Raw genomic sequence first — 104,478 nt, forward strand, 5'->3', positions numbered from 1 at the left:
CGGCCCCGGCCGGGTGCACGTCGGCACCCCACCGGTCCCCGCAGACCGGCACCCGCGCTCCGGGTCCCCAACACCGGCACCCGCTCCGGCACCCGCTCCGGCACCCGCACAGGGGCCGGCGCGGGACGCTCGCGGGCTGCGCGGGACGCTCCCGGGCGCGCGGGCCGGATACGGGCCACAGAGCGGGTACGCGCGGCGGACGCCCACTGAGCGGGTACGCGCGGCGGACGGCCACCGAGCGGCCGCACGGGGCGGACCGGCACGTTCCCGCCCCCACGGCGCACCCCGAGCGCACCCCGAGCGGATCCCGGGCGGTCCGGGCCGACCTCCGGAGCCATGGCCTCCGGGCCCATGGGACACCGCAGGCCGGGCACCGGCCCGCAGAAGGCCGTCTAGGCCATGATCAGGCTCATCGCCTCGGAGCGGGTGGCCGGGTCGCGGAGCTGGCCGCGGACCGCTGAGGTGGTGGTCTTCGCGCCGGGCTTGCGGATGCCGCGCATCGACATGCACATGTGCTCGCACTCGATCACCACGATCACGCCCCGCGGCTCCAGGATCTGCATCAGGGAGTCGGCGACCTGCGTGGTCAGCCGCTCCTGCACCTGCGGCCGGCGGGCGTAGACGTCCACCAGCCGGGCCAGCTTGGACAGCCCGGTGATCTTCCCGTCGGTGGACGGGATGTAGCCGACGTGCGCGACCCCGTGGAACGGCACCAGATGGTGCTCGCAGGTGCTGTACACCTCGATGTCCTTCACCAGGACCAGCTCGTCGTGGCCTATGTCGAACGTGGTCGTCAGCACGTCCTCCGGCACCTGCCAGAGGCCGCCGAAGATCTCCCGGTAGGCGCGCGCCACCCGGGCCGGGGTCTCCAGCAGGCCCTCGCGGTCCGGGTCCTCGCCGACCGCGATGAGCAGCTCCCGGACGGCGTTCTCGGCGCGCTTCTCGTCGAACTCGCCGATGGGGCGCTGGCCGTCCAGTGTCACCGGGTCGGTCATGTGTGCCTCGATCCTTCACGTATCCGCAGCGCGCAGCAGAAAGCCGCGCTCCCTCAGGTTAGAACCCGAGGGAGCGCGGCATTCATTCCGGGCCCGGAGGCCGCCCGTCAGCTCTCGGAGCCGGGCTCCTCCGGGAGGTCCACCTTGTCCGTGGAGACCTTGGACGGGGTGGCACCGGGCTTGGCGCCGTTGGCCATGGTCAGCTCCTTGGGGGAGAGGACCGGCGGCCGGGTGGACGGGGTGCGACGGGAGGAACCGGTCCACGCCGGACGGGCCGGGCGCTTCACGATCGTGGAGAAGACCTCCGCGATCTCCTCCTTGCCGAGGGTCTCCTTCTCCAGCAGCTGCAGGACGAGGTTGTCCAGGACGTCGCGGTTCTCGACCAGGATCTCCCAGGCCTCGTTGTGCGCCGTCTCGATGAGCTTCTTGACCTCCTCGTCCACCAGCGCGGCGACCTCCTCGGAGTAGTCGCGCTGATGCGACATCTCGCGGCCCAGGAAGGGCTCGGAGTTGTCGGAGCCGAACTTGATCGCACCGAGCCGCTCGGTCATGCCGTACTGCGTGACCATCGCGCGGGCCGTGGTGGTGGCCTTCTCGATGTCGTTCGCGGCGCCCGTGGTCGGGTCGTGGAAGACGAGTTCCTCCGCCGCGCGGCCGCCCAGCATGTACGCGAGCTGGTCGAGCATCTCGTTGCGCGTGGTGGAGTACTTGTCCTCGTCCGGCAGGACCATCGTGTAGCCGAGCGCACGGCCGCGGGACAAGATCGTGATCTTGTGCACCGGGTCGCTGTTCGGAGAAGCCGCCGCGACCAGGGCGTGACCGCCCTCGTGATACGCGGTGATCTTCTTCTCCTTGTCGCTCATGATCCGGGTCCGCTTCTGCGGTCCGGCCACGACACGGTCGATCGCCTCGTCGAGGAAGTGGTTGTCGATCAGCTTCCTGTCGCTGCGCGCGGTGAGCAGCGCGGCCTCGTTGAGGACGTTCGACAGGTCCGCACCGGTGAAGCCGGGGGTGCGGCGGGCGACGGCCCCGAGGTCGACGTCCGGCGCGACCGGCTTGCCCTTCTGGTGAACCTTGAGGATCTCCAGCCGGCCCTGCATGTCCGGGCGGTCGACGGCGATCTGCCGGTCGAAGCGGCCCGGGCGCAGCAGCGCCGGGTCGAGGATGTCGGGCCGGTTCGTGGCGGCGATCAGGATGACGCCGCCCTTCACGTCGAAGCCGTCCATCTCGACGAGGAGCTGGTTCAGGGTCTGCTCACGCTCGTCGTGCCCGCCGCCGAGGCCCGCGCCGCGGTGCCGGCCGACGGCGTCGATCTCGTCGACGAAGACGATCGCCGGGGCGTTGGCCTTGGCCTGCTCGAACAGGTCGCGGACCCGGGAGGCACCGACACCGACGAACATCTCGACGAAGTCGGAACCGGAGATCGAGTAGAACGGCACGCCCGCCTCGCCCGCGACGGCGCGCGCGAGAAGCGTCTTGCCGGTACCGGGCGGGCCGTACAGCAGAACACCCTTGGGGATCTTCGCCCCGACGGCCTGGAACTTGGCCGGCTCCTGCAGGAACTCCTTGATCTCGTGGAGCTCCTCGACGGCCTCGTCGGCGCCCGCCACATCGGTGAACGTCGTCTTCGGGGTGTCCTTGGTGATCAGCTTGGCCTTGGACTTCCCGAAGTTCATGACCCGGGAGCCGCCGCCCTGCATCTGGTTCATCAGGAACAGGAAGACAACGACGATGAGGACGAACGGCAGCAGCGAGAGCAGAACGCCGACGAACGGGTTCTGCTTCGACGGGGACACGGTGTAGCCGTCGGGCAGCGTGTTCTTGTCGCTGTCGTTGGTCTGAGCCTGCAGCGTCTGAGCGAGCTGGGAACCCTGGTCACCGATGTAGCTGGCCTGCAGCTTGGTGCTGCCCTCGACCTTGGTGCCGTCCTTGAGCTCGACCTTGATCTTGTTCTCGTCGCCGGTCGTCAGCTCGGCGGACTGGACCTTGTTGTCGGCGATCGCCTTGACGACCTGGCCGGTGTCCACCGTCTTGTAGCCGCCGGACGAGCCGACGACCTGCATCAACACGACCACGGCGAGGACGGCCAGCACGATCCACATGACCGGCCCACGGAAGTAGCGCTTCACGTCCATCCATACGGGGCGCAGGCGCCCCGTCCCTCCTGCCACAGTGAGGCACGTCAGCCTCAGGCGGGCTGCGCGTGCGTACGGTGTATTACTCGACCTTTAAAGACTGACCTTCGGACCGTACCCCAGCATTGTCCCCCGACGCTGCCCAGGACGGTTAACAAAACGGCCTTCCCCTGCTCCAACGGCGGGAAACCACGACGGGTTCCCCACGGCGCCCCGCCGCCGGAGCCGCCGGTCAGCCGCCGTAGACGTGCGGTGCGAGGGTCCCCACGAAGGGAAGGTTGCGGTACTTCTCCGCGTAGTCGAGGCCGTAGCCCACGACGAATTCGTTGGGGATGTCGAAGCCGACGTACTTGACGTCGATGGCGACCTTGGCCGCGTCCGGCTTGCGGAGCAGCGTGCAGACGTTGAGCGACGCCGGGCCGCGGGAGCTGAGGTTCGACAGCAGCCAGGACAGCGTCAGCCCGGAGTCGATGATGTCCTCGACGATCAGGACGTCCCGGCCGGCGAGGTCGGTGTCCAGGTCCTTGAGGATCCGGACCACGCCGGAGGACTTGGTGCCGGCCCCGTAGGAGGACACCGCCATCCAGTCCATCGTGACCGGGGTCGACAGAGCCCGGGCCAGGTCCGCCATCACCATCACCGCGCCCTTGAGGACACCGACGATGAGCAGGTCCTTGCCCGCGTACTCCGCGTCGATCTTCGCGGCCAGCTCGGCGAGCTTCGCGTCGATCTCTTCCTTGGTGATGAGCACCGACTGGAGGTCGGTGCCCATGTCCTTGTCGTCCACCCTGGTCACTCTCGGTTCGTCTCGGTCCGTCAGGGTGCGGGGGCCTGCGGCCCGTACGCCCCGGTGTGCGACCGAAGGTCGGCTCAGTGGTCGGCGGCGGCCTCGTCGCGCCGCCGAATCACCAGACTGCCACACCGCCGTCGGACCTCGACCCGGCCGGGGAGGTTGATCGCCCCCTGGCCGCGCCAGCCGGTGATCAGCCGGTCCACTTCCTCGATGTGCCGGGCGAAGAGAGAGCCGGGCGGCGCGCCCGCGGAGATGGCCGCACGCCGCAGCACCCGGCGCCGGACGGCGGGCGGCAGCGCGTAGAGCTTGGCGGTGTCCAGGGCGGCGAAGCCGTCCCCGCCCTCCGCGCGCACCGTCTGCTCCACCTCGGCGGCCCAGCCGTCGAGGGCGTCGGCGTCGTCCCGGGAGAGCTGCGCCGTCCGGGCCAGCGCCTCGATCACCCCTTTGCCCAGGGACTTCTCCAGCGCGGGCAGCCCCTCGTGGCGGAGCCGCGAGCGGGTGTACGCGGGGTCGGTGTTGTGCGGGTCGTCCCAGACCGGCAGCGACTGCACGAGGCAGGCCTTGCGGGCGGTCTGCCGGTCGAGCTGGAGGAAGGGGCGGCGGTAGCGTCCCCCGGCGCCGGAGACGGCCGCCATGCCGGACAGCGACCGGGTTCCGGAACCCCGGGCCAGGCCCAGGAGGACGGTTTCGGCCTGGTCGTCACGGGTGTGGCCGAGCAGGATCGCGACGGCCCCGTGCCGTTCGGCGGCGGCGTCGAGGGCGGCGTAGCGGGCGTCCCGGGCCGCGGCCTCGGGGCCGCCGCCCCGCCCGACGTGCACCGCGATCGATTCGACGGGGTCGAGACGGAGCGCCCGCATCCGGGTGGCGACTTCGGCCGCTCGCAGCTCCGACCCGGGCTGCAGACCGTGGTCGACGGTGACGCCACCGGCCCGGATGCCCAGTTTGGGGGCCTCGAAGGCGAGGGCGGAGGCGAGCGCCATGGAGTCCGCGCCACCGCTGCAGGCGGCGAGGACGAGCGGACCGGGCCGCTGCTCGCCCGGCGGGTGGTCGGTGAGGACGTCGTGGAGTACGCGGCGGACCGCCAGGCGTATCGCTGCGACCGCTGGATGGGGACCCATGTCCGGTTCACTTCCTCGGGGCCGGGGCCGTACGGGGGGTCGTACGGGGTTCAGTCACGGCTTTTCATCACGCTGAGTATGTAGATGGTGACAGAGACGAGCCGATACCCGAGCATCGCACGCCCACCCATCGCTCACGGTCCCTCGGACGGGTGATTACCGGGCGGGGCTCACCCCGCGGGCCGCCCCGCTCTCACGACTCGGCCTTCCGGTGCACCCTCGCGACCCAGTCCGCCGGTTTGGCGATCTCCGACTTGGTCGGGAGGGTGTTCGGCGAGGTCCAGACCCGGTTGAAGCCGTCCATCCCGACCTGGCTCACCACGGCCCGGACGAACCGCTCCCCGTCACGGTACTGCCGGAGCTTGGCGTCGAGACCGAGCAGCTTGCGCAGCGCCAGGTCGAGCCGGCCCGCCCCGCTCGCCCGCCGCTTCTGGAACTTCTCCCGGATCTCCGCCACCGACGGCACGACCTGCGGCCCCACCCCGTCCATCACGAAGTCCGCGTGCCCCTCCAGCAGGGACATCACGGCGGTGAGGCGGGAGAGGATCTCGCGCTGGGCGGGCGTCTGCACCAGTTCGACCAGGCTGTGGGCACCGTCGTCGTCCGCGCCCTCCGGCCGGTTGCCGGTGAGCGACTGCACCGCCTCCCGGAGCCGCTCCAGCAGCGTGTTCGGGTCGATCTCGGTCTCGCCGAGGAACGACTGGATCTCACCCTCTATGTGGTCGCGCAGCCAGGGGACGGCGGTGAACTGGGTGCGGTGGGTCTCCTCGTGCAGGCAGACCCAGAGCCGGAAGTCGTGCGGCGCCACGTCGAGCTCCCGCTCCACATGGACGATGTTGGGCGCGACCAGCAGCAGCCGGCCGGCGCCGTTCTCCGCGCCCGGCAGATCCCGGCCGACGGGGGCGAACGTCTCGTACTGGCCGAGGACGCGGGAGGCGAGGAACGACAGCAGCATCCCCAGCTCGACACCGGTCACCTTGCCGCCGACCGCGCCGAGGACCGAACCGCCGGCCGAACCGCCGCGCCGGTCCTGCATCTTCTCCAGCAGCGGCTTGAGGACCTCGCGGAACCCGGCGACGTTGGCCTTCACCCAGCCGGCCCGGTCCACCACGAGGACCGGGGTGTCGTGCGGCGCCGAGTCCGGCTGCGCCAGCCCGGTGAACGCCCGCACGTGCTCCTCGGAGGACTTGGCGTGCCGCCGCAGTTCGGCGACGACGGCCCGCGCCTCGTCCCGGGTCACCTCGGGTCCCGGCCGTACGAGCCGGGTCGCCGTCGCCACCGCGAGGTTCCAGTCGACCATCTCCGCACCACCGATGCTCGTCATGACTTCACGGTACGTGCTGCACAGCGGTTGCGGTGAGGGTTGTGGACGCCCCGGGCCGCCCACGGGGTACCCCGGGGCGGGGCCCGGTCAGCGGCAGCCGCAGTTGGCGACCGCCGAGGCCAGCCGGTCCAGGGCCGCCTGGGCGCCGTGGGGGTCGGCCGCGTCCGTCGTCATGAACGCGAACGCCAGCAGTCGGCCGTCGGCGTCCACCACCGTCCCCGCGAGGGTGTTCACGCCCGTCAGGGTCCCCGTCTTGGCCCGGACGACCCCCGTGCCCGCGGGCGCGTCGGCGTAGCGGCCGCGCAGCGTCCCGGTGAACCCGGCCACGGGGAGCCCGGTGAGGACCGGCCGCAGCTCGGGGCGGGCCGGGTCCGCGGCCCGGACCAGCAGCTGGGCGAGGAGATCCGCGGTGACCTCGTTCTTGCGGCTCAGCCCGCTGCCGTCGGTGAACTTCGCGTCCTTCACGGGCAGGCCGAGCTTCTCCAGCCGCCGCGTGACGGCGCGGCCGCCGCCCTCGAAGCTCACCGGCTCCTCGCCCGCGATCGCGGTCTGCCGGGCCAGGGCCTCGGCGATGTCGTTGTCGCTGGTGGTGAGCATCCGCTCGACCAGCGTCGAGAGGGGGAAGGACCGCACGACGGCCAGCCGCTCGGCCTTGTGGCCCGCGGTGACGGAGTGCGGATCGTCCTTGGTGCCGATGCCCCGGTCCCGGAGCAGCCGGGCGAAGGTCCGGGCCGCGTCGTGGGCCGGGTCGGCGCTGCGCGGGGCCGGGCCGCTGGCGCTGTCGTCGAGCCGGCCCTCGTCGGCCATCAGCGGGGTGACGGCCGCGATGTTCTCGTTGCCGGGGCCGATCGGGTGCACGTCCGGGCCGGTGTAGCGGGAGGTGTCGTAGCCGACGGTGACCTCGGTGCGGCCGCGGTCCTTCAGCGCGCGGGCGGTGTCCCGGGCGAGGGTGCGCAGGGCCGCGGGCTTGTCCACACCCAGGGGCTTGCGGGCCGTGAGGGTCGGGTCGCCGCCGCCGACCAGCACGATCTCGTCGTCCGCGGCCCCGGTGACGACGGTGGTCTCGATGCGGTGGTCGGGTCCGAGCGCGTCCAGCGCCGCCACCGCGGTCGCGATCTTGATGGTGGAGGCCGGGAGGGCCGCGGTGCCGGCGTCGGAGCCGTAGAGCTGCTTGCCGGTCGTGGCGTCCACCACGGACGCGCTGCGCAGCGGACCGAGCGCGGGGTCCTTGAGGAGCGGGCCGAGGGAGTCCGTGAGGCCGTCACGGGTGGGCGGGGGCACCGGATCAGGGGACTGGGTGGCGACGGCACCCAGCGGGGCGAGGACGCCCGCGGCCCGCGGGACCGTACCCGCGGCGCGGCCGGACCGTCCGCCGGACCGCTCGCCGTGATGCTCGCCACGCGTCGGGCTCCGGGCCTCCGCACGCTGCCGCTCGGCCGTACGCTGACCGGAGTCCCACGGACCGGCCGCGGTCACGGCAGCGGCCGCCACGGCCACTCCCACCAGCGCGGATACCGCCGGAAGATGCCAGGCCGGATGCGCCCGCCATCGTTCGACCACCCATCTGAACTGCCACGATCCGGCCTCGGGCACCTCGGACCAGCCCCTTTCGCCATCACACACCTGCGTGAGGGACACTTAATCACCCGAAGTATGTGCTGATCATGGAGGAGCCACCCGTGGAGTTCGACGTCACCATCGAGATCCCGAAGGGTTCGCGGAACAAGTACGAGGTGGACCACGAGACCGGTCGCATCCGCCTGGACCGTCGACTCTTCACATCGACCAGCTACCCGGCCGACTACGGCTTCGTGGAGAACACCCTCGGCGAGGACGGCGACCCGCTGGACGCGCTGGTCATTCTCGACGAGCCGACCTTCCCGGGCTGCCTCATCAAGTGCCGTGCCATCGGCATGTTCCGGATGACCGACGAGGCCGGCGGCGACGACAAGCTGCTCTGCGTTCCGGCGTCCGACCCCCGGGTGGAGCACCTCCGCGACATCCACCACGTGTCGGAGTTCGACCGCCTGGAGATCCAGCACTTCTTCGAGGTGTACAAGGACCTGGAGCCCGGCAAGTCCGTCGAGGGCGCCAACTGGGTCGGCCGCGGCGAGGCGGAGGCCGAGGTCGAGGCCTCCATCAAGCGGCTCGAGGCCCAGGGCGGCCAGCACTGAGTCACTGAGCCGGAAGGCTCATTCAGGGGTCCTTGCGGGCACAGGGCAAGGACCCCTTACCGTACGGCGGCGGGCGGTGCACCCCGAGGGGCGCACCGCCCGCCGCTGCACGGGGACATGGCGGGCAGCACGGCCGGGCATGCGGCATCGTGGCCGGTGAGGCACCGGAAAGAGAGGCGAGGAGGAGCGGAACGACGTGGTCGGGGACCCGAAGCGGAGCGGTGGCACACCTGAGGCGGATGCCCAGGAGGACCGCAAGCCGCAGTCGGACGAGGCGCACAGCGCCTTCACACCGCCGGAGGGCGTGCCGCTGCCGCCACCTCCGGAGGAGGAGCATCCGACATCCGAGTTCGCGGTGCCCAGCGGGCTGGCGCAGGAGCACCACGCGGAGCCCGAGGGCTCGGCGTTCGCCCCGCCCAGGTCGCAGACGGGCACGCACGCCCGCCCGCAGTCCGCGTACCCGGCGTTCACCCCGCCGCACGGCATCCCGATGGTCCGGCTGACCAAGGAGACGCCCTGGCAGGACCGGATGCGCACGATGCTGCGCATGCCGATCGCCGACCGGCCGGTGCCGGAGCGGGCGGAGAAGGTCGAGGACGAGACCGGCCCGGCCGTACCGCGCGTCCTCGACCTGACGCTCCGTATCGGCGAACTGCTGCTCGCGGGCGGCGAGGGCGCGGAGGACGTCGAGGCCGCGATGTTCGGCGTCGCGCACGCCTACGGCCTGGACCGCTGCGAGCCGACCGTCACCTTCACCCTGTTGTCCGTCACCTACCAGCCGTCGCTGGTCGACGACCCGGTGACGGCCAGCCGCACCGTACGGCGGCGGGGCACCGACTACACCCGACTGGCCGCGGTCTTCCGGCTGGTCGACGACATCTGCGCGGACGACGTCGAGATAAGCCTGGAGGAGGCGTACCGGCGGCTGGCCGAGATACGGCGTAACCGGCACCCCTACCCGGGATGGGCGCTGACCCTGGCCGGCGGAGCCCTGGCCGGCGCGGCGAGCACCCTGGTCGGCGGCACCTGGCTGGTGTTCCTGGCGGCGGCCGCCGGGGCCATGCTCGGCGACCGGCTGGCGTGGCTGGCCTCGGGGCGCGGGCTGCCGGAGTTCTACCAGTTCGTCGCGGCGGCGATGCCGCCCGCCGCGATGGGGATCGCGCTGAGCCTCGCCCACGCCGAGGTACAGGCCTCGGCCGTCATCACCGGTGGACTCTTCGCACTGATCCCGGGACGAGCGCTCGTCGCGGGCGTCCAGGACGGACTGACGGGCTATTACATCACCGCCTCCGCCCGTCTGCTGGAGGTCGCCTACCTGGTGGTCGGCATCGTCTGCGGGGTGCTGACCGTGCTCTACGGCGGTGTCCGGCTGGGGGCGAGGCTGAATCCGGAAGAGGCCCTGGACGTGCCCAACCGGCCCGTGACCCAGATCCTCGCGGCGATGCTCCTGGCCCTCGCCTTCGCGATCCTGCTCCAGCAGGAACGTCACACCGTCCTGATGGCCACGCTCAACGGCGGCGTCGCCTGGCTCATCTACGGGGCCCTGGCCGTCGAGGTCGGGGTGAACCAGGTCGCCTCGACGACGGTGGCGGCGGGGCTGGTCGGCCTCTTCGGCCAGTTGCTGTCGCGGTACCGGTACGCCTCGGCGCTGCCCTACGTCACGGCGGCGATCGGACCGCTGCTCCCCGGTAGCGCCATCTACTTCGGGCTGCTGAACCTCGCCCAGGGCGGCCTCGACTCGGGTCTGGCCTCGCTGACCAAGGCGGCGGCGCTGGCCCTGGCCATCGCGATCGGGGTGAACCTGGGTGGTGAGATCGCCCGGCTCGCCATCAAGATCCCGGGTGCGGCGGACGCCTCGGCACGCCGGGCCGCGAAGCGGACGCGCGGGTTCTGACGTACGGGTTCTTGAACGCGGGGGCCGAACGCGGGTGTTCCGGCGCGGGTGTTCCGACAGCCGGCGGTGGGCCCGTCGGGGGCTGCGGAGGCGGGGACGAGTGCCGGAGCCTCGCGGGCTCTGCCCGGTTCTGCCCGGCTCTGCCGGACCTCGCGGGTTCTCGCCGGCTCTCGCCGGTGCGTCACGGGTGGCGCCCGGTGGGGGCTGCGCGGGTGCGCCGGACCGGTGGCGCCGCTCGGGCGGCGCCACCGGGTGGGTCAGCGCTTGGCGTGACGGCCGCGCGGGGCCGGGGACTGGCCGGCGTCCGGCTCCTGCGGGGCGGCCGCCGCGGCCTTCTTGGACTGGCCGCGGGCCCGGAGGTACTCGATCACGATCGGGACCACCGAGAGCAGCACGATCCCGACCAGGATCATCTCGATGTGCTGGTGCACGAAGTCGATCTGGCCGAGCGCCGCGCCCAGCAGGGTGACGCCGGCGCCCCAGAGGGCGCCGCCGATGATGTTGAAGATGATGAACGAGCGGTAGTTCATCCGGCTCACACCGGCGATGATCGGCGTGAAGGTACGGATGATCGGAACGAAGCGGGCCAGAATCAGCGACTTCGGACCGTGCTTCTCGAAGAACTCATGAGCCTTCTCGACGTTCTCCTGCTTGAAGAGCTTCGAGTCGGGCCGCCGGAACAGCGCGGGGCCGACCTTCCGTCCGAAGAGATAGCCGACCTGGTCGCCGAGGACCGCGGCGGCGACGATGAGCACGCACACCAGCCAGAGCGGCTTGTCCAGTTTGTCGGTGACCACCAGCAGACCGGTGGTGAACAGCAGCGAGTCCCCCGGCAGGAAGAAGCCGATGAGCAGGCCGGACTCGGCGAAGACGATCGTCAGCACACCGAGCAGGCCGAACGTCTGGATCAGGAAGTCCGGGTCCAGCCAGCTGGGGCCGAGCGCGAGGGTGGTCACGGTTGACAGGCTCCTGGGTCGAGGGCGCAGGCTCAAGCGGGGCCCGGGCACAGGGATGAGGCGGTGGCTGCCGATGAGGCGGTGTGGCACCCCCAAGCTATCAACGCGAGCGGCGGCGCTCCGGTTCCAGGACCGGCCACCGCACCCGGCAGCCCCTTGGCCCGGGCCCCGGCCGACACCCCGCGGCACCCCGGCCGGTACCGCCGGACAGCGCAACGGGCCGCCCTCCGGGTGCGCCATCCGCCCCCGCGTCCGATCCTTTCCGCAGGAGGTGTGTGATGGGCATCGAGGAGTTCGGGGGCGGTCAGGGCGCCCAGTCCGACGTTCTGGTGGTGACGACCAACGACGTGCCGGGCTACCACGTGCAGCAGGTCATCGGCGAGGTCTTCGGCCTGACGGTGCGCTCGCGCCACCTGGGCAGCCAGATCGGAGCCGGTCTGAAGTCGATGATCGGCGGCGAGCTGCGGGGGCTCACCAAGACCCTGGTCGAGACCCGGAATCAGGCCATGGAACGGCTCGTCGAACAGGCCCGGGCCCGCGGCGGGAACGCGGTCCTGATGATGCGGTTCGATGTGACGGAAGCCGCAGACGTGGGCACCGAGGTCTGCGCCTACGGCACCGCGGTGGTACTGGCCCCGCAGTCCTGAGGCCGCTGCGCCGGCAGCAGCGGCGCCCGGCGGGCACCGATGGCTGCACCGATGCCCGGCGGCGCCCCGTCGGCCGCACCGATGGCCCGGCGGCCGGGGCCCGGGCCCCGGCCGAGTGATGTCCGCCACCCCGGCAGCCACCCCGGCGACCGTCCCGGCGACGCCCCGGCGACCGGAGGAACGCCCGGCAGGTTCCTGCCGGGCGCGGACCCCGGTGCGCGCTGCCGGGGTCCGCGCTGTCAGGTGTGCCGCGCCGCGTTGGCGAGGATCGCGTCCCGCAGATAGCCCGCGAGACCCGGCTTGGTGCCGTCGAGGGAATCGGTGAACCGCTGGTCGGCGACGTACATCTCGCCGAGGCAGGTGTGGAACGCGTGGTCGCACGCGTAGAAGTTGCGGCAGATCTGCTGCCGGTGCTCCTCCGCGAGGTCCATCGCCGCCTCGGAGTCCGGCGCCACGCCCGCCTCGATGAGGGCGACGAACGCGGCGGTGTTCTCTTCTCCTTCCGCCTTGATCCGCAGCCAGTCCTCCTTGGTGTAGGAGGCGGCCCGGCGCTGCGACTCCCGGTACGCGTCGGTGTCGCCCCAGCGCTGCTGGACCTCCTCCGCGTACTGCTCCGGGTCCTGCTCCCCGAAGACCTCGAACCTCTCCTCGGGGGTGAGTGTGATGCCCATCTTTCCTGCCTCCATGGCGTGTTCGACGGCCACGGCCATCGCCTGCAGCCGAACGATCCGGGCGGACAGCAGTCCGTGCTGACGCCGCAGATGTTCCTGCGGGTCCACCCCCGGGTCGTCGAGCAGGGCCGCGACCTCGTCGAGCGGGAAGCCGAGCTCCCGGTAGAACAGGATCTGCTGCAGCCGGCCGAGGTCGGCGTCGTCGTACCGCCGGTGCCCGGCGCGGCTGCGGGCGCTCGGGGAGAGCAGCCCGATCTCGTCGTAGTGGTGCAGGGTGCGCACCGTGACCCCGGCGAAGCCGGCGACCTGTCCCACGGAATAGCTCATGCCGTCCGCTCCCTTCTCTGTGCGCTCCACAGCCTGCTGCCTCACGTCGCGTGAGGTGCAAGCCCCGAGTTTCATTCCGATTCGTACCGATATACGCGGCTATGGTGTGCCCGTGGTACCGGAAGCCGCCGCCCAGCGCAGTCCCGTCGGCCCACGAGCCCTGCTGCCGCTGACCCTTCCGGCACTCGTGGTCGGGGTGGCCGCCGCCCTGTTGCTGCTGGGCATCAGCGAACTCGCCGAGGCCCTGGAGCATGTGCTCTGGACGACCCTGCCCGAGGCGCTGGGCGTCGGGCGCTGGTCGACGGGATGGATGGTCGCGGTCCTCACCGCCACCGGGCTGGCCGTGGGCATGGTGGTCTGGAAGGTGCCGGGGCACGCGGGGCGCGACCCGGCCACCACCGGACTCGTCGACCCCCCGATCCCGGCGCGGGTGGTCCCCGGGCTGCTGCTCGCCGCCGTGCTGGCGCTGGCGGGCGGCGTCAGCCTCGGGCCGGAGAACCCGATCACCGCGGCCAATATCGCGCTGGCGTTCTGGCTCGGGACCAAGGCCTTTCCGCACTCGCCCGCCGACCTGTGGGTGGCGCTGGCCGCCGCCGGCACGGTCGGCGCGCTCTTCGGCACGCCGGTCGCGGCGGCGCTGATCGTCACCGAGAGCCTCGTCGGCCGCCCGGCCCCCGGGCCGCCTGGACAGGGACCGGGAGACGGCCCCGGAGTCTCGCTCTGGGACCAGCTGTTCGCGCCGCTGGTCGCCGGCGGGGCGGGCGCCATCACGACCGGGCTGGTGGCCGACCCGGCCTTCCAGATGAACCTCCCGGACTACTCGGCGACCAAGTACAGCGATCTGCTGCCTGCCATGGTGATCGCCTCCGCGGGTGCGGTCCTCGCCATGGCGGCCGTGTATGCGTTCCCCTGGGTGCACCGGGCCTTCCGTCGGCTGCGGCACCCGGTGGCGATCACGGCGTCCGGCGGGGTGGTGCTGGGGCTGCTCGGTGCCCTGGGCGGGCATCTCACGCTGTTCAAGGGGCTGGAGCAGGTCAAGGAGCTGACGGCCGATCCGGACGGCTGGTCGGCGGGGGGATTCGCCCTGATGGCGGTGGTCAAGGTCGTCGCGCTCACCGTCGCCGCCGCCTGCGGCTTCCGCGGCGGACGGATCTTCCCCTCGGTGTTCGCCGGGGTCTCGCTGGGGCTGTGCGCCCATGCCGTCGCCCCGCAGGTGCACCTCGCTCTCGCGGTGGTCTGCGGCGTGCTGGGGATTCTCATGGCGATCACCCGGCAGGGCTGGCTGAGCCTCTTCACGGCTGCCGTCCTCGCGTCGGACATCGCCGTCCTGCCGGTGCTCTGCCTGGCCTCGCTGCCCGTGTGGCTGATCGTCTCCGGCCGCCCGCTGATGCAGCTGCACGACGACGGGACCCCGGTGCGCTGACGGGGCCCCGGTGCGCTGACGGGAGCCCGGTGCGCCGATGGCCTCCTGGTGCGCCGACGGGGCCGGCCGTGCGGCATCCGGACGGACTGGGCGGGTGGCGCGGCCCGGTCGGCCATGAGGTCGCGCCAGTTGGAGGCAACTCCATGCGCACCTCTGCCGACGCGGCGGTCATCCGCTCCCCCCGCCGGAGCCCGGCAGCCGGGGCAGCGGGAGCGGGATTGTTCTTCACCGGGCGTCCTCCCCACGGGGCTCCTCACCCACCGGGCGTCCTCCCCACCGGCCGTCCTCACCACCGGCCGTCCTCACCCACCGGCCGTCCTCCCCACCGGCCGTCCTCACCCACCGGGCTCCCTTTCACATGAGGTACACCGCAGCGCGCCGCAAGGTTCCCGACCGGTGGGGCCCGGAGGCCGGAGGCCCGGGAGGCCCCGAGGCCACGGAGCCCCGGAGGCCCGGACCCCCGGAAGCCCCCACAAGCCTCAGAACGGGAACCCGCTCCGGCCGTGCTGGATGGAGATCCACTTCTGGGTGGTGAACGCCTCCACCATCGACTCGCCGTTCAGCCGCCCGAGGCCGGACCGCTTCTCGCCGCCGAACGCCACGATCGGCTCGTCGTGGACCGTGCTGTCATTGATGTGGATCATGCCGGTCTCGATCCGCTGGGCGAGCCGCACCCCCCGCTCCACATCGCCGGTGTGCACGGCCCCGCTGAGCCCGTACGGGGTGTCGTTGGCGATCCGTACCGCCTCGTCCTCCCCGTCGAACGGCACCACGAGGGCCACCGGGCCGAAGATCTCCTGGCTGAGCACGGGCGCGTCGGCCGCCAGCCCGGTGAGCACGGACGGCGCCACCAGGTTGCCCTCCGTGGTACCGCGCACCAGGGCGGTGGCCCCGGCCTCCACCGTCTGCTCGACCAGCGTCGCTATAGCCTCGGCCTGCGAGGAGTTGATCAGCGGGCCGATGTGGGTCGCCGGGTCGGAGGGGTCGCCGACCTTCAGGGTCCGCACCTTGGCGACGAACTTCTCGGTGAACTCCCGCTCCACGCGGCGGTCCACCAGCACCCGGTTGGCCGCCATGCACACCTGGCCCTGGTGCACGAACCGGCTGAACACCGCGGCGTCCACCGCATAGTCCAGGTCGGCGTCGTCCAGCACGATCAGCGCGCTGTTCCCGCCCAGCTCCAGCACGGCGTGCTTGAAGTTGGCGGCGCAGACCGACGCGACGTGCCGGCCCACCTTGTCCGAGCCGGTGAAGGAGATGACCTTCGGCACGGGGTGTTCGATCAGCGCGTCGCCGATCTCCGCTATGTCGGTGATGACGACGTTCAGCACGCCGGCCGGCAGGCCCGCCTCCTCGAACACCTTGGCCACCAGCCCGCCGCCGACGACCGGGGTGTTCTGATGCGGCTTGAGGACCACCGCGTTGCCGAGCGCCAGCGCGGGCGCCACCGACTTGATGGACAGCAGGAAGGGGAAGTTGAACGGGCTGATGACCCCGACCACGCCGACCGGGAGCCGGTAGACCCGGTTCTCCTTGCCGTCGACCGGGGACGGGAGGATCCGGCCTTCGGGGCGCAGGGCCAGCTGGATCGCCTCCCGGAGGAACTCCTGGGCGAGGTGCAGCTCGAAGGCCGCCTTCAGCCGGGTGCCGCCCAGCTCCGCGATGATCGCCTCGGTGATCTCCTGCTCGCGGTCCTGGATGATCCGCAGCGCGCGCTCGAAGACGAGCCGGCGCGTGTAGGGGTTGGTGGCGGCCCAGTCGCGCTGTGCGCGCTCCGCCGCCCGGTAGGCCTGGTCGACCTCGTCCACCGTGGCCACGGTGACGGAGGCCAGTTTCTCCCCGTCGTACGGATTGAAGTCGATGATGTCCCAGGAGCCGCTGCCGGACTTCCACTCGCCGTCTATGTACTGGTGGGCCAACTCTGTGAAGTAGGACATGCCATCCCTGTCTGGAGGCGGGGCGCTGGTCGGACGCCCCGGGCGTACGCACTCTCCTGATGGCTTGTCATCGTACTGACGAGTCACACCCGATGGACCATGGCCGCCAGCACGTCACGGCTCTCCGCCGGACTCAGGGCGTCCTCGTGCAGCCGCTCCATCGCCCGTTCGTACTGGGCGACTTCGTCCCGCTTGTCGAGGTAGAGCGCGCTGGTGAGCTGCTCCAGGTAGACGACGTCGGGGAGGTCGGACTCGGGGAAGCGGAGCAGGGTGAACGCCCCGCTCTCGGCCGCGTGCCCGCCGAAGGCGAACGGCATGACCTGGAGCGTCACGTTCGGCCGCTCGGAGATCTCGGCGAGGTGCCGCAGCTGGCCGCGCATGACCGTGCTGCCGCCGTAGGGGCGGTGCAGGGCGGCCTCGTCGAGCACCACGTGGAACTCCGGGCCGCGCTCGGAGACCAGCAGCTTCTGCCGCTCCAGGCGCAGTGCGACGCGCCGTTCGACCTCGCTGCGGGTGGCCTCCGGCTGGCCGCGGGTCACGACCGCGTGAACGTACTCCTCGGTCTGCAGCAGCCCGTGCACGAACTGCACCTCGTAGCTGCGGATGCTCGACGCCGCGCCCTCCAGGCCGACGTAGGTCTGGAACCAGCCCGGCAGGACGTCGCCGTAACTGTGCCACCAGCCCGCCACGTTGGCCTCGCGGGCCAGCCCGAGGAGCGCCTCGCGCTCCGCGCCGTCGACGACCCCGTAGAGGGTGAGCAGGTCCTCGACGTCCCGTGCCTTGAAGCTCACCCGGCCCAACTCCATGCGGCTGATCTTCGATTCGGAAGCGCGGATCGAGTACCCGGCGGCCTCCCGCGTGACGCCGCGGGATTCCCGGAGCCTCCTGAGCTGGGACCCGAGCAGGATGCGGCGCACCATGGAGCCGCTCGATCCCCCTGCTCCGCCCGCTCCTCCGCCGGCCACTGCTGGGGGGTGCCCCCCATCCGGCTGCACTGTGCCCATGTCCCGACTGCCTGTCTCCGTTGGTGATGCACTGCGACCGTCAACGGGCGCAGTCTGCCACCTCCGGGCTCCGTTGCGTATGCATCCGGTTACACAGACGGGAAGTTGCCCGCAGAGGCTCTGGATCCAGCCGTGGGGAGGAATACGGAAAAACCGGCCCTGTCCCCCCAACTTCCCTACGTGCACGTGCATTTGCCCTTGCATCTGCCGTGTGCTTTGGGAACCATGGTGCAGGAGCACCAGCACGCCGCCTTGACCGATTCCTATAGGGCCAGGAGTGCCTCGCATGGGGACCCAAGGATCGACCATGTTCGCGCCGTTACGGCAGGGCCTCCCTCCCATCGACCCCGTGTCCGTGTCGAGTTCGGTGTCCTGCGCGCTGACCGGCGCCTACGAATCGGTCAGAGGGGCCCGGCAGTTCACCGAGGCCGCGCTCGGCCGGTGGGAGCTGGGCGAATGCTTCGACGATGTGGCGCTCGTGGTGTCGGAACTGGTCACCAACGCCCTCCGGCACGCCCTCCCCGGCAGCGGTCCGGCCGCGCCCGAACCCGCGGTCCGGCTGCATCTGATGCACTGGACGTCCCGCCTGGTCTGCGCCGTGCGGGACCCGAGCGAGACGAGCCCGGTCGCCGGCGAGACCTCCGCGGACGATCCGGACTGTTCCGCGGAGTCGGGGCGCGGGCTGTATCTCGTCGAGGCGTTCAGTGACAGCTGGGGGTGGCATCCGCTCGCGGGCACCCTGCGCGGCAAGGTGGTCTGGGCGATGTTCCATCTCCCGGCGACGGCCCGGCGGAACGCCCTAGCCGTCTGAACGCCGTATCACGTGCGAGGTCTACGCGGGTCACTCCGCGGCGAGGTGATCGAACTCCCCGTCCTTGACCCCGCGCAGCAGCGCGTCCACCTCGGCGGGGGTGTAGATGAGCGCGGGCCCGTCGGGGAATCGCGAATTGCGCACCGCCACCCCGCCGTCCGGCAGTTTGGCCATCTCCACGCAGGCACCCTGGGAGTTGCTGTGCCGGCTCTTCAGCCAGACGACTCCGTGCAGGTCCTTTGCCGCCATACCGTTGTACGGGTGGTGCACAGGACGCTCCCGGGACGCAGAGGCAATTTCCCCGGATCATAACCCGGTTCATGTGCCCCTGCATGAGCATATGCACGTGCACTAGGGGTGTCGGAGACGCTGCACAGGGTTCGTCCGGCGGCTATTTCCCGGTGGAGTACGGCAGCAGTGCCATTTCGCGGGCGTTCTTGACGGCACGGGCCAACTGCCGTTGCTGCTGCGCCGTGACACGGGTCACCCGGCGGCTGCGGATCTTTCCCCGGTCGGAGATGAACTTCCGCAGCAGATCGGTGTCCTTGTAGTCGATGTACGTGATGCCGGCCGCGTCCAGGGGGTTCGGACGGGGTTTCGCATGCCGGCGGGACTCGGGACGGCGGGATTCGGGGCGGCGGGACATTCGGATACGGGCCTTTCCTCAGGTGGGGGCGCTTCCGGGGTGCGGACTTCCGCGCGGGACGGCGGTGTTCCGCGGCGGAGGGCGTTCCCCCGGAAAGGGCGCGGCGGGTCAGGAAACGGGGTCGAGCAACGCGTCGAAAGCCGGCGGGAGCTGCTTCCACGCCTCCTGCCCCGCCGCGTATTCGGCGTCGGTGAGAAGGCAGGACTCCAGGAGTTCGAGCAGTCCGTCGCGGTCGAGTCCGGGTGAGGTGAAGACGAGGTGCTGGGCGCGGTCCCCGTGGTCGGGGTCCCAGTCCAGCGCGGCGGCCGCCCGCCGCACCGGCGGGACCATCTCCCAGGCGGCGTCGGGGAGCGAGGCCAGCCAGGGGCCGGTGTCCTCGACACAGAGCGCGCCGCCCGCGGCGTCCCAGGCGAGCAGGGTGTCGGGCCGGTCGGCGAGCCAGAACCGGCCCCGGCTGCGGGCCGCCGCGCAGGTCAGGTCCTCCAGCGCGGCGTAGAGCCGCTCCGGGTGGAAGGGCCGGGTGCGGTGCCACACCGCGGTGGTGACGCCGTGCTCGTCGGCCTCCTGGGGCAGCAGCGCACAGGCCGGGTGCTGGCGGGCGGCCGCCGCCTCCACGTCGAAGCCCGCGAACGCGACGTCCGCCAGTTCCGCGGAGTCCACCGGTACCTGACGGGCGGTGGGGTGGAGCTGGGCCAGCAGCGCGAGGTCCGCCGGATCCGTCCCCTCCGCGGCTCCGTCCGGACCGGCGCCGGCGGGTGCGACGGCGAGCACCGGCGGGTATTCGAGCTGCCGGGCCCAGGTGTCGGCCACGGTGCGCCGGTCGCTCGCCGCCGCCGCGAGTCCCACTTCGGCGAGGTCGTCGCCGCAGCTCAGATACGGCACGAGCAGCGCCGGATCGACCACGGTGATCACCTGGGTGAGCCGCAGCGCCTCACCGCTGTGCGCGGCGACCACTTCGGCCATGGCCTTGGGCTCGACGGAGTCCCACAGCTCGACGACGGCCAGCCGGCACAGTCCGCTGCCGGAGAGCCGCTCCAGCTCGGGGACCAGGTCCTCCCGCAGGGCGCAGCAGGCGCAGTCGTTGACCAGCGGCGCCTCGCCGGTGCCGAGCACCCCGCCGCTGTCCCGGACCGTGCGCCGGACGGTGCCGGCTCCGGCGGTAGCGAGGTCGTGGTGGAGCGCCACGCTGCCGGGCACCGCGTGCAGCAGCCGGTCGACGGCGGCGCGGCGGGCCTCCGCGTGGAGCCCGCCGACCAGCACCACCGGCAGCCGCCCGTCGGGGGCCGCCATCAGCGGTCCCCGCGGTTGCCGTAGCGGCGCTCGAACCGCTCGACGCGGCCGGCGGTGTCCAGGACGCGCACCTTGCCCGTGTAGAAGGGGTGGCTCGCCGAGGAGATCTCGACGTCGATCACCGGGTAGGTGTGGCCGTCCTCCCACTCGACGGTCTTGTCACTGGTCGCCGTCGACCGGGTGAGGAAGGCGAAGTCCGCCGCGCTGTCACGGAAGACGACGGGGTGGTACGGGGGGTGTATGCCGGGCTTCATCTCGCTCCTCCTCAGCGCTCTTCGCGGTAGGTGACGTGCCGGCCGGCGGCCGGGTCGTACTTGCGCAGCTCCAGCCGGTCGGGGTTGTTGCGGCGGTTCTTGCGGGTCACATAGGTGTGCCCGGTGCCGGCGGTGGACCGGAGTTTGATCACCGGGCGTAGTTCGTTGCGGGCCATGGGGTCTACTATACAGAAATGGTTTCCATTTTCATTAGGAGGTTCTGAGCTGTGTCCGCCCACTGCCAGCTGACCGGCCGCAGGCCGGGCTTCGGCAACCACGTCTCCCACTCCCACCGCCGCACCCGGCGGCGGTTCGACCCGAACATCCAGCGCAAGCGCTACTGGCTGCCCAGCGAGGGCCGGCACGTCCGGCTCACCCTGAGCGCCAAGGGCATCAAGGCGGTGGACACCCTCGGCATCGAGAAGGCCGTGGCCCGCATCCGGGCCCGTGGGGAGCGGATCTGAATGGCGAAGCAGAGCAAGATCGCGAAGAACGAGAAGCGCCGGGCGGTCGTCGCCCGGTACGCCGCCCGGCGGGCGCTGCTGAAGGCGGTCGTCCGCAACCCGGAGACCCCGGAGCAGGAACGCTTCGCCGCCCAGCGCGAGCTGCGCCGCCAGCCGCGCGACGCCAGCGCCACCCGGGTCCGCAACCGCGACTCCGTCGACGGACGGCCCCGCGGCCACCTGCGGGCCTTCGGACTCTCCCGGGTGCGGATGCGTGAACAGGCGCACGCCGGTTTCCTGCCGGGAGTACGCAAGGCCAGCTGGTAGCCGGACGGCTCGGGTAGCTGGATCGGGCCGGCCGGAGAGCCGGTCGGAGAGCCGGTCGGAGAGCCGGTCGGAGAGCCGGTCGGAGAGCCGCGGCGCACCGGGGCCGGTGCGCCGCGGCCCGTCCGTTTCGGGCGGGCCGGCGCCGTCCCGGCAGTTCGCCGATCATGGCTGGAGTGTGCGGACGCCCCCGGCGGCCGGAGGGGGCCGGGCCGTACGATCGGTCCCTGTGACGCGCTCCGGAGTTCCCGTTCGGGCCTACGCCGCCCGCCCCTGCACCGTCGTCGTCTGCCGTGGGTGCTGCTGCGGCAACGAGCGCAAGCACCCCACCGCCGACCACCGGTGGCAACTGGCGCGCCTGGAGGCGGCGGCCGCGGAGTCCGGCGGCCGGCTGTCGGTGCGCACCACGGACTGCCTGGGGCCCTGCGCACAGGCGAACATCGTGGTCGTGCAGCCGTCCGCCGAGGGGCGGCGCAAGGGCGGCCGGGCCACCTGGATCGGCTTCGCCATGGACGACGACTGCACCGACGACATCCTCTCCTGGGTCGCCGCGGGCGGCCCCGGGGAAGCGGAGCCGCCGGCCACGCTCACGCTGCAGTTCGTCCCGGCGCCGAAGCCGGTACGGGGCTGAGGGCGGGGCGGAGTTGAGAGCGGTACGCGGTTGAGTGCAGTACGGGGGTTGAGGACGGTACGCGGTTGAGTGCGGTACGGGGGTTGAGGACGGTACGCGGTTGAGTGCGGTACGGGGGTTGAGGACGGCCTGGGCTCAGGCGAGGACGTGAGCCGACGCGGGCCCGAGGTGAAGGAACCCGTGGGGGCGGCGGCCGTTGCCACCGTCGGCATGCGGCCCGCCGCCACGGCGCACTGCCCCCGGGTCCGGGGAATGACGCCCCGTCAGCGCCCGCCGAGGGAGGCCCGGTCCGCCGCCGCGGTGCCCTCGTGCCAGCCCTCGGCGTCCCGGGCTCCCCGGACGGAGTGGCGGGTGGTGACCGGGAACATCTGCTCGGCCGCCCCCGCGACTGCCACGTCTCGGGCGGCGAGCACCGGGAGCAGCCGCTCGCCGAGTTCGGTGGCGGACTCGGTCACGGTGCGCTCGGTCGCCGCGCTGAGCCGCTGGTGTATCCGGTTCGCGTAGCCGAGCAGGAAGGACTGCCGGAAGGTCTTGGTCCGCTTGCGTCCGGCGGTGCGCTGGCCCGCCTCCGCCCGGGTCATGGCCGTCGTGGCCTGCACGAGCAGCGAGGTGTACAGCAGCTCGACGGACTCCAGGTCGGTCGCGAAGCCGACCACCGTCGAGAATCCCAGGTCCTCGTTCCATACCGCACGGCAGCGGTTGGCCTCCGCGACGGCGTCCAGCAGCATCGCCCCGGTCGACTCGTAGGGCCGGTCGACACCGATCCGGACGGCCTCGGGGGCACCCTCGGGGCCGGCCCCGGCACCCGCCGCGAGCAGCGCCTCGTCGATGCTGTGCCGGGCCATCAGCTGCTGGGCCTTGCCGGTGAGCGCCTCCGCCTCCTCCGGGTAGTCGGTGGCCTCCGCCTTGGCCAGCAGCGCCCGGATCCGGCCCAGCATCTTCGGCTCGCCGGAGGTGCCGGCCGGTGCGGCGGGCGGGGCCGTGCGGCGGCCGGAGGTGCCGGGCACGGGGCCGACCGGTTCGATCGCCGGCAGCCCGAAGACCAGCCGCATCACGTCCAGCAGTGCCTCGGCCAGCGGAAACCGGTCCATGGCCTCCCGGCCGCCGAGCTCCGGCAGGAAGCGGTCGTCGGCGGTCCACCACGCCTCGGCGCCGAGTTCCCGCAGCTGCGCCGCCCAGCGGGGGTCCAGCGCACCGGTGCCGTAGCGCCGCGCTTCGGCCGCGATCAGGTCGACGGCGAGCCGCGTCGGCCGGGCGTCGTCGGGGGCGGTGCGCCGGGCCATGCGCACCAGGTCCGCCGGCTGCCAGCCCCGCTCCCAGGCCTGCCGCACGAGCTGCTCCGCGCGGCGCAGCAGCAGCCGGCCGACCGCCGGCCACTGCCCGGCGTCCGCGGCGAGCAGCGAGGCGCCGGCCTCCACGGCGTCGCCGGCGTCGGGTGCGGACGCGTAGAGCACCCGCCCGAGGACGTCCTCGACGATCCGGTCCGGTCCCTGCGTGTCCTGCCGCTCTCTGCCCACCCGGCACAGGCTAAAGGCTCGCCCGTCATCCCTGGCGAGGGGCTGCTGATCCCTGGCGAGGGGCTGCTGATCCCTGGCGAGGGACGGCTGATCCCCGGCAAGGGGCCGCTGATCCCCGGCAAGGGGCCGCTGATCCCCGGCAAGGGGCCGCTGATCCCCGGCAAGGGGCCGCTGATCTCCGGCGAGGGGCCGGTCGCCCAGCCTCTCCCGGGCCGGTGCGGACGGCCGTCGCCCCGCCGCCCACCGGCCACCACCCCGTCGGGCCGGCAGGTCACCACCCCGTCGGTCGGGGAAGCCGCCACCCCGTCAGCCCAGGTCGCCGGCCCATCGGCCGCGACCGTGTCAGCCGCCCGCCGCCGTCCGCGTCCCGGAGTCCTCCAGCACGCGGGCCGTCGGGCCGCTCTCGATCACGCGGCCGTCGTGCAGCACGAGCACCGTGCCGGTCCGCTCCGCGACCAGGCGCAGGTCGTGGCTGACCAGCACCAGGGCCAGGCCCTGGGCACGCAGCCCGACCAGGAGGTCCATCACCGCGTCCGCGGTCTCCCGGTCGAGCGCCGAGGTCACCTCGTCGCAGACCAGGACGTCCGGCTCCGCGGCCAGCGCGCGGGCGATCGACACCCGCTGACGCTGCCCGCCGGAGAGCTCGTGCGGCAGCCGGCCGGCGTGCTCGGGTCCGAGGCCGACCCGTTCCAGCAGCTCGGCGACCCGGCCGGGGACGGCCCGGCGCTCGCAGCGCCGGTGCAGCCGCAGCGGACGGGCCAGGGCGGACGACACCGTGACCGCCGGATTGAGCGCGCCCATCGGGTCCTGGGGCACGAGCTGGATGCGGCGGCGCTGCTCCCGGCTGCGGGCGCGGACGCCCGCGGGCAGCTCGGCGCCGTCCAGCAGGACGGAGCCGCCGGACGCCCGCTGGAGTCCGACGAGCGTGCGCAGCAGGGTCGTCTTGCCCGCGCCGGAGGCACCGACCACGCCCACGGAAGCACCGGGCGGCACCGCCAGGTCCACACCGTGCAGCACCGGGGTCCGGCGGGAGCCCAGATGCGCCGTCAGGCCGCGGGCGGACAGGCCCCGGTGGTCGGGTTCCGGGCCTGCGGGCGCCCCGGGCCCGGCCGCCGGGCCGACGGCGCCTCCCGGGCCGGCCGTGGCTCCCGGACCGGTGGTGGCGGTGCCTTCCGGGTCGGTGCGGTCAGCGGTCACGGGGTCCGTCCGGTCGGCGGCCGGGGCGACTTCCGTGGACCGCGTGGACGACTTGGACGGCGTGACAGGCATGGACTCGGCGGACGAGGCCGCAGAGGAAGACGCTTCGGGGGACGGGGCCGCGGAGGACGAGAGCGTGGCGGAGGACGAAACCGTGGCGGACGACGCGACGCCCGACCCCCCGGCGGAGGCCGTCGCGGTGCGCGGCGCCGCGGCCTGGGCCGGTGCAGGGGCCACGGTCCGGGCGGGTGCAGGCGCCATGGCCCGGGCCGGTGCAGGAGCCGCGGCCCGGGCGGGTGCAGGGGCCGCGGTCCGCGCGGCTGTAGGGGCCGCGGTCCGCGCGGGCGCCGGCGCCAGTTCCACCACCTCGTCCGCCAACTGCCCGACCAGCTCCGGGTCGTGACAGGAGAGCACCACCGCGAGGCGGTGGTCGGCGGCCAGCCGGCGCAGGGTCACGGCGATCTCGTCGCGGAGGGCGGCGTCCAGGCCCGCGGTCGGCTCGTCGAGCAGGAGGACCCGCGGGCGGCGGGCGATCGCCCGGGCCAGCGCGACCCGGCGCTGCTGGCCGCCGGACAGCTCGCGCGGGCGGCGCCGGAGGAGTTGCGGCACGGCAGGCAGCCGTACCTCGTCGAGCAGGGCGAGCAGCGCGGGGCGGGTGGTGTCCCGGGCGGTCTCGGCGAGCAGCGCGCCCACCCGCATCCGGGGGTTGAGCCCCGAGGCCGTGTCCTGTCCCAGGTAGGCGATGTGGTGCCGGCGCAGGTCGCGGAGCCGGGCCGGAGAGCAGTCCAGGACGTCCCGGCCGAGCACGCGCACGGTGCCCGCCGTCCGGGCCGTCCCCGCGGGCAGGGATCCGGCGACGGCGCGCAGCAGGGTGGTCTTCCCGCAGCCCGAGGGGCCGGTGAGCGCCACCACCCGGCCGGGCGGGGCCTGGAGGGTGCCGTCGGTGAGCAGGACGCCGCCGCTGTCGGCGGTGACGGTCAGCCCGCTGACGTCGACGGCGACGTCCGGAGCGCCGTCCGTCGTCACCGGTTCCGCGCTCAGGTGCACGGCCTCGCCACGGGTCACAGGACCGTCACCGCCTTCCGTCCGGTCCGCGGCGCCAGGGCGTCGGCGGCGAGGTTGACGCTCATCGCGAGGAGTCCGATGGCGATGCTGGGGGCCACGACGGCCCAGGGGTTGAGCAGGATCCCGGGGGCGTTCTCCCGGATCATCAGGGCCCAGTCGGCGGCCGGCGGCTGCGGGCCGACCTGGAGGAATCCGGCGGTGGCGACCAGGTAGACGGCGGCGACGAAGCGGAGCCCGAAGAGCACCAGCAGGGTGGCGCGGAGGTTGGGCAGCACATCGCGGATCACCAGGTGCCACAGCCGTTCGCCGCCGGCCACCGCCGCCTCGACGTAGCCGGTGGCGGCGACGGGCGCGGCCGCACCGGCCACCAGCCGCACCGCGTACGGGACGCCGAGGGCCACCGCCGCGGTGATCACCGCGCTGCGTCCGCCGTCCGGCCAGGACAGGGTGATGAGCAGGATGCCGAGGACGGCCGGCAGCAGCATCAGCACGTCGGCGGTGCGCTCGACGGCGCGGCCGAGGGCGGGGCGCAGCGCGCCGGCCGTGCCGAGCAGCGCCGCGAGCCCGGTCACCAGGAGGGCGACGACGAGGGAGGTGCCGATCAGTTCCCGGCCGCCGGCGAGCAGCCGGCTGAGGATGTCCCGGCCGAGCTGGTCGCCGCCGAGCAGTGCCCCGTCGGTGCCGGGCGGCGCGTACGGGGCGGTGACCGGACGGTCGGTGGCGTGCGGTGCGAGCCAGGGGCCCGCGACGGCGACGGCCGTGAGCAGGACGGCGGGGACGGTGCGCAGCACGGTGCGGCGGACGGCCCGTCGGCCGGGGCGCGGCACCGGCCCGTCCAACGGCCCGCCCTTGAGCGGCCCGCCCTTGAGCGGCTCGTCCTTGAGCGGCTCCTTCTTGAACGGCCCGTCCTTGAACGGCCCTTCCGCGTCACCCCCGCCCATGGCCGCCCCGTCCGCACCCGGCCCTTGCGCAGCCGGTTCGTCCACAACCGACCCGTCCGCGGCCGACCCGTCCGCGGCCGACCTGTCCGCAACCAACCCGTCCGCAGCCGCCCCCTCCGGCCCCGGCCCGCCCGGATCCACCGGACCCACCGGACCCACCGGATCCACCGGACCCACCGGACCCACCGGATCCACCGGCCCCACGGCCGCCGCCCGTCCCCCGTCCCGGGGCTCCCCGGTCATATGCGTCCTCCGGCCGCTCGGGCCCGCACCAGATCGGCGAGCAGCAGTACACAGGTGATCACCGCGCCGGTCACCATCACCACACCGGCGATGACCGGGGTGTCCCGGTCGCCGACGGCGCCGGCCAGGACGGCGCCGATCCCCGGGTAGTTGAAGACCGTCTCCACCACCACGGCGCCGCCGAGCAGCATGCCCGTCGAGGTGGCGAAGCCGGTGGCGATGGCGGGCAGGGCGCCCGGCAGCAGGTGGTGGACGAGGACCCGGCGCGGGGCCAGTCCGTCGAGGACGGCGGTCTCCACGTGCGGGGCCTTCGCCTCGTCGGCGAGGGCGGCGCGGACGATCCGGGTGTTCCAGCCGATCTGCGGCACGGCGAGCGCGAGGACCGGCAGCACCAGCATCGAGGCGGTGGCGGGCGCCCCGTCGGCGTCCGCGGTGGTCACGGCCGGCAGCAGCCCCGTCCACAGGGCGAAGACCAGGACCAGGGCGACCGCGACCACGAACTCCGGCAGCGCGAGGATGCCGGTGGCGGTGGCGGAGACCGTGCGGTCCACCGCGCCGCCCGGCCGCAGCGCGGCCCAGCAGCCGAGCCCCACCGACACGGCGACGGTGAGCAGCAGCGCCAGGCCGCCCAGCAGCAGGGTGTTGGGGAACGGCCCGGCGAGCAGGTCGGCGACCCGCTCACCGCGCGCGGACGTGCCGAGGTCGCCGGTGGGCAGCGCGGTCATCCAGTCGAGGAAGCGCTCGGCGACCGGCCGGTCCAGGCCGAGGAGCGCACGGCGCCGGGTGGTGTCGGCGGCGGTCTCCCCGCGTTCGGAGGTCGCGTCGGCCGCGTCGCCGGGCAGCAGCTCCACGGCGGCGAAGACCGCGGCAAGCAGCGCGGCGAGCAGCAGCGCCCGCCGCGCCAGCAGTCCGCCGAACCGCAGGGCGGCGCCGGCGAGGATCCGGCCGGCCGGGCGGGACGGCAGGGCCGTGCCGCCGGCCGGTGCGCCGGCGCTCAGCGGTCCAGCCATGTCCGCTCGAGCTGGACCCGGCCGTAGCCGGGCAGCTTCGGCAGGTCGCGTACGGCGGGTGCGGCGAGGTCGATGCCGTCGGCCACGCCCCACAGCAGATAGCCGGACCGCTCGTGCTGGATCTCCTGGAGCTCGTGCAGGACCTTCGCCCGGTCGCGTGCGTCGGCGGTGCGCACGGCCTTCTTGTAGGCGGCGTCGAACTCCTTGTCGTCCCAGCCCGCTTCGTTGGTGCCGGCCTCGGAGTACATCGTCTTGCTGGCGAAGAAGACCACCGAGTCGTTGGTGCCCCAGTAGGTCGTGTAGAGGTCGCCCTTGAGCCAGGTCTTGTCCCAGAACGCGGCCGACTCCTGCTTCACGACCTCGACCTTCACTCCGGCCTCGCGCACCTGGGAGGCGAAGAGCGTCGCGGTCTCGGCGAGGCCGGGCACGTCCTCGGTGGTGTGCAGGACGTAGGTCTTCCCGAGGTCGAAGTCCGCCTGCTTCAGCAGCTTCCTGGCCTTCGCGAGGTCGCGGGTGCGCTGCGGGAGGTCCTTGGCGTAGGCCGGGTCTCCGGTGCCCATGACGTCGTTGGCGACCCTGCCGTAGCCGCTGAGAACCTGCTTCACCATGGCCTTGCGGTCGACGGCGAGCCGCAGCGCCTCCCGCACCTTCGGGTCGGCGAACGGGCCGTCGGCGGTGCGCATGACGATGGGCATCGCCATGTCGTCGGGACGGCGCACGACGGTGATGTCCTTGCGGGACTCGGCGGTGCGGGCGGCGACGGCCCCGGCGTTGGAGGCCAGGTCGATCTGGCCGGCGAGCAGCGCGCTCGCCATCGCCTGCGGGCTCTCGAAGATCTTCACCTCGATCGCGTCGAGGTGGACCCGGCCGCCGTACCAGTCGTCGTTGCGGACCAGCCGGGCGTTGCCGCCGCGGAACCAGTCGAGCTTGAACGGTCCGGTGCCGGGCGCCCCGGCCAGCTCCTTGTCCTTCGTCCCCTTCTTGAGGACGAAGGTGGTGAGCCGGGTGAGCTGCGGCAGTTCGGCGTTGGCGTAGTCGGAGACCAGGACGACGGTGTGCTTGCCCTCGGCCCTGATGTTCTCGGCCTTGATGCCGGGGAGCCGGGAGGCTCCGGAGGGGGTGCCGCGCAGCCGGCGCAGCGACCAGACGACGTCCTCGGCGGTGACCGGGGTGCCGTCGTGGAACGTGGCGGCCTCGGCGAGGGTGAACCGCCAGGTCCGAAGGTCCTTGTCGGCCTTCCAGCTCTTCGCGAGCCGGTCGACGGTGTTGGCCGTCGCGCCGGGCACGGTGAGGGTGTCGTAGATCAGGCTGATGATGAGGTAGTCGCTCTCGTTGGCCTGAGAGCCGTGCGGATCACGGGTGATGGCGTTGGCCCGGCCGAGTGCGCCGACCCGGAGGGTGCCGCCGGACTTGGGGGTGCCGGAGCCCTTGCCGGCCGCGCCGGGGGCCGGGCCGCTGCCCTCGCAGGCGCTCAGCAGTGCCACCGCACCGATGCCGCCGCCGGCCAGAAGCATCTGTCGTCTCGTCAGATCCACGCTGTCCTCGCTCACTGGTCGCGCTGTACATCAGTGCACTGAGGGTTGCCTATCCTAATTTCAGGCAAGCATGCAAGAGATCATCCAATTTCCTTGTACGGCAAGGTCGTTGATGCGAAACTGATCGGCTGCGCCCCGCTGAAATTTAGGCAAGCCTTGCCTAACTGGTTATCACATTGGTACGTTCTGGCGAGCCGTCGACCGCCGAGGTTTCCCCTCCACCACGCCGCCTGCACCCCCGCAGGTGGGCTTTGCCATGTCCGCAGCCGCCCAAACTCCTCAACGAACGGACGGATTCGCCATGGACACGGGAGCCGCACCCGTACGTCAGCTGGATGCCGACTCCGCCGCGGAACTCACCCGTACCGCGGAAGCACTGCTCGCGGAGTCCGGCTCCGCGACCTCACCCCGACTCCTCGAACACCTGCCGGAACGCGCCGCCGGTCTCAGTGAGCGCGTCCGCCGGCTCTGCCGCCCCTGCGACACCCCCGACGGGGTCTACGTCCTGCGCGGCCTGACCGTGCAGGACGACACGGTCGGCCCCACACCCGCCCACTGGTCCACCGCCGGCGACGCCGGAGCGGTGTGGGACGTCACCCTGCTGCTGCTCGCCACCGTGATGGGCCGCCCGATGGCCTGGGAAGGGCAGCAGGACGGCCGGTTCGTCCACAACATCGTCCCCTCGCCCGGACACGAGGCGGAGCAGACCGGGGCCAGCAGCACCGTGCTGCTCAGCCCGCACACCGAGGACGCCTTCCACCCCGGCCGCGCCCACCTGCTGATGCTCGGCTGCATGCGCAACCACGACAGCATCGCCACCACCGCGGCGAGCGTGCGCCGCACCGAACTCCCCGACGAGGACGTCGATCTGCTCGCCCGTCCGGTGCTGCCGATCCTCCCCGACGACTCCTACACCGAGGCGCGGGCCTGCACCGAGGAGCCGCCGGACGTGCCCACCCTCCACCGCTCCGAGGACGGCCTGACGCTGCGCTTCGACCCCGCCTACACGCCCGTCGACCGCGCCCCGGCGGAGCACCGCGCCGCCTACGCCCGGCTGGAGGAGGAACTGGCCCGGGTCTCGGTGCCGGTGAGCCTGTCGCCCGGCGAGATCCTCGTCGTGGACAACGACGTGGTGGTGCACGGGCGGGTGCCGTTCCGCGCCCGCTACGACGGCACCGACCGCTGGCTCAAGCGGGCCTCGGTCCGCGTGCCCGGCCGCCGTACCCGCCCGGGCGCCGAAGAGCGCGAACACGGCTACGGCCAGGCCGCCGTCGTCGCCCCCGTCTGACCGCCTCCCGTCAGGAGTTCACCGTGCCGCAGTCCGACCGGACCCTGCGCATCCTCAGCACCAGTGACATCGCCGGCCTGGAGACAGATCTGACCGACGTCGTCTCCGTGGTCGAGGAGGCCTACCGGGCCCTCGCCGACGGCTCGTCGGTCACCCCGCCCAAACTCACCGTCAAACCCGACGACGGCCGCTCGGTGTCGTACGCCATGCTCGGCCGCGACGGCGCCCGCGAGGTCGTCGCCATCAAGACCTCCTACAAGCACGGGCTGAAGCTCGACCGCGACCGGCAGCACTACTACACGTCCCTCACCCTCTACGACGACACCACCGGGCTGCCCGTCGCGATGATGGACTGCGGCCGGATCGGCTCGCTGCGCACCCCCGCGGTGTCCGCGCTGCTGGCCCGCGAGTGCGCCCCGCCGGACGCCCGGACCGCGCTGGTCGTGGGCACCGGCACGCAGGGACGGCTCGCGCTGCCGTTCCTGCTGACCACGCTCCCCGGCCTCGACCGGCTGCTGCTCTCCGGCACCCACCCCGACGGCATCCGCGCGGTCCGCGAGCAGCTCGAAACCCACGCCCCCGGCCGGGAGCTGGAGATCGTCACCGATCTGCGGGGCGCGGCGGCCGAGGCCGACATCGTCCTCGCCACCGCCGGCCCCGCCACCCCCGCCGCCATCGAGGCCGACTGGCTGAAGCCCGGGGCGCTGACCGTCCTGGTCGGACACGGCATCCAGCCGTCCACCCTGCACCGGGCCGACCGGGTCGTGGCCACCAGCGCCGCGCAGATGAAGGTCACCGGCACCGACATGGCGGACGCGGACGGCGCCTTCCCCGACGTCCACGCCGAACTGCCCGCCATGATCGCCGGACGCGCCCGGGGCCGCACCGACCCGGCCGAGCGGATCTTCGCCTACAACAGCGGACTCGTCGTCACCGACATCGCCCTCGGCCACCGCTTCGCCGAACTGGCCATCGCCCAGGGCCTGGGCACGGAGGTGGCCCTGTGGCAGTGACCACCGCCGCCGCGGGGCTCTCCCTCCCCGCGCACGACGACCCGCGGCTGACGGCTCTGCTCGGCGGCGACCTGCTGCACGAGCTGTCGTACGCCTTCGGCGGGCCGTTCCACGTCCTGCTGCCGGACCGATTCGACGCCAACACCGCAGCGTTCCGGGCCGTGCTCGACGAGGCCGGGACCGACGGGCACCTCCACTACGCGAAGAAGGCCAACAAGGCCGCCGCCTGGATCGAGCGCTGCGCGGTCTCCGGTACCGGGGTGGACGTGGCCAGCGCCGGTGAGCTGCGGGAGGCCCTCGGGCACGGCGTGCGCGGGGAGAACATCGTCGTCACCGGCCCCGCCAAGGCGGACGAACTGCTGCGCACCGCCGTGCTCCAGGGCGCTCTGATCGCCGTCGACGCACCCGACGAGCTGGAGCGCGTCATCGGGCTCGGGGCCGCGCTGTGCCCGGCCCGGCTGCTGCTGCGCCGCCGTCCCCCGGCGCAGCAGCACAGCCGGTTCGGCCTCGACGACCGCGAGCTGGCCGCCGCCCTGCTCCGCTGCCGGGACGCGGCCGGCGCGGTACGGATGGAGGGCTTCAGCTTCCATCTGTCCGGGTACGCCGTGCAGCCGCGCGCCGACCTCGCCGGGGAGCTGATCGGCCACTGCCGGCGGGCGCGGGAACTCGGGCTCCCCGCGGACCGCATCAGCATCGGCGGCGGCTTCGCCGTCGACTATGTGCCCGCCGACGCCTGGGACCGCTTCACCCGTGAGCAGCGCCCCGAGCACTTCCACGCCGGCAAGGCCTTCCCCGACTTCTACCCGTACCACTCGCCCACCGCCGGGGCCGACGCGCTGCGGGCGGTGCTGGCCGCCCGGCCCGCCGGGGCGTCGGAGCCGCTCGCCGCGCTGCTGCGCGCGGCGGGCGTGACGCTGCTGCTGGAGCCGGGCCGGGCGCTGCTGGACGGGGCCGGCTGCACGGTCTTCCGCGTCCAGGGCGTCAAGGAGCGGGAGTACGGCATCGTCACCGTGGACGGCACCAGCCTCAGCCTGAGCGAGCAGTGGTTCAACAGCGAGTTCCTGCCCGATCCGGTGCTCGTGCCCGGTGCCGGCAGAAGTGAACGCGCCAGTGACCAGGGCCCGTTCCCGGCCTGTGTGGGCGGCGCGAGCTGTCTGGAGTCCGACATGCTCACCTGGCGCAAAGTGGGCTTCCCCGCGCGGCCCGCGATCGGCGACCTTCTCGTCTATCCCAACACCGCCGGCTACCAGATGGACTCCAACGAATCCCCCTTCCACGACCTGCCCCTGCCGCCGAAGGTCGTGATCGACCGCGGCGGGGACCGCCCGCGCTGGCGTCTCGACCGGCACCCGTCCTCCTGACCCCCGGGAGTCCCCCATGTCAGCCACCCCCGAACGCCGTGCGCTCGCCCGGCCCGCCGTCGTCAGCCGCGTCTCCGACCTCATCGGGTACACCCCGCTGTTCGAGCTCTGCCGCACCGAGACCGGCAGCCGGCTGCTGCTGAAGCTGGAGATGTACAACCCGACCGGCACCGCCAAGATCCGGATGGCCCGGCAGATGGTGCTCGACGCCGAGGAGCGCGGCGAACTCCGGCCGGGCGGCCGGATCATCGAGTCGACCTCCGGCAACACCGGCCTCGGACTGGCCGTGATCGCCGCCGAGCGCGGCTACGGCTTCACCGCCATCGTCGACCACCACGCCTGCGCGGACAAGCTGCGCGGCATGAAGGCCCTCGGCACGGAGCTGGTGTACGTCGTGGACGACGGCACCGAGGAGCTGGCCACCGCCGCCCGCGAGGAGCTGGCGGAGCGCATGGCGGCGGAGAGCGGCAACGCCGTCTTCACCGAACAGCACAACAACCCGGCCAACGCCGTCGGTTATCACCCCGTCGCCCACGAGCTCGACGAGGCGCTGGACGGCCGGATCGACGTCCTGGTCGGCGCGGTCGGCACCGGCGGCGGGCTCTGCGGCACCGCGCGCGAGCTGCGGAATCGGGTCCCCGGGGTGAGCACGGTCGGCGTGGAGCCCAAGGGGTCCATCGCCTTCGGCGGGCCCGCGCACGACTACTACCAGTCGGGCACCGGCACCCCCGAGGGCGCCACGATCGGCGCGCTGGTCGACTTCGACCTCATCGACGAGGGCGTGAAGGTCGGGGACGTCGAGGCGTTCGCCACCGCCCGGGTGGTCGCCGCCCGGACCGGGCTGCTGATCGGCGGCTCCGCGGGCGGCGTCGTCCACGAGGCGCTCACCCGGCTGCCCTCGCTGCCGCCCGGCAGCACTATGGTCGCCCTGATCAACGACGGCGGGGAGAAGTACCTGGACAGCGTCTTCGACGACGCCTGGATGAACCAGCGCAGCCTGATCGATCCCGCCGTCGAACGCGAGGTCGACGAAATGCTCACCAAACTCCGCGGGAACTGAACGCCATGCCGACCTCCACTCCCCTCGCCGCCCTGCGCCGCGACAGCCGCGAACTCGCCGTCCTGGCCGTGCCGCTCGCCCTCACCCAGCTCGCCCAGGTCGCCCTGACCACCACCGACACCGTGATGATGGGCCTGCTCGGGGTGGAGGCGCTGGCGGCCGGCGGACTCGCCGTCGTCATCTTCAACCAGCTGCGCACCATGGGCGTCGGCCTGGTCACCGCCGTCGGCAACCAGGTCGCGGCGGCCTCCGCCCGCCGGGAGGCCGACCCCGACGCCTCCCGGGCGGAGGTCCGGGAGCTGGTCCGGGCCGCCATGGCCCTGGCCACCCTGGCCGGGGTCGCGGGCGCCGTGCTGATGGTGCTCATCGGCGAGGCGGTGGCGCTGCTCGGCCAGGACCCGGTCGTCATCGACCGGATGCGGCCGGTGCTGCTGGCGCTGGCGCCCGGACTCGTCCCCTGCCTGTGGTTCCAGGCGATCCGGCAGTTCACCGTCGGCATGCGCCGCCCGCAGGCCCTGCTGCGCATCACCCTCGGCTCGGTCGCCGTCAACGCCGCCCTCAACTGGGCGCTCATCCACGGCCTGTGGATGTTCCCGGAGCTCGGCCTCCCGGGCATCGGCGTCGCCACCTCCACCGTCTACCTGCTCTCCTTCACGGCGCTGTACGCCTCCGCGCGCCGCGACCCGGAGCTGGCCCCGATGCTCACCCTGCGGGTGTGGACCGCCCGGCCCGCCACGCTCCGCCGGCTGCTGGGCCTGGGCACCCCCATCGCCGCCACCTACGGCTCCGAGGCGGGCTTCTTCTCCGTGGTCGCGCTGCTGGTCGGCACCTTCGGCAGCGCCGCGCTGGCCGCCCACACCGCCGTCAACCAGCTCGTCTACATCGTCTTCCAGGTCTCCGTGGGCCTCTCCCACGCCGCCTCCCTCGGGGTGAGCCGGGAGCTGGCCCAGGGACGCACCGACTCCGCGCGCCGGATCGCCCGCACGGCGCTGATCTGCGGCGCCGGGGTGATGGCCGTGGTCGCGGCGGTCTACGTCGCCGTGCCCGAGCTCGTCCTGCGCCCCTTCCTCGACGGCGGCGGCAAGGCCCTGGAGATCGCCACCGGGCTGCTGTTCGTCGCCGCCGTGATGCAGTTCGCGGACTGCGCCCAGAACATCGGCGTCGGACTCCTGCGCGGCCTCGACGACACGAAGAGCGGCTTCCGGATCACCCTCGTCGGCTACTGGCTGATCGGTCTTCCCGCGGGCTGGCTGCTCGGCACCCTCGCCGGGCTGGACACGCTCGGCACCTGGTTCGGCCTGTTCACCGGCCTCACCGCCACCGCGGTCCTGCTGCTGCGCCGCTTCTCCCGGGCGCTGCCGGAACCCGCCCCGGTCCCGGACGCCCGTGAGACCGTCCGCGAGGCAGACTGAGAGGCGGTGGAGGCGGGCCGAGAGGCGGACCGGGAGCGGTCCGCCGGTTCCGGCCGGCGGCAGGAGCGGCGGGGGAACCGAGCACGGCCGGGAGTGGTCTCGGTGGCGGCGGTCGCGGACGACGGTGGTCTCGGCCGACGGTGATCTCGGCCGGCGGTGGGCGACGGCGGACCGCGGGCCGTGGCCTCCCGGTCCGCGCCGTCGAGGACGAGTGGGGAGCGTGCACGGTGAAGGTCACCCAGGAACAGGTGCTCGCCTGGCGGCTGCGGCAGCAGAGTCTGGAGCCCCGTACGACGTCGACGGTGGAGCAGCTCGTGGGGCGGCTGGCCGGGGTGCAGGCCCAGGTGGCCTCGGCGGCCGAGCTGGCGATCGGCACCCGGCGGCGCGCGCCCCGGCCCGGCGCGGTGGAGCGGGCGCTCGCGGACCGCGCGGTCGTCCGCACCTGGTCCATGCGCGGCACGCTCCATCTGCTGCTGCCCGGGCAGATGGCCGCCTTCCAGTCGCTGCTGGCGGCCGCCCGCACCTGGGAGAAGCCCTCCTGGCAGCGGAGCTTCGGGGTGACGCCGACGCAGATGACGGCCCTGGGCGACGCCGTCGAGGAGATCCTGGGGGACGACGCCCTCACCCGGCAGGAGCTGACCGAGGCGGTCGTCGCCCGGCCCGGCTTCAGGGAGCTGCGCGAACAGCTCACCTCCGGCTGGGGAACCGTCCTCAAGCCCCTGGCCTGGACCGGGCGGCTGTGCCACGGCCCGAACCGGGGGAACCGGACCACCTTCGTCACGCCCCGGTCGTACGTGCCGGGCTGGACCGGCGTTCCCGAGCCCGAGGAGGCGGCCCGCACCGCGATCCCGGCCTATCTGCGGGCCCACGGCCCGGCGACGGCCGAGGCGTTCGACGCCTGGCTGATCCGCGGCCTGTCGAGGAAGGCGGTGCTGCGGAGCCTGTTCGCCGCGGCCGGTGACCTGCTGACCTCCGTCGAGGTCGACGGCGAACCGGCGTGGATCCGCACCGAGGACGCGGACGCCCTGGCCCGCACCGAGCCGTCGAAGGCGGTCCGGCTGCTGTCCGGCTTCGACCAGTACGTGCTGGGACCGGGTACCGCCGACCCCCGCGTCGTCCCCGCCTCCCGCCGCAAGGCCGTGAGCCGGACGGGGGGCTGGATCGCCCCCGTGGTCGTCCACCGGGGGCGGGTGGCCGGGGTGTGGGACGCCGTGGACCACACGCTGGACGTGCAGCTCTTCGCGGAGAGCGGTGCGGTCCCGACGGACGGCCTGGAGGCGGAGGCGGCCCATCTGGCACGCTGCACGGGGGAGGTCAGGGAGCTGCGGGTGCGGAGGGTCTGAGGTGCCGGCCGGTCTCGGCCGGTGCGGCGTGTTCCGCGGCCGGCGGCATTCCGTACGGTCAGTTCCGGGGGCCGCTGTCGTCGACGGGGTCCGGTGTCACTTCGTCCCCCGTGACGGCGTCGAGGAAGACCGATGACTCCAGCTTCTGTTCCGGGCCCCGCATGATGGACACCATCCACACCGGCCGCCAGGTGTGGAGGACTTGTTGCGCGAGCAGCCGGACCGGAACCGCGGTGCCTCCCGCGACGCGTTCGGCGCGCGTCCTCGCCATGGCTTCGGTGACGACGGCCTTCGGCAGCTCGGGGTCCTCGGCGATGTGTCCGGCCATACCCATGACGCGGCCGTCCGGCGAGACGGTCATGTCCAGCCGCATCGGCATCATCACCCCGTTCACGTAACGGCGGTAGGTCAGCACATGCGGTCCGTTCCTGCGAAGGGGCCGGTCGGTGACCTCGGCACCGGCCAGCTCGCCGGGGAACCACTTGCCGGCGAACCGGTCACCGACCGCACGCACCTCGGCCGCGGACAGCGAACCCGTGGCGCGTGCGCTGATCTTCGGGGCGTACTCTTCGAGCTTCCGGTCCGGCCAGAGGGTGATCACGCTTCCCCGCACCGTTTCCGCCTCGAGACGCCAGTGCCCGTTCGACAGCTCTTTCCCGGCGGACCGGGCGATCGGCGTCCGCTCGCCGTACAGATCGCTCACCACGTGTCGCAGCCATGCGTCCTGAGCCCGCACGTCCTTCACGTTCCCGTGCGCGGCGTACGCCAGGGAGCCGGGGTGAACCGGCTCGACGGTGAGAACGAAGGACGCCGCGAGGACGAGGCCGCCCACCGCACCGGCACCCGCCCCCCGCAGTGCATCGCGGCGGGAGAGGATCGAGCGGCGCTCACGGGCGCACAGCAGCCCGGTCCCCAGGAGAACGCCGAGAAGGCCTCCCAGCGCGTTCGCCGTGATGTCGTCGAAGCGGCACGCACTCCCCAGATCCGTCCACGCCTGGGTCAGTTCGACGCAGCCCGTCAGCAGGGCGGTTCCGGCGAAGGTCAGCAGCGGCCGCCGGAAGAGGAGCACCGCGAAACAGCTCATCGGCGCATACAGCAGGATGGCGAGACGCGTCGATTCGGCGTCCAGCTGCTCCCTCAGGGGCAGGCCGGCATCGCAGACACCGGCCCGCCCCGCCCCTCCGCTCTCCGGCACGAGCGTCACGGTGAGCACACCGGCCAGGGCCACCGCGAACAGCAGCGAGAGATCGACGGGTTTCCCCTTGGCCTTCGCCACCACGACCGCCGGAACGCCCAGGAGCACCGCAGTGACGAGCAATGCCGGGATCAGTCCCGCCGACACTCCGGTGGATGCTTCGGGCACCAGGAAAATCCTTCAGGAAGAGGGAAAGCGAAAGCGATTCAGCAGAGCCGCTTGATGTAAGGCGTCTCGAAGTGCACGCCGTCCGCGAACATGACACCCACAGCAGTGCAGTCCGAGGCCGCACTCACCGGGACGCTCGTCGACCAGTGAATGGACTTCCCCTTCTTGACGGTCCGGTCGACGTCCTTGTAGTTGCCCCCCTCGAAGTGGGCCTCCAGCCGCGCCGTGACGGTGCTCCCGCCGGTCTTCTTGAACTTCTCCCCGACGTAGACCTTCTTGGCCGACTGGCCCATGTCCCGCCCGTTGTGAGCCTCGAAGTACAGCACTCCGTTGTCCAGGTCCGTCTTCGTGGATCCGCCGGCGTAGGCCGCGGTGGAACCGAGCGCGACCAGCAGCGCTCCCCCGACTGCCACGCTCCGCATCGTCTTCCGCGAAACAAGCTTCACGGTGAATCCCCCATTGTCTTTCGCCTCCATGGGTCGCATGGAGGTGCCGTGGCTCTTGTGGGCAAACACATGACTGCGATGGCCCATATGGCGACCCTAGAGCGCACTAACGCTTTAATGCAAGCATTAGCCATCCTGGTATGTGGCTTTATGAGCGGCTATAGCGTTTCCATCACCGACAGATAATCAGCCACACAAAGGCATCGGGAGGCCTGCGGGGCCGTTCACCGACGGCGCTGTTTCCCCCGCACGGACCACACCCCCGCCATGCCCCGCCGCGATGCGGCTGCGGCGCCGGCCCGCCCGGGGGAGGATGAGCGCATGCTGCTGGCCGATGTCGCCCGGACCTCGCGCGAGGTCGCGGCCACCGCCTCCCGGACGGAGAAGGTCGCTCTGCTGGCCGGACTGTTCCGCCGGGCGGAGCCCGCCGAGGTGCCGGTCGTGATCACGTATCTCGCGGGCCGGCTCCTGCAGCGCAGGATCGGCGTCGGCTGGAGCACGCTCCGCGAACCGGTGCCGCCCGCGGCGACGGCCGGCCTCCCGGTGGCCGCCGTCGACCGGGCGTTCGGCCGCATCGCCGCCGTGTCCGGCCAGGGCGCCCAGGCGGAGCGGCGCCGGCTGGTGCGCGAACTGCTGGCCGCCGCCACCGAGGAGGAACAGCACTTCCTCACCGGGCTGATCAGCGGCGAGCTGCGGCAGGGCGCCCTCGACGCGGTCGCCGTCGAAGCCCTGGCGTCCGCCTCCGGGGCGGCGCCGGACGCCGTACGGCGCGCGGTGATGCTCGGCGGATCGCTCGGCGCCGTCGCCGAAGCCCTGCTCGACCGCGGGCCGGAGGCGCTCGACGCCTTCCGGCTCGAAGTGGGCCGTCCCGTCCAGCCGATGCTGGCCCGCACCGCCAAGGACGTCGGCGAGGCGCTGGACCGGCTCGGTCCGTCCGCCGTCGAGGAGAAGCTCGACGGCATCCGGATCCAGGTGCACCGGGACGGCGACAGCGTCCGCGTCTGGACCCGCACCCTGGACGAGATCACCGGCCGGCTGCCCGAAGTCGTCGCCGCGGCACGGCGGCTGGCGGCGGACCGGGCGGTGCTCGACGGCGAGGTCATCGCGCTGGACACGGAGCGGCGGCCGCGCCCCTTCCAGGAGACCGCGGGACGCGTCGGCTCCCGGCTGGACGTCCCCGGCGCGCAGTCCTCGCTGCCGCTGTCGCCGGTCTTCTTCGACCTGCTCTCCGTGGACGGGCGCGACCTGCTGGCACGCTCCGCGGCCGAGCGGCACGCCGAGCTCGCCCGGGTGGTGCCCGAACCGCTGCGGGTGCGCCGCCTGGTGGCGGAGGACCCGACGGACGCGGTCACCCGCACCCGGGCGGAGGAGTTCACGGCCGAGACCCTGGCCCGGGGCCACGAAGGGGTCGTCGTCAAGGCCCTGGACTCCGCGTACAGCGCGGGCCGGCGCGGGGCCTCCTGGCTGAAGGTCAAGCCGGTCCACACCCTCGACCTGGTGGTGCTCGCCGCCGAGTGGGGCCACGGCCGCCGCACCGGCAAGCTGTCCAATCTGCATCTCGGCGCGCGGCGGCCGGACGGCACGTTCGCCATGCTCGGGAAGACCTTCAAGGGGCTGACGGACGCCCTGCTCGACTGGCAGACCGGCCGGCTCCGGGAGCTGGCGGTGAGCGATCACGGCTGGGGCGTGACCGTCCGGCCGGAGCTCGTCGTGGAGATCGCCTTCGACGGGGTCCAGCGGTCCACCCGCTACCCGGAGGGCGTGACCCTGCGCTTCGCGCGGGTGCTGCGCTACCGCGAGGACAAGACGGCCGCGGAGGCCGACACGGTGGAGACGGTGCTCGCCCACCGGGTGTGAGGGCGGGGCGGAACCCACCGACGGGGGACGCGTCCGACGGGAACCGACCGGCGGGCGCGGTCGACGGAACCCGGCGGGCGCGGTCGACGGAACCCGGCGGGCGCCGTCGACGGAGCGGGTGCCGTCGACGGAACCACCGGCCACGGAACCACCGGCCCCGGAACCACTGGCCGGGGACACGGTCGCCGGACCCCTCCACCCGGGATGCGATCCTGATGACCTGCATGACCTGCGCCCACCCCCGCACTCCCGGCGACGGCCCACGGCACCCGCCTGCGCCCCCGCGTACGCACCCGCACCGCACCCGGCCACCTCGTGGGCAATCACCGAACCACGCCCGCCCGCCTGCCGAGGCCGGGCCAGACACCCCGGGAGCCGTCCTGAGCACCGCCGCCGCCGAGGCCGTATCCGTCGTGCTGCTGCTGGCGGTCCTCACGTTCGCCGTGCTGCGGCCCGGCAGCCGCCCCGAGGCACTGGCCGCCGTGCCCGCGGCGGTGCTGGTCGTGGCGCTCGGCGCGGTGTCGCCGTCCCGGGCGTGGGAGGAGATCCACAGCCTGCTGCCGGTGGTCGGATTCCTCGCCGCGGTGCTGGTCCTCGCCCACCTCTGCGCCGACGAGGGCCTGTTCACCGCGGCCGGGGACGCGGTGGCGCGCGCCTGCCGGGGCCGTCCGCAGCGGCTGCTGGGCGGGGTGTTCGTGGTCGCCTCGCTCGTCACGGCGGTGCTCAGTCTGGACGCGACGGTGGTGCTGCTCACCCCGGTGGTGTTCGCGACCGCCGTCCGGGCGGGGGCCCCCGCGCGCCCCCACCTGTACGCCACCGTCCATCTCTCGAACAGCGCGTCGCTGCTGCTGCCGGTCTCCAACCTGACCAATCTGCTGGCGTTCACGGTCAGCGGGCTGTCGTTCACCCGGTTCGCCGCGCTGATGGCGCTGCCCTGGCTGGCGGCGATCGCCGTCGAGTACGCGGTCTTCCGGCCGTTCTTCCGTACCGACCTGGCGGTGCCCGCCGCGGCCACGCGGGAGACGGACCGGCCGCAGGTGCCGGTGTTCGCGCTGACGGTGCTGGGGCTCACGCTGGCGGGCTTCGTCGTGACGTCGTTCGCCGGGGTGAACCCGGCGTGGGCGGCGCTGGCCGGTGCCCTGGTGCTGGCGGTGCCCGCGCTGCTGCGGAAGCGGACCACCGTGCGCCGGCTGCTCGGCGAGGCCGACCCGCTGTTCTGCCTGTTCGTCCTCGCCCTCGGGGTGGTGGTCCGGGCGGTCGTCGACAACGGCCTGGGCGACGCCGTCGAAGCGGTGCTCCCGGACGGCTCGTCCCTCCCCGAGCTGCTGACCGTGGCCGCGGTCGCGGCCCTCCTGGCCAATCTGATCAACAACCTGCCCGCGGTGCTCGCCCTGCTCCCGGTCGCCGCGGCGGGCGGGCCGGGGCCGGTGCTCGCCGTGCTGATCGGGGTCAACATCGGCCCCAATCTCACCTACGCGGGGTCCCTCGCGACGCTGCTGTGGCGACGCATCCTGCGCGACCACGGCACCGAGTCCGACCTGCGCCGCTTCACCCTGCTCGGACTGCTGACCGTCCCGGCGGGGCTGGCGCTCGCCACCGTCGCGCTGTGGGCGGGACTGCGGGCCTTCGGCACGGGGTGAGTGCGGGGCGCGTTCCCCACGCGGTGCGCCCCGGGCACGCTCGGCACGCCCGGGCCTGGCTCGTCCGGTACGGCGCCCGGGGCCGGCTCGTCCAGTACGACGCCCGGGTGCCCGCCCATACGGTGCGGCGCCCCGGCCGACCGCGCTCCGGACGCCGGTCCACGCACAATTTCCGGGCCCGGCCCCCGGCCCCGGAAAAGCCGTTCGGGCGGCCTCCGCCCCAACGGAGTCCGCCCGAAAAGCTCTTGCATCAATGCCGGTTGCCCGGCGCGGGGCCCGCCGGCCCCACCCCTGCGCCCGCCGTACGGCGCCGCCGCGATGTCGCGCGGGCGCGGGGTTCACCGCCGGCGGGCCCTCGCCCCAACGAGGGCCGGCCGTGCGGTGGTCACCCTGCGGGAATTCAGCCGGCCAGGCCGGCGACGGCGGGCGCGGCCGGAACGGCCGGGACGGCGCCGAAGGTCGGCAGCGCCGGGATGTTGGCGGCGTTCGTCAGGTCGGCCGGGACGGCGGCCTTCGGGGCCAGGCCCTGGGCACCGGTGGCGGCACGGCCCGCGACGCCCCGGGCGTCGGAGGCGGCGGTGCCGGCGAGGTTCCGGGCGAACGGCTGCGCGTCAGCGGCCACACCCTGGGCGAACGGGGTCACGTCACCGGCGACACCCTGCGCGAAGGGGGTCACGTCACCGGCGACACCCTGCGCGAACGGGGTCACGTCGGCCGCGACACCGGTGGCGAAGCCGGACGCGTCGCCGGCCACACCCTGCGCCAGCGGCGTCACGCCACCGGCGACACCCTGCACGAACGGAACGGCCTGACCGGTGGCGTCACCGGCGAGCACGCCCACGCCGCCCACGGCCTCCTGGGCCACGGGCAGCACCTTGACGACCAGACGGCGGCCGACGGGCGGCAGCACATCGGCAGCGGCCTGGTCCACGGTCGGACGGACGGTGGCGACGGCGCCCTGGGCCAGGTCGCTCGCCTGCTCGGGACGGACACCGGCGGCGGCCGGAACGGCGCTCAGGTCCTCGGCGCCGGGCACAGCCGGGACACCGGGCACGGCCGGAGCGGCGGGCAGCTCGGCCGGGACGGTCGGCAGCTCGGCCGGGACGGCGGGCAGCTCGGCCGGGACGGCGGGCAGCTCGGCCGGCAGGTGCGCCGGGATGCCACCGGGCAGGCCGCTCGGCAGACCGGCCGGGAGGCCGGTGGCCGGAACCGCGGGCACGGCGACGTTCGGCAACCGGCCGGCCACGTCACCGGTGGGCAGCTTGCCCTGGGCGGACTTCGCGGCCTTCTTGGCCTTCTTGGCGGCCTTCTTCACGGCCTTCTTGGCGTCGGCCTTGCCGAGCTGCCGCTCCGCGGTCTCCTTGGCGCCGGAGACGGTGCCGGTCACGTCGTCGAGGCCGTCGGTGGACGGCAGCCCGCCGCCGAGGGTGCCGGTGGCCTTGCCGGCCACGCCGTCGACCGTGTCCTTCGCGGTGCCCGCCGCGTCACCGGCCGACAGCTTGTCCTGCACCGAGCCGGTCGCGCCGGTCGCGGTCTCCTTGACGGTGCCGGTCACGGAGCCGGTGTTCGGCACCTCCGGCAGCTCGGCCGCGGAGGCGGCGGCGCTGCCCAGCGCCCAGATGCCGGTGGCGGCAGCGGCGACAACGATGGAACGACGGAAGTTCTTACGCATGAGGAGAGAGTTCCTTCGAATTCAAGGGCTTCGGAGAAAGGGGTTGGGCAGACCTGATCCGCCCCCGCCGCGGCAGGTCCAAAAGAGGCGGTGGAACGGCCTGCCCTAGCCCGGGAATTCGAGGATGTCGTGGGAGCGCTCACGCGTCGGCGCACCGTGCGCCGCCTGCACCGCACCGGCCACCAGGCCGAAGCGGGGAGCGTCCGTCGCCGGGGCGGCGTGTGCGTCCCCGCCACGGGGACCGCTGCCGCTGCCGGCGTTCTGCGCTGCGGAGCCGCTGGACAGCGGCGCCTGCGGAAGGTCGACCGGGAGCCGGTCGTGGTGCTGCGCGGCACCGGCGGACTCCGCCCGCTCCGTGGCGTCCGCGGCGTACTGCTGCGAAGCCTCGGCGGTACGGACGGCCGGACCGGCGGTGTTCACCGGAGCGTGGTGCGCCTGCTCGGAGGCGTCCTGCCCGGGACGGTGCGGCTCACGGGTGTCCGGCTGCGCGCCGGACCCGTCCTGCCCGTCACCACCGGGCAGGCCCGCCGGGAGGCGGGCGGCGTCGGCGGTGCGCTCGACCAGGCCCGTCACCGGCTCGGCGACGGGGCGGGCGGCCCGCTCCGTACGCTGCGCGACCGGCTCGACGGTGTCGGAGACGGCGTCCTCGACGGCCTTCCGGCGCTCGGCGGACTTCTCCGCCCCCTCGGCCATGCGGTCCTGCATCCGGTCCCGGCGGTCCTGCATCCGGCTCTTCGCCTGACCGCCGGCCTGCTCGGCCGGGGCGAGCACGGTGGCCCGCCCGGAGGAACCGTCGAGGTCCGCGGCCTGAGCGCTGCCACCGAACAGGAAGGCCAGCCCCAGAAGTCCCCCGAGAAAGAGGACCACCAGCAGCGCACGCCGCGCGGCAACCGTGCGCGGCAGGCGCACAGCAGCAGGCATGGCGAACGATGCAGACACGGTGGAGGAGACCTTCCGGTACATGAGAGCGCCGCGTCCTCTCGGGGCAGAAAGGCCCGAGTCCCGCGGCGGTTCCGGGTGACTGAGGAGACCTTGCACGCTCCACGGCGGCCCGCGCAAGCCCCCTGTTACCGATGAGTCGCCATGTCCGTTATGGGAACCGGACATTCCGGTTCAACGCCGCCGAGGCCCTCGGCGGGGAGCTCCCGTCACGGACTCGGCACGGGTGACGGTGGACAACACCCCACCACCGACCGGAGTGCGAGGCGGTCTCGAACCGAACGCCAAGAGGGGAAAGCGCCGACCCGCACGCTGACCGTCTTGAGCGCTCGAAGGCCCTCGCCCACCCGGTGACACCCGCCGTGTAGGCACTGCTCGACGAGACAGCGCTACGGCGCCCGGCGCCACTCACGCAATCGTCACAGCCCACAGTCCGGTGATCGTGGGCCACGCGGTACACAGCCCGTTCCCCGCGTTTCGAAGAGATCCGAAGAGATCCGAATGCGGGCTGCCTCGCCCTTCACCACGCATCAACGTGAGGTGAGGAAAGAATCATCGCCTCTGCGCATGCAAGAACATCGGTACCCGGACATCTGCACCGGACTCGACCAGGATCATGAGGACTTCCAGGTATCCGCTTCCTCATCCGGGCTGATCCGGATGGTGCGGGCGAACTCGTCGACATCGTCGAGTGCGCGGAGGATCCGCCCGGCGTCGGGATCGGCCAGGATGATCAGGACGTCCGCGGCATCCGTGCCCTTCTCGTAGCGCCAGGCGTATCGGAGGCCGACGTGCACCTCGTTGCTGTCCTCGTCCTGGTAGTAGCGCAGCACCCGCAAGCCGGCCCCCAGATGCGGGGAGTCGAATTCTTCGACGATGGGGGGCTCGATAGCGTAGCTCGCGTCGGCGTGGGTCAGGGCACGCAGTGCCGTTTCCCGGCTTTCGCCCTCCTCGATCTCAACCAAGTTGACATACGCCGGAAGCGGGTTGTCCCTCGGGTGCGGGAGGTGCAGGAGGACCTCGAATCCCGGAAAGGCTGAGGGAGCCCTCTTGGCATACATCACGAGGATGTCGCTCAGCCGGTCGACTTCGCCCGGTTCCGGCTTCTCCGTTGCGAAATCCTCCCACCAGACCTCGGCAAAGGTGCGTGCCCACGCCTCCGGTGTCTGCGCGGCTTCGACGCCTTCAAGGCCCGGTTCCGGCCACATGAGCGGGACGCGGAGCCAAGGATCCAGGTTCATCGCGTGCTTGACGTTGAGCCAGCTCATTCATAACTCCACTTGAAGGTTCCGACTATCGCGTCGAACAACTCGACGAGCGCACCCGTGAATTCACTGTCGAGGTTGCCGTCGCCGGGCGTGGAGAAGTTGATGCTGATCCAGCGCCCGACGTCTTCCGCGACGGGGATCACGTACTCGACCCGGTAGGCCGGCAGAGCCGCCTGCTGCACAGCTGCGGGCGCCGATCGCAGCTCTTCCGCGTCGGGAGTGGATCGGTAGGAACGGCGGATGGCGGGTGCTCCCACCAGTTCGACCGTGGTCGCCGATCTGTCGGGGCCATCATCGTCGGCCAGTTGAGCAAGCACTGCCTCCGGCGGCGCGGCACGGTCCTGGCCGATCGGCATCTCGGCGACGATGAACGAGGCCATGAGAAAGGTCCCCCCGCGCGGGCGCACCGGCAGGTAGAGGTCAAGGCCACCGTTTCTTCTCGCCGCACGGGCCTGCTTCTCGATCTGACGGCGCATGTCCAAGCGGAACCGCATCGCATCGTCCCGGGGGATCCCCTCCGGGACTTGTCCCATCTGCGAAAAGAGGATTTTCTCAAGTGCTTCCTTTGTGCCGCTGCGCAGAGGGATGCGAACCCAGCCGGGTGGCAGCACGAGCTGGTACCCACGGGGAGCGGCCCCCTCGGCAGCTGGTGGCTGCTGCTCAAGATCAGGCGCACTCACGACGACGCCTGCTTCCTCAGACGTCGGTCGGCCACCGGGACCGACAGGGCGACGAGTGCCGAAATCGCGGCCAGCCAGCTGTAGCCGATGGCGGCAATAACGTTCAGGAACAGGAACAGGTAGGAAATAAGCTTGATCGTCTGGGAGAAATTGGCACCCCTCTGTGGACTACGGATGAGCTCGCGGTTCTTGAGGAACACGACCAGAATCGCCACGGGTGCAATCATGAACGGCCAGGCGAAGTAACCTACGGTGAGCCACTCCATACCGCCGTACTTGCTGCCGAGGTCCTGGAAGGCAGCACAGAGGATCGGCACCAAGGTGCACACAGCAAGGAGTTTCATGGCCCTGGATTCTTCTGAGCCGTTCCCCATACTTCCTGCCACTATCTTCTACCTCCAACGTTTTCGCTTCGAAGTTCGCCATGTTCGGTTGCCGCTGACCGGGCCTCACTCAGGGTTGGTCACCAGCGGCTCCCCACTTCAAGCGTCAGGACATCCTTGACATTTCCGTAAGGGTCCCCGACGAGCTTTTCTCCGGCTTTATCTCCAAGGTCCACCGCAGTGGCAGCAATGTAGTTCGCCTTGAATTTCGATACGGCCTTGTCAGCTGCGTCGGCCGCCTCCTTCACGCTGGCATTCCCGGCGAAATCTCCCCGCATCAGTCTGGAACCCTTGGCCATGCTGGCGATCTCCTTATCACCGTGCAGCGCTGTCTCCATCCGGGTCGGCGTGGGTTGTGATCGACCCGCCTGCAGCTCGCGCAGCCTCTGTTTTGCCCGAATCGCTTTCTGGCCACGTGCCGAGTCGGAGCCGTACCGCGTGATGTTCTTGTCGAGCATCTTGCGCACGTTCTTGTACTGGTCGAACCGCGGCGCCCTGGAAGTGGTCTTGGCCGTTGCGTATGCGGACTTTGCGCCCTTGAGTGCGACGGTACCGATCCGCAATGTGACAAGCGCGAAGACGTCCATGGCGACATCTGTCCAGGACCCGTCACCCGAGAGGGCCAAAAGCGTGTGTCCGACACCGACGGCCACCGTGGCAACAAGCGCCGCAACCGCCAGCCATCCGATCGGTGTGAAGAGCATGGCAGCGACCCCGAGGATCGTCGCCGCCCAACTCAGAACTTCGACGGCGAGTTTGATCGCCTCCGCGTTCTTGTGAACCCAATCCTTGAAGTTCTCCCAGCCGCTGTCCTTGATCACGTCGGAGATGTCATCGCCGATGTTCTTGGCATAGTGCTGAGCGCGAGCGTCGCGATCGGAGATGACGTCGTTCAGCCGCTTGCGGTACGACTCCAGGTGACTGTCGGCGTCAGAGTCTTCCGGCTGCTTCTTGTCGCCGTCCTTCTTCGCCTCGGATTCCTTCTTCTTCACCTCGGCAGCGTGTTCCTCGTCGGCCTGCTTTGCGGATTCGAGGATCCGGTCCGCCCGCTCCTGGAAACCCTCCAGATCGTTCGCCCAGTTGCCGAGATCGCCGACTACGCGTTCGTAACGGCCCGCCGTCTCACGGAAGCGCTTCTCCAACTCGCCGGACTTCTCGCGGATCTTGTCGGCGTACTTCCCCTTCAGCGCATCGCCGTCCTCGGCCTGGCGCAGGATTCGGGCCTGGTCACGGAGGGTCTTGGCGAGGTCCTTCATCTTAGTGACCTCGTGCCTGATGTCCTCCGGATCACCGGGTACCGGGTCCCGCTCCGCCAGCGGCTGCCAGTCAACCGGTCGCCGCCTACCCCTACCTGTTCCCATCGGTCACTTTCCCCCGTCTTTCTCTTTCTTCTCAATCGCGTTCTTCAAGTCGAGGTCCCGCTTATCGAAGCTCTTGAGCGCACCCTCTACGTGGTTCCCCAGGTCCTCAACGTTGTCCACCAGTTCGCGTCGGTAGTTGTCCCAGTTGGTAACGAACTCGCCCATCTTGTCGGCGATGCTGTCGTGACCCCAGATATCACGTATGTCTTTGCCGTGACTGTCGATGTCCTTCAGGGCCTTATTGATCTCTCGGAGGTTACTCTTCGATGACCCCAGCAGTGTGTAGTCGACAACCAGCCGGTCGTGGCCGCCCATATGCCCCATTCCTTCGTCTTGCGTGGTCAAAAGGATCACGTTGCAACTCAGCCCACCGGACCGGAACTGTCACCCTGAACGGCCCTTCACGCAGGCTGCCCTGACGCTCCGAGCACCCCTTGAACTTGATGTGACCTGAGCTGATATGTCGTTGCCGCCGGGCAACGGAACAGACACCGAAGGTTCGTCCGGGGTTCGTCCTGCAGGAGAAGTCCGCCTGCGACGACTTGCTGAAGGCGATCTTCGGATACCTCTCGCCGGATACTCCCAATGAAGCCGACAACCAGGCGCCTTCGCCTCTTCTGCCCGCACTCCGGATATTGCCGGAAGACGAGTCGCCGCCGCCTCGGAAGCCACAGGCAGACAACACCGATCCGCAGACGTGCTCGCGCTGCTGCGGTGAGCGGCGGGAGGCGATTCACTCTGGGATCCCTTGTGGTGAGCGGAGGACTCGCCCCACGCTATCCAAGGTGCAGCCGACGGCACCAGGTCGATCCCCCGAGGTGGTCACTCATCATTGGGCGAACCCATACAAGGCGGCTGTTATCGGCCCGCTGGACCAATGGAACTCCCTTGCCCCTTGGTTGTTCCCTGGAGGTGACAGAGTGAAGCAGCCGGACAAGGGGCTCAACTTCGCACCGCCCCGGGATCGTCCATCACCTCGGAAAGTCATCACAGACATGCCCATCTGGGAGCCCGAACCGGGCGAAACTCTCCTCGCCCGTACCCCGATCACCTTCGCCACCGGCGCCGCCATGCGCGTCCGGGGCATGCGCTGGTTCCGCGACACCGAACGCCGCGACATCCAGGCCGAACTGCCGGGCTGGCCCGAGGGCCCGGTCCACGTGGTCCGTGGCGGCGGGAACGCGGCTGCACGGAATGTCGTCAAGGGCGGGCTCATCGCCCTGGGGGTCGTGGTCATGGGCATCCTCAGCTCACAGGGCGGCAGCGTCGGTCCGGGTGCGTCGGACCAGGGCTCGGACACCCCCACCGACCGGGCCGACGAAGTCGAGGACTTCCCCGTCATGTGGGCGGCCCCCGGCACCGTCGCGCGCACCCTGCCCTGGCAGCTGGACCCGGGGCGCACGGACGCCAAGCGCTACACCACCCATGCGATCGTCACCGACCGCCGCCTGGTGATCGTCGGCCTCCCGGTCCACAAGGGCCAGAAGACCATCGACGACGAGCTGCTCTGGGAAACCCCGCGGTCCACGATCGCCGCCGTCGAGCCCCGTGACTTCAAGGACGGGACGGACGTGCAGCTCGTCTTCACCGACGGCTCGTGGTGCCGGCTCCGCGCCCAGTGGCGCCGCCGTTTCACCGACTATCTCAAGGGCCCCCTCGACCTGATGTCCTTGGAATCGCTCACACCGGCACAGCGGAGCACCGCCCGCACCTTCGCCGCGACCCAGCCGGCGGATGCCGGACCACCGGTCGTCACCCGCAATGCCTGCGGCTGCTACCGGGTCAGCGTGTTGGCTCCGAGCACGACTGACTCCTTCTTCGGCATCTCCGACCGGGACACCGTCGTGGACGCCGCCGGCACGGAGCTCCCCTACGCGCAGTACCACCCCGAGGACTTCACCAGCTGACTTCACCCACACGATGTGCCGCGCCGCCGCCCCCTGACGGCCGCACGGCACAACCCGAACTTCCCGGCACCACCCCTTCCGGTTCGGCGTACTCGCCGAACCAGGTGCATGTCGCGCCGACCGATCTCGACGCTCACGTCAGGCACGCGCTCACCCGACTCAACCTCGACCTCCCCGACCACGTCGATCCGGCCGCCGCAGGAACGGCACTCCGCTGGTCGCAGAGCGCACCGTTTCCTGACCTTCATCCGGCTCCCGGCATCGCGGACACGGTCGCGCCAGGCCAGCCGCCCCACTCGCGCGTCGCTCAGCAAGCCATCCCACGGCACCCCTGCCGTGGGACGCACCCAAGCCCCGAGCAACACAAAACCCCAGGTCACGGGCTACATGACCTGGGGCTTCTCGGAGCCGCCTAGGGGAGTCGAACCCCTGACCTACGCATTACGAGTGCGTCGCTCTGGCCGACTGAGCTAAGGCGGCGAGCTGCTGGTACGCCTCGTCTCGCAGACACGGACTGGCATCAGCAACGGCGCTAAGTCTACACAGTCACCGGGGGTGCCTCGCACCCCGTTACCGTGACCCCGGCCTCCCCGCCCGTTCCGGGCCCCACTCGCTCTCCGAGCCGCTCCGGCCCCGCCCTGAGCACCCCAGGTCACCCCTCTGCCGCCCGCTCGCAGCACCCCCGGTCGGTCCCGCCAAGCCCTCCGCCGCCCGGTTCGGCGCACCCGGCCATCCGCACCGCGGCCCGCCACCCCCGACCACCACCTCCGACAGGCCCCCACCGGCACCCCCGACCGGGCCCCACCGGCACCACCGACCCGCCCCCCTCACCGGCACTTCTGCCCCTTCTCCGGTGCCTTCCCCTCCAGCAGATAGGTGTTGATCGCCGTGTCGACGCAGTCGCTGCCGCGCCCGTACGCCGTGTGCCCGTCCCCCTCGTAGGTCAGCAGGGAGGCCGAGGAGAGCTGGCCGGCGAGACCCTGTGCCCAGACGTACGGGGTCGCCGGGTCGCGGCTGGTGCCCACCACCACGATCGGGTCCGCGCCCTTCGCCTCGATGCGCTGCGGTGCGCCCGTCGGCTTGACCGGCCAGTACGTGCAGTTCATCGCCGCCCACGCGAAGCCGGTGCCGAAGACCGACGACGCCTTCCGGAAGGACGGCAGCTCCCGGCGCACATCGTCCGGGCCGCCGAAGCTGGCGGGCAGGTCCAGACAGTTGACGGCCGGGTTGGCGAACATGAGGTTGGCGTACGAGCCCTCGCTGTCCCGCTCGTAGTAGGCGTCGGCGAGCCCCAGCAGCCCGGCGCCGTCACCGTCCATCGCCGCCTGGAGCGCGTTGCGCAGCTGCGCCCAGCTGCCCTCGTCGTACATCGCCGCGACCACGGCCGTCGTCGCCAGCGATTCGCCCAGCTCACGCCGCTCGCCGGTGGGGAGCGGGTCGGCGTCGACCTTCCGGAAGAAGGCCTGCAGCCGCTCGGCCGCGTCCCGCTCGCTCCCGGTGCCCAGCGGGCAGTCGTCGCGCCGCACGCAGTCCTCGGCGAACGCCGTGAAGGCGGTGTCGAAGCCGGCGGTCTGGTCGCGGTTCATCCGCAGGGAGGTCAGGGACGGGTCCATCGCGCCGTCCAGGACCAGCCGCCCCGCCCGGCCCGGGTAGAGCCCGGCGTAGGTGGCCCCGAGGTAGGTCCCGTACGAGGCGCCGACGTAACTCAGCTTCTTGTCGCCCAGCACCCCGCGGAGCACGTCCATGTCGCGCGCGGCCTCGACGGTCGAGACGTGGCCGAGGACGTCGCCGGACCGGTCGCGGCAGCCCTTGGCGAACTTCTTGTACGCGCTGACCAGCCGCTTCACCTCACCCGGGTCGTCGGGCGTCTGGTCGACCTGGGTGTAGGAGTCCATGTCCTTGTCCGAGAGACACCCGACGGGTTCGCTGCCCGCGACGCCGCGCGGGTCCACCGCGACCATGTCGTAGCGCGCGCGGACGGGCGACGGGTAGCCGATGCCCGCCCAGTTCTGGAGGTAGCCGATCGCGGAGCCGCCGGGGCCGCCCGGGTTCACCAGCAGTGAGCCGATGCGTCGTCCGGGGCCGGTGGCCTTCACCCGGGAGACCGCGAGTTCCAGGTCCTCTCCCGCGCCGGGCCGGTCGTAGTCCAGCGGGGCCTTCATCGTGGCGCACTCGAACCCGTCGGCCCCGCAGCGGCGCCAGCGCAGCTTCTGCTCGTAGTACGGCGCGAGGGCGGCCGGGATCGCGGCGGGGAGGGGGCGCAGTACACCGGCGCCGCCGGTCCGGCGCTGCCCGCTGCCCGGCCCCGCCGACGACGTCCCGAACTCCGCGGTGTCCGCATCGCCGCTCCCCGACGAACAGCCCGAGATCAGCAGCCCCACGAAGGCGAGAAACGTGCCCGAGGTGCGGAGCAGACGACTGGTGTCCATACGGGCATCCCCTCAGTTCTTCACGCCGTGTGATCGGAGGGTATCCGCACGGTCACGCCCCCTGCCCGCTCACCGTCCTCGTACGGGTGAGGCGCCCGCCCCGCCGTCCGTGCGATCACCGCCGATCCGCCCACGGCATCGGGGCGTGCCCCACCGTGGGATCCAGCCGTGCAGCCCGGGATCCGGCAGGCGCTCCGCCGGGGCCCCGGCACCTGCCCGCTCCTACCCGGCGCGCAGGGTCAGCGTCATCGCCTCGACGGCCAGCAGCGGCGCGACGTTGCGGTCCAGCGCGTCCCGGCAGGCGATCACCGCCTCGATGCGGCGGAGGGTGCTTTCGGGCGTGGAGTTCTCGGCGATGCGCCGCAGGGCGTCCTGCACCTCGCTGTTCGCGATCGCCACGGAGGAACCGAGCTGCAGGGCCAGCACATCCCGGTAGAAGCCGGTGAGATCGGTGAGCGCGAGGTCGAGGCTGTCGCGCTGGGTACGCGTCGCCCGCCGCTTCTGCCGGTCCTGGAGGTCCTTCATCGCCCCGGCGGTGCCCCGGGGCAGCCGGCCGCCGGTGCCCGCGGCCGCGCCGAGCGCGGCGCGCAGCTCCTCGGTCTCCTTGGCGTCGACCTCCTCCGCGACCTGCTTGGCGTCCTCGGCCGCGGCGTCGACGAGTTCCTGGGCCGCCTTCAGACAGCCCCCGGTGTCATCGATCCGGAGCGGCAGCTTCAGCACGGCGGCCCGCCGCTCCCGGGCGCGCTCGTCCGTGGCCAGCCGCCGGGCCCGCCCGATGTGCCCCTGGGTCGCCCGCGCCGCGGACGCGGCGAGGGCGGGCTCGATCCCGTCGCGCCGGACCAGCATGTCCGCCACCGCGTCCACCGCGGGCGTGGTGAGGGTGAGATGGCGGCAGCGGGAACGGATCGTGGGCAGGACGTCCTCGATCGAGGGCGCGCAGAGCAGCCACACGGTGCGGGGCGCGGGCTCCTCGACCGCCTTGAGCAGCACATTGCCCGCACCCTCGGTGAGCCGGTCCGCGTCCTCCAGCACGATCACCTGCCAGCGGCCGTTGGCGGGCGAGAGCTGAGCGCGGCGCACCAGCTCCCGGGTCTCCTTGACGCCGATGGACAGCTGGTCGGTGCGGACGACCTCGACATCGGCGTGCGTGCCGACGAGCGCGGTGTGACAGCCGTCGCAGAAGCCGCAGCCCGGGGAGCCACTGAGGGCGCGGTCCGGACTCACGCACTGCAGGGCGGCGGCGAACGCCCGCGCGGCGGTGGCCCGCCCGGAGCCGGGCGGGCCGGTGAACAGCCAGGCGTGCGTCATCTTCGATGCGGCCACCGCCTCGATGAGCCCGCCCTCGAGCTCCGGCGCGTGCGGGCTGTTCCCCTCCGCCGCCGCGGCGGCCGTGGCCTCGGTGACGAACGCGTCGGCGTCCCGCGCGGCCGCGGCGAGCTGCTCGGTCACCCGCGCCTGGCCGACCAGGTCGTCCCATACCGCCATCGCTGTCCTGCCGTCCCTGCGCCGTGCGCGTCACTGCGCGCCGTCCGTGTCACCGCCCCGTGGGGGCCCGTCAGCGCAGCCCGCCCGTGCCGTACCGGCTGCGGCTCCCGCCGCATCCGTCGGCCACGGATCCCGCCGTACGTGCTGCGGCTCCCCATTGTCGTCCACGCCACGGACATCCGACGCCGGTCCCCGCACGGCCGCACCCGAAGGGCCCACCCGATTGCTGCCGTGCGCGATTGCCGCCGCCCCCGAGCGCTGCCGTGCACGGAACGCCTCCGAACCGCACGCGGACACCGCCGCCCCCGAACTCCCCCGCAAGCCCCGTACGAACACCCCGCCCCCGGACTCCCCGTCCCCGGACGACAGCGCCGAACGACAGCGCCGAACGACAGCGCCCGGGCCGGTCCATGACCGTGCCCGGGCGCCTCCCAGCCGTTTCCGTCCGCTATCCGCGGCCTCCGCGACCGCCGCCTCCACGACCGCTGCCGCCGCGACCACTGCCGCCACGGCCGCCGCGTCCGCCCCGGCCGCGTCCGCCGCCGTTCCGGCCGTCCGCGTCCTCGTCGTCCCGCGGGCCGAGCAGCTCGTCCGCGAGGGTCGGCAGATCGTCGAGCGGGGTCTCCTCGGCCCAGTCCGAGCGGCACCGGGCCTGCGGCATCGGCCGGGTCTCGGCCGCCGGGTCGATCTGCGGCAGCTCCCGCGTCCGGTCGTCCCCCGCCGCGGACGGCGTCTCCTGCGCCTCCTCGGACTTGAAGAGCCAGGACGGGACCCGGTCCGCCGGGTCGGCAGGCCGCTCGCCCCGCGGCTGCGCGGCGTCCCGACCGTGGTCCACCGCCGGCAGCACCGCCGTCTCGTCGGCCGCCCCCGGTACCTGCGGCTTCGGGATCACGGCCGTCTCGTCGTCGCGGGAACCGCCCTCGGGGCGGACCTGCGGCAGGACGGTCGTCTCCTCCGCGTCCCCCCGACGGGGCTCCGGCTCGTCCTTCGTGAGGTCGACCCGGTCCGTCGCGGGGGCGGTCTCGTCCTTCGTGAGGTCGATCCGGTCCGTCGCCGGTCCGGTCTCGTCCTTCCGGAGGTCGATCCGCGGCGTGGGCACCGTCTGCGCGTGGTCCGCTGCGGAGTCGGCGGGAGCGGTGTCCTGGACGGGCGGCCCGGGGATCGGGGTCTCCAGCGTCGCCTCGTTGTCGGGCACGGCGGCCCGGGCGGCCTCCTCCGCCAGCCGGGCCTCCTCGGCGCGCCGCAGCGCCTCCTCGGCCTTGCGCTGCTTCTCCAGGCGCCGTTCCTCGGCCTCGGCCCGCTGCCGGGCCTCCTCCTCGGCGCGCAGACGCAGGCGTTCCTTCTCCTCCGCGCGCTGCCGGGCCTCCTCCTCGGCACGCAGGCGCAGGCGCTCCTGCTCCTCGGCACGGGCCCGCTCCTCGGCCTCCTGCCGCAGCCGCTCCTCCTCGGCGGCGCGGCGGGCCTCCTCGGCGCGGCGCTCCTCTTCCCGCTGACGCGCCTCCTCGGCCTCCCGCCGGCGGCGCTCCTCTTCCTGACGGAGCCGTTCCGCTTCGGCCGCCGCCTCGGCGGCCTTGCGCTCCGCCTCCCGCTGCCGGGCCTCCTCGGCCTCGCGGCGCTTGCGCTCCTCCTCCTCGGCACGCAACTTGGCGAGCTGCTCCTGGCGTTCGCGCTCCAGCCGCTCCTCCTCGGCCTTCCGCGCGGCCTCCTCGGCCTCCCGGCGCCGGCGCTCCTCCTCGGCCGCCCTGCGGGCCTCCTCCTGCGCCTGGATCTCGGCCTCGGAGAGCGGCAGCATCTGGTCGAGCCGGTGCCGGACGACGGTGGTCACGGCCTCCGGCTCCTGCCCCGCGTCGACCACGAGGTAGCGGGCCGGGTCCGCGGCGGCGAGGGCGAGGAAGCCGGACCGCACCCGGGTGTGGAACTCCGGCGGCTCGGACTCCAGCCGGTCCGGTGCCTCGGTGAAGCGCTCCCGCGCGGTCTCCGGGGAGACGTCCAGCAGCACGGTCAGATGCGGCACCAGGCCGTCGGTCGCCCACCGGGAGATCCGGGCCACCTCGGTCGGCGACAGATCGCGCCCCGCGCCCTGGTAGGCCACCGAGGAGTCGATGTAGCGGTCGGAGATCACCACGGCGCCGCGGGCCAGGGCGGGACGGACGACGGAGTCGACGTGCTCGGCCCGGTCGGCCGCGTACAGCAGGGCCTCCGCGCGGTGCGAGAGACCGGCGCTGGAGACGTCGAGCAGGATCGACCGCAGCCGCTTGCCGATCGCGGTCGCCCCGGGCTCACGGGTCACGACGACCTCGTGCCCCTTGTTCCGGATCCACTGGGCGAGGGCCTCGACCTGGGTGGACTTGCCCGCTCCGTCGCCGCCTTCGAGGGCGATGAAGAAGCCGGTGGCGGCGGGCGCCTGGGCCGGCTCCCCGCCCCGCAGCGCGTCCAGCAGGTCGCGGCGCAGCGGCACCCCGGACCGGTCGTCGGTCTTGCCCAGCACCAGCGCCGCGACGGGCAGCAGCAGCGCGCCGACGAGCATCAGCGTGAACGCGGCGCCGCCGTGGGCGAAGACGAACGAGCCGCCGGCCAGCCGGTGCGGACCGATCGCCGCGGCGAGCAGCGGGGCGCCGACCACCGCGAGAGCCATGAAGACCCGGGCGACGGCGCGCAGATGCTCGCCCGTACGCGCCCGGCGGTGCTCCTCGGCCTCCTGGTCCAGCAGGGTGTGCCCGGTGTTGGCCGCGACACCGGCCGCCACCCCGGCGAGCAGGGAGAGCAGCAGGACGGTCGCGAGGTCCGGGGTCAGCCCCGCGGCGAGCAGCGCCAGCCCGGTGACCGCGGTCGCCAGGGCGAACATCCGCCGCCGGGAGAGCGCGGGCAGCACCCGCGGCGCGAGCCGGATCCCGGCGACCGCGCCGCCGCTCAGCGCCAGCACGAGCAGGGCGAAGCCGACCGGCCCGGCGTCCAGGTCGGTGGCCTGGAGGGCGGCGAGGGCCACGGCGGCGGCGATCGCACCGGCGACGGCCCCGGAGGCCAGGACGAGCAGCGGCATCGCGCCGGTACGGCCCTTGTCGGCCGTGCTGCCGGTCCGGGGACGGCGCAGCCCCTCCAGCGGGGAACGGGCGCGGGGCGTCTGCCCGCCGGGCAGTTCCAGGAAGTAGAGGACGGACACGGAGGCGGCGAAGAGACCGGAGGCCACGTACGAGCCGAGGGCGGCCTGGTGCTCGTCGAACCACTCGATCCCGGCGCCCAGCAGGACGCCGACGAGGCCGATGACGACCAGCGCGGCGGCGGCGAGGGGCAGCGTCACGAAGCTGGTGCGCAGCCAGAGGCGCCGGAGTGCGTCGCGGTGGTCGGGCAGCGGGCGCACGGCGGCGCCCTCTATGGGCGGGGCGGGCAGCAGGGCGGGCGCCGCGCTCTCCTTGGCCACGGTCCAGAACCGCTCCGCCGCTCCGGCGACGAAGACCGTGAGGAGGAGCGGTACGAGGGCGTTGCCGGGGGTCCAGTCGATCCACAGGGGCGCCACGATGAGCAGCGCCAGCCGCACCAGGTCGGCGCCGATCATGGTCCAGCGGCGGTCCAGCGGACCGCCGTCCCGTCCGCCGCCGCCCGTGTCCGGCGGCGTTCCGCTCCGGGTGCCGCCGGGTGCGATCAGCGCCGAGAGGGGCCCGAGGAGGACCGCGCCGAAGAGCAGGGTCGCCAGCATGCGGGCGCCGAACACCGCGGCGACCGCGAAGGCGGCGCCGCGATAGCCGCCGCCGAGTGCGCCCTCGGCCACTGCCGCTTGCAGCGACAGCAGAACGAGGACCAGCAGGGCGAGTGCGTCTCCTGTGCCGCCGACGAACCGTGCGCTCCACAGCCGCTTCAGCGGCGGGTAGCGCAGCAGGGCGCGTACGGCGCGCTCGCGTGAATCTGCGGCAAGGGCGTCGGATGTGGTGGGGGTCACGACCGTTGGCTGCTCCGCTCGCGTCATCCGGCCAGCCTATCGGGCGCGGCCGAAACACTGATGAACCGCCCGAACAAGTGCCCGCACAGCAGCCGGTCACACGTCCGCCCCGTACCGGAATGAGGTGATCACTCCAGTACGGGGCGGCGGTGGTGGTGCTCCGGACCGTCCGCTACTCGGCCTGCTCCGCGGTGGCGGCCTTCTTCGCAGCGGTCTTCGTCGCGGTCTTCGCCGTGGCCGTCTTCTTGGCGGTGGTGGTCTTCTTCGCCGCCGTCTTCTTGGCCGTGGTCTTCTTGGCGGTGGTGGTCTTGGCGGCGGTCGTCTTCTTCGCCGCCGTCTTCTTGGCCGTGGCCGTCTTCTTCGCGGGCGCCTTCTTGGCCGCCTTCTTCGCGGTCTTCTTCGCCGGGCCCTTGGCCCGCTTCTCCGCGAGCAGCTCGAAGCCCCGCTCCGCCGTGATCGTCTCGACGTCGTCGTCCCGGCGCAGCGTGGCGTTGGTCTCGCCGTCCGTGACGTACGGGCCGAAGCGGCCGTCCTTGACGACCACCGGGCGCTCGCTGACCGGGTCGGTGCCCAGCTCCTTCAGCGGCGGCTTGGCCGCGGCGCGCCCGCGCTGCTTGGGCTGCGCGTAGATCGCCATGGCCTCTTCGATGGTGATCGAGAAGAGCTGCTCCTCGTTCTCCAGGGAGCGGGAGTCGGTGCCCTTCTTCAGATACGGCCCGTAGCGGCCGTTCTGCGCGGTGACGTCCACGCCCTCGGGGTCGGTGCCCACGACGCGCGGCAGCGACAGCAGCCGGACGGCGTCCTCCAGCACGACGGTGTCCAGCGACATCGACTGGAAGAGGGAGGCCGTCCGCGGCTTGACCGCGTTCTTGCCGCTCTTCGGGGTGCCCTCGGGCAGCACCTCGGTGACGTACGGGCCGTAGCGGCCGTCCTTGGCCACGATCGGCCGGCCGGTCTCCGGGTGCTCGCCGAGCTCGCGCTCGCCGCTGGGCTTGGCGAGCAGCTCCTTGGCCAGGTCGACGGTGAGCTCGTCCGGCGGCATGTCGTCCGGTACGTCCGCGCGCTGCCCGGTCTCACCCTCGACCTCGGAGGGCTTCTCGACGTACGGGCCGTAGCGGCCGACGCGCAGCACGATGCCCTCGCCGACCGGGAAGGAGGACACCTCGCGGGCGTCGATCGCCCCGAGGTCGGTGACCAGCTTCTTCAGTCCGAGGAGGTGGTCGCCCTCGGAGCCGGCGGCCTCGGTCTCCTCGCCGAAGTAGAAGCGGCGCAGCCACGGCACGGGCTGGGCCTCGCCGCGCGCGATGCGGTCGAGGTCGTCCTCCATCTTCGCGGTGAAGTCGTAGTCGACCAGCGCGCCGAAGTGCTTCTCCAGCAGGTTGACCACGGCGAAGGAGAGGAACGAGGGCACGAGAGCCGTGCCCTTCTTGAAGACGTAGCCGCGGTCGAGGATGGTGCCGATGATCGACGCGTAGGTCGACGGGCGGCCGATCTCGCGCTCCTCCAGCTCCTTGACCAGCGAGGCCTCGGTGTAGCGGGCCGGGGGCTTGGTGGCGTGGCCGTCGGCGCGGATCTCCTCCGCGGTGAGCGCGTCGCCCTCGCCGACCTGCGGCAGCCGGCGCTCGCGGTCGTCGAGCTCGGCGTTCGGGTCGTCGGCGCCCTCCACGTAGGCCTTCATGAAGCCGTGGAAGGTGATGATCTTGCCGGAGGCGGAGAACTCGGCGTCCCGGCCGTCGCTCGAACGCCCGCCGACCTTGACGGTCACGGAGTCCCCGACGGCGTCCTTCATCTGGGAGGCCACGGTCCGCTTCCAGATCAGCTCGTAGAGCCGGAACTGGTCGCCGCTCAGCCCGGTCTCGGCCGGGGTGCGGAAACGATCACCCGAGGGACGGATCGCCTCGTGCGCCTCCTGCGCGTTCTTGACCTTGCCCGCGTAGATACGGGGCTTGTCCGGCAGGTAGCCGGCGCCGTAGAGCTGCGTCACCTGCGACCGGGCCGCGGCCACGGCCGAATCCGACAGCGTGGTCGAGTCCGTACGCATATAGGTGATGAAGCCGTTCTCGTACAGCTTCTGCGCGACCTGCATCGTCGCCTTGGCCCCGAAGCCGAGCTTGCGCGAGGCCTCCTGCTGCAGGGTGGTCGTACGGAACGGCGCGTACGGCGAGCGCCGGTACGGCTTGGACTCCACCGACCGCACGGAGAAGGCGGTGTCCTCCAGCGCGGCGGCGAGCGCACGGGCCTGGGCCTCGTCCAGGTGCAGGACCTGGGAGTTCTCCTTGAGCGTGCCGGTCGAGCCGAAGTCGCGGCCCTGGGCGACCCGGCGCCCGTCGACGCCGGTCAGCCGGGCGCCGAAGGTGCCGGGGTCGGAGGTGTCACCGGCGCGTCCGGTGGCGAAGGTGCCGGTCAGGTCCCAGTACTCGGCGGAGCGGAAGGCGATGCGCTCGTGCTCCCGCTCGACGACGAGCCGGGTCGCGACCGACTGCACCCGCCCGGCGGACAGCCGCGGCATGACCTTCTTCCACAGGACCGGCGAGACCTCGTAGCCGTAGAGGCGGTCGAGGATGCGGCGGGTCTCCTGGGCGTCGACGAGCCGCTTGTTCAGCTCGCGCGGGTTGGCGACGGCATCGCGGATCGCTTCCTTGGTGATCTCGTGGAAGACCATCCGGCGGACCGGGACCTTGGGCTTGAGGACCTCCTGGAGATGCCAGGCGATCGCCTCGCCCTCCCGGTCCTCATCGGTGGCGAGGAAGAGTTCGTCCGACTCGGCCAGCAGTTCCTTCAACTTGCTGACCTGGGACTTCTTGTCCGTGTTGACGACATAGACCGGCTCGAAGTCATGTTCGACGTTCACGCCGAGACGGGCCCAGGGCTCGCCCTTGAACTTCGCGGGGACTTCTGCGGCACCGTTGGGCAGGTCGCGGATGTGCCCGACGCTGGCCTCGACCGTGTAGCCAGGGCCGAGATAGCCCTTGATCGTCTTCGCCTTGGCAGGCGACTCGACGATGACGAGTCGGCGGCCGCCTGGTGCGGTCTCGCTGGTCGGGGACAACTTCGCTCTTCTCTCCAGTCGACGCCAAGGGGGTTCGGCTTTGCGGTGACGCTGCGGAGTGTGACGGTACCTCCCGGCCCCGTGTCAAACGGGAAAAGCCCGCAACGCCACTCGAACGGTAACCCGACAAGCGGCCTGTCTGCCGCCCGGACCGGCATGCCCGAACAGGAGCACCGTAGGCACGGCGGACGAACGGGCGCCCGGATCCGGGGCCCCGATATGCGCAATCAGGCCAGGCAGAAGCAGCAGATACCGGCGGTGAGGAAGGCCGTCCCGAAGATCACCGCGAGGGCCGTCGATGCGACGGGGCTCACTCCGTGGGCGACCGGCACGCGGAGCGTGACCCGGGCGCCGGTCCAAATCAGCAGGGCGGCCCCGAACAGCGTGAACGCCGCCCCGGCGAAGATCGCGGGTCCGCTCTCCATGGCCTGGCCTGTCCCCTCGGCGACGTGTGACGCCGGAGCCTGTCACGCCCGTACGGCGTACGGGCGAACACCGGGTGAACAGCGAACCCGGGGTGAGCAGGACCCCGGACTCAGGGGTCCTCGCACCATGAGCGGCCGACCCGGGCGGGCACGGTGCAAGGCCCCTCAGTCCTCCCGGACCGGCTCCAGAAAGCCCTGCTCCACCAGACGCCGGATCGACCCGGGCGTACGGTCCCGCAGCAGCACCGGGTCCTCGCCCACGAGCTGCGCGATCGCGTCGAGGATCCGGCCGGCCGGGAGTGTGCCGTCGCACACGCCGGCGAACCCGGCACTCACCGTGTCGACCTCGGTGGCGCGCCGCATCCCGCGGTTCTGCCGGAGCACCACGTGCTCCGGGTCCTCCGCGCCGGGCTGCCCGACCTGCTCCTGCACCACCTCGTCGGCCAGCCGGAAACGGCCGGCGAGCAGGGCGGCGTCATCCGTCGCGTGCAGGAAGTCCTGCCGGTCGAAGTGGTCCCGTACGGTCACGCCCAGCGGCTGCTCGACGGGGTGCGGCCACTCCTCGGCAACCACCGACGGGCGCTCCGAGCCCGACTTGCGCAGGGTGATCCAGCCGAAACCGATGCCCTCGGTTCCCTGCGCCCCGAACTCCGCCAGCCACGCGTCGTAACGCTCCGCGTACTCGGCCGGATCGGTGCGGTGGTCACCGGCGTCGCGCAGCCACAGCTCCGCGTACTGCGCCACGTCCTGCACCTCGCGCTGCACGATCCACGCGTCGCAGCCCGCGGGCACCCAGGAGGACAGCCGCTCCCGCCAGTCCTCGCCCTCGGTGTGCTGCCAGTTGGCCAGCAGCTGCAGGTGGCCGCCGTCGTTGAGGTGGCCGGCGGCATGCTGGACCAGGGTGCGGCACAGGTCGTCGCCCGCCATTCCGCCGTCGCGGTAGGTGAGCCGCGGCCCGTCGGCGGAGCGGGGGGAGATCACGAACGGCGGGTTGGAGACGATCAGGTCGTACCCCTCCTCACCGGCCACCGGCTCGAACAGCGACCCCTGCCGCAGGTCCGCCTCGGGCGCGCCGGAGAGCGCGAGGGTGAGCCGGGCGAAGCCCAGGGCCCGGGGGTTGAGGTCGGTGGCGGTGACCAGGTCGGCGTGGTGCGCGGCGTGCAGGGCCTGGATGCCCGAGCCGGTCCCGAGATCCAGGGCGCGCGCGACGGGCTCCCGGACCGTGATCCCGGCCAGCGTGGTGGACGCGCCGCCGACGCCCAGGACGAGCTGCGAGCGGGGCACCCCGGCCACGCCCGAGGCGATGCCGCCGGCCCCGCCGACCGCGCAGCCCAGGTCGGAGACGATCCACCAGTCCCGGTCCTCGGATCCGGCGTACGGGCGCACGTCCACCGTGGCCCGCACCTCGTCGCCGTGCCGCACCAGCCAGCCGTCGGCGAGGCAGTCCTCGGCCGGCAGCGCGGCCTCCGCCTGCGCCTGCGGCACCGGCTGCTGCAAGAGGAACAGCCGGGTCAGGGTCTCCAGCGGGGACCCGCCGCGGGTGGCCCGCAGCGCGGGGACCGTCTCGCTGCGGGCCAGGGCCGCGTAGGCGGGGCCGCCGAGCAGTCCGAGGAGCCCGTCGGCGGTGAAGTCGGCCGACCGGAGCGCCTCACGCAGCCGTGAGGTGCGGTCGGCATCGGGGGTGGGGAGGCTGTGCGTACTCACCGGCCCATTGTCCCGTGCCGACGGCTCCCGGCGGACCGGGCGGGGCCGTCAGGAGGCGGCCGACGGAGCCTTGGTGGTCCGCTGGCAGCTGGTCTGCTTGGCCATGGCCGTGCCGATCTCGCCCGACTGGAGCTTCCTGATCGCCGCGTTGCCGACCTCGTTGACCCGCTCGATGTCGACGATGAGCTTCTTCAGCCCGTCGGCGAACGTACCCCGCGTCTTGGTGTTCAGCTTGTCCGTCTGCTGCTTCAGCTCGGCGTACGCCTTGGAGGTCGCGTCCAGCTCCTTGACCGCGTCCTTCTGGATCTGCGCGCCGTTGTCGACCGGCGGGGTGCCCGCCTTCTCCACGGAGTCGGACAGCGCGGCGTACGCGTCGGAGATCTGCTGGAAGGCGGCCGAGTCGGTCTTCTTGACGTTCTGCGGCTTGTCGTCCGCCGCGGAATCCTTGATCGCCTGGTTTGCCTGCGTGATCTTCTTCAGCTGCGGCTGGACGTCGTCGCAGACCTTCTTCGCGTAGGCGTCGACCTCGCCGCCGTCGTCACTGCAGCCGGACAGCGCCAGCACGAGCACAGCGCCACCGGACAGCGCGGCCACAAGCTTCTTGTTCACCGGATTGGTCCCTTCCATGGCTCTCGGCCCCGGAACATACACGCCTCGCGGGAGGGGGCCGCGAGTCAGGCATCCATTAGGATCAGCATTGTAACCATTTGCACCATACGGCCGAGTGTGATGCCCGATACAGGCAAACGGGCGGGCGGCGCGCTCCACGCACGCCGCCCGCCCGCCAACTGACCGGCCCGGAGACCGGATCGGGATGCCCGGAGTCAGGACACCACCGCGGGGTCGCTGGTCTTCGCGACCCGCTCGGAGTTGCCTTCGTCACCCACGGCGATCCCGCGCCGCTTCGAGACGTACACCGCGCCCACGATGACCGCGATCGACAGCAGCGCCACCGTGATGCGCACCCCCACGCTGGCGTTGTCGCCGTAGCTGAACTTGACAACGGCCGGAGCGATCAGAAGGGCCACCAGGTTCATCACCTTCAGCAGCGGGTTGATCGCGGGGCCCGCGGTGTCCTTGAACGGGTCGCCGACGGTGTCGCCGATCACCGTCGCGGCGTGCGCCTCGCTGCCCTTGCCGCCGTGGTGCCCGTCCTCGACCAGCTTCTTCGCGTTGTCCCAGGCACCGCCCGAGTTGGCGAGGAAGACGGCCATCAGGGTGCCGGTACCGATCGCGCCCGCGAGATACGAGCCGAGCGCCCCGACACCGAGCGTGAAGCCGACCGCGATCGGGGCGAGCACCGCGAGCAGACCGGGAGTGGCGAGTTCGCGCAGCGCGTCCTTGGTGCAGATGTCGACGACGCGCCCGTACTCCGGCTTCTCGGTGTAGTCCATGATCCCGGGGTGCTCACGGAACTGCCGCCGCACCTCGTAGACCACCGAACCGGCGGACCGGGACACGGCGTTGATCGCCAGCCCCGAGAACAGGAAGACGACGGAGGCGCCGAGGACCAGCCCGACCAGGTTGTTGGGCTGCGAGATGTCCAGACTCAGCCCCAGCTCCCCGGCCTCGGCGTTGACCTCCGCGACCGCCGTGGCGATCGCGTCCCGGTAGGAGCCGAACAGCGCGGCCGCGGCGAGGACGGCCGTGGCGATGGCGATGCCCTTGGTGATGGCCTTGGTGGTGTTGCCGACCGCGTCGAGGTCGGTGAGCACCTGCGCGCCGGAACCGGTGACGTCGCCGGACATCTCGGCGATGCCCTGCGCGTTGTCGGAGACCGGACCGAAGGTGTCCATGGCCACGATCACGCCGACGGTGGTCAGCAGACCGGTGCCGGCCAGCGCGACCGCGAACAGCGCCAGCATGATCGACGTTCCGCCCAGCAGGAACGCGCCGTACACGCTGAGCGCGATCAGCACCGCCGAGTAGACCGCGGACTCCAGACCGATCGAGATGCCGGACAGCACCACGGTCGCCGGCCCGGTGAGCGAGGTCTTGCCGATGTCCCGCACCGGGCGCCGGCTGGTCTCCGTGAAGTAGCCCGTGAGCTGCTGGATCAGCGCGGCGAGCACGATGCCGATGGCGACGGCGACGAGCGCGAGGACCCGGGGGTCGCCCTCGTGCCCGGCGATGGCGGAGTCGGTGACCCCGTTCAGATCCGCGTAACTGGCCGGCAGATAGATGTAGACGGCGGTGGCCACCAGCACCAGCGAGATCACCGCGGAGATGAAGAAGCCTCGGTTGATGGCGGTCATGCCGCTGCGGTCCGAACGCCGGGGCGCCACCGCGAAGATGCCGATCATCGCGGTGACCACACCGATGGCCGGAACCAGCAGCGGGAACGCCAGACCGGAGTCCCCGAACGCGACCTTGCCGAGGATCAGCGCGGCGACGAGGGTGACCGCGTACGACTCGAAGAGGTCGGCCGCCATACCGGCGCAGTCGCCGACGTTGTCGCCCACGTTGTCCGCGATGGTCGCGGCGTTGCGCGGGTCGTCCTCCGGGATGCCCTGCTCGACCTTGCCGACCAGGTCGGCGCCGACGTCCGCGGCCTTGGTGAAGATACCGCCGCCGACACGCATGAACATCGCGATCAGCGCCGCACCGAGGCCGAAGCCCTCGAGCACCTTCGGCGCGTCGGCCGCGTAGACCAGCACCACGCAGGAGGCGCCCAGCAGGCCCAGCCCCACGGTGCACATGCCGACGACGCCACCCGTGCGGAAGGCGATCTTCATCGCCTTGTGCGAAACCGCGGTGAGATCCTTGGCCGGCTCGCCCTCGGCGGGGGTCGCCTCACGGGCGGCTGCCGCGACGCGGACATTGCTGCGCACCGCGAGCCACATTCCGATGTAACCGGTCGCCGCCGAGAAGAGGGCACCGATCAGGAAGAACGCGGAACGTCCCGCACGCTGCGTCCAGTTGTCCGCCGGAAGCAGCAGGAGCAGGAAGAAGACCACCACGGCGAATACGCCGAGGGTGCGCAACTGGCGTGCGAGGTAGGCATTGGCGCCTTCCTGCACCGCGGCGGCGATCTTCTTCATGCTGTCGGTGCCTTCGCCGGCGGCGAGCACCTGTCGTACGAGCACCACGGCGACGACGAGCGCGGCCACCGCGACCGCGGCGATGACCGCCACGAGCACCCGGTTGTCACTGGTCAGCACGGCGGCCGCGAGCGAAGAGGGGTGGTCCAGCTGCAGAGGGGTAAAGGGCCCCGCCATTCGTCCTCCTTGACGTTTGGCACATGGGCGCGCAGCTGTTGTCGGTTACGACAGGAACAGCCGCCACGCTCAGGCGTACTGAGCTCAAGATGTGGACGGATTGTAGGGAGCCCAGCTGGATCAAAACAGGGTGCCGTGACCGGAATTCGCCCGTACCCAGCGAAGATCAAAACGAATCACTGCGGGAATTCGCCCGGAGGGAGGACGGCCACTAATTCACTGACGCCCTTTGAATGATCTACGGAATGATCTACAAAAGGATCTCCGGGCATCCGAAGGAGCAGTTCAGCGGGCCCGCCGAGCCGGACACCCTGGACCCGGGTGACACACGGAACCCCCGGGGGACGGGTGCCGTTGACGGGCAGAAGCGACAGCAGCGACACCGGAGGCGAGCGAGGACTGCGCGCTCGGCGCGCCTCGAGGGACCGGCGACAGAAGTGGCCATTCCCGGGACCGACCGCCACCCGGACGAACCGGACGACACAGCCGAGGGGACCGGATCCACGCCACGGCGGGCCGAGCACAGGGCGGGGTTCGCGATGGGTTCGGGGTGGGGCAGGGGGTGAGGCACGTACGGGGCGTCGTGAGCGGTGCGATGGGGTGCCGGTCAGGTGCGGTGGTCCGGGACAGGCAGGCGCGCACCGGGGGCGCATCTACGGCACAGGCACCGGAGAGGCGCATCTACGGCACAGGCAGAAGATGCCGACGGCCCACAGCGCCCACGGACACGGGCACGGTGGCCGACGGGCATGGGCCGAGGCCACGGGCCGACCGGACCGCGGCGGGCGCGTGCCGCGCGTGTACCGCCTCGGGCTCGGGCTCGGGCTACGGCTACGGCTACGGCTACGGCTACGGCTACGGCTACGGCAGCATGGTCGCGGGGGTCGCGGGCCAGCTCATCCGGATGAGCCCGCCTGCTTCACCGGTGGACACTTCCACGTCGTCGACGAGGCCGCTGATGACCGCCAGGCCCATCTCGTCCTCTTCCTCCGCGGCGGAGTCCTCGGCGCCACCGTCCCCGCCCGTGCGGGCTCCGGGGACCGCGCCCGAGACGGCGTGCGGTGCCTCGTCCCCCACCTCGATGGAGAACTTCTTCTCGTCCTCGATGAGCACGACCTTGACGGGAGCCGACACGGCATTGCTCTGGTGCAGACTCACGGCCCGGGTGCAGGCCTCACCGACGGCGAGGCGCACCTCGTCCAGCACCGCTTCGTCGACCCCGGCTCGGCGCGCGACCGCTGCCGCCACCAGACGGGCGGTGCGGACATGCTCGGGCAACGCGCTGAACAGTAGTTCGACGGTGGCCATGCCATCCCCTCGGTCGTACGGGCGTACATCTCAGGGGGCCCGGGCAGGATCGCCCGGTCCCCCCAGTGGCTTCCGCGGGAGACGCTGCCGTCAGTCGGTGGCTGCGACAGCGTCGTCGACCGAGGTGTGAATCGGGAACACCTTGGTCAGACCGGTAATGCGGAAGATCTTGAGAATGCGCTCCTGGTTGCACACCAGGCGCAGCGAGCCCTCATGGGCACGCACCCGCTTCAGGCCACCGACCAGCACGCCGAGCCCGGTGGAGTCGAGAAAGTCGACGCCCTCCATGTCCACGACGAGGTGATAATTACCGTCGTTGACAAGCTCGACCAGCTGCTCGCGCAGCTTGGGCGCGGTGTATACATCAATCTCGCCACCGACCTCGACGACCGTGCGGTCGCCAACGGTCCGGGTCGACAGGGACAGGTCCACGGATCCTCCAGCACCTTGCATCGAGCGGTCGCCCCCCATGGATCGGCAGCCGCGATGGCATTCAATCACTTACCAGCAGGCGCGCACGACGCCTTGAGTCCATTCTCCGTCACGCCAGTGACACACTCGGTGCCGATGGCCAACAATCAACTCCCGCGTTTCGCGGGCGTACGCACATCCCCGCGCTCGGTCCTGGACCGTCTCGCGGCCGGGGCCGATCGGGCTGTGCGCATCACTCATACGGAGCACTTGCCCCCGCGTGCGGGCCGTCATGCGGACTGGTCGGAGGGGATCCGCGCCGAGGTCGTCGACGCCATCCGGAAGGCCGGGATCGACCGTCCGTGGGAGCACCAGGCGCGCACGGTCGAGCACGCTCTGCGCGGACATTCCGTCGTGGTCGCCACCGGCACCGCGTCGGGCAAGTCGCTCGCCTATCTGGCTCCGGTGCTCAGCGCCCTCCTCGACGGTGCCGAGGCCCCCAACGGGCGAGGGGCGACCGCCCTCTACCTGTCCCCGACGAAGGCGCTCGCCGCCGATCAGAAGCGCGCCGTCGCAGACCTCGCGGCACCGCTCGGCACCGCCGTGCGCACGGCGGTGTACGACGGCGACACACCCGTCGAGGAGCGCGAATGGGTGCGTCAGTACGCGAACTACGTGCTGACCAACCCCGACATGCTGCACCGCGGCGTCCTCCCCGCCCACCACCGCTGGTCGTCGTTCCTGAGGTCGCTGCGCTTCGTCGTGATCGACGAGTGCCACACCTACCGTGGAGTATTCGGTTCGCATGTCGCACAGGTGCTGCGCCGGCTCCGCCGCGTCTGTGCCCGCTACGGCTCCGAGCCCGTGTTCCTGCTCGCCTCCGCCACCGCGGCGGACCCGGCTCGGGCCGCCTCCCGGCTCACGGGCCTCCCGGTGGCCGAGGTCACCGAGGACGCCTCCCCCCGCGGGGAGCTGGTGTTCGCCCTGTGGGAGCCGCCGCTGACCGAGCTCCACGGCGAACAGGGCGCGCCGGTGCGGCGCACCGCCACCGCCGAGACCGCGGACCTGCTCACCGACCTCGCCGTCCAGGGAGTCCGTACCGTCGCCTTCGTCCGGTCACGGCGCGGGGCCGAGCTGATCGCCCTGATCGCCCAGGAGCGGCTGGCGGCGGTCGACCGGTCCCTGCCCGGCCGGGTCGCGGCCTACCGCGGCGGCTACCTCCCCGCGGAACGCCGCGCCCTGGAGCGTGCCCTCCACTCCGGCGAGCTGCTGGGGCTGGCGGCCACCACGGCGCTGGAGATGGGCGTGGACGTCGCGGGGCTCGATGCGGTGCTCGTCGCCGGTTACCCCGGCACCCGCGCGTCCCTGTGGCAGCAGGCCGGGCGGGCGGGCCGGGCCGGTCAGGGGGCGCTCGCGGTCCTCGTCGCCCGCGACGACCCGCTGGACACCTATCTGGTGCACCATCCCGAGGCCCTCTTCCAGCGGCCGGTCGAGTCCACGGTGCTCGACCCGGACAATCCGTATGTGCTCGCTCCCCACCTGTGTGCGGCGGCTGCCGAGCTCCCGCTCACCGAGGCCGACCTGGAGCTCTTCGGTCCGGCCGCGCCGGATCTCATACCGCAGCTGGAACAGCGCAAGCTGCTGCGGCGCCGGGCGACCGCCTGGCACTGGCCGCGTCGCGAACGGGCGGCCGACCTGGCCGACATCCGCGGCGAGGGCGGCGAACCCGTCCACGTGGTGGAGGAGGCGACCGGGCGCCTCCTCGGCACCGTGGACGCCGGCGCCGCCCACACCACGGTCCACGACGGCGCGGTCCACCTCCACCAGGGGCGCACCTACGTGGTGAAGCACCTCGATCTCCACGACTCCGTCGCCCTCGTCGAGGCGTCCGACCCGCCGTACTCCACCACCGCCCGCGACACCACCGCCATCTCCGTTCTGGACACCACGACCGAGATCCCCTGGGGCGATTCCCGGCTGTGCTTCGGTTCGGTCGAGGTCACCAATCAGGTCGTCTCCTTCCTGCGCCGGAAACTCGTCACGGGCGAGGTGCTGGGCGAGACCAAGCTGGATCTGCCGCCCCGGACCCTGCGCACCCGAGCGGTCTGGTGGACGGTCACCGAGGACCAGCTCGACGCCGCCCGGATCGCCCCGGAGCAGCTGGCGGGGGCCCTCCACGCCGCCGAGCACGCCTCCATCGGCATCCTGCCGCTCTTCGCCACCTGCGACCGCTGGGACATCGGCGGGGTCTCGGTGCCGCTGCACCCGGACACCCTGCTGCCCACGGTCTTCGTGTACGACGGCCACCCGGGCGGGGCGGGGTTCGCGGAACGCGCCTTCCACACCGCGGAGCGCTGGCTACGGGCCACGCGCGAGGCCATCGCCTCCTGTGAGTGCGAGGCCGGGTGCCCGTCCTGCATCCAGTCCCCGAAGTGCGGGAACGGCAACGACCCGCTCCACAAGCGAGCCGCCGTACGACTGCTCACCACACTCCTCTCCGCGGCGCCGGAAGATGCGCAGCCGGCCGGGGCCACGGGGGCGGCCCCGGCCCCGACGGACGCAGCCGGTGGGCCGGCAGGGCCACCGACGGAGCCACCGGCCCGGCCACCGACGGGGCCACAGCCGGGGCACTCCGGTCGGCCGGTGAGCTCCGAACATCCCGGAGACTCCGGCGAACAGACGTAGCTCCGGTCCACCCGGCTCGCCGGGCGTGCGGTGGAGCGGGGAGGACAGGCACGGTTCGCCCGCTCGAGGGGCCCGCCCGCGACCGGATCCGCGAGCTGAACGGCCCGGCCCGCACCTCCGCAGTGAGGTCGGCGACCTCTCCGGCCACGGCGCACCGGACCACCCGTGCGCCCTGCGCCACCGCGATCCGCCGCGCGATGGCACAGGCCGGCTCCCGGCCTTCCAGAGCATGATCAGCGGCCGCGAGCGCGGCCAGGTCCGCTGCTCCGCCCGCCCGGTGGCGTACGGTCACCGCCGCCCCCATGCCCAGCACCGCGGTGAACACCGCACAGAGCGCCGCGGTGAACACCACCGTCCACACCGTGGCCGATCCACGGTCGATCACGCTGGTCCCGGTGGTCTCGGTGGTCTCGGTGGTCTCGGTGGTCTCGGTGGTCTCGGTGGTCCCGGCGGTCCCGGCGGACTCGGCGGTCCCGGCGGACTCGGCGGTCCCGGCGGACTCGGCGGTCCCGGCCGCCGACCCGCGGCCGGTCGCAGCCGCCAACCTCTGACCGGTCGCGGTCACCGGACCTTTCCCCCGGACCGGCCGCAGGCTCCCGCCGTCATGGCGTCGCTCCCGCATCCGGTCCCGCGGCCACGTCCTCATACAGATCCCACCCCGGCGGGCCGGTGGCTCGGGCCCGGAGTCGGGAACGGGGACGGGGTCGGGGACGGGTGCGGACCCAGGGATGGGCCCGAGCCCGGGGACGGGTGCGGACCCAGGCGCGGGTGCGGGTACGGGTGCGTGTCCCCACCCGGGCCCGGGCAGGACGGATGCGTCTTCGGAGCCGGGTCCGGATTCGCGGCCGGGGCGAGGTTCGGCACCGGGTCCGCATGCTCTGATCGCGTGGCGCCGGGTCCCGCTCCGCCGGCTCCCGCCCCGGCCCCGGAACCCGTCCTCCGGTCCTCCGACAGCGCCACGGCCTCCGCCCGGAGGCTGAGGGACAGGGCGCGAGGCCCCGCCGTGGGCGCCACGACCCGCACACGCACCTGATCCCCCTCACGCTCCAGAACCACCTCCGCTCCCCGTGGAGCGGCCGCTCGGGCGGCGGCCAGTGCGGCCTCCGGCGGTTCCGACCGGGCGGCGGCGCGAGCTCCCGCCCGCGCCGCGTCCACACACCGGATCTGAGCCGCGGCGGCCATCAGCCCCCACAGCAGCGCCACGGCGAACAGCACCAGCGCGGGCAGCACCACCGCCGCCTCGGCCGTCACGAACCCCCGGTCAGAACGGCGCATCGAGCGCCTTTCCGATGATCGATTGGAGTGCCCCGGAGACCGCCCCGCTGGTCACCACCTTGTAGAGGACGGCAGCGAATCCGCATGCCGCGACCGTCCCGACCGCGTACTCGGCCGTGGTCATCCCCTGGTCCCGTCGCGCGCACCGCAGCCTCCGCCACCGCGCACCGAGCCTCTTGAACATCTCTGCCCCCATCGTCGGTTCCTCTTCCGGTTCCATGTCCGGTTCCATGTCCGGTTCCGTTTTCCGTCGTCGCCGCCTCGTCGCCGCCTCGTCGCCGCGCCGTCGCCGCTCTGTCCGTGGCGCCGTCGCACGCCGAGCCCTTTCCTCGCCACCCGTCAGTGGCCGTTCAGCAAGCCGGTTGCCAGGCCGATGAGCACCGGGGCCACACCGACCGTCAGAAAGGCGGGGAGAAAGCAGAGCCCCAGCGGCGCGGTGGCCAGCACACCGGCTCGCCGCGCCCCGGCCGTCGCGGCCCGTGCCTGTTCGGCCCGGCACTCCGCCGCGACCCGCGTCACCGGTTGCACTGCTGGGCTTCCTGTCGCCTGGGCTCGCTCCAGGCAGCGCGCCAGTCCGCGCGCACCGGCGAGCGCACCGAGTCGGCTCCAGGCCGTGGCGGGTTCGGCGCCGAGCCTCAGCTCGGCAGCGGTCCGCGCCAACCGGTCACCGACCGGTCCGCCGAGGGACTTCCCGACGGCGTCCGCCGCCTCGCACGGCCCGGCTCCGGCAGCCAGACACGCCGCCAGCAGGTCTGCGGCCAGGGGAAGTTGACGGGACACGGCCTCGGCGCTCTCCGTCGCCACGGTCCGCACCGAGCGGCTCCGCCGCCATCGGTGCACGCCGTACGCCGCCGCGGTCCCGACCAGGCAGCCCGGCACTCCGCCCACCAGGACGAAGCCGGCCAGTCCGACGGCCGGGGCAGGCCACCGCTCCCGCAGAGCGCGACCGGGACGTCCCGTCGACGCGGCGAACCACCCCCGCAGACGGTCCCGCCGACGCGGCGCCACGGCGCCCTTGCCGAGCACTCGCCCGAGCCGTCCGCGCACCGCACGCTCCCGCCGACGGCGGACCGCCGCCACCGAGATCCGGACGGCCACGGCGCCGGCTGCGGCCGTTCCCGCCAGGGCCACGGCCCCCTCGCCGGTCATCCGGCCCCCGCACCGCGGCGGCCCGACGCGGCCCGTACGACGCGGGCCGTCCAGACGAGCCCCGCGTACTCCAGCACTCCGCCGACCAGCAGGCAGACCCAACCGGCGGGAGTGTGCAGCAGCACGCGCAGCGGTTCGGCTCCGAGCGCCGAACCCATCAACAGCCCGACGAGCGGCAGGAGAGCCAGCATCACCGCCGTCGCTCGCGTGCCGGCGAGCTGGGCCTCCAGTTCCTCGCCCTGCGCCCGTTCGGCGCGCAGGGCGTCGGCCACCCTCTCCAGCCCGGCGGCCAGCCCCGCTCCGCTGTCGGCTGCCACCTGCCAGCACGCGGCGACGCCCAGCAGCCCCTCGGCCCCCGGCTGTCGGGCGGCCTTCCGCAGCGCCGTCGGCACGTCACCACCGAAGCGCGCGGCGGCCGTCACCGTGCCCTCTGCCGCCCCGAGAGTCCCGGAGGCAGCGAGCCGTAACGCCTCGTCGGGCTGACGCCCGGCACGCAACTCGGCCGCCACTCCGGCGCACAGCTCGATCACCCGCGCCGCCATGGAGTCACGGGCCCGCCCGCGCTCCCGGCTCCGCAGCCATCGGCGGACCACGGGCACGGCGACGACAGCGGCCGGCAGCGGCAGCACCGAGGCGCCGAGCAGCGCCACCAGGCACCCGATGGGCAGGCACCACAGCTCCGGCCCGGGCTGCCCGCCCGGCAGGGCCCTCCAGCGCCTGCGGGCCTCCATCGCCCAGCGTGCCCAGGGCCCGGGGAGCCGGACGCGGCCGGAGGTCGTCCCAGCGCCGTCGGCGAACAGCAGCCGGGCTCTCCGCAGCTCCGTGTCCCGTCCGCCCAGGAGCAGCGCGGCCAGGCCCGCACAGAGCACCGCGGCATACGCCGGGGCGGCGTTCGCGCCGGTGACCGTTCCCTCGGTCAGGCCGCCGGTCACCAGGCATCACCGCCACGGGCGCACAACCGGCCGAGCCGCTCCCAGCCCCGCTCGCGCGCGAAGCCCTGGGCGCCCCAGACAGCGGCCGGCACCGTCCTGACCAGCCCGGCCCCGTCCCGCTCGAGCACATGCACCTCGGCGAGGCGCCGGCGTCCGGTGCGATCCCGGACCAGGTGCACCACGACCGACAGAGCGGCCGCCAACTGGCTGTGCAGCGCCGCCCGGTCGAGTCCGGCCGCCGAACCGAGCGCCTCCAGCCGGGCGGGCACATCCGCCGCGGCGTTGGCATGCACCGTTCCGCAGCCGCCTTCGTGACCGGTGTTCAGGGCGGCGAGAAGGTCAGTGACCTCCGCGCCCCGGACCTCGCCCACCACGAGCCGGTCCGGCCGCATGCGCAGCGCCTGACGCACCAGATCGCGCAGCGTGACACGACCGGTCCCCTCCTGGTTCGCGGGCCGCGCCTCGAGGCGCACCACATGGGGGTGGTCGGGCCGCAACTCCGCCGAATCCTCGGCCAGGACGATCCGTTCGTCCGGACCGACCAGCCCCAGCAGTGTGCTGAGCAGTGTCGTCTTGCCCGATCCGGTCCCTCCGCTGATCAGGAACGACAGCCGGGACTCCAGCATCTGCCGCAGCAGGCGCTCCCCGCCGGTCGGCAGGGTCCCCGCGTCCACGAGTTCGGCCAGCCCGAACGCCCTGGGCCGTACGACCCGCAGCGAGAGGCAGGTCGAGCCGACAGCCACCGGTGGCAGCACCGCGTGCAGCCGAGTGCCGTCCGGCAGCCGGGCGTCCACCCACGGCCGTGCGTCGTCCAGCCGCCGCCCGGCCACCGCGGCAAGCCGCTGGGCGAGCCGGCGGACCGCCGCCGCGTCGGGGAAGGACACATCGGACCGCTCCAGCCCCCGCCCGCGGTCCACCCAGACCGCGGACGGGGAGGTGACCAGGACGTCGGTCACTTCCGGCTCCGCGAGCAGTGGCTCCAGTGGCCCGCTGCCCACGAGTTCGGACCGCAGGCGCGTCACCACGCGCAGCACTTCGGTGTCCCCCAGCAGCCGCCCCTCCGCGCGTAGCGCTGCCGCCACCGCTGCCGGAGTGGGCTCGGCCCCGCTCTCCGCCAGCCTCAGCCGCACCGCGTCCACCAGCGGCACCGCCACATCCGTGACCCGGCTCGTCGCCGTCATCCGACGCCACCTCCCGAGCACCCGGCCGGTGCGGCCCCGCCTCCGGATGGGAGAGCCCGCGCCCAGAAGTCCGCGGAGAACCGCGCGAGCGGCCCGCGCACACTGCTGCCGGGCGGCACACCTCCGCCGGACGACAGCCCGGTTTCCGAGGCGAGCTCCCCGGCCAGCGGAATCCCCAACAGCCGGGCGATCTCCTCGCTGTGGAGGCCCGGGCCGCACGGCCCCCGCACCACGGCGCGCAGATCCTCCAGCACCGTGCCCACCGTGGCCGCCACCCGGTGCGCGGCGGCCACCGCCCGCAGCTCCGCGGGCACCACGAGCAGGCCCAGATCCAGCTGGGCCAGCGCCTCCGCCTCCGCGTCCCCCACGCGCCGCGGCAGATCGACGACGACCACCCCGCCGCCCCTGCGCGCCGCGGCCAGCACCGAACTCATCGCCTCGGGCCGCAAGGTCACCGCATCGCCGCGATCCCAGCTCAGGAGCCGCACTCCACGCAGCTCGGGCAGGGCTTCCTCCAGCGCGCTGCCGCCAAGCCGGCCCCGCGACTGGGCGAAGGCCGGCCATCTCGGCCCCTCCGTCCGCTCGCCGCCGAGCAGCACGTCCAGCCCGCCGCCGAGCGAATCGGCGTCGATCAGCATCGTGCGCCGCCCGGCGCGAGCGGCGGTCACGGCGAGAGCGCAGGCCAGGGTGCTCGCCCCCGCGCCGCCGCGGCCACCGATCACCCCGACGGTCAGCGCGCGCCCGACGCTCTCCGCGGCGTCGGCGATCCGCTCCACCAGCCAGGCCTCGGCATCCGGCAGGGCCAGCACCTGATCCGCGCCGATCTCCACGGCGCGGCGCCAGACGGCCTGATCATCGAGGCACCGCCCGACGACCAGCACTCCCGGTCTGCGCGACGGACCCCGCAGCCGGTGCGCGGCGTCGTCGCCGACCAGGACCAGAGGAGCCGTCTCCCAACTCCCCCGCTGTGCGGGCACTCCATGGGAGACCTCCGCCTCCGCACCCGCCGCGGCACACAGGCGCAACAGGTCGTCCAGCAGCGCTTCGTCCTCCGTGACGATCAGCGGTCGCCGCGGTTGTCCGCCGGCGGTCTGCGGCTCCTGTGAACCAATGGATCCGGCCACGGTCTCCGCCCCCTCTCGCATCGCACTCTCACATCCGCGAACTTCGCGGGTAATCACCGTGCGGCGATCCGGGAAATCATGTGGATCTTGGTCGGAAACTGTGGACTACTTGCGGGTTGTGAATATCCCCGTCACCTATACCGGTGACTTCCCCTCCGCATCGCAACGATTACGATGCGTTACGCGTCATGACAGTCGAAGAGCAGTGCTCGGCGAGAGAGAGCGGAGGGAGAAGATCCGGAAAGGAAATGCGAAAACGCGTCCGGACATGCGACGACCCCCGCCGGGGGGGAGAGCGGGGGTCGTCCCCACGGCCGACTCGGGGGGGGAGGAGTCGGACCGGGTTAGCACGGTCGCGAACGATCCGTGACTTCCATGGTGTACCCGAGAGCCTTCTCAGGCAAACCCACGCGCCACAGCTTACGCCGAATGGCGGGCCCCTATGCTCTGCCTCGTGGAAAATCACCTCTTGCCGCGCACCGCCGCCTTCTTCGATCTCGACAAGACGGTGATTGCGAAGTCGAGCACGCTGGCCTTCAGCAAGTCCTTCTACCAGGGTGGCCTGATCAACCGCAGGGCCGTACTGCGCACCGCCTACTCGCAGTTCGTGTACCTCGTCGGAGGGGCCGACCACGACCAGACCGAGCGGATGCGCGAGTACCTTTCCGCCCTCTGCAAAGGCTGGGACGTACAGCAGGTGCGGGAGATCGTCGCGGAGGCGCTGCACGGCCTCATCGGCCCGATCATCTACGACGAGGCCGCCTCACTGATCGAGGAGCACCACACCGCCGGACGGGACGTGGTGATCGTCAGCACGTCGGGCGCCGAGGTCGTCGAACCGATCGGCGAGCTGCTCGGCGCCGACCGCGTCGTGGCCACCCGCATGGTCGTCGAAAACGGCCGCTTCACCGGCAAGATCGAGTACTACGCCTACGGGCCGACCAAGGCCGAGGCCGTCGCCGAGCTGGCCGAGAGCGAGGGCTACGACCTCGACCGCTGCTACGCGTACAGCGACTCCGTCACCGACATCCCGATGCTGGAGGCGGTCGGCCACCCGCACGCGGTCAACCCCGACCGCGGGCTGCGCCGGGAGGCGGCGGCCCGGGGCTGGACCGTGCTCTCGTTCAGCCGTCCGGTGCAGCTGAGGGAGCGGCTCCCGTCGCTCTCCCTGCCGCCCCGGCCCGTCCTCGCGGCCATCGCCGCGGTGGGCGCGGCAGCCGCGACCGCCGGCCTGGTCTGGTATGCCGGTCGACGCCGCGCGGCTTATGCCCGCATTTGAGGCCGATAGTAAAGATATGCAGCCAGGGGTTCCGCTTCCGGGCACCCAGGAGTAGAAAGGAGTCAACGGCCCGCGAGACCAGGGATATCCGGGAGGATCTTCCTCAACGCATCAAGGCCCCACGGACCGGAGCATGAAAGTCGGGCACCCACGCGACGCCGACCCGTCGATTACGGGCCAGCTGCACCAGGTGACGGGCAAAGAACCCGACCTGATGAGCGCAAAACGAGCACGCACTGGTAACCGGGCCGACATGCCAGCGGCGGTACCCCGAGCGGGTACCGCCGCAACTCGTTGCCGGCCGCACCCGGCCAGGCCGTCGACTCAGGCCGCGCCGCGCTGCAGCGCCTCGCACACGGCCGTACTCTCCCTGACACCCAGCTCCACGGCCCGCCCGCAGTGCGTGATCCAGGCCGCCATGCCCTCCGGGGTACCGGAGACGTAACCGTCCAGGGCCGCGACGTACGCGGCCCGCCCCAGCTCGGCGTGTCCCACTTCCGCCGGGCAGATCGACTTCGGATCGAGTCCACTGCCGATCAGCACGATCCGCTCCGCCGCCCGCGCCACCAGCCCGTTGCCCCACCCGAAGGGCCGCAGCGCCACCAGCTCGCCGTGCACCACCGCGGCCGTCACCAGCGCCGGCGCCTCCGTTCCCGCCAGCAGGAGCTCCGCGAGCCCGTCGAGCCGTCCGGCGACCTCGTCGGCATCCGGGAGCGGCAGTTCGACCAGCGGCTCGGTCACCGGTTCACCCTCGAGCCGCGGACGGCCCACCGTGCCCTCCGGCGCGGAACCCCCGGCCGCCACCAGATGCAGCCGCGCGAGCGTCCGCAGCGGCGACTGCCGCCAGACACTGAGCAACTGCCCCGCCTCCGCGGTCAGCCGGAGTGCCGCACCCACGGTCCGGGGCTCGCCCTCGCCGCCGAAGTCGCTGCGCCGCCGCACCTCCTCCAGCGCCCAGTCGGCACCGGCCAGCGCCGCGGAACCGCGCGCTCCGCGCAGTGCGGCCTCCGAGGTGATCTCATTGCTGCGGCGTCGCATCACCCGGTGGCCGTAGACCCGGTCCACGGCCTTGCGTACGGAGTCCACGGAGTCGGCCACGCCCGGGAGCGCACTGAGAGCGGCCAGCGGATCGGCTTTGGTACCCATGCGCCCGACCCTACGCACTCACCGACCACCCCCCTCGAAGGAGTGGTCTTCCTCACCACCTTCGTTCACCCTGAGCGACATCTGACCTACCCTTGGTGAACATGAAGATCGCTTTCGTTGGGAAGGGCGGCAGCGGCAAGACCACCCTGTCCTCCCTGTTCATCCGTCATCTCGCCGCCGAGCGCCTCCCGGTGATCGCGGTGGACGCCGACATCAACCAGCACCTCGCCCCGGCCCTCGGCATCGACGAGCGGGAGGCCGCCGAGCTGCCCGCCCTCGGCGCGGAACTCCCTTTGATCAAGGACTACCTGCGCGGCTCCAATCCGCGGATCGCCACGGCCGAGACCATGATCAAGACCACGCCGCCGGGCCACGGCTCCCGTCTGCTGCGGGTCCGCGAGGAGAACCCGGTCTACGCCGCCTGCGCCCGGCCCGTGCGGCTCGGGGACGGCTCCGACGTCCGGCTGATGGTGACCGGGGCCTTCACCGAGTCGGATCTCGGGGTCGCCTGCTACCACTCGAAGGTCGGCGCGGTCGAGCTCTGCCTCAACCACCTCGTCGACGGCCGGGACGAGTACGTCGTCGTCGACATGACGGCGGGCTCCGACTCCTTCGCGTCCGGCATGTTCACCCGTTTCGACATGACCTTCCTGGTGGCCGAGCCGACCCGTAAGGGCATCGCCGTCTACCGTCAGTACAAGGAGTACGCGCGGGACTTCGGGGTGGCGCTGCGCGTGGTCGGCAACAAGGTGCAGGGACCGGACGACGTCGACTTCCTCCGGGCGGAGGCGGGCGACGACCTGCTCGTGACGGTCGGTCACTCGGACTGGGTGCGGGCGATGGAGAAGGGCCGCCCCCCACGCTTCGACGCGCTCGAACCCACCACCCGGCAGGCGCTGGAGACGCTGCACGGAACTGCCGACGCCGCCTATGAGCGGCGCGACTGGGACCGCTACACCCGGCAGATGGTGCACTTCCACCTCAAGAACGCACAGAGCTGGGGGAACGCCAGAACCGGGGCCGACCTGGCGGCCCAGGTCGACCCCTCCTTCGCGCTGGACGAGAGCCTTACGGTCACGGAGCCCGTCTGATCCTCGGCACGCTCCGGGCCGGCCGCCGCCCCGGGCGCTACCCCTGGGCCAGAATCCCCGCTCCCCGGCGCTCAGCGGCGGCCGCCTTTCCGGATGCCGCCTTCCCGGGGGCCGTCTTCCGCGGAGCGGTCTTCCTGGGCGGGGTTTTCCGGGGGACGGGAGTGCGCCGGTCGAGGAAGGTGTCCCAGCCGCCCTTCGGCTTCTTTCCGACGTCCAGGGTGCGGAGCCGGTCCAGCACCTTCGGGTCCTGGGCGTCGAGCCAGTCCGCGAGCTGCTTGAACGTCACACAGCGGACGCCCTCCCGAGGGCAGACCGCCTTGATGGCGTCCTCGACGGCCCGCATGTACGTGCCGCCGTTCCAGGATTCGAAGTGGTTGCCGATGAACAGCGGGGCACGGTTGCCGCGGTACGCCCGGGAGAAGGCGGAGAGCAGCCCCTCGCGCATCTGCTCCCCCCAGGCACCGTGCCGTGCGGGATCCCCGTGCACCGTCCCCGACTGGTTCGCCAGGAAGTTGTAGTCCATCGAGAGGGTTTCGAACGCCCGGCCGGGCATGGGCACCTCCTGGAGGGGGAAGTCCCAGATCCCGTCGATTCGGCCCGGCCAGACCTGACGACCGCCGGAGGAGCTCGCGTCGTAGCGGAACCCCATGGCCTTCGCCGCGGGGATCAGATTCCGCTGGCCCTCCAGGCAGGGCGCGCGGCCGCCGACGAGTTCCTTGCTGTAGTCGAAGGGCAGTGGTTTCTCGTTCTTCAGGCCGGTGTGGGTCCGCCACTTCTTGACGAAGGACTCGGCTTGCTCGAGTTCGTTCTTCCACTCCTCCGTGGACCAGGTCCCCACACCGTTGGCTCCGCAGAAGTGCCCGTTGAAGTGGGTACCGATCTCGTGGCCCTCCTTCCAGGCCTGGCGGATCTGAGCCAGGGTGTCCCTGATTCCCTTCAGGCTGTTGAAGCCGATGTCCGAGGCGCCGGCGGAGTGCCCGGGCGGGGCGTAGATCTTCCGCTTCTCCTCCGGCAGCATGTACACGCCGCTCAGAAAGAACGTCATTCTCGCGTCGTACTTCTTGCCGACCTCGCGGAAGTGGGAGAAGAGCTTCTGGCTGTCCTCCCCCGCGCCGTCCCAGGAGAAGACGACGAACTGCGGAGGCTCCTCACCGGGCCGCATCCGGCGGGCGGCGGGCTGGTCGGGCTGACGTCCGGTGTCGGCTGTCGACCCGTCACCGATGATTCTGACCTTCTCGGCAGCCGCCCCCTTCGGGGCGGCGGAACGTTCCTGCGCCTCACCGGCTCCCGGCTTCGGCGCCACACCGCTCGAACAACCGGCGACCGCGAGGGCCATCGCCGGAGTGACAACACCGAGAACGACTCTCCATGCGGCTGCCATCAGCCACCTCTTTCCTGAGGCTTGTCCAGTCCGACACAGCACCGCCAACGTCGCATGACCGGGCCGGAGGATTTGTACGACAAGCTGACTGTCATACAAATTCACTCAATAGGCGCAAAGACCAGCGCATTTATGGAGATAGCAACCGCTCGTTCTTTACTCTGGATTGCGATTCATTTACCGAGAGTTGAGGAACGTCGTGTCGGGCAGCGCCACGCCCGGACCCGGCGCTCCGCCATCCCGCCGCTGTACGCCGTGACCCACGGCCGCGAGACCGCGACCGCGCAGCCCCGGAGGAGACGGGACGATGACCTTGCGACTGTCCATGGGCGACCGCCCCTTGCGCACGCACCGCACAGCGCCGGAAGAGTCCGGCACCCACAGCACTCGAGAACCGTGCCCGCCCACGGAGGGCCGCCACGGCCCGGGCAAACGCTTCCGGCTGCACGCCGCCGACCTCTCCGCATCCGCCACCGTCTTCCTCATCGCCCTGCCGCTGTCCCTGGGCATCGCCCTGGCCACCGGAGCCCCGCTCCAGGCCGGGCTCGTCGCGGCCGCCGTCGGCGGGATCGTCGTCGGGCTGCTCGGCGGTGCACCGCTCCAGGTCAGCGGCCCGGCCGCGGGGCTCACCGTGGTCACCGCGGATCTGATCCAGCAGTACGGGTGGCGGACCACCTGTGCCCTCACGGTCGTGGCCGGGCTGGCCCAGTTCGGTCTGGGCTGCGCCCGCGTGGCCCGGTCCGCCCTGGCTGTCAGCCCCGCCATCGTGCACGGCATGCTGGCCGGCATCGGGGTCACCATCGCACTGGCGCAGCTCCATGTCGTCCTGGGCGGCACGCCGCAGAGCTCCGCCGTCGCCAACGCCCTGGCCCTTCCCGACCAGCTGACGGACCTCCATGTCGGGGCTCTCTCCGTCAGCGCGCTCACGGTGGCCACCCTCCTGGTCTGGCCGCGACTCCCCCACCGCTGGGGCCGCATGCTCCGCAGGGCACCGGCGGCTCTGGTGGCCGTCGCCCTGGCCACGGCGTTCACGATGCTGGCCGGCCTGCGCCTGCCCCAGGTCGACCTGCCCTCCTGGAGAAGTCACGCACTGCCCGCGATGCCCGACGGACCGGTCCTGGGCCTCATCGCGGCGGCGCTCACCATCACCCTGGTGGCCAGTGTCGAATCGCTGCTGTCCGCGGTCGCCGTGGACAAGCTGGCCACGGCCCGCGGAGGACCACCGGAGAGCCGCGTCCCCCGCGCCGACCTGGACCGGGAGCTGCGCGGCCAGGGCGCGGCCAATGTGGTGTCCGGGGCGCTGGGCGGGCTGCCGGTCACCGGTGTCGCGGTGCGCAGCTCGGCGAATGTGGCCGCCGGAGCGGTCAGCCGGGCCTCGACGGTGCTGCACGGGGTGTGGGTGCTCCTGGCCGCCGGGGTTCTCGTCGGCGCGCTGGAGCTGATCCCGCTGGCCGTCCTCGCGGCGCTGGTGATGGTGGTGGGCGTGCAGATGGTCAGCCTGACGCACGTACGCACCGTCAGACGGCACCGGGAGGTCCTGGTGTACGCGGCGACCCTGACCGCCGTGGTCCTGCTGGGTGTGCTGGAGGGCGTGGCGGCCGGTATCGCCGTCGCGGTCGGGCTGGCGCTGCACCGGCTGGCGCACACCCGCATCACCGTCGAGAAGGAGCCGGACGGCACGCACCGGGTGCGGGTGCGCGGTCAGTTGATGTTCCTCGCGGTGCCCCGGCTCAGCCGCGCCCTCGGGCAGGTGCCCGAGGGGGCGCCGACGGTGGTCGAGCTGGACGGTTCATTCCTGGACCACGCGGCGTACGAGACGCTGCAGCAGTGGCGGGACGCGCACACCGGGCTCGGGGGGACCGTCACGGTCACCGGGCGGGCGGGGGACCGGATCGGCGAACCGCACTCCGCGCACAGCTGCCGGCCGTGGACTCCCTGGCGCAACCACCAGTGCACCCGGCCACCGACGCCCCGCAAGCCGGGGTCGGCGAGCGGACAGCTGGTCAGCGGCTTGAGCGCGTTCCAGCGCAATACCGCTCCGCTGGTGCGGGACGAGCTGGCCCGCCTGGCGAAGGAGGGGCAGCGGCCGTCCCAGCTGTTCCTCACCTGTGCCGACTCGCGGCTCGTCACCAGCATGATCACGTCGAGTGGACCGGGTGACCTCTTCACCGTGCGGAACGTCGGAAACCTGGTGCCGTTGCCCGGACTCGAGACCTCGGACGACTCGGTGGCCGCGGCCATCGAATACGCGGTCGAGGTGCTCGAGGTCAGCAGCATCACGGTGTGCGGACACTCCGGCTGCGGAGCCATGCAGGCGCTGCTGAGCTCGGGGCCGGAAGGCCCGCGGACCCCGCTGAAGCGCTGGCTGCGGCACGGCTTCCCCAGCCTGGACCGGATGAATGCCGGACGCCCCGAGGACGGGCCGATGATCGCCGGACGGCCCCCAGCGGACGCGGTGGAGCGGCTCTGCCTGACCAATGTGGTGCAGCAGTTGCGCAATCTCGCGGCGCACGAGTCCGTGGCGCGCCGGGTGGCCGAGGGGTCCTTGGAGCTGCACGGGATGTACTTCGATGTGGGGGAGGCGCAGGCGTACGTGCTCGACGGAGAGGCGAAGGAGTTCGCCCGGGTGGAGCCGGCCGCGCAGGAGGAGAGCCTGGTCTGACGGGCGCCAATCGCAACGGACGCCCGGGGGCTCGGTCCTCCCCGGGCGCCCGGGGGCTCGGCCGGTGGGGTGCCCAGGTCGACCCACGCGGCGGGCAGCAACCCCGGTGGGGCGACCGGGGCAGGCCGGGGCGGAGGAGCTGTCAGGGCGGGGGCATGCGGGGCCACCGGGGGCGGAGGCTTGCCGGCCCCGGTGCCATCGGGCGGGCGGCTGACCGACGGGCGTGGGCCCGTGCTGCGGTGGCTCTGCGCCGGATGAGCGGGCGGCGGGGCGGATCCCGGGGCGCGCCGGTGAATCGGCCTCCACCGGGGTACGTCTCACAGCTGTCCGGGCACCTCGGGACACAGGTCTAAACCAATCGCGGAAGGCCCTTGTCACGTGGCCAGCTGACTGATGAGCTATGGCCTGGGACACACAGGGGACCCTCGGATTGGGAGATGTCGTGAGCAACGAAAGCCTGGCCAACCTGCTGAAGGAGGACCGGAGGTTCGAGCCGCCGGCCGACCTGGCCGCCGGTGCCAATGTGACGGCCGAGGCGTACGAGCAGGCCGGTGCCGACCGGTTGGCGTTCTGGGCCGAGCAGGCGCGTCGGCTGACCTGGGCCACCGAGCCGACCGAGACCCTCGACTGGAGCAACCCGCCCTTCGCCAAGTGGTTCGCGGACGGCAGGCTCAACGTCGCGTACAACTGCGTGGACCGGCACGTCGAGAACGGCCTGGGCGACCGGGTGGCCCTGCACTTCGAGGGCGAGCCCGGGGACAGCCGCTCGATCACCTACGCCGAGCTGCAGCGCGAGGTCTCGCGGGCTGCGCACGCCCTGACCGAGCTGGGGGTGCAGGCGGGCGACCGGGTCGCCATCTACCTGCCGATGATCCCGGAGACGGTCGTGGCGATGCTGGCCTGCGCCCGGATCGGTGCCCCGCACTCCGTGGTCTTCGGCGGCTTCTCCGCCGACGCCCTGGCCACCCGGATCGAGGACGCCGACGCGCGGGTGGTCATCACCGCCGACGGCGGCTACCGGCGCGGCAAGCCCTCCGCCCTCAAGCCCGCCGTCGACGAGGCGCTGACCCGCCCCGGCACGGAGAACGTGCGCAACGTGCTGGTCGTCCGCCGCACCGGGCAGGACACGGCGTGGACCGAGGGCCGCGACGTGTGGTGGCACGACATCGTGGACCGCCAGCCGGAGGAGCACACCCCGGAGGCGTTCGACGCCGAGCACCCACTCTTCATCCTGTACACCTCCGGCACCACCGGGAAGCCGAAGGGCATCCTGCACACCACCGGGGGCTACCTCACCCAGGTGTCGTACACGCACCACGCGGTCTTCGACCTCAAGCCGGAGTCCGACGTCTACTGGTGCACCGCCGACGTCGGCTGGGTGACCGGCCACTCCTACATCGTCTACGGGCCGCTCTCCAACGGGGCTACCGAAGTGCTCTACGAGGGCACCCCGGACACGCCGCACCAGGGCCGCTGGTGGGAGATCGTCCAGAAGTACGGCGTGACGACCCTCTACACCGCACCGACCGCGATCCGCGCCTGCATGAAGTGGGGCGACGACATCCCGGCGAAGTTCGACCTGTCGTCGCTGCGGGTCCTCGGGTCGGTGGGCGAGCCGATCAACCCCGAGGCCTGGGTCTGGTACCGGAAGAACATCGGCGGGGACCGGACGCCCGTCGTCGACACCTGGTGGCAGACCGAGACCGGCGGCATCATGATCAGCCCGCTGCCGGGGGTCACCACGACCAAGCCGGGATCGGCGCAGATTCCGCTGCCCGGCATCGCCGCCACCGTCGTCGACGACGACGCCAACGAGGTGCCGGACGGCTCCGGCGGCTACCTGGTGCTGACCGAGCCGTGGCCCTCGATGCTCCGGACGATCTGGGGCGACGACCAGCGCTACCTCGACACCTACTGGGCGCGCTTCCGGAACCGCTACTTCGCGGGCGACGGCGCCAAGAAGGACGACGACGGGGACATCTGGCTGCTCGGCCGGGTCGACGACGTGATGCTGGTGTCGGGCCACAACATCTCGACCACGGAGGTCGAATCGGCCCTCGTCTCGCACCCGAAGGTCGCCGAGGCCGCGGTGGTCGGGGCCACCGATCCGCAGACCACCCAGGCCATCTGTGCCTTCGTCATTCTGCGCGGCGGCGCGACGGAGGGCGCGGAGCTGGTCGAGGAGCTCCGCAACCACGTCGCCAAGGCGCTCGGTCCCATCGCCAAGCCCAAGCGGATCCTGCCGGTGGCCGAGCTGCCCAAGACCCGCTCCGGAAAGATCATGCGCCGACTGCTGCGCGATGTCGCGGAGAACCGGGACCTGGGCGATGTCACCACGCTCACCGACTCGTCGGTGATGGAGCTCATCCAGAGCCAGCTGCCCAGCGCCTCGAGCGAGGACTGAGCGGGCCGGTGCCCCCGCCCAGGGGCGCCGGCGGAACACCGATGACGGGGTGTCCGGCACGATGCCGGGCACCCCGTCGTGCCGGGCACCCCGTCGTGCCGAGCAGCCCGTCGTGCCGAGCAGCCCGTCGTGCGGACGAGGCGCCGGGCACCCTCGGGTGCGGACGCCGGGCCGCGTGGTCCGGCCGCCCGCCGGGCGACCGTCCCGTCATGCGGCTGTCCCGGCGCACCTTCGTCCGTGGTGGGCCCGTCCTCCGTAGCGGGCCCGTCCCGTAGTGGGTGCGCCCCGTAGTGGGTGCGCCCGGTGCGCGTCCGTCCCGGCCTGCTTACGTCCGGCGTGCGTCCGTCCCAGCGTGCGTCCCGACGTGCCTTTCTCCCGCCGTGCACTGCGCGGGTGAACTTCCCCGTCCGCTCCCCTGTGCGGGCCGGGTAAACTGGCCGTCGCGGCAAAGTCGCGACAACAATCACAGGGGTGCCGGGAAGTCTGGTCGGCAAGAGCTTCAGCGATGCCTGGGCTGAGGACTCTCACCGAACCGACCGGAGGTCGACCCCGTGGCCGCGCCCCAGAGCCGCACGTTCCTCGCCCGTCTCCCGCTCCCGGAGCGGAACTTCGTGGCGGACGCGCTACGGACCGAAACGGCCGGGGGAATCCTCCTGCTGGTGGCCGCGCTCGCCGCCCTCGTGATGGCGAACACCCCGCTCAGCGACTTCTACCAGGACGTCAGGGATTTCGAGTTCGGCCCCGAGGCCCTGCATCTCCACCTCTCCGTCGGCTCCTGGGCGACCGACGGGCTGCTCACCATCTTCTTCTTCGTCGCCGGTATCGAGCTCAAGCGCGAGCTGGTCTCGGGGGAGCTGCGCGATCCCCGGGCGGCAGCCCTCCCCGTCGTCGCGGCGGCCTGCGGCATGGTGGTCCCGGCGGTGTTCTACGCCGTCGTGAACCTGGGCGGCGGGGGGAGCCTGGCCGGCTGGGCGGTTCCGACCGCCACCGACATCGCCTTCGCTCTCGCCGTCCTCGCCGTGCTCGGTACCTCGCTGCCGGCCGCGCTGCGTGCCTTCCTGCTGACCCTGGCCGTGGTGGACGACCTCTTCGCGATTCTGATCATCGCGGTCTTCTTCACCACCACGATCGACTTCGTGGCCCTGGGGCTCTCCGTCGTGGGCCTCGCGCTGTTCTGGTTCCTGCACCGCCGGGGCGTGCGCGGCTGGTACGTCTACGTGCCGCTCGCCCTCGTCGTCTGGGCGCTGATGCACGCGAGCGGCGTGCACGCCACCGTCGCCGGTGTCGCGATGGGACTGATGCTGCGCTGCACGGTCCGGGAAGGCGAGGAACGCTCCCCGGCCGAGCGCATCGAGCACCTGGTGCGACCGCTGTCCGCCGGTCTGGCGGTGCCGCTGTTCGCGCTGTTCGCGGCCGGGGTCGTGGTCTCCGGAGAGGCCATCGGCGACGTCTTCACCACCCCCGAGCCGCTCGGCGTCGTACTCGGCCTGGTCCTCGGCAAGACCGTCGGGGTCTTCGGCGGTTCCTGGCTCGCCGCCCGGTTCACCAAGGCGGAACTCAACAAGGATCTGGCCTGGGCCGATGTGCTCGCCGTCGCCGCGCTGGCCGGTATCGGCTTCACCGTCGCGCTGCTCATCGGCGAACTGGCCTTCCCCGACGACCCGGTGCTCACCGACGAGGTGAAGGCCGCCGTCCTGGTGGGGTCGCTGATCGCGGCGATCGTCGCCGGGGTACTCCTCAAACTGCGCGACCGGGTGTACCGGAGGCTGTTCGAGGAAGAGGAGCGGGACGAGGACCAGGACGGCATCCCGGACATCTACGAGCTGGACAACCCGGAGTACCACCTGCGGATGGCGGCCATCCTCGAGGAGAAGGCCGCGGAGCACCGGCGGTTGGCCGAGCAGGCGGCGGACGGAAGCACAAACCGCGACGGTCCGGCATGATCTGAGGGCAACCGGCTGGTAAGCAGCCCCTGCGGGCAGTCCGGAGCGCAGAGGCGCAGAGAGAAGAGGGATGTATCGATGAGCGCAGTCGAGCAGGACGGCGACCGCAGCCTCGGTCAGCTGATGGCGCAGGCGACCACCGAGATGTCCGCCCTGGTGCACGACGAGATCGCCCTGGCCAAGGCCGAGCTCCGCCAGGACGCGAAGCGGGCCGGCATCGGCGGCGGCGCGATCACGGCGGCCGGGATCCTGGCGCTGTTCGCGCTCCCCGTGCTGAGCTTCGCCGCCGCGTACGGCATCCACAATCTGGGGCTCGGCCTGGCCTGGTCCTTCCTGATCGTGGGCGGCGCCCATCTGCTGATCGCCGCGGTGCTCGGGCTCTTCGCGATGGCCAAGTTCAAGAAGGTGAAGCCCCCGCGGCGGAGCATCTCCTCGGCCAAGCAGACGGCCGCCGTACTGCAGAGCGTCAAGCCTCATCCGCGCCCGGCGAGCGAACCGCGCCCGATCGGCGTGACTGTGACACGCTCCTCCGTATGACGGCACCCGACAGCAGCGCATCGGTCGTACGGCTCGACGGCCCCTGGACCCATCGCGACGTGGCCGCGAACGGCGCCAGATTCCACATCGCCGAGGCCGGCGACGGGCCGCTTGTCCTGCTGCTGCACGGTTTTCCGCAGTTCTGGTGGACCTGGCGGCACCAGCTCACCGCGCTCGCCGAGGCGGGTTTCCGGGCCGTCGCCATGGACCTGCGCGGGGTCGGCGGCAGCGACCGCACGCCCCGAGGGTACGACCCCGCCAATCTCGCGCTCGATGTGACGGGTGTGATCCGTTCGCTCGGGGAGCCGGACGCCGCGCTGGTCGGCCACGATCTGGGCGGCTACCTCGCGTGGACGGCCGCCGCGATGCGGCCCAAGCTGGTCCGCCGGCTGACGGTCTCCTCCATGCCGCACCCCCGGCGCTGGCGCTCCGCGATGCTCACCGACGCCCGGCAGACCGCCGCCGGCAGCCACATCTGGGGCTTCCAGCGGCCGTGGCTGCCCGAGCGCCGGCTGACCGCGGACGACGCGGCACTGGTGGGAGAGCTGATCCAGGAGTGGTCCGGCCCCCGGCCGCCCGAGGAGGAGGCCGTGGAGGTGTACCGGCGGGCGATGACCATCCCGTCGACCGCCCACTGCTCCATCGAGCCCTACCGGTGGATGGTGCGGTCGCTGGCCCGCCCGGACGGCATCCAGTTCAACCGCCGGATGAAGCGGCCGGTGCGGGTGCCGACGCTGCATCTGCACGGGTCGCTCGACCCGGTCATGCGGACCCGGAGCGCGGCGGGATCCGGGGTGTACGTCGAGGCGCCGTACCGCTGGCGGCTCTTCGACGGGCTCGGGCACTTCCCGCACGAGGAGGACCCGGTCGCGTTCACCACGGAACTCATCAACTGGCTCAAGGACCCCGAACCGGATCGTTGAACTCCGCAACATCCCGTCCGCCCGTGAGGGCGGTGGCCAATTGCCGCCCGCATAGGCCAATTGGCCGTCCCGAGCGCGGTTACCGACCAAGGGGCAGGGGCACCCTCTTCGGTATGGGTTGGACGCACGACTCCCGCAATGCCGGGGGTCCGGGGGTGGACCCCCGGGACAACGCAGTTCGTAGCCGCCGCGCCTCCGCCGCACGCAGCACCCCGCAGGGGGTGGTCGTGGTGGGGCACCCCGGCAGAATCGCCGATCTCCAGTTGGGGATCCCACGCATCCTTCGCCGCCGTGCCCGCTGGGTGTCGGCGCGCCTGCGGCATCCGCGCGGCTGACGCCGCTCCGCCGCTCCACCGTCCGCGGACCGGACGGAATCCGCAGCAGCCGGCCTGAGCCACCGTGCCCGGGCGTGGGCGGATGCCGCGGTCCGTGACTCCGTGCCGCTGAGTCGGCGGGTGCCGACCGTGGGCGGGTGTCGTCGGGTGTTCCGGGACGGTTCCCGCTGCCTAGGGGGTTCCTCCTGCCGCCGGGGATCCAGCCGTCCATGGGGAGCCGCGTGTCCGTGGGGCCTGGTGCGTCCGCCGATGGCCGTGGCGTGCCCGGGAGCGGGCCGGATGCGGCTGGGGGCGGTCCGCAGGCCTGACGGGGGTGCTCCCCCGGCTCTTCCGTGCTCGGCTCTTCCGTGCTCGGCTCTTCGGTGCTCGGCTCTTCCGGTGCTCGGCTCTTCCTGCTGGAGCCGGCCCCGGGGCTGCTCCGGCAGTCGGTGGTGTCCCGCCGCCCGGAGCCCTCCCTAACGGTGACCGCTGCCCGCCCGCACTCCGGATGGCGGGGCGCCCACGGGCGCCGTGCGGGCCCGGTGCGGGGCGTCAGAGCGCGCAGCCCTCGCTGTCCACCTGCTGGTCCGCCGACCGGCCCTTGAGGACGTCCTCCCGCACCTCGTCCCCGGTCAGGGCGTAGCCGGTGTTCTTGTCGTCGAGCGACTTCGCGAAGACCACGCCGTAGACCCGGCCGTCCGGGGTGAGGAGCGGGCCTCCGGAGTTCCCCTGCCGGACCGTGGCGTACAGCGAGTAGACGTCGCGGCGCACGGTGCCCCGGTGGTAGATGTCCGGGCCGCTGGCGTTGATCCGGCCGCGGACGCGCGCGGCCCGTACGTCGAAGGCGCCGTTCTCCGGGAAGCCCGCGACGATCGCGCTGTCCCCGGTCCCGGCGTCGGACCCGGTGAACCGGAGCGCGGGGGCGCGCAGCGCCGGCACGTCCAGGACCGCGATGTCGCGCTCCCAGTCGTAGAGCACCACGGTCGCGTCGTAGAGCTTGCCCTTCCCGCCGATCTGCACCGTCGGCTCGTCCACCCCGCCGACGACGTGCGCGTTCGTCATGACGCGGTGGGGGGAGAACACGAAACCGGTGCCCTCCAGCACCTTGCCGCAGCCCTGCGCGGTGCCCAGCACCTTGACGATGCTGCGCTGCGCGCGAGTGGCGACCGGGCTGGTCGCGAGCTTGGGGTCGGGCGGCTCGACCGAGGTGATCGGCTCGTTCGAGAACGGGCTGAAGACCTGGGGAAAACCGTTCTGCGCGAGGGCGGTGCTGAAGTCACCGAACCAGGTGTTCGCCGACTCCGGGATGACCTGGGAGACGCCGAGCAGCACCTTGGAGTTGCGGACCTCCTTGCCCAGGGTCGGCAGCGAGGTTCCGGCCAGGGCGGAGCCGATCAGCCAGGCCACCATGAGCATGGCGACCACGTTCACCAGGGCGCCACCGGTGGCGTCCAGGGCGCGCGCCGGTGACCAGGTGATGTGCCGGCGGAGCTTGTTGCCCAGATGCGTGGTGCAGGCCTGGCCGACCGAGGCACACACGATCACGATGACCACCGCCGCGACCGCCGCGCCCGTCCCGGGCGTGCGCTCGCCCGTGAACTGGCTCCAGATCACGGGCAGCAGATGGATCGCGACGAGCCCGCCCCCGAGGAACCCTGTCACCGACAGAATGCCGACGACGAAGCCCTGGCGATAGCCGACGATCGCGAACCACACGGCAGCGAGCAGCAACAGGATGTCCAGCACATTCACCGGGACACCGTCTCATGCACGCCAGTCGAGCGGGACGCGCTTCGTGCGGTCCCAGGGCCTTTCCCAGTCCGCGAAGTGCAGAATGCGGTCGATCACACCGGCCGTGAAACCCCAGACCAGGGCATCCCGGACGAGGAACGCCGGACCGGTGTGCCCCCTGGGGTGAACAGCGGTGGCGCGGTTGGCCGGGTCCGCGAGGTCGGCCACCGGGACGGAGAAGACCCGGGCGGTCTCCGCCGGATCGACCGGGGCGACCGGGCTCGGCTTCCGCCACCAGCCGAGCACCGGGGTGACCACGAAATCGCTCACCGGGATGAAGAGCCGCGGCAGCACCGCGAAGAGCTGCACCCCCGACGGGTCGAGCCCGGTCTCCTCCTCCGCCTCGCGCAGCGCCGCCCGCAGCGGGCCCTCGGCCTGCGGGTCGCCGTCCTCCGGGTCGAGGGCGCCGCCCGGGAAGGACGGCTGGCCGGCGTGCGAGCGCAGCGTGCCCGCCCGCTCCATCAGCAGCAGCTCCGGCCCGTGGGAGCCCTCCCCGAAGAGGACCAGCACCGCGGACTGGCGGCCTCCGGACTCGGGCGGCAGAAAGCGGCTCAGCTGCTCGGGCCGGACCGTCCGCGCGGCCCGGGACACCGGTTCCAGCCAGCCGGGCAGGCCCGCGTCGCTGACGAGGGCGCCGTCGTTCGTCTCCTGGGCCCGCGTCACCGGCGCCGTCCCCGGTCCGGGCCCCGGCGCGCCGGGCAGGGGGCCGCCGCGGTCCGCCACGCCGCCGGCCCGGTCATGCCGCCCCCAGCGGGGGTGCGGGCCTGCCCGGGTAGTCCGGCGGGGGCTTCAGGCGCTGCCCGGGGGCGCCGCCCATCTCGTACTTCAGCAGCTTCTTCGCCTTCTCCGGGTCGGTCTCGCCCTCGCCGTACGCCGGGCAGAGCGGCGCGATCGGGCACGCTCCGCAGGCGGGCTTCCGGGCGTGGCAGATCCGGCGGCCGTGGAAGATCACCCGGTGCGAGAGCATCGTCCAGTCGCTCTTCGGGAAGAGCGCGGCGATCTCGGCCTCGACCTTCTCCGGGTCCTCCTGCTCGGTCCACTTCCAGCGCCGGACCAGCCGGCCGAAGTGGGTGTCCACGGTGATGCCGGGGACCCCGAAGGCGTTGCCCAGGACCACGTGCGCCGTCTTCCGGCCCACTCCGGGCAGGGTGACCAGGTCCTCCAGCCGGCCCGGCACCTCCCCGCCGAAGCGGTCCCGCAGGGCGGTGGAGAGGCCGATCAGCGACTTCGTCTTGGCGCGGAAGAAGCCGGTGGGCCGGATGATCTGCTCCAGCTCCTCCGGGTTCGCCGCGGCCATGTCCTCCGGCGTGGGGTACACGGCGAAGAGGTCGGGGGTGGTCTGGTTGACCCGCAGGTCGGTGGTCTGCGCCGACAGGACGGTGGCCACGAGCAGCTGGAACGGGTTCTCGAAGTCCAGCTCGGGGTGGGCGTAGGGGTAGACCTCCGCCAGCTCGCGGTTGATCCGGCGGGCCCGGCGGACGAGCGCCAGCCGGGACTCCGGTTTGGACTTTGCGGCATTCGCCGGTTTTTTCTTCACCGTGGACGCCTGTTCGCCCACAGCGGAATTACGGCCCGAAGTCACCCGCCCAGCCCCCTTGCCCTCTGCTCTCACCGGCGTATTGGACACTCGGCCAGACTAAAGCCCGCCACCGACATCCGCCCCGGGCGCCGGAGAACGGCGCCCCGATCGGACCCCTGCCGTAGGGCTTCCGGCAGGGATGCGCCACACTTGTGTTTGATCACACAGTTTTACCGTCCGGCATCATGGGGACCACGGCCCCCTGAGCATGTCGACAAGGAGAGATCACGTGGACGACGTTCTGCGGCGCGCTCCGCTCTTCGCTGCCCTCGATGAGGAGCAGGCGGCCGAGCTGCGCGCCTCCATGAGCGAGGCCACCCTCGCAAGGGGCGATGCCCTGTTCCACGAAGGGGACCCCGGCGACCGGCTGTACGTGGTCACCGAGGGCAAGGTCAAGCTGCACCGCACATCCCCCGACGGCCGCGAGAACATGCTCGCCGTCCTCGGCCCCGGCGAGCTCATCGGCGAGCTCTCGCTCTTCGACCCGGGTCCGCGCACGGCCACGGCCAGCGCCCTCACCGAGGTCAAGCTGCTGGGCCTCGGGCACGGCGACCTCCAGCCGTGGCTGAACGCCCGGCCCGAGGTGGCCACCGCGCTGCTGCGTGCCGTCGCCCGGCGGCTGCGCCGCACCAACGACTCGATGTCGGACCTGGTCTTCTCCGACGTTCCGGGCCGTGTCGCCAAGGCGCTCCTGGACCTCTCGCGCCGCTTCGGCGTGCAGTCGGAGGAGGGCATCCACGTGGTGCACGACCTCACCCAGGAGGAGCTGGCCCAGCTGGTCGGTGCCTCCCGCGAGACGGTCAACAAGGCACTCGCGGACTTCGCGGGCCGCGGCTGGCTGCGCCTGGAGGCGCGGGCCGTGATCCTGCTCGACGTGGAGCGCCTCGCGAAGCGCTCGCGCTGAGCCGGGGCCACGACGGCCTCCGCACAACGGACGAAGAGCCCCGCCTCCGGGAGGCGGGGCTCTTCGCTGTGCGGGCGGGGTGGTTCCCGGCGGTGGGGCGGTGGGGCCGGGCCCGGCGGTGGGTGCGGGGCCCCGACGGTGGATCCGAGGGCTCCCAGCGGTGGGCCGGAGGGTTCCCTGCGGCGGATCCGGGGCGACGCGGGTCACCGCCGGACACGGGGCCTGCGGACGGGAAGCCTCCCCGGGCCGCGGGATCCCGGGCACGGGCCTCCCTGGCACGGGCCTCCCGGGCACGGGCCTCCCGGGCACGGATCCGGGCCGCTACCGCGCGAAGGCGCCGTACACCGCCGTCACCAGGGCCAGGACGCCCGTCACGGCCGCCAGTGAGGGCAGCGGCCAGCGGGTGCGCTCCAGGGCGTCCAGCCGGAACTCGTGGTCGGCGAGCTGCTTGTCCGTCTGGTCGCTGCGCTGCACCAGGAGCGCCAGGGATCCGTCGACCCGGGCGAACCCCGCCTCGACCGTGCCCCGGAGCCGTTCCAGCTCCAGGGCGACCGCCGCGGCGTCGGAACGCCCCTCCGGCCCGCTCATCCGCGGCTCCCGCGGCCGTCCAGCAGGGCGCGGAGCTCCTCGTCGGGGGTGGCCGGCACGGTGCGCAGCCAGCCCGGCAGCAGCAGCTGCACGGCGGGCAGCGCCATGATCCGCGCCAGGCCTCCGGCCACGGCGAGCGCCCCCGCCACCCCGGGGAGGGCCGCCGGGAGGCCGGCGGCGCCGACGATCGCGGGGAGCGCGACGGCCAGGCCGACGGCCGTCTGCAGCACGGTGCGCGCGGTGCGCTTGGCGGCTTCGGACATGGGTGTTCCCTTTCAGGCGGTGCGGGTGGTGCCGTTCCAGGCGGTGCGAGTGGTGCCCTTTCAGGCGGTGCGAGGAGGCGCGTTCGGGCGGTGCGGGGTGCGTTCAGGCGGTACGCGGCACCCGGAGGCGGTCCCAGCTGGCGCGGCCCGGTATGCCGTCGGCGTCGGCACCGGAGTGGCCGAGCTTGCGCTGCCAGGCGGCGTACGAGGCCCGGTCGGCGTCCGACCACTGCGGACCTGGTCCGACCGCGTACCGGCCGCAGCCCTCGGCGGCCAGCCGCCGGCCCATCGCCGTGATCAGCGGGCTGCGGCGGCCGGCGGCGAAGAACGCCGCGCCGGGGAACGGCTCGTACCCTCCGGGGGTGTGGGCGGGCGGCGCCGGAGGGGTGGGCCGGCCGCCGAGCCGCCGGGTGACACGGGTGCGCATGGCGGCCATCGAGAACGACGGGTCGATCTTGCGGATCGTCCACTCCTTGTGGCCGATGACGCTCGCCGACGACCAGTCGTGCGCCCGGCAGACGGCGGTGGCGACGCGTTCCACGGCGGCGAGCTGGGCGTCCGGGTAGGGGTCGCGGCCGTTGCCGAGGTTCTCGATCTCGAAGCCGTAGAAGTGGACGTTGCCGTCCACGGCGTCGGGTCCGGGACGGCCGCCCGGCTGCGCGGACTCCTTCCGCACGGCCTCGTACGCGGCGCGCGAGCCGCGGCCCGCGTGGTTGGTGCGGCCGTAGCCGACGAGGTGGACCGTGCCGTCCTTGGCGATGACGCCGATGCACAGCGGGCCGGGGAGGCCGGTCATGCCGTTCCGGCACAGGGCGACGCTGTCCCGGCCGGCGGTGTGATGCAGCATCACGCCGTTGACGGGCCCCCAGGGGCCCATGTGGTTGCGGTTGCGGGTGCGCCAGCCGTCGTGCTCGACGACACGGACGCCCTCGGCGCGCAGGGCGCGCGCGAAGGCGTCGGCGCTCAGGGGAGTGGCCATGGGTTCTCCTCCGGGCATGGGAAAGCCCCGGCCGGCGGGCTCGGGGCGGGTGGGTGCGGTGCTGCTGAACGGGGCGGGCGGGGGCCGGTGCCCGCCCCGTTCCGGCGGGCTCGGGTGTCCGGGGCGATCCGGCGGACTCGGGTGACCGGGCCGGTCCGGCCGGCTCAGGTGACCGGGCCGACCCGGCCGGCTCAGGTGACCGAGCTGATCCGGCGGACTCGGGTGACCGGGCCGGTCCGGCCGGCTCAGGTGACCGAGCCGGTCCGGCGGACTCCGGCGACCGGGCCGATCCGGCCGGCTCAGGTGACCGGGTCGACCCGTACGAAGCGGTTGTCGAACGACGCGGTGTTGCCCGCGCCGCCGCCCGCCCGGTACGCGGGTGTCACCGTGTGGAGCGCTCCTCCGGTGAGGCCGGTGACCTGGAACTGCGTGGACGCCGAGACCCGGGCGGCCGACCGGACGATCGAGGACCGGTCCTCGTGGGCCGCGAGCTTGACGGTCGTCCCCAGCCGGACGGCGGCCGACATGTACGCCAGGCCGTCCGCGGCGGAGTTGTAGGTGTAGGCGCCGACCGTGACGATCACCGAACCGGAGGGCGGCGCGGTGAAGGACACGGCCATCGGGTCGCCGGTGGCATTCGTCAGCGTCTCCACGAAGGCCGTGGAGGTGGTCGAGCCCTCGTTGTTGTTGGCCTTGTGGACCGGGCCCGGCGCGACGGGCGCCCAGTGGTTGCCGGCGTAGTGGAAGAGCCGGCCCGGCGTGCCCAGCCAGGCCACCATGCCCGCGACCGGGTTGGTGACCCTGGCCTGGAGGTTGGCGATGTCGGTGAAGCGCAGCACGGTCCGGCCGTCGATCGCCTCGGCCAGCGACTGCAGGTGCAGCGGCACGTCGGCCACGTCGGTGGGCTGCGGATAGGGGAGGTTCCCCAGCGGGGTGAGCTTGCTCATGCGGTCTCCGTAGGTAGTTCGGCGGCCCGGGAGGGTGGGCCTCCCGGCGGGGAGGCCCGCGGCGGGTCGGAAGCGGTCAGTCGCCCATCGGCGGGGGCAGGACGTACTCCCCCGACTGCGCGTCGCCCTCCCGGATCGTCGGATCGTCGATCGGGGTCAGGGCGGTCCAGTCGGGGGGCGGGGCGGCCGGCGCCGGACCGGGCGGCGGTGGTCCGGCTTCGGGGAGCGGCTCGGCGTCGGGGAAGGGGTCGGCTTCGGGGAAGGGGTCGGCTTCGGGGAGAGGCTCGGCCTCCTGGAGAGGCCGGGCTTCGGGAAGAGGCCGGCCTTCCGGGACAGGCTGAGCTTCCGGGAAGGGCTGGGCTTCGGGGAGAAGCCGGGCTTCCGGAAGGGGCTGGGCTTCGGGGAGGGACTGGGCTTCGGGGAGAAGCCGGGCTTCCGGAAGGGGCTGGGCTTCGGGGAGGGACTGGGCTTCGGGGAGGGGCTGGGCTTCGGGGAGGGGTTCGCTCACTGCGTACCGTCCTCGGTCGGGCGCACGGCCGTACGGCCGCGGGCGGATGGTCAGCCGTACTGCTTCAGGGCCCGGTAGGGGATGCCCTTGGCGAGGAGGTCGGCCAGGGTGTCGTACGCCGCGGTGACCTCCGTGTACGGGCGCTGCCGGCCGACGTTCGGGTCCAGCGGCGGGTCGGGGACCAGGCCCTCGTCCCGGGGCGGACTCGTCCACGACGCCCCGCGCAGGGTCAGGACCTGCTGCGGTGCGCTGCCGGCCGTGGCGGTGGTGCGGATGCCGACGACCCAGGCGAGGGTGTCGAGCGCGGCGCCCGCGGAGTCGACGACCCGGACGGCGTCGCCGAGCTGGACCCGGGGATCGTGCAGCACCTCGACCTCGCCGAGCAGCGGCATCGGGTAGCGGCCGGCGTCGAGCATGGCGAACGACAGATCGGAGGCGCTCGGCCGGTCCTGCACCCAGTCGGACGCCTCGGCCAGGTACTGCTGCTTGCCGTAGTACTTCTGGCTGTCGGTGTTGAACCAGGCGTAGCTGCGCTGCTTGGGCTCGGCGCCGGACTTGATGGTCTCGAGGTGCACCGACCCCTTGCCGTCCTTGGTGACCGTCCACACGGCGGCCGTGCTCCGGTTGGTGAAGCGCAGGATGACCAGCGGTCCCTGGCGCCGGGTGCTCACCGTGACCTCGCCCTTGACGGCCTTGCCGCCGGTGACCGCGGTGCCGAAACGCACCTTGCTGCCGCCCTTGATGGGCGTCACGTCGTCGTCGACGACCGGCGGGCCGAAGTCGTTCTCGTCCTCGGCGATGGCATAGGACACCTCCCGTGAACCGCCCGGCGGGATCTCCCACTTCGTCGGGTCGTCCACGACGGTGCCGAGCACCGAGGTCACCTTCGACCAGTCCTTGTAGGGCTGCTCGCAGTAGTTCCGGCAGGCGTCGATCTCCTCGCCGACGGTGAGGGAGGCGATGTCCCGGAGGGTGGTGAGGGTGAGGTCGGGCTCGGCGGGGCTGGTCTGGAACCGCTTCGGGCCGCGCCAGCGGAAGACCCCGAACTCGTCGAACTCCGCGGTGGACATGCTGGCCCGGGCGATCTCGGTGATCACCTCCCACAGCGAGCCGGAGACCTTGGGCACGTCGTAGAGCGGCAGGGCCGCCTCGTCGAGCACCGCGCCCTTGCTCCACCGGCCCCGCTGTTCCCACTCCTCGGGCGGATAGCCGGCCGTGTCGGTCCAGATCCGGTCGGTGACCTGGACGCACTCCACGGCCATGTCGGTGACCACGTCGACGCGGTTGAGCTCCGACTGCGGCTGCACGGCGTTGGCGTTGGTGGAGGACGCCGACTTCCCGCCGACGAGGTAGCCCCCGTCGGGAGCGGTGAGCCTCGGCTGGAAGCTGGGGATCACCGAGGTCCCGGTGCCGGTCGCGTCGGCCATGAAGCCCAGGTGCCAGCGGCCCTTGGCCGACGCCAGTTTGGGGAAGTTCCACGTCCAGGTCCCCGAGGCACCCCCCACGGTGCCGGAGGTGATGGTCACCGCTCCGCTGGAGGTGTCGAAGACCGCGGTCAGATGGCCGCTCGCCCCGGCACTGCGGTCGAAGACCGTCTTGAGCTCGAGCTTGCTCCCCCGGGACAGCGCCGTGTTGACCCAGCACTCCACCTGGAAGATGCTGCCCGGCAGCGCGAACCGCGACCTCGGCATCCAGGACAGGGTGAGCCCGGCCTCCTTCGGCATCAGCGCCATCTCGAACGGCGCCCCCTCACGGACCCACTCGTAGGCGGAGGGCGCGGGCACCGTCTCGGGCTGCCCGTACGAGGCGTTGAAGCCGCCGTGCAGCGAGGCGTAGAGAACGGTGAACGGGTCCGCGTCCTCCTTGTCGAGCTCGGGTGCGCGCGGGGGCGGGCAGGTGTGGATGCCGCCCTGGCGGAGCAGTTCGTCCACGCACCAGGTGGCCGTCGCGACCGGACGCCCGTACAGCACCCCGTGGTACGGGCGGGGCAGGGACGCCGGGCCGCGCAGCCGCTCCGCGCCGTCCAGCGCCTGCACGGTGACGGTGTCGCTGCCGGAGTCGGCGGAGCGCGACCGCACGGTGCCGCGGAAAGCGGGCAGCATCCGGCCGGCGAGGCCCGCGGCGTGGACGACGGACTGGCCGGGGCGGGCCACGTCGCCCGTGGCGCGGTCGGCCCAGGCCGAGTACATCCGGGGCGCGGGCACGCCGTCGGCGCCGGAGAGCTGGAGTTCCAGCTGCGCCGACGCGCTGCCGGAGACCGCCCGCATCGCTTCGGGGAGGTCGGTGTTGTAGGCCCGTTCGACCTTCCAGGACTGGACCTGCGCTCCGAGCTCCCGTCCGCCGAGCCGGGTGGACTGGGCCACGTCGCGCTGCGGGGCGGCGAGGGCCGCGTCCAGAACCTCGTCAGAGGGCTGCACCGAGCACCTCCACCAGGTCGAGACTGATGCTGCGGTACGGAAGGCGGGTGGCGGGGGCGTCGGTGAAGGCCGTGACGGCCATGGCGGGGCAGCCGTCGCCGAGGGCGAAGGCCACCGGCGGCTCCCCGACGGTCAGGCAGGCGCCGGCGAGTGCGGTCATGCCGGTGGCGCCGGGGCGGCCGACCGGGGTGACGTAGGCGGCGCCCTCGGGGGCCAGGCCGGTGGTCACCGGTCCGGCGGTCGCCGTGCTCGACAGGTACTGGCCGTCGATGTCCTTCCAGTCCAGCTGGGCCTGGCTGAGGCCGGCGTTCCAGTCCGGCGGGAGCATCCAGGAGACCTGCATGCCGGGCATGACCGGCCAGCCCGCCCAACTGCCGTGCCGCCAGCCGATGGCGGTGGCCTCGTCACGGCAGTCGCCGAGGACCGCGTCGCCGATGAAGGGGCTGATGACCATGGTGCCGCTGATGGTGAACCAGTGGTCGCCGCCGTTGGACCGCTCGGACTGGCCGGCGGCCTGGAGCGGGTCCAGCAGGTTGACCGACGCGGGGTCGAGGACGGCGACGGCGCCGCCCGCGTAGACGTTCCGCCCGAGCATCCCGGGGCCGTTGACGCGCCGGGCGAGGCGGGTGAGGTGCTGGGCGTCCGCCGGCTCCAGCCACTCCCAGGAGAGCTTGAGACGGCGGGTGGTGCGGGCCGGGGCGATCGCCGTGACCCGCCCCTCCAGCGACCGGAACTCGGTCATGTTGAGTTCGGCACTGCGGTCCCAGCTGCGGGCGGCCTGGGATATCTCACGCAGCAGACCGGGCTTGCCGATCCACAGATTTCTGGCCATCCGTCGTCACCTCCGGGCGAGCTGGCGCTGTCCGACGAGGACGGCGCGGGCGATGGTCTGGGAGTCGACCTGGACATGCACGGGGCGCTCGGCGAGGCGCTCCATGGCCTGGGCGAGACGCTGCAGCGCGACGCCGCCGCCCTGGTGGCGGCTGAACATCCGCTCCAGCTTCGACAGCGGGATGACCGCCTCGGCCTCACCGGCCTCGGCGAGCAGCGCGAGCCGGCCGCCGTTGCGGGGCTGGACGACACCGCCCTGGGCGAGGGCCGGGATGTTGGGGATCTTCGGGATGTTGAGCCCGAACGACTTGCCACCCACGACGGGGACCCAGCCGGGGATGCTGACCTTGATCTTGTTCAGACCGCCGATCGCGCCGTTCATGGCGGTGATCAGGCCGCGGATGGGCGCGGTGAAGACGTTGACGACGCCCTTGAGGAGGGGCGTGAGGAACTTGATCGCCGAGCTGGTGGCGCCCTTGATCGCGCTCCAGGCGATCTCCATGCCGCGCTTGCCGAGCTTGACGACCTTGTCCATGTCGACGAAGCGGGCGATGAGCGGGGCGAGCAGCGTCATGATGAGGCCGAAGGGGTTGGCGGCCATGGCCAGGTTGAGCCCCTTCTGCGCGAGGGATGCCCCCTTGAGCCCCTTGCCGAGACCACCCATCGACTTACCGGTCCGGTCGGCGTTCTTGCCGGCCTTGCCTACGGACTTCTCGACGGCGTCGGACTGCTTCTTGACGTCGCGGAGGGCCCGCTGCGACCCCGCGGCAGCGGACTTGAGCTTGTCGAGAGAAGCCTTGAGCCGGTCCGCTCCCCTCTTGGCTTTCCCCAGCGAACCGTCCGTCTGGGTCAGAGCGGAGCGCATGGTGCGTAGTCCACTGCCGCTTTGCGTAGCAGCGCCCCGCAACTTCCCTACAGAGGAGGTCAGTTTGTCTGCTCCTCCCTTCATCCGGCCCAGCGGCGCGGAACTCTGCGCCGCCGCAGTTTTCAATCTGTTGACGGATGAGGCGCTCCCTCCTGCAGTCCGCGCAAAGCCCCGCAGGGCCGAATTGGCAGCCCGCAGCTTCACTGTGAGCGACATGTTTCCCCTCCTTCAGAGAGTTCTCATTCGATGACGCCCCTGCTCAGAGGGCTTGTCCGAGGCCGTTGATACGCGTCTCGACGCGCTCGAACTCGTCGGCAATTCCTTGCAGGTCCCGGGCCGTCTGCCGGCGAATGGACGTAACGGCCCGCTTCGCTTCCTCTGCTTTGTTGCGGGCCTGCCCGGCCTCGCCCCGCACTCTTGCGATGTCCTGCCTCAGGTCCCTCTTGGCATCGGTGATGGCATCCCGGAGCTGAGTGGGGTGCATGTTGCTTCTGCGAAGCTTCTCCTCTTCCTTCGCTTTCTCAAGATCCCCCAAGGGGTCCCACAGGGTCTTCTCCAGTTTGAGCCAGGTTGCCTCCGCATTGACAAGATTGGCGGCACCCACAACAGCATTGGCTTCAGTCTTGACCCCCGAAGCCTCAAACTGTTTGACGTATTCCCGCTTGACCATGTCTTCCGTGAATGATTTCCAGCTCGATTTGAAGCTGGAGAACTCCCTCTTGAAGAGGCCGACAATCCAGACCTCGTCTCCGCTGTCAGATTTCCCCACGGATCCACCTCCAATTTTCCCGGGCGCCATGCACGAGATCCCGTCAGCATCGGAAAACAAAAAGGCGCCCGCAGTGAAATCCACGGGCGCCCTATTCGACTGAAACTTCTGAGGTTACTCCACTCGCACTTCCCAACGATCCGGGGTTTCGAAGGTCACGTATCCTGGCTCCGGAAGGCGGAGAGTTCCCCTGTGCTGCACGTCATAACGGACCAAGCACTGAGGCTCCCTCCCCGATTCCGGATTGAAGAGGATGTCGCCGTACGAATGCTCGTCCTCGAACTCGTAGTGAAGATCGACGGATCGGCGAGAGCCGTCCAAGAATGCCACGGTGTCGAACCCGTGCCCCTTGTACGGCTCCGAGGAGAGCAGAGGCACATCGTCCGGAGCCAGCACCCTGATCTTCCATCGGTGCATGCCGCCGGCTCCCTCATGGCCCCGACGGCGCCGGATCGCCACCGAGTCGAACCTGGCTGGGAGGACGACACGTAACGCTCCGCGTCCCGAAGTGCTCCCGAGGTCCGGGCCGGCATCCCTCCCGCGAGTACCGCCACGGACGGGGTGGAAGCTGAAACTGCTGCTGAAGCCCCCTCGGAGCTCCAGCGGGATCGGCACCCCTTTCCCCGCACCCGGAATTGCAAGTTCCTTGTCTCTCCAGCCCGACCATGCGCTGGATTTCGCGTCCGCCATGCCCACCCTCCCCTGAATCGTGCGCAATGCAGAAGAACATCAAACCGCACACCGACGGCGCAGACAACCACACCGGCGAGAAATTCGAATGGCGGCCGACCTTGAACTGCATAGCGCGTGCAGCGCTCCGCCTCTTGGTGCACAGCCAGCGGGAGGTCCATATCAAGGGCGATGAAATCCCTACTGTGCCGTTGCCGGAATCGTTGTCTCCTGGGCGACTGCGGTCCGAAAGCCCCACTCAGGAGAACGGAGCACTGACGCACTCAGGAAAAGAAGCGCATGAGCTCCGTCCGGTCGGGCACCGGCGAGGACGACACCGGACCGGCCTCACCGGACCGGTCCTCATCCGTGGCCTCCGTACCCGTCGCTCCCGGTCGCGGAATCGGATCCGGGTACTCCAGCGGATCCGCGTCCTCGTCACGGTTGACCGTGGCGAACATCCAGTTGGACACGGCCAGTTGATCGGCAACGGTGGCCAGCAGGTGGTCCGTCACCGACCACTCCGCCGCCTCGTCGTGCAGCTCGCGGGCGACCGCTCCGTCGCGTGGAAGGTGCGCGAGCAGCACCGCGAGCCGGCGGGAGGAGAGCCGGCCGCGGTGCCAGTCGAGCAGATCCACGCCGTAGTGGCGGAGCAGGTCCGCCTCCAGGGCCTCGACGTGTTCGTCGACGAACACGCCGAGGCTCAGCCTTCCCCCAGGCCCAGCCCCGTCTCCTTGCCGTAGGCCTCGAGGATCGCGCCGATGTCCTGCATCGTCACCTCGTGCCGGTTGAACCGGGCGAACTGCTGCTCACCGAGGAGCAGCTGGAGCAGCCCGTCCACGTCGTTGTCGTCGAGGTCCCGGAGGTTCCTGGCGGTCTGCCGGGTGAGCTCGGTCGGGAGCTCGAAGGTGTCGTCGTCGAGCTGGAAGGTCCAGGCCCGGCCGAGCACTTCCAGGCGCTGGGCACGGGCTGCGTTGACGTCGAATCCGGACATGCGCGGACTCCTTCACAGGTGGTGGAGAGATGAGGTGTGGAGAGGGAGGGGGCGGGGGGGGGGGGGGGGGGGGGGGGGGGGGGGGGG

Annotated in this window: 89 protein-coding genes, 1 tRNA gene and 2 pseudogenes; 28 read left to right on the forward strand and 64 right to left on the reverse strand. The window is 72.3% G+C overall.

The genetic code is table 11. From position 1 onward, the window contains the following. Positions 1-392: 392 nt before the first annotated feature. The 6 genes from folE to dacB all read right to left on the reverse strand — a co-directional run bounded on the left by folE (position 393) and on the right by dacB (position 7,925). Positions 393-995 (reverse strand): GTP cyclohydrolase I FolE, encoded by a 603-nt coding sequence (gene folE / locus AC3EQ1_RS16630; RefSeq protein ID WP_432095088.1) that lies wholly within the window; start codon positions 993-995, stop codon positions 393-395. Between the two features lie 107 nt (positions 996-1,102). Further along, on the reverse strand, positions 1,103-3,130 hold the full coding sequence (ftsH, locus tag AC3EQ1_RS16635) for an ATP-dependent zinc metalloprotease FtsH (protein ID WP_432095161.1): 2,028 nt from the start codon (positions 3,128-3,130) through the stop codon (positions 1,103-1,105). Positions 3,131-3,362: 232 nt separating this feature from the next. Next, positions 3,363-3,902, reverse strand: coding sequence for a hypoxanthine phosphoribosyltransferase (gene hpt, locus AC3EQ1_RS16640; protein ID WP_351508920.1), 540 nt, complete (start codon positions 3,900-3,902; stop codon positions 3,363-3,365). Positions 3,903-4,000: 98 nt separating this feature from the next. Next, on the reverse strand, positions 4,001-5,041 hold the full coding sequence (gene tilS / locus AC3EQ1_RS16645) for a tRNA lysidine(34) synthetase TilS (protein WP_432095089.1): 1,041 nt from the start codon (positions 5,039-5,041) through the stop codon (positions 4,001-4,003). 193 nt (positions 5,042-5,234) lie between these two features. Then, positions 5,235-6,365: a zinc-dependent metalloprotease gene (locus AC3EQ1_RS16650; RefSeq protein WP_388857139.1), complete on the reverse strand. Its 1,131-nt coding sequence runs from the start codon at positions 6,363-6,365 to the stop codon at positions 5,235-5,237. An 87-nt stretch (positions 6,366-6,452) separates the two neighbouring features. Next, positions 6,453-7,925 carry a D-alanyl-D-alanine carboxypeptidase/D-alanyl-D-alanine endopeptidase gene (gene dacB, locus AC3EQ1_RS16655; protein ID WP_432095162.1) on the reverse strand — a complete coding sequence of 491 codons (1,473 nt, stop codon included), beginning with the start codon at positions 7,923-7,925 and terminating at the stop codon, positions 6,453-6,455. A gap of 119 nt (positions 7,926-8,044) precedes the next feature. On the opposite strand from dacB, the gene AC3EQ1_RS16660 reads away from it, so the two are divergent. Further along, positions 8,045-8,539 carry an inorganic diphosphatase gene (locus tag AC3EQ1_RS16660; RefSeq protein WP_351508924.1) on the forward strand — a complete coding sequence of 165 codons (495 nt, stop codon included), beginning with the start codon at positions 8,045-8,047 and terminating at the stop codon, positions 8,537-8,539. Between the two features lie 196 nt (positions 8,540-8,735). Beyond that, a complete protein-coding gene (locus tag AC3EQ1_RS16665; protein ID WP_432095090.1) occupies positions 8,736-10,433 on the forward strand; it encodes a threonine/serine exporter family protein in 1,698 nt (565 codons plus the stop codon). A gap of 257 nt (positions 10,434-10,690) precedes the next feature. Here the strand turns inward: AC3EQ1_RS16665 and AC3EQ1_RS16670 are convergent, their stop codons facing one another. Then, the gene (locus tag AC3EQ1_RS16670) at positions 10,691-11,389 is read right to left on the reverse strand and encodes a DedA family protein (protein WP_432095091.1); all 699 of its coding nucleotides are present in this window, start codon (positions 11,387-11,389) and stop codon (positions 10,691-10,693) included. 278 nt (positions 11,390-11,667) lie between these two features. Between AC3EQ1_RS16670 and AC3EQ1_RS16675 the strand changes: the two genes are divergently transcribed. Further along, positions 11,668-12,036: a YbjQ family protein gene (locus AC3EQ1_RS16675; RefSeq protein WP_432095092.1), complete on the forward strand. Its 369-nt coding sequence runs from the start codon at positions 11,668-11,670 to the stop codon at positions 12,034-12,036. 239 nt (positions 12,037-12,275) lie between these two features. Here the strand turns inward: AC3EQ1_RS16675 and AC3EQ1_RS16680 are convergent, their stop codons facing one another. Then, entirely contained in the window at positions 12,276-13,034 is a 759-nt protein-coding gene (locus AC3EQ1_RS16680) for a MerR family transcriptional regulator (RefSeq protein WP_432095093.1), read from the reverse strand. A gap of 112 nt (positions 13,035-13,146) precedes the next feature. Between AC3EQ1_RS16680 and AC3EQ1_RS16685 the strand changes: the two genes are divergently transcribed. Then, a complete protein-coding gene (locus tag AC3EQ1_RS16685) occupies positions 13,147-14,457 on the forward strand; it encodes an ion channel protein (protein ID WP_432095094.1) in 1,311 nt (436 codons plus the stop codon). Positions 14,458-14,936: 479 nt separating this feature from the next. Here AC3EQ1_RS16685 and AC3EQ1_RS16690 read toward each other — a convergent pair whose 3' ends face one another. Continuing rightward, positions 14,937-16,394: an aldehyde dehydrogenase family protein gene (locus tag AC3EQ1_RS16690; protein WP_432095095.1), complete on the reverse strand. Its 1,458-nt coding sequence runs from the start codon at positions 16,392-16,394 to the stop codon at positions 14,937-14,939. An 83-nt stretch (positions 16,395-16,477) separates the two neighbouring features. Then, positions 16,478-17,314: a helix-turn-helix domain-containing protein gene (locus AC3EQ1_RS16695; RefSeq protein WP_432095096.1), complete on the reverse strand. Its 837-nt coding sequence runs from the start codon at positions 17,312-17,314 to the stop codon at positions 16,478-16,480. 370 nt (positions 17,315-17,684) lie between these two features. On the opposite strand from AC3EQ1_RS16695, the gene AC3EQ1_RS16700 reads away from it, so the two are divergent. Further along, entirely contained in the window at positions 17,685-18,209 is a 525-nt protein-coding gene (locus AC3EQ1_RS16700) for an ATP-binding protein (protein WP_432095097.1), read from the forward strand. A gap of 30 nt (positions 18,210-18,239) precedes the next feature. On the opposite strand, the gene AC3EQ1_RS16705 is transcribed toward AC3EQ1_RS16700, so the two are convergent. The 5 genes from AC3EQ1_RS16705 to rpmG all read right to left on the reverse strand — a co-directional run bounded on the left by AC3EQ1_RS16705 (position 18,240) and on the right by rpmG (position 20,575). Then, positions 18,240-18,479, reverse strand: a complete 240-nt coding sequence (locus tag AC3EQ1_RS16705; RefSeq protein WP_351508823.1) for a DUF397 domain-containing protein — start codon at positions 18,477-18,479, stop codon at positions 18,240-18,242. A gap of 121 nt (positions 18,480-18,600) precedes the next feature. Continuing rightward, positions 18,601-18,855: a 30S ribosomal protein S18 gene (rpsR, locus tag AC3EQ1_RS16710; RefSeq protein ID WP_432095098.1), complete on the reverse strand. Its 255-nt coding sequence runs from the start codon at positions 18,853-18,855 to the stop codon at positions 18,601-18,603. Positions 18,856-18,963: 108 nt separating this feature from the next. Next, positions 18,964-20,145 (reverse strand): GTP-binding protein, encoded by a 1,182-nt coding sequence (locus tag AC3EQ1_RS16715; protein ID WP_432095099.1) that lies wholly within the window; start codon positions 20,143-20,145, stop codon positions 18,964-18,966. Continuing rightward, positions 20,145-20,399 (reverse strand): type B 50S ribosomal protein L31, encoded by a 255-nt coding sequence (locus AC3EQ1_RS16720; RefSeq protein ID WP_432095100.1) that lies wholly within the window; start codon positions 20,397-20,399, stop codon positions 20,145-20,147. Before AC3EQ1_RS16720 ends, AC3EQ1_RS16715 begins: the two co-directional genes overlap by 1 nt. Before the next feature lie 11 nt (positions 20,400-20,410). Next, positions 20,411-20,575, reverse strand: a complete 165-nt coding sequence (gene rpmG / locus AC3EQ1_RS16725) for a 50S ribosomal protein L33 (protein ID WP_432095101.1) — start codon at positions 20,573-20,575, stop codon at positions 20,411-20,413. A gap of 51 nt (positions 20,576-20,626) precedes the next feature. Here rpmG and rpmB point away from each other — a divergent pair, with 51 nt between their 5' ends. The 3 genes from rpmB to AC3EQ1_RS16740 all read left to right on the forward strand — a co-directional run bounded on the left by rpmB (position 20,627) and on the right by AC3EQ1_RS16740 (position 21,797). Further along, complete coding sequence (gene rpmB, locus AC3EQ1_RS16730; RefSeq protein ID WP_432095102.1) at positions 20,627-20,863, forward strand: 50S ribosomal protein L28; 237 nt, start codon at positions 20,627-20,629, stop codon at positions 20,861-20,863. Next, positions 20,864-21,169, forward strand: coding sequence for a 30S ribosomal protein S14 (rpsN, locus tag AC3EQ1_RS16735; protein ID WP_432095103.1), 306 nt, complete (start codon positions 20,864-20,866; stop codon positions 21,167-21,169). Between the two features lie 226 nt (positions 21,170-21,395). Then, positions 21,396-21,797, forward strand: coding sequence for a (2Fe-2S) ferredoxin domain-containing protein (locus tag AC3EQ1_RS16740; RefSeq protein WP_432095104.1), 402 nt, complete (start codon positions 21,396-21,398; stop codon positions 21,795-21,797). A 263-nt stretch (positions 21,798-22,060) separates the two neighbouring features. On the opposite strand, the gene AC3EQ1_RS16745 is transcribed toward AC3EQ1_RS16740, so the two are convergent. The 5 genes from AC3EQ1_RS16745 to AC3EQ1_RS16765 form a co-directional block, all read right to left on the reverse strand. Next, positions 22,061-23,314: a DUF2786 domain-containing protein gene (locus tag AC3EQ1_RS16745; protein WP_432095105.1), complete on the reverse strand. Its 1,254-nt coding sequence runs from the start codon at positions 23,312-23,314 to the stop codon at positions 22,061-22,063. Between the two features lie 342 nt (positions 23,315-23,656). After that, entirely contained in the window at positions 23,657-25,576 is a 1,920-nt protein-coding gene (locus tag AC3EQ1_RS16750) for an ABC transporter ATP-binding protein (protein WP_432095106.1), read from the reverse strand. After that, positions 25,573-26,517, reverse strand: a complete 945-nt coding sequence (locus AC3EQ1_RS16755) for an ABC transporter permease (RefSeq protein WP_432095107.1) — start codon at positions 26,515-26,517, stop codon at positions 25,573-25,575. Before AC3EQ1_RS16755 ends, AC3EQ1_RS16750 begins: the two co-directional genes overlap by 4 nt. Positions 26,518-26,756: 239 nt before the next feature. After that, entirely contained in the window at positions 26,757-27,770 is a 1,014-nt protein-coding gene (locus AC3EQ1_RS16760) for an ABC transporter permease (protein WP_432095108.1), read from the reverse strand. Beyond that, entirely contained in the window at positions 27,755-29,284 is a 1,530-nt protein-coding gene (locus AC3EQ1_RS16765; RefSeq protein WP_432095163.1) for an ABC transporter substrate-binding protein, read from the reverse strand. The genes AC3EQ1_RS16760 and AC3EQ1_RS16765 overlap by 16 nt, the downstream gene beginning before the upstream one ends. Before the next feature lie 322 nt (positions 29,285-29,606). On the opposite strand from AC3EQ1_RS16765, the gene AC3EQ1_RS16770 reads away from it, so the two are divergent. The 6 genes from AC3EQ1_RS16770 (at position 29,607) to AC3EQ1_RS16795 (ending at position 36,782) form a co-directional block, all read left to right on the forward strand. Continuing rightward, a complete protein-coding gene (locus AC3EQ1_RS16770) occupies positions 29,607-30,593 on the forward strand; it encodes a TauD/TfdA family dioxygenase (protein WP_432095109.1) in 987 nt (328 codons plus the stop codon). A gap of 23 nt (positions 30,594-30,616) precedes the next feature. Then, entirely contained in the window at positions 30,617-31,606 is a 990-nt protein-coding gene (locus AC3EQ1_RS16775; RefSeq protein ID WP_432095110.1) for an ornithine cyclodeaminase family protein, read from the forward strand. Next, the gene (locus tag AC3EQ1_RS16780; RefSeq protein ID WP_432095111.1) at positions 31,597-32,967 is read left to right on the forward strand and encodes a type III PLP-dependent enzyme domain-containing protein; all 1,371 of its coding nucleotides are present in this window, start codon (positions 31,597-31,599) and stop codon (positions 32,965-32,967) included. Before AC3EQ1_RS16775 ends, AC3EQ1_RS16780 begins: the two co-directional genes overlap by 10 nt. A gap of 16 nt (positions 32,968-32,983) precedes the next feature. Beyond that, entirely contained in the window at positions 32,984-34,027 is a 1,044-nt protein-coding gene (locus AC3EQ1_RS16785) for a cysteine synthase family protein (RefSeq protein WP_432095112.1), read from the forward strand. 5 nt (positions 34,028-34,032) lie between these two features. Further along, a complete protein-coding gene (locus AC3EQ1_RS16790) occupies positions 34,033-35,439 on the forward strand; it encodes an MATE family efflux transporter (protein ID WP_432095113.1) in 1,407 nt (468 codons plus the stop codon). A gap of 227 nt (positions 35,440-35,666) precedes the next feature. Then, positions 35,667-36,782, forward strand: a complete 1,116-nt coding sequence (locus tag AC3EQ1_RS16795; protein WP_432095114.1) for a winged helix DNA-binding domain-containing protein — start codon at positions 35,667-35,669, stop codon at positions 36,780-36,782. Between the two features lie 58 nt (positions 36,783-36,840). Here AC3EQ1_RS16795 and AC3EQ1_RS16800 read toward each other — a convergent pair whose 3' ends face one another. Both AC3EQ1_RS16800 and AC3EQ1_RS16805 read right to left on the reverse strand, forming a co-directional pair. Next, entirely contained in the window at positions 36,841-38,145 is a 1,305-nt protein-coding gene (locus AC3EQ1_RS16800; protein WP_432095115.1) for a VanZ family protein, read from the reverse strand. A 38-nt stretch (positions 38,146-38,183) separates the two neighbouring features. Next, positions 38,184-38,558: a hypothetical protein gene (locus AC3EQ1_RS16805; RefSeq protein WP_432095116.1), complete on the reverse strand. Its 375-nt coding sequence runs from the start codon at positions 38,556-38,558 to the stop codon at positions 38,184-38,186. A 354-nt stretch (positions 38,559-38,912) separates the two neighbouring features. Here AC3EQ1_RS16805 and AC3EQ1_RS16810 point away from each other — a divergent pair, with 354 nt between their 5' ends. Both AC3EQ1_RS16810 and AC3EQ1_RS16815 read left to right on the forward strand, forming a co-directional pair. Continuing rightward, the gene (locus AC3EQ1_RS16810; RefSeq protein WP_432095117.1) at positions 38,913-40,448 is read left to right on the forward strand and encodes an ATP-dependent DNA ligase; all 1,536 of its coding nucleotides are present in this window, start codon (positions 38,913-38,915) and stop codon (positions 40,446-40,448) included. A gap of 380 nt (positions 40,449-40,828) precedes the next feature. Continuing rightward, positions 40,829-42,088 carry an SLC13 family permease gene (locus AC3EQ1_RS16815; RefSeq protein WP_432095164.1) on the forward strand — a complete coding sequence of 420 codons (1,260 nt, stop codon included), beginning with the start codon at positions 40,829-40,831 and terminating at the stop codon, positions 42,086-42,088. A gap of 400 nt (positions 42,089-42,488) precedes the next feature. Here AC3EQ1_RS16815 and AC3EQ1_RS16820 read toward each other — a convergent pair whose 3' ends face one another. From AC3EQ1_RS16820 to AC3EQ1_RS16850, 7 genes are all read right to left on the reverse strand, one after another. Continuing rightward, positions 42,489-43,760 carry a hypothetical protein gene (locus tag AC3EQ1_RS16820; protein WP_432095118.1) on the reverse strand — a complete coding sequence of 424 codons (1,272 nt, stop codon included), beginning with the start codon at positions 43,758-43,760 and terminating at the stop codon, positions 42,489-42,491. Between the two features lie 105 nt (positions 43,761-43,865). Continuing rightward, positions 43,866-44,699: a hypothetical protein gene (locus AC3EQ1_RS16825; protein WP_432095119.1), complete on the reverse strand. Its 834-nt coding sequence runs from the start codon at positions 44,697-44,699 to the stop codon at positions 43,866-43,868. A gap of 614 nt (positions 44,700-45,313) precedes the next feature. Next, positions 45,314-45,967: a hypothetical protein gene (locus AC3EQ1_RS16830; protein ID WP_432095120.1), complete on the reverse strand. Its 654-nt coding sequence runs from the start codon at positions 45,965-45,967 to the stop codon at positions 45,314-45,316. Continuing rightward, positions 45,964-46,647: a hypothetical protein gene (locus tag AC3EQ1_RS16835; RefSeq protein ID WP_432095121.1), complete on the reverse strand. Its 684-nt coding sequence runs from the start codon at positions 46,645-46,647 to the stop codon at positions 45,964-45,966. Before AC3EQ1_RS16835 ends, AC3EQ1_RS16830 begins: the two co-directional genes overlap by 4 nt. Further along, on the reverse strand, positions 46,644-46,991 hold the full coding sequence (locus AC3EQ1_RS16840) for a hypothetical protein (protein ID WP_432095122.1): 348 nt from the start codon (positions 46,989-46,991) through the stop codon (positions 46,644-46,646). The genes AC3EQ1_RS16835 and AC3EQ1_RS16840 overlap by 4 nt, the downstream gene beginning before the upstream one ends. 119 nt (positions 46,992-47,110) lie before the next feature. After that, entirely contained in the window at positions 47,111-48,391 is a 1,281-nt protein-coding gene (locus tag AC3EQ1_RS16845; RefSeq protein ID WP_432095123.1) for a putative T7SS-secreted protein, read from the reverse strand. Positions 48,392-48,394: 3 nt separating this feature from the next. After that, a complete protein-coding gene (locus tag AC3EQ1_RS16850; RefSeq protein WP_432095124.1) occupies positions 48,395-48,706 on the reverse strand; it encodes a hypothetical protein in 312 nt (103 codons plus the stop codon). A 680-nt stretch (positions 48,707-49,386) separates the two neighbouring features. Between AC3EQ1_RS16850 and AC3EQ1_RS16855 the strand changes: the two genes are divergently transcribed. Beyond that, positions 49,387-50,298, forward strand: a complete 912-nt coding sequence (locus tag AC3EQ1_RS16855) for a hypothetical protein (protein ID WP_432095125.1) — start codon at positions 49,387-49,389, stop codon at positions 50,296-50,298. A 406-nt stretch (positions 50,299-50,704) separates the two neighbouring features. Here the strand turns inward: AC3EQ1_RS16855 and AC3EQ1_RS16860 are convergent. The 11 genes from AC3EQ1_RS16860 to bldG all read right to left on the reverse strand — a co-directional run bounded on the left by AC3EQ1_RS16860 (position 50,705) and on the right by bldG (position 68,282). Beyond that, positions 50,705-50,778, reverse strand: a tRNA-Thr gene (locus AC3EQ1_RS16860). Positions 50,779-51,125: 347 nt separating this feature from the next. Then, entirely contained in the window at positions 51,126-52,727 is a 1,602-nt protein-coding gene (locus AC3EQ1_RS16865; protein WP_432095126.1) for an alpha/beta hydrolase, read from the reverse strand. 222 nt (positions 52,728-52,949) lie between these two features. Then, positions 52,950-54,212, reverse strand: a complete 1,263-nt coding sequence (locus tag AC3EQ1_RS16870; protein ID WP_432095127.1) for a DNA polymerase III subunit delta' — start codon at positions 54,210-54,212, stop codon at positions 52,950-52,952. Between the two features lie 448 nt (positions 54,213-54,660). Continuing rightward, positions 54,661-58,173, reverse strand: a complete 3,513-nt coding sequence (gene tmk / locus AC3EQ1_RS16875) for a dTMP kinase (protein WP_432095128.1) — start codon at positions 58,171-58,173, stop codon at positions 54,661-54,663. A gap of 145 nt (positions 58,174-58,318) precedes the next feature. Next, the gene (gene topA / locus AC3EQ1_RS16880; RefSeq protein WP_432095129.1) at positions 58,319-61,195 is read right to left on the reverse strand and encodes a type I DNA topoisomerase; all 2,877 of its coding nucleotides are present in this window, start codon (positions 61,193-61,195) and stop codon (positions 58,319-58,321) included. A gap of 227 nt (positions 61,196-61,422) precedes the next feature. Continuing rightward, positions 61,423-61,620, reverse strand: a complete 198-nt coding sequence (locus AC3EQ1_RS16885; protein WP_432095130.1) for a hypothetical protein — start codon at positions 61,618-61,620, stop codon at positions 61,423-61,425. A gap of 165 nt (positions 61,621-61,785) precedes the next feature. After that, complete coding sequence (locus tag AC3EQ1_RS16890; RefSeq protein WP_432095131.1) at positions 61,786-63,324, reverse strand: DUF7059 domain-containing protein; 1,539 nt, start codon at positions 63,322-63,324, stop codon at positions 61,786-61,788. Between the two features lie 48 nt (positions 63,325-63,372). Next, a complete protein-coding gene (locus tag AC3EQ1_RS16895) occupies positions 63,373-63,933 on the reverse strand; it encodes a small secreted protein (protein WP_432095132.1) in 561 nt (186 codons plus the stop codon). Positions 63,934-64,148: 215 nt separating this feature from the next. After that, the gene (locus AC3EQ1_RS16900) at positions 64,149-66,542 is read right to left on the reverse strand and encodes a sodium-translocating pyrophosphatase (RefSeq protein ID WP_432095133.1); all 2,394 of its coding nucleotides are present in this window, start codon (positions 66,540-66,542) and stop codon (positions 64,149-64,151) included. Positions 66,543-67,403: 861 nt separating this feature from the next. Next, positions 67,404-67,850, reverse strand: a complete 447-nt coding sequence (locus tag AC3EQ1_RS16905; protein ID WP_351508044.1) for an ATP-binding protein — start codon at positions 67,848-67,850, stop codon at positions 67,404-67,406. A 90-nt stretch (positions 67,851-67,940) separates the two neighbouring features. Then, on the reverse strand, positions 67,941-68,282 hold the full coding sequence (gene bldG, locus AC3EQ1_RS16910) for an anti-sigma factor antagonist BldG (RefSeq protein ID WP_014178436.1): 342 nt from the start codon (positions 68,280-68,282) through the stop codon (positions 67,941-67,943). 54 nt (positions 68,283-68,336) lie between these two features. Between bldG and AC3EQ1_RS16915 the strand changes: the two genes are divergently transcribed. After that, the gene (locus AC3EQ1_RS16915) at positions 68,337-70,946 is read left to right on the forward strand and encodes a DEAD/DEAH box helicase (RefSeq protein WP_432095134.1); all 2,610 of its coding nucleotides are present in this window, start codon (positions 68,337-68,339) and stop codon (positions 70,944-70,946) included. Positions 70,947-71,013: 67 nt separating this feature from the next. Here AC3EQ1_RS16915 and AC3EQ1_RS16920 read toward each other — a convergent pair. Further along, a pseudogene (locus AC3EQ1_RS16920) lies at positions 71,014-71,331 on the reverse strand (Rv3654c family TadE-like protein); the annotation flags it as partial. On the opposite strand from AC3EQ1_RS16920, the gene AC3EQ1_RS16925 reads away from it, so the two are divergent. Then, on the forward strand, positions 71,249-71,497 hold the full coding sequence (locus tag AC3EQ1_RS16925) for a hypothetical protein (protein ID WP_432095167.1): 249 nt from the start codon (positions 71,249-71,251) through the stop codon (positions 71,495-71,497). The pseudogene AC3EQ1_RS16920 and the gene AC3EQ1_RS16925 overlap by 83 nt on opposite strands. A gap of 361 nt (positions 71,498-71,858) precedes the next feature. Here AC3EQ1_RS16925 and AC3EQ1_RS16930 read toward each other — a convergent pair. The 6 genes and pseudogenes from AC3EQ1_RS16930 to ssd form a co-directional block, all read right to left on the reverse strand. Then, positions 71,859-72,221 (reverse strand): annotated as a pseudogene (locus AC3EQ1_RS16930) (TadE family type IV pilus minor pilin); the annotation flags it as partial. After that, complete coding sequence (locus AC3EQ1_RS16935) at positions 72,208-72,405, reverse strand: DUF4244 domain-containing protein (RefSeq protein WP_432095165.1); 198 nt, start codon at positions 72,403-72,405, stop codon at positions 72,208-72,210. The gene AC3EQ1_RS16935 and the pseudogene AC3EQ1_RS16930, both read right to left, overlap by 14 nt. 155 nt (positions 72,406-72,560) lie before the next feature. Then, positions 72,561-73,370, reverse strand: a complete 810-nt coding sequence (locus AC3EQ1_RS16940; RefSeq protein WP_432095135.1) for a type II secretion system F family protein — start codon at positions 73,368-73,370, stop codon at positions 72,561-72,563. Continuing rightward, positions 73,367-74,302 carry a type II secretion system F family protein gene (locus tag AC3EQ1_RS16945; protein ID WP_432095136.1) on the reverse strand — a complete coding sequence of 312 codons (936 nt, stop codon included), beginning with the start codon at positions 74,300-74,302 and terminating at the stop codon, positions 73,367-73,369. Before AC3EQ1_RS16945 ends, AC3EQ1_RS16940 begins: the two co-directional genes overlap by 4 nt. Then, positions 74,299-75,483 (reverse strand): TadA family conjugal transfer-associated ATPase, encoded by a 1,185-nt coding sequence (locus AC3EQ1_RS16950; protein ID WP_432095137.1) that lies wholly within the window; start codon positions 75,481-75,483, stop codon positions 74,299-74,301. Before AC3EQ1_RS16950 ends, AC3EQ1_RS16945 begins: the two co-directional genes overlap by 4 nt. Continuing rightward, positions 75,480-76,628, reverse strand: a complete 1,149-nt coding sequence (ssd, locus tag AC3EQ1_RS16955; RefSeq protein WP_432095138.1) for a septum site-determining protein Ssd — start codon at positions 76,626-76,628, stop codon at positions 75,480-75,482. Before ssd ends, AC3EQ1_RS16950 begins: the two co-directional genes overlap by 4 nt. A gap of 421 nt (positions 76,629-77,049) precedes the next feature. On the opposite strand from ssd, the gene AC3EQ1_RS16960 reads away from it, so the two are divergent. Then, entirely contained in the window at positions 77,050-77,886 is an 837-nt protein-coding gene (locus AC3EQ1_RS16960; RefSeq protein ID WP_432095139.1) for an HAD family hydrolase, read from the forward strand. A 324-nt stretch (positions 77,887-78,210) separates the two neighbouring features. Here AC3EQ1_RS16960 and AC3EQ1_RS16965 read toward each other — a convergent pair whose 3' ends face one another. Further along, positions 78,211-79,032 carry a Fic family protein gene (locus tag AC3EQ1_RS16965; RefSeq protein WP_432095140.1) on the reverse strand — a complete coding sequence of 274 codons (822 nt, stop codon included), beginning with the start codon at positions 79,030-79,032 and terminating at the stop codon, positions 78,211-78,213. A gap of 101 nt (positions 79,033-79,133) precedes the next feature. Here AC3EQ1_RS16965 and AC3EQ1_RS16970 point away from each other — a divergent pair, with 101 nt between their 5' ends. Then, entirely contained in the window at positions 79,134-80,123 is a 990-nt protein-coding gene (locus tag AC3EQ1_RS16970; protein WP_432095141.1) for an ATP-binding protein, read from the forward strand. A 37-nt stretch (positions 80,124-80,160) separates the two neighbouring features. Here AC3EQ1_RS16970 and AC3EQ1_RS16975 read toward each other — a convergent pair whose 3' ends face one another. Continuing rightward, entirely contained in the window at positions 80,161-81,504 is a 1,344-nt protein-coding gene (locus AC3EQ1_RS16975) for a polysaccharide deacetylase family protein (protein ID WP_432095142.1), read from the reverse strand. A 307-nt stretch (positions 81,505-81,811) separates the two neighbouring features. On the opposite strand from AC3EQ1_RS16975, the gene AC3EQ1_RS16980 reads away from it, so the two are divergent. The 6 genes from AC3EQ1_RS16980 (at position 81,812) to AC3EQ1_RS17005 (ending at position 90,308) form a co-directional block, all read left to right on the forward strand. Then, positions 81,812-84,166 carry a SulP family inorganic anion transporter gene (locus tag AC3EQ1_RS16980; protein WP_432095143.1) on the forward strand — a complete coding sequence of 785 codons (2,355 nt, stop codon included), beginning with the start codon at positions 81,812-81,814 and terminating at the stop codon, positions 84,164-84,166. A gap of 442 nt (positions 84,167-84,608) precedes the next feature. Then, positions 84,609-86,570, forward strand: coding sequence for an acetate--CoA ligase (gene acs / locus AC3EQ1_RS16985; protein ID WP_432095144.1), 1,962 nt, complete (start codon positions 84,609-84,611; stop codon positions 86,568-86,570). A 551-nt stretch (positions 86,571-87,121) separates the two neighbouring features. Then, positions 87,122-88,513 (forward strand): Na+/H+ antiporter NhaA, encoded by a 1,392-nt coding sequence (nhaA, locus tag AC3EQ1_RS16990; protein ID WP_432095145.1) that lies wholly within the window; start codon positions 87,122-87,124, stop codon positions 88,511-88,513. A 78-nt stretch (positions 88,514-88,591) separates the two neighbouring features. Then, on the forward strand, positions 88,592-89,050 hold the full coding sequence (locus AC3EQ1_RS16995; protein WP_432095146.1) for a phage holin family protein: 459 nt from the start codon (positions 88,592-88,594) through the stop codon (positions 89,048-89,050). Next, positions 89,047-89,973 (forward strand): alpha/beta fold hydrolase, encoded by a 927-nt coding sequence (locus tag AC3EQ1_RS17000; protein ID WP_432095147.1) that lies wholly within the window; start codon positions 89,047-89,049, stop codon positions 89,971-89,973. The genes AC3EQ1_RS16995 and AC3EQ1_RS17000 overlap by 4 nt, the downstream gene beginning before the upstream one ends. 113 nt (positions 89,974-90,086) lie before the next feature. Further along, positions 90,087-90,308: a hypothetical protein gene (locus tag AC3EQ1_RS17005; protein ID WP_351508012.1), complete on the forward strand. Its 222-nt coding sequence runs from the start codon at positions 90,087-90,089 to the stop codon at positions 90,306-90,308. A gap of 531 nt (positions 90,309-90,839) precedes the next feature. On the opposite strand, the gene AC3EQ1_RS17010 is transcribed toward AC3EQ1_RS17005, so the two are convergent. From AC3EQ1_RS17010 to nth, 3 genes are all read right to left on the reverse strand, one after another. Continuing rightward, positions 90,840-92,039, reverse strand: coding sequence for a MarP family serine protease (locus AC3EQ1_RS17010; RefSeq protein ID WP_432095148.1), 1,200 nt, complete (start codon positions 92,037-92,039; stop codon positions 90,840-90,842). A 12-nt stretch (positions 92,040-92,051) separates the two neighbouring features. Further along, positions 92,052-92,741, reverse strand: a complete 690-nt coding sequence (locus tag AC3EQ1_RS17015) for an NUDIX hydrolase (protein WP_432095149.1) — start codon at positions 92,739-92,741, stop codon at positions 92,052-92,054. 73 nt (positions 92,742-92,814) lie between these two features. Then, positions 92,815-93,636 (reverse strand): endonuclease III, encoded by an 822-nt coding sequence (gene nth, locus AC3EQ1_RS17020; RefSeq protein ID WP_432095150.1) that lies wholly within the window; start codon positions 93,634-93,636, stop codon positions 92,815-92,817. Positions 93,637-93,886: 250 nt separating this feature from the next. Here nth and AC3EQ1_RS17025 point away from each other — a divergent pair, with 250 nt between their 5' ends. After that, positions 93,887-94,561 carry a Crp/Fnr family transcriptional regulator gene (locus tag AC3EQ1_RS17025; protein ID WP_351508004.1) on the forward strand — a complete coding sequence of 225 codons (675 nt, stop codon included), beginning with the start codon at positions 93,887-93,889 and terminating at the stop codon, positions 94,559-94,561. A 321-nt stretch (positions 94,562-94,882) separates the two neighbouring features. Here AC3EQ1_RS17025 and AC3EQ1_RS17030 read toward each other — a convergent pair whose 3' ends face one another. The 12 genes from AC3EQ1_RS17030 to AC3EQ1_RS17085 all read right to left on the reverse strand — a co-directional run bounded on the left by AC3EQ1_RS17030 (position 94,883) and on the right by AC3EQ1_RS17085 (position 104,391). After that, positions 94,883-95,149: a hypothetical protein gene (locus AC3EQ1_RS17030; RefSeq protein ID WP_432095151.1), complete on the reverse strand. Its 267-nt coding sequence runs from the start codon at positions 95,147-95,149 to the stop codon at positions 94,883-94,885. After that, on the reverse strand, positions 95,146-95,412 hold the full coding sequence (locus tag AC3EQ1_RS17035; RefSeq protein WP_432095152.1) for a hypothetical protein: 267 nt from the start codon (positions 95,410-95,412) through the stop codon (positions 95,146-95,148). The genes AC3EQ1_RS17030 and AC3EQ1_RS17035 overlap by 4 nt, the downstream gene beginning before the upstream one ends. 103 nt (positions 95,413-95,515) lie before the next feature. Beyond that, positions 95,516-96,391, reverse strand: coding sequence for a peptidoglycan-binding protein (locus tag AC3EQ1_RS17040; RefSeq protein ID WP_432095153.1), 876 nt, complete (start codon positions 96,389-96,391; stop codon positions 95,516-95,518). A gap of 299 nt (positions 96,392-96,690) precedes the next feature. Further along, a complete protein-coding gene (locus AC3EQ1_RS17045) occupies positions 96,691-97,338 on the reverse strand; it encodes a hypothetical protein (RefSeq protein ID WP_432095154.1) in 648 nt (215 codons plus the stop codon). 76 nt (positions 97,339-97,414) lie between these two features. Beyond that, entirely contained in the window at positions 97,415-97,846 is a 432-nt protein-coding gene (locus AC3EQ1_RS17050) for a hypothetical protein (protein WP_432095155.1), read from the reverse strand. Positions 97,847-97,896: 50 nt separating this feature from the next. After that, on the reverse strand, positions 97,897-100,263 hold the full coding sequence (locus AC3EQ1_RS17055) for a hypothetical protein (RefSeq protein ID WP_432095156.1): 2,367 nt from the start codon (positions 100,261-100,263) through the stop codon (positions 97,897-97,899). Continuing rightward, the gene (locus AC3EQ1_RS17060; protein WP_432095157.1) at positions 100,250-101,095 is read right to left on the reverse strand and encodes a hypothetical protein; all 846 of its coding nucleotides are present in this window, start codon (positions 101,093-101,095) and stop codon (positions 100,250-100,252) included. The genes AC3EQ1_RS17055 and AC3EQ1_RS17060 overlap by 14 nt, the downstream gene beginning before the upstream one ends. Positions 101,096-101,101: 6 nt before the next feature. After that, positions 101,102-101,959, reverse strand: coding sequence for a hypothetical protein (locus tag AC3EQ1_RS17065; protein ID WP_432095158.1), 858 nt, complete (start codon positions 101,957-101,959; stop codon positions 101,102-101,104). 259 nt (positions 101,960-102,218) lie between these two features. After that, positions 102,219-102,728 (reverse strand): hypothetical protein, encoded by a 510-nt coding sequence (locus tag AC3EQ1_RS17070; protein ID WP_388857372.1) that lies wholly within the window; start codon positions 102,726-102,728, stop codon positions 102,219-102,221. A gap of 114 nt (positions 102,729-102,842) precedes the next feature. Continuing rightward, a complete protein-coding gene (locus AC3EQ1_RS17075) occupies positions 102,843-103,418 on the reverse strand; it encodes a hypothetical protein (RefSeq protein WP_432095159.1) in 576 nt (191 codons plus the stop codon). 263 nt (positions 103,419-103,681) lie between these two features. Next, positions 103,682-104,035: a hypothetical protein gene (locus AC3EQ1_RS17080; RefSeq protein ID WP_432095166.1), complete on the reverse strand. Its 354-nt coding sequence runs from the start codon at positions 104,033-104,035 to the stop codon at positions 103,682-103,684. Between the two features lie 65 nt (positions 104,036-104,100). Next, the gene (locus AC3EQ1_RS17085) at positions 104,101-104,391 is read right to left on the reverse strand and encodes a hypothetical protein (protein WP_432095160.1); all 291 of its coding nucleotides are present in this window, start codon (positions 104,389-104,391) and stop codon (positions 104,101-104,103) included. Between the last annotated feature and the right edge of the window lie 87 nt (positions 104,392-104,478).

The sequence above is a fragment of the Streptomyces sp. bgisy100 genome, assembly GCF_057709105.1.

Bases quoted from the DNA above. Each gene is read 5' to 3' on its own strand.
- ftsH (WP_432095161.1), bottom strand. From the start codon at position 3,130: ATGGACGTGAAGCGCTACTTCCGTGGGCCGGTCATGTGGATCGTGCTG.
- AC3EQ1_RS17000 (WP_432095147.1), top strand. From the start codon at position 89,047: ATGACGGCACCCGACAGCAGCGCATCGGTCGTACGGCTCGACGGCCCC.
- AC3EQ1_RS16680 (WP_432095093.1), bottom strand. From the start codon at position 13,034: ATGAGCTATTCCGTGGGACAGGTCGCCGGCTTCGCCGGGGTCACGGTG.
- AC3EQ1_RS16760 (WP_432095108.1), bottom strand. From the start codon at position 27,770: ATGGCTGGACCGCTGAGCGCCGGCGCACCGGCCGGCGGCACGGCCCTG.
- AC3EQ1_RS16850 (WP_432095124.1), bottom strand. From the start codon at position 48,706: ATGGGCGGCCACGACCGGCTGGTTGTCGACTACACACTGCTGGGGTCA.
- AC3EQ1_RS17085 (WP_432095160.1), bottom strand. From the start codon at position 104,391: ATGTCCGGATTCGACGTCAACGCAGCCCGTGCCCAGCGCCTGGAAGTG.
- AC3EQ1_RS17040 (WP_432095153.1), bottom strand. From the start codon at position 96,391: ATGGCCACTCCCCTGAGCGCCGACGCCTTCGCGCGCGCCCTGCGCGCC.
- AC3EQ1_RS16925 (WP_432095167.1), top strand. From the start codon at position 71,249: ATGCCCAGCACCGCGGTGAACACCGCACAGAGCGCCGCGGTGAACACC.
- AC3EQ1_RS16970 (WP_432095141.1), top strand. From the start codon at position 79,134: ATGAAGATCGCTTTCGTTGGGAAGGGCGGCAGCGGCAAGACCACCCTG.
- AC3EQ1_RS16870 (WP_432095127.1), bottom strand. From the start codon at position 54,212: ATGGCGGTATGGGACGACCTGGTCGGCCAGGCGCGGGTGACCGAGCAG.
- AC3EQ1_RS16915 (WP_432095134.1), top strand. From the start codon at position 68,337: ATGGCATTCAATCACTTACCAGCAGGCGCGCACGACGCCTTGAGTCCA.
- AC3EQ1_RS16790 (WP_432095113.1), top strand. From the start codon at position 34,033: ATGCCGACCTCCACTCCCCTCGCCGCCCTGCGCCGCGACAGCCGCGAA.
- AC3EQ1_RS16845 (WP_432095123.1), bottom strand. From the start codon at position 48,391: ATGGGAACAGGTAGGGGTAGGCGGCGACCGGTTGACTGGCAGCCGCTG.
- folE (WP_432095088.1), bottom strand. From the start codon at position 995: ATGACCGACCCGGTGACACTGGACGGCCAGCGCCCCATCGGCGAGTTC.
- AC3EQ1_RS16965 (WP_432095140.1), bottom strand. From the start codon at position 79,032: ATGGGTACCAAAGCCGATCCGCTGGCCGCTCTCAGTGCGCTCCCGGGC.
- AC3EQ1_RS16820 (WP_432095118.1), bottom strand. From the start codon at position 43,760: ATGCGTAAGAACTTCCGTCGTTCCATCGTTGTCGCCGCTGCCGCCACC.
- AC3EQ1_RS16650 (WP_388857139.1), bottom strand. From the start codon at position 6,365: ATGACGAGCATCGGTGGTGCGGAGATGGTCGACTGGAACCTCGCGGTG.
- AC3EQ1_RS16865 (WP_432095126.1), bottom strand. From the start codon at position 52,727: ATGGACACCAGTCGTCTGCTCCGCACCTCGGGCACGTTTCTCGCCTTC.
- AC3EQ1_RS16785 (WP_432095112.1), top strand. From the start codon at position 32,984: ATGTCAGCCACCCCCGAACGCCGTGCGCTCGCCCGGCCCGCCGTCGTC.
- AC3EQ1_RS17030 (WP_432095151.1), bottom strand. From the start codon at position 95,149: ATGAGCGGGCCGGAGGGGCGTTCCGACGCCGCGGCGGTCGCCCTGGAG.
- AC3EQ1_RS16830 (WP_432095120.1), bottom strand. From the start codon at position 45,967: ATGAGCTGGCTCAACGTCAAGCACGCGATGAACCTGGATCCTTGGCTC.
- AC3EQ1_RS16885 (WP_432095130.1), bottom strand. From the start codon at position 61,620: ATGGAGAGCGGACCCGCGATCTTCGCCGGGGCGGCGTTCACGCTGTTC.
- AC3EQ1_RS16720 (WP_432095100.1), bottom strand. From the start codon at position 20,399: ATGAAGCCCGGCATACACCCCCCGTACCACCCCGTCGTCTTCCGTGAC.
- AC3EQ1_RS16840 (WP_432095122.1), bottom strand. From the start codon at position 46,991: ATGAAACTCCTTGCTGTGTGCACCTTGGTGCCGATCCTCTGTGCTGCC.
- AC3EQ1_RS16765 (WP_432095163.1), bottom strand. From the start codon at position 29,284: ATGCTTCTGGCCGGCGGCGGCATCGGTGCGGTGGCACTGCTGAGCGCC.
- ssd (WP_432095138.1), bottom strand. From the start codon at position 76,628: ATGCGAGAGGGGGCGGAGACCGTGGCCGGATCCATTGGTTCACAGGAG.
- AC3EQ1_RS16905 (WP_351508044.1), bottom strand. From the start codon at position 67,850: ATGGCCACCGTCGAACTACTGTTCAGCGCGTTGCCCGAGCATGTCCGC.
- tmk (WP_432095128.1), bottom strand. From the start codon at position 58,173: ATGACGCGAGCGGAGCAGCCAACGGTCGTGACCCCCACCACATCCGAC.
- AC3EQ1_RS16855 (WP_432095125.1), top strand. From the start codon at position 49,387: ATGCCCATCTGGGAGCCCGAACCGGGCGAAACTCTCCTCGCCCGTACC.
- AC3EQ1_RS17035 (WP_432095152.1), bottom strand. From the start codon at position 95,412: ATGTCCGAAGCCGCCAAGCGCACCGCGCGCACCGTGCTGCAGACGGCC.
- AC3EQ1_RS16980 (WP_432095143.1), top strand. From the start codon at position 81,812: ATGACCTTGCGACTGTCCATGGGCGACCGCCCCTTGCGCACGCACCGC.
- AC3EQ1_RS17045 (WP_432095154.1), bottom strand. From the start codon at position 97,338: ATGAGCAAGCTCACCCCGCTGGGGAACCTCCCCTATCCGCAGCCCACC.
- AC3EQ1_RS16700 (WP_432095097.1), top strand. From the start codon at position 17,685: ATGGGGACCCAAGGATCGACCATGTTCGCGCCGTTACGGCAGGGCCTC.
- AC3EQ1_RS17005 (WP_351508012.1), top strand. From the start codon at position 90,087: ATGGGTTGGACGCACGACTCCCGCAATGCCGGGGGTCCGGGGGTGGAC.
- AC3EQ1_RS16755 (WP_432095107.1), bottom strand. From the start codon at position 26,517: ATGGGCGGGGGTGACGCGGAAGGGCCGTTCAAGGACGGGCCGTTCAAG.
- AC3EQ1_RS16960 (WP_432095139.1), top strand. From the start codon at position 77,050: ATGCTCTGCCTCGTGGAAAATCACCTCTTGCCGCGCACCGCCGCCTTC.
- AC3EQ1_RS16975 (WP_432095142.1), bottom strand. From the start codon at position 81,504: ATGGCAGCCGCATGGAGAGTCGTTCTCGGTGTTGTCACTCCGGCGATG.
- AC3EQ1_RS16940 (WP_432095135.1), bottom strand. From the start codon at position 73,370: ATGACCGGCGAGGGGGCCGTGGCCCTGGCGGGAACGGCCGCAGCCGGC.
- AC3EQ1_RS16695 (WP_432095096.1), bottom strand. From the start codon at position 17,314: ATGGTGCGCCGCATCCTGCTCGGGTCCCAGCTCAGGAGGCTCCGGGAA.
- rpsR (WP_432095098.1), bottom strand. From the start codon at position 18,855: ATGTCCCGCCGCCCCGAATCCCGCCGTCCCGAGTCCCGCCGGCATGCG.
- AC3EQ1_RS16935 (WP_432095165.1), bottom strand. From the start codon at position 72,405: ATGTTCAAGAGGCTCGGTGCGCGGTGGCGGAGGCTGCGGTGCGCGCGA.
- AC3EQ1_RS16715 (WP_432095099.1), bottom strand. From the start codon at position 20,145: ATGGCGGCCCCCGACGGGCGGCTGCCGGTGGTGCTGGTCGGCGGGCTC.
- AC3EQ1_RS16995 (WP_432095146.1), top strand. From the start codon at position 88,592: ATGAGCGCAGTCGAGCAGGACGGCGACCGCAGCCTCGGTCAGCTGATG.
- AC3EQ1_RS16950 (WP_432095137.1), bottom strand. From the start codon at position 75,483: ATGACGGCGACGAGCCGGGTCACGGATGTGGCGGTGCCGCTGGTGGAC.
- AC3EQ1_RS17060 (WP_432095157.1), bottom strand. From the start codon at position 101,095: ATGGCCAGAAATCTGTGGATCGGCAAGCCCGGTCTGCTGCGTGAGATA.
- AC3EQ1_RS17075 (WP_432095159.1), bottom strand. From the start codon at position 103,418: ATGGCGGACGCGAAATCCAGCGCATGGTCGGGCTGGAGAGACAAGGAA.
- rpmG (WP_432095101.1), bottom strand. From the start codon at position 20,575: ATGGCCCGCAACGAACTACGCCCGGTGATCAAACTCCGGTCCACCGCC.
- AC3EQ1_RS16900 (WP_432095133.1), bottom strand. From the start codon at position 66,542: ATGGCGGGGCCCTTTACCCCTCTGCAGCTGGACCACCCCTCTTCGCTC.
- AC3EQ1_RS16690 (WP_432095095.1), bottom strand. From the start codon at position 16,394: ATGTCCTACTTCACAGAGTTGGCCCACCAGTACATAGACGGCGAGTGG.
- AC3EQ1_RS16675 (WP_432095092.1), top strand. From the start codon at position 11,668: ATGGGCATCGAGGAGTTCGGGGGCGGTCAGGGCGCCCAGTCCGACGTT.
- AC3EQ1_RS16770 (WP_432095109.1), top strand. From the start codon at position 29,607: ATGGACACGGGAGCCGCACCCGTACGTCAGCTGGATGCCGACTCCGCC.
- AC3EQ1_RS16810 (WP_432095117.1), top strand. From the start codon at position 38,913: ATGCTGCTGGCCGATGTCGCCCGGACCTCGCGCGAGGTCGCGGCCACC.
- tilS (WP_432095089.1), bottom strand. From the start codon at position 5,041: ATGGGTCCCCATCCAGCGGTCGCAGCGATACGCCTGGCGGTCCGCCGC.
- rpsN (WP_432095103.1), top strand. From the start codon at position 20,864: ATGGCGAAGCAGAGCAAGATCGCGAAGAACGAGAAGCGCCGGGCGGTC.
- AC3EQ1_RS17065 (WP_432095158.1), bottom strand. From the start codon at position 101,959: ATGCGCTCCGCTCTGACCCAGACGGACGGTTCGCTGGGGAAAGCCAAG.
- hpt (WP_351508920.1), bottom strand. From the start codon at position 3,902: ATGGGCACCGACCTCCAGTCGGTGCTCATCACCAAGGAAGAGATCGAC.